Annotated in this window: 85 protein-coding genes; 38 read left to right on the forward strand and 47 right to left on the reverse strand. The window is 71.5% G+C overall.

Annotated features, from left to right (window positions below):
- Window positions 1-1,508, forward strand: a 1,508-nt coding sequence (locus ACFPZ3_RS47280) for a LuxR C-terminal-related transcriptional regulator (protein WP_379520970.1), incomplete at its 5' end; no start/stop codon positions are given.
- Between the two features lie 8 nt (window positions 1,509-1,516).
- On the opposite strand, the gene ACFPZ3_RS47285 is transcribed toward ACFPZ3_RS47280, so the two are convergent.
- A complete protein-coding gene (locus ACFPZ3_RS47285) occupies window positions 1,517-2,041 on the reverse strand; it encodes an alpha/beta fold hydrolase (RefSeq protein WP_379520971.1) in 525 nt (174 codons plus the stop codon).
- Between the two features lie 209 nt (window positions 2,042-2,250).
- Between ACFPZ3_RS47285 and ACFPZ3_RS47290 the strand changes: the two genes are divergently transcribed.
- The 3 genes from ACFPZ3_RS47290 (at window position 2,251) to ACFPZ3_RS47300 (ending at window position 5,794) form a co-directional block, all read left to right on the forward strand.
- Window positions 2,251-3,690, forward strand: coding sequence for an FAD-dependent oxidoreductase (locus tag ACFPZ3_RS47290; RefSeq protein ID WP_379520972.1), 1,440 nt, complete (start codon window positions 2,251-2,253; stop codon window positions 3,688-3,690).
- 108 nt (window positions 3,691-3,798) lie between these two features.
- Complete coding sequence (locus tag ACFPZ3_RS47295) at window positions 3,799-4,344, forward strand: hypothetical protein (RefSeq protein ID WP_379520973.1); 546 nt, start codon at window positions 3,799-3,801, stop codon at window positions 4,342-4,344.
- A gap of 91 nt (window positions 4,345-4,435) precedes the next feature.
- On the forward strand, window positions 4,436-5,794 hold the full coding sequence (locus ACFPZ3_RS47300) for a M14 family zinc carboxypeptidase (protein WP_379520974.1): 1,359 nt from the start codon (window positions 4,436-4,438) through the stop codon (window positions 5,792-5,794).
- 35 nt (window positions 5,795-5,829) lie between these two features.
- Here ACFPZ3_RS47300 and ACFPZ3_RS47305 read toward each other — a convergent pair whose 3' ends face one another.
- Genes ACFPZ3_RS47305 through ACFPZ3_RS47315 form a run of 3 tightly spaced genes read right to left on the reverse strand, consistent with a single transcriptional unit; the run spans window position 5,830 to window position 8,056 of the window.
- Complete coding sequence (locus ACFPZ3_RS47305) at window positions 5,830-6,288, reverse strand: MaoC family dehydratase (protein ID WP_379520975.1); 459 nt, start codon at window positions 6,286-6,288, stop codon at window positions 5,830-5,832.
- Entirely contained in the window at window positions 6,285-7,157 is an 873-nt protein-coding gene (locus ACFPZ3_RS47310) for an amidohydrolase family protein (protein WP_379520976.1), read from the reverse strand. The genes ACFPZ3_RS47305 and ACFPZ3_RS47310 overlap by 4 nt, the downstream gene beginning before the upstream one ends.
- Complete coding sequence (locus ACFPZ3_RS47315; RefSeq protein WP_379520977.1) at window positions 7,154-8,056, reverse strand: SDR family oxidoreductase; 903 nt, start codon at window positions 8,054-8,056, stop codon at window positions 7,154-7,156. Before ACFPZ3_RS47315 ends, ACFPZ3_RS47310 begins: the two co-directional genes overlap by 4 nt.
- A gap of 88 nt (window positions 8,057-8,144) precedes the next feature.
- Here ACFPZ3_RS47315 and ACFPZ3_RS47320 point away from each other — a divergent pair, with 88 nt between their 5' ends.
- Window positions 8,145-8,987: a PaaX family transcriptional regulator gene (locus tag ACFPZ3_RS47320; protein WP_379520978.1), complete on the forward strand. Its 843-nt coding sequence runs from the start codon at window positions 8,145-8,147 to the stop codon at window positions 8,985-8,987.
- 83 nt (window positions 8,988-9,070) lie between these two features.
- Window positions 9,071-9,484: a proteasome activator gene (locus ACFPZ3_RS47325; protein ID WP_379520979.1), complete on the forward strand. Its 414-nt coding sequence runs from the start codon at window positions 9,071-9,073 to the stop codon at window positions 9,482-9,484.
- Between the two features lie 100 nt (window positions 9,485-9,584).
- Here ACFPZ3_RS47325 and ACFPZ3_RS47330 read toward each other — a convergent pair whose 3' ends face one another.
- From ACFPZ3_RS47330 to ACFPZ3_RS47435, 22 genes are all read right to left on the reverse strand, one after another.
- Window positions 9,585-10,751 (reverse strand): serine hydrolase domain-containing protein, encoded by a 1,167-nt coding sequence (locus ACFPZ3_RS47330; protein WP_379520980.1) that lies wholly within the window; start codon window positions 10,749-10,751, stop codon window positions 9,585-9,587.
- A gap of 170 nt (window positions 10,752-10,921) precedes the next feature.
- Window positions 10,922-11,503 carry a GTP-binding protein gene (locus ACFPZ3_RS47335; RefSeq protein WP_379520981.1) on the reverse strand — a complete coding sequence of 194 codons (582 nt, stop codon included), beginning with the start codon at window positions 11,501-11,503 and terminating at the stop codon, window positions 10,922-10,924.
- Entirely contained in the window at window positions 11,484-11,834 is a 351-nt protein-coding gene (locus ACFPZ3_RS47340) for a DUF742 domain-containing protein (RefSeq protein WP_379520982.1), read from the reverse strand. The genes ACFPZ3_RS47335 and ACFPZ3_RS47340 overlap by 20 nt, the downstream gene beginning before the upstream one ends.
- Window positions 11,831-12,256 carry a roadblock/LC7 domain-containing protein gene (locus tag ACFPZ3_RS47345; protein ID WP_379520983.1) on the reverse strand — a complete coding sequence of 142 codons (426 nt, stop codon included), beginning with the start codon at window positions 12,254-12,256 and terminating at the stop codon, window positions 11,831-11,833. The genes ACFPZ3_RS47340 and ACFPZ3_RS47345 overlap by 4 nt, the downstream gene beginning before the upstream one ends.
- Entirely contained in the window at window positions 12,249-14,636 is a 2,388-nt protein-coding gene (locus ACFPZ3_RS47350; RefSeq protein WP_379520984.1) for a sensor histidine kinase, read from the reverse strand. The genes ACFPZ3_RS47345 and ACFPZ3_RS47350 overlap by 8 nt, the downstream gene beginning before the upstream one ends.
- A gap of 281 nt (window positions 14,637-14,917) precedes the next feature.
- A complete protein-coding gene (locus tag ACFPZ3_RS47355; protein ID WP_379520985.1) occupies window positions 14,918-16,447 on the reverse strand; it encodes a hypothetical protein in 1,530 nt (509 codons plus the stop codon).
- Window positions 16,447-17,448, reverse strand: coding sequence for a hypothetical protein (locus ACFPZ3_RS47360; protein WP_379520986.1), 1,002 nt, complete (start codon window positions 17,446-17,448; stop codon window positions 16,447-16,449). Before ACFPZ3_RS47360 ends, ACFPZ3_RS47355 begins: the two co-directional genes overlap by 1 nt.
- Window positions 17,448-18,428 (reverse strand): protein kinase family protein, encoded by a 981-nt coding sequence (locus ACFPZ3_RS47365; RefSeq protein WP_379520987.1) that lies wholly within the window; start codon window positions 18,426-18,428, stop codon window positions 17,448-17,450. Before ACFPZ3_RS47365 ends, ACFPZ3_RS47360 begins: the two co-directional genes overlap by 1 nt.
- Window positions 18,418-20,253 carry a hypothetical protein gene (locus ACFPZ3_RS47370; RefSeq protein WP_379520988.1) on the reverse strand — a complete coding sequence of 612 codons (1,836 nt, stop codon included), beginning with the start codon at window positions 20,251-20,253 and terminating at the stop codon, window positions 18,418-18,420. Before ACFPZ3_RS47370 ends, ACFPZ3_RS47365 begins: the two co-directional genes overlap by 11 nt.
- A 2-nt stretch (window positions 20,254-20,255) precedes the next feature.
- On the reverse strand, window positions 20,256-23,369 hold the full coding sequence (locus ACFPZ3_RS47375) for a tubulin-like doman-containing protein (RefSeq protein ID WP_379520989.1): 3,114 nt from the start codon (window positions 23,367-23,369) through the stop codon (window positions 20,256-20,258).
- A gap of 7 nt (window positions 23,370-23,376) precedes the next feature.
- Entirely contained in the window at window positions 23,377-25,557 is a 2,181-nt protein-coding gene (locus ACFPZ3_RS47380; RefSeq protein ID WP_379520990.1) for a VWA domain-containing protein, read from the reverse strand.
- Window positions 25,558-26,278: 721 nt separating this feature from the next.
- On the reverse strand, window positions 26,279-28,933 hold the full coding sequence (locus tag ACFPZ3_RS47385; RefSeq protein ID WP_379520991.1) for an MGH1-like glycoside hydrolase domain-containing protein: 2,655 nt from the start codon (window positions 28,931-28,933) through the stop codon (window positions 26,279-26,281).
- Window positions 28,934-29,022: 89 nt separating this feature from the next.
- On the reverse strand, window positions 29,023-29,655 hold the full coding sequence (locus ACFPZ3_RS47390; protein WP_379520992.1) for a YoaK family protein: 633 nt from the start codon (window positions 29,653-29,655) through the stop codon (window positions 29,023-29,025).
- A 201-nt stretch (window positions 29,656-29,856) separates the two neighbouring features.
- Complete coding sequence (locus ACFPZ3_RS47395; protein ID WP_379520993.1) at window positions 29,857-31,536, reverse strand: glycosyltransferase; 1,680 nt, start codon at window positions 31,534-31,536, stop codon at window positions 29,857-29,859.
- A 152-nt stretch (window positions 31,537-31,688) separates the two neighbouring features.
- Entirely contained in the window at window positions 31,689-32,459 is a 771-nt protein-coding gene (locus ACFPZ3_RS47400; RefSeq protein ID WP_379520994.1) for an SDR family NAD(P)-dependent oxidoreductase, read from the reverse strand.
- Window positions 32,447-33,136, reverse strand: coding sequence for a TetR/AcrR family transcriptional regulator (locus ACFPZ3_RS47405; RefSeq protein ID WP_379520995.1), 690 nt, complete (start codon window positions 33,134-33,136; stop codon window positions 32,447-32,449). Before ACFPZ3_RS47405 ends, ACFPZ3_RS47400 begins: the two co-directional genes overlap by 13 nt.
- Before the next feature lie 2 nt (window positions 33,137-33,138).
- The gene (locus tag ACFPZ3_RS47410) at window positions 33,139-34,371 is read right to left on the reverse strand and encodes a cytochrome P450 (protein WP_379520996.1); all 1,233 of its coding nucleotides are present in this window, start codon (window positions 34,369-34,371) and stop codon (window positions 33,139-33,141) included.
- Between the two features lie 117 nt (window positions 34,372-34,488).
- The gene (locus tag ACFPZ3_RS47415; protein ID WP_379520997.1) at window positions 34,489-35,433 is read right to left on the reverse strand and encodes a pectate lyase family protein; all 945 of its coding nucleotides are present in this window, start codon (window positions 35,431-35,433) and stop codon (window positions 34,489-34,491) included.
- Window positions 35,434-35,443: 10 nt separating this feature from the next.
- On the reverse strand, window positions 35,444-36,247 hold the full coding sequence (locus tag ACFPZ3_RS47420) for a pectate lyase (protein WP_379520998.1): 804 nt from the start codon (window positions 36,245-36,247) through the stop codon (window positions 35,444-35,446).
- 298 nt (window positions 36,248-36,545) lie between these two features.
- Entirely contained in the window at window positions 36,546-36,746 is a 201-nt protein-coding gene (locus tag ACFPZ3_RS47425; RefSeq protein WP_379520999.1) for a ferredoxin, read from the reverse strand.
- A gap of 28 nt (window positions 36,747-36,774) precedes the next feature.
- Window positions 36,775-37,986 carry a cytochrome P450 gene (locus ACFPZ3_RS47430; RefSeq protein ID WP_379521000.1) on the reverse strand — a complete coding sequence of 404 codons (1,212 nt, stop codon included), beginning with the start codon at window positions 37,984-37,986 and terminating at the stop codon, window positions 36,775-36,777.
- A 15-nt stretch (window positions 37,987-38,001) separates the two neighbouring features.
- Window positions 38,002-39,195 (reverse strand): NAD(P)/FAD-dependent oxidoreductase, encoded by a 1,194-nt coding sequence (locus tag ACFPZ3_RS47435; RefSeq protein WP_379521001.1) that lies wholly within the window; start codon window positions 39,193-39,195, stop codon window positions 38,002-38,004.
- 166 nt (window positions 39,196-39,361) lie between these two features.
- On the opposite strand from ACFPZ3_RS47435, the gene ACFPZ3_RS47440 reads away from it, so the two are divergent.
- Window positions 39,362-40,000, forward strand: a complete 639-nt coding sequence (locus tag ACFPZ3_RS47440; protein WP_379521002.1) for a TetR/AcrR family transcriptional regulator — start codon at window positions 39,362-39,364, stop codon at window positions 39,998-40,000.
- Here the strand turns inward: ACFPZ3_RS47440 and ACFPZ3_RS47445 are convergent.
- On the reverse strand, window positions 39,993-41,702 hold the full coding sequence (locus tag ACFPZ3_RS47445) for an HAL/PAL/TAL family ammonia-lyase (RefSeq protein WP_379521003.1): 1,710 nt from the start codon (window positions 41,700-41,702) through the stop codon (window positions 39,993-39,995). The genes ACFPZ3_RS47440 and ACFPZ3_RS47445 overlap by 8 nt on opposite strands.
- 298 nt (window positions 41,703-42,000) lie before the next feature.
- A complete protein-coding gene (locus ACFPZ3_RS47450; RefSeq protein ID WP_379521004.1) occupies window positions 42,001-42,585 on the reverse strand; it encodes a TetR/AcrR family transcriptional regulator in 585 nt (194 codons plus the stop codon).
- Window positions 42,586-42,733: 148 nt separating this feature from the next.
- Between ACFPZ3_RS47450 and ACFPZ3_RS47455 the strand changes: the two genes are divergently transcribed.
- Window positions 42,734-44,275 (forward strand): MDR family MFS transporter, encoded by a 1,542-nt coding sequence (locus ACFPZ3_RS47455; protein ID WP_379521005.1) that lies wholly within the window; start codon window positions 42,734-42,736, stop codon window positions 44,273-44,275.
- Between the two features lie 177 nt (window positions 44,276-44,452).
- On the opposite strand, the gene ACFPZ3_RS47460 is transcribed toward ACFPZ3_RS47455, so the two are convergent.
- Window positions 44,453-45,487: a cytochrome P450 gene (locus ACFPZ3_RS47460; protein WP_379521006.1), complete on the reverse strand. Its 1,035-nt coding sequence runs from the start codon at window positions 45,485-45,487 to the stop codon at window positions 44,453-44,455.
- Window positions 45,488-45,538: 51 nt separating this feature from the next.
- Here ACFPZ3_RS47460 and ACFPZ3_RS47465 point away from each other — a divergent pair, with 51 nt between their 5' ends.
- The 13 genes from ACFPZ3_RS47465 to ACFPZ3_RS47525 all read left to right on the forward strand — a co-directional run bounded on the left by ACFPZ3_RS47465 (window position 45,539) and on the right by ACFPZ3_RS47525 (window position 57,439).
- Window positions 45,539-46,162, forward strand: coding sequence for a TetR/AcrR family transcriptional regulator (locus ACFPZ3_RS47465; protein WP_379521007.1), 624 nt, complete (start codon window positions 45,539-45,541; stop codon window positions 46,160-46,162).
- A complete protein-coding gene (locus ACFPZ3_RS47470; RefSeq protein WP_379521008.1) occupies window positions 46,162-47,898 on the forward strand; it encodes an ABC transporter ATP-binding protein in 1,737 nt (578 codons plus the stop codon). Before ACFPZ3_RS47465 ends, ACFPZ3_RS47470 begins: the two co-directional genes overlap by 1 nt.
- The gene (locus tag ACFPZ3_RS47475; protein WP_379521009.1) at window positions 47,895-49,847 is read left to right on the forward strand and encodes an ABC transporter ATP-binding protein; all 1,953 of its coding nucleotides are present in this window, start codon (window positions 47,895-47,897) and stop codon (window positions 49,845-49,847) included. Before ACFPZ3_RS47470 ends, ACFPZ3_RS47475 begins: the two co-directional genes overlap by 4 nt.
- Window positions 49,848-49,954: 107 nt before the next feature.
- Entirely contained in the window at window positions 49,955-50,707 is a 753-nt protein-coding gene (locus ACFPZ3_RS47480; RefSeq protein ID WP_379521010.1) for an NPP1 family protein, read from the forward strand.
- A 30-nt stretch (window positions 50,708-50,737) separates the two neighbouring features.
- Window positions 50,738-51,214, forward strand: a complete 477-nt coding sequence (locus ACFPZ3_RS47485; RefSeq protein WP_379521011.1) for an RrF2 family transcriptional regulator — start codon at window positions 50,738-50,740, stop codon at window positions 51,212-51,214.
- Window positions 51,215-51,304: 90 nt separating this feature from the next.
- Complete coding sequence (locus tag ACFPZ3_RS47490) at window positions 51,305-52,501, forward strand: MFS transporter (RefSeq protein WP_379521012.1); 1,197 nt, start codon at window positions 51,305-51,307, stop codon at window positions 52,499-52,501.
- A gap of 60 nt (window positions 52,502-52,561) precedes the next feature.
- Entirely contained in the window at window positions 52,562-53,080 is a 519-nt protein-coding gene (locus tag ACFPZ3_RS47495; protein ID WP_379521053.1) for a cytochrome P450 family protein, read from the forward strand.
- Window positions 53,077-53,304, forward strand: coding sequence for a hypothetical protein (locus ACFPZ3_RS47500; protein ID WP_379521051.1), 228 nt, complete (start codon window positions 53,077-53,079; stop codon window positions 53,302-53,304). The genes ACFPZ3_RS47495 and ACFPZ3_RS47500 overlap by 4 nt, the downstream gene beginning before the upstream one ends.
- Window positions 53,305-53,392: 88 nt before the next feature.
- Complete coding sequence (locus ACFPZ3_RS47505) at window positions 53,393-54,544, forward strand: hypothetical protein (RefSeq protein ID WP_379521013.1); 1,152 nt, start codon at window positions 53,393-53,395, stop codon at window positions 54,542-54,544.
- Between the two features lie 140 nt (window positions 54,545-54,684).
- Window positions 54,685-55,023, forward strand: a complete 339-nt coding sequence (locus tag ACFPZ3_RS47510; protein WP_379521014.1) for an ArsR/SmtB family transcription factor — start codon at window positions 54,685-54,687, stop codon at window positions 55,021-55,023.
- Between the two features lie 95 nt (window positions 55,024-55,118).
- Window positions 55,119-56,009 carry a TIGR03620 family F420-dependent LLM class oxidoreductase gene (locus ACFPZ3_RS47515; RefSeq protein WP_379521015.1) on the forward strand — a complete coding sequence of 297 codons (891 nt, stop codon included), beginning with the start codon at window positions 55,119-55,121 and terminating at the stop codon, window positions 56,007-56,009.
- A gap of 280 nt (window positions 56,010-56,289) precedes the next feature.
- Window positions 56,290-56,496, forward strand: coding sequence for a cold-shock protein (locus tag ACFPZ3_RS47520; RefSeq protein WP_106245888.1), 207 nt, complete (start codon window positions 56,290-56,292; stop codon window positions 56,494-56,496).
- A gap of 193 nt (window positions 56,497-56,689) precedes the next feature.
- On the forward strand, window positions 56,690-57,439 hold the full coding sequence (locus ACFPZ3_RS47525; RefSeq protein ID WP_379521016.1) for a dienelactone hydrolase family protein: 750 nt from the start codon (window positions 56,690-56,692) through the stop codon (window positions 57,437-57,439).
- Between the two features lie 96 nt (window positions 57,440-57,535).
- Here the strand turns inward: ACFPZ3_RS47525 and ACFPZ3_RS47530 are convergent, their stop codons facing one another.
- Window positions 57,536-59,011, reverse strand: coding sequence for an FCD domain-containing protein (locus tag ACFPZ3_RS47530; RefSeq protein ID WP_379521017.1), 1,476 nt, complete (start codon window positions 59,009-59,011; stop codon window positions 57,536-57,538).
- Window positions 59,012-59,092: 81 nt separating this feature from the next.
- Between ACFPZ3_RS47530 and ACFPZ3_RS47535 the strand changes: the two genes are divergently transcribed.
- Window positions 59,093-59,215, forward strand: a complete 123-nt coding sequence (locus ACFPZ3_RS47535) for a hypothetical protein (RefSeq protein ID WP_379521018.1) — start codon at window positions 59,093-59,095, stop codon at window positions 59,213-59,215.
- Window positions 59,216-59,350: 135 nt separating this feature from the next.
- Here ACFPZ3_RS47535 and ACFPZ3_RS47540 read toward each other — a convergent pair whose 3' ends face one another.
- From ACFPZ3_RS47540 to ACFPZ3_RS47605, 14 genes are all read right to left on the reverse strand, one after another.
- Complete coding sequence (locus ACFPZ3_RS47540; RefSeq protein ID WP_379521019.1) at window positions 59,351-61,519, reverse strand: fibronectin type III domain-containing protein; 2,169 nt, start codon at window positions 61,517-61,519, stop codon at window positions 59,351-59,353.
- Window positions 61,520-61,803: 284 nt separating this feature from the next.
- Window positions 61,804-62,667 (reverse strand): hypothetical protein, encoded by an 864-nt coding sequence (locus ACFPZ3_RS47545; RefSeq protein WP_379521020.1) that lies wholly within the window; start codon window positions 62,665-62,667, stop codon window positions 61,804-61,806.
- A gap of 132 nt (window positions 62,668-62,799) precedes the next feature.
- A complete protein-coding gene (locus tag ACFPZ3_RS47550; RefSeq protein WP_379521021.1) occupies window positions 62,800-63,756 on the reverse strand; it encodes an aldehyde dehydrogenase family protein in 957 nt (318 codons plus the stop codon).
- Window positions 63,662-65,086, reverse strand: a complete 1,425-nt coding sequence (locus ACFPZ3_RS47555; RefSeq protein ID WP_379521052.1) for an aldehyde dehydrogenase family protein — start codon at window positions 65,084-65,086, stop codon at window positions 63,662-63,664. Before ACFPZ3_RS47555 ends, ACFPZ3_RS47550 begins: the two co-directional genes overlap by 95 nt.
- 14 nt (window positions 65,087-65,100) lie before the next feature.
- Entirely contained in the window at window positions 65,101-66,021 is a 921-nt protein-coding gene (deoC, locus tag ACFPZ3_RS47560) for a deoxyribose-phosphate aldolase (protein ID WP_379521022.1), read from the reverse strand.
- Entirely contained in the window at window positions 66,014-67,024 is a 1,011-nt protein-coding gene (locus ACFPZ3_RS47565; RefSeq protein WP_379521023.1) for an ABC transporter permease, read from the reverse strand. The genes deoC and ACFPZ3_RS47565 overlap by 8 nt, the downstream gene beginning before the upstream one ends.
- Window positions 67,021-68,529 (reverse strand): sugar ABC transporter ATP-binding protein, encoded by a 1,509-nt coding sequence (locus tag ACFPZ3_RS47570; RefSeq protein ID WP_379521024.1) that lies wholly within the window; start codon window positions 68,527-68,529, stop codon window positions 67,021-67,023. Before ACFPZ3_RS47570 ends, ACFPZ3_RS47565 begins: the two co-directional genes overlap by 4 nt.
- On the reverse strand, window positions 68,526-69,464 hold the full coding sequence (locus tag ACFPZ3_RS47575) for a sugar-binding transcriptional regulator (RefSeq protein WP_379521025.1): 939 nt from the start codon (window positions 69,462-69,464) through the stop codon (window positions 68,526-68,528). Before ACFPZ3_RS47575 ends, ACFPZ3_RS47570 begins: the two co-directional genes overlap by 4 nt.
- A complete protein-coding gene (locus ACFPZ3_RS47580) occupies window positions 69,461-70,966 on the reverse strand; it encodes an FGGY-family carbohydrate kinase (protein ID WP_379521026.1) in 1,506 nt (501 codons plus the stop codon). Before ACFPZ3_RS47580 ends, ACFPZ3_RS47575 begins: the two co-directional genes overlap by 4 nt.
- Before the next feature lie 2 nt (window positions 70,967-70,968).
- Window positions 70,969-72,021, reverse strand: coding sequence for a galactitol-1-phosphate 5-dehydrogenase (locus tag ACFPZ3_RS47585; protein WP_379521027.1), 1,053 nt, complete (start codon window positions 72,019-72,021; stop codon window positions 70,969-70,971).
- Window positions 72,022-72,075: 54 nt separating this feature from the next.
- A complete protein-coding gene (locus tag ACFPZ3_RS47590; RefSeq protein ID WP_379521028.1) occupies window positions 72,076-73,065 on the reverse strand; it encodes a substrate-binding domain-containing protein in 990 nt (329 codons plus the stop codon).
- A gap of 204 nt (window positions 73,066-73,269) precedes the next feature.
- A complete protein-coding gene (locus ACFPZ3_RS47595) occupies window positions 73,270-74,487 on the reverse strand; it encodes a cytochrome P450 family protein (RefSeq protein WP_379521029.1) in 1,218 nt (405 codons plus the stop codon).
- Window positions 74,488-74,508: 21 nt separating this feature from the next.
- Window positions 74,509-75,198, reverse strand: a complete 690-nt coding sequence (locus ACFPZ3_RS47600; protein WP_379521030.1) for a TetR/AcrR family transcriptional regulator — start codon at window positions 75,196-75,198, stop codon at window positions 74,509-74,511.
- Between the two features lie 103 nt (window positions 75,199-75,301).
- On the reverse strand, window positions 75,302-76,717 hold the full coding sequence (locus tag ACFPZ3_RS47605) for an MFS transporter (protein WP_379521031.1): 1,416 nt from the start codon (window positions 76,715-76,717) through the stop codon (window positions 75,302-75,304).
- Window positions 76,718-76,949: 232 nt separating this feature from the next.
- Between ACFPZ3_RS47605 and ACFPZ3_RS47610 the strand changes: the two genes are divergently transcribed.
- The 3 genes from ACFPZ3_RS47610 (at window position 76,950) to ACFPZ3_RS47620 (ending at window position 81,593) form a co-directional block, all read left to right on the forward strand.
- Entirely contained in the window at window positions 76,950-79,397 is a 2,448-nt protein-coding gene (locus tag ACFPZ3_RS47610) for a glycoside hydrolase family 2 protein (protein ID WP_379521032.1), read from the forward strand.
- Window positions 79,394-80,425, forward strand: a complete 1,032-nt coding sequence (locus ACFPZ3_RS47615) for a LacI family DNA-binding transcriptional regulator (RefSeq protein ID WP_379521033.1) — start codon at window positions 79,394-79,396, stop codon at window positions 80,423-80,425. The genes ACFPZ3_RS47610 and ACFPZ3_RS47615 overlap by 4 nt, the downstream gene beginning before the upstream one ends.
- A gap of 94 nt (window positions 80,426-80,519) precedes the next feature.
- On the forward strand, window positions 80,520-81,593 hold the full coding sequence (locus ACFPZ3_RS47620) for an ROK family protein (protein ID WP_379521034.1): 1,074 nt from the start codon (window positions 80,520-80,522) through the stop codon (window positions 81,591-81,593).
- A 121-nt stretch (window positions 81,594-81,714) separates the two neighbouring features.
- Here the strand turns inward: ACFPZ3_RS47620 and ACFPZ3_RS47625 are convergent, their stop codons facing one another.
- Window positions 81,715-82,623, reverse strand: coding sequence for a DUF4429 domain-containing protein (locus ACFPZ3_RS47625; RefSeq protein ID WP_379521035.1), 909 nt, complete (start codon window positions 82,621-82,623; stop codon window positions 81,715-81,717).
- Window positions 82,624-83,029: 406 nt separating this feature from the next.
- Between ACFPZ3_RS47625 and ACFPZ3_RS47630 the strand changes: the two genes are divergently transcribed.
- The 6 genes from ACFPZ3_RS47630 to ACFPZ3_RS47655 are packed head-to-tail and all read left to right on the forward strand — an operon-like array spanning window position 83,030 to window position 90,941.
- Window positions 83,030-83,935 carry a putative sugar O-methyltransferase gene (locus ACFPZ3_RS47630; protein WP_379521036.1) on the forward strand — a complete coding sequence of 302 codons (906 nt, stop codon included), beginning with the start codon at window positions 83,030-83,032 and terminating at the stop codon, window positions 83,933-83,935.
- A gap of 51 nt (window positions 83,936-83,986) precedes the next feature.
- Window positions 83,987-86,665 carry a LuxR C-terminal-related transcriptional regulator gene (locus ACFPZ3_RS47635; protein ID WP_379521037.1) on the forward strand — a complete coding sequence of 893 codons (2,679 nt, stop codon included), beginning with the start codon at window positions 83,987-83,989 and terminating at the stop codon, window positions 86,663-86,665.
- A 13-nt stretch (window positions 86,666-86,678) separates the two neighbouring features.
- Complete coding sequence (locus ACFPZ3_RS47640; RefSeq protein ID WP_379521038.1) at window positions 86,679-87,905, forward strand: methyltransferase domain-containing protein; 1,227 nt, start codon at window positions 86,679-86,681, stop codon at window positions 87,903-87,905.
- Complete coding sequence (locus ACFPZ3_RS47645) at window positions 87,898-88,884, forward strand: NAD-dependent epimerase/dehydratase (protein WP_379521039.1); 987 nt, start codon at window positions 87,898-87,900, stop codon at window positions 88,882-88,884. Before ACFPZ3_RS47640 ends, ACFPZ3_RS47645 begins: the two co-directional genes overlap by 8 nt.
- A 33-nt stretch (window positions 88,885-88,917) precedes the next feature.
- Window positions 88,918-89,505: a dTDP-4-dehydrorhamnose 3,5-epimerase family protein gene (locus tag ACFPZ3_RS47650; protein ID WP_379521040.1), complete on the forward strand. Its 588-nt coding sequence runs from the start codon at window positions 88,918-88,920 to the stop codon at window positions 89,503-89,505.
- Between the two features lie 8 nt (window positions 89,506-89,513).
- Window positions 89,514-90,941, forward strand: coding sequence for an NDP-hexose 2,3-dehydratase family protein (locus ACFPZ3_RS47655; RefSeq protein ID WP_379521041.1), 1,428 nt, complete (start codon window positions 89,514-89,516; stop codon window positions 90,939-90,941).
- Here ACFPZ3_RS47655 and ACFPZ3_RS47660 read toward each other — a convergent pair.
- Window positions 90,916-92,010 carry a DegT/DnrJ/EryC1/StrS family aminotransferase gene (locus ACFPZ3_RS47660; RefSeq protein WP_379521042.1) on the reverse strand — a complete coding sequence of 365 codons (1,095 nt, stop codon included), beginning with the start codon at window positions 92,008-92,010 and terminating at the stop codon, window positions 90,916-90,918. The genes ACFPZ3_RS47655 and ACFPZ3_RS47660 overlap by 26 nt on opposite strands.
- A gap of 153 nt (window positions 92,011-92,163) precedes the next feature.
- Between ACFPZ3_RS47660 and ACFPZ3_RS47665 the strand changes: the two genes are divergently transcribed.
- Complete coding sequence (locus ACFPZ3_RS47665) at window positions 92,164-93,354, forward strand: macrolide family glycosyltransferase (RefSeq protein WP_379521043.1); 1,191 nt, start codon at window positions 92,164-92,166, stop codon at window positions 93,352-93,354.
- The gene (locus ACFPZ3_RS47670; protein ID WP_379521044.1) at window positions 93,351-94,121 is read left to right on the forward strand and encodes an AfsR/SARP family transcriptional regulator; all 771 of its coding nucleotides are present in this window, start codon (window positions 93,351-93,353) and stop codon (window positions 94,119-94,121) included. Before ACFPZ3_RS47665 ends, ACFPZ3_RS47670 begins: the two co-directional genes overlap by 4 nt.
- 106 nt (window positions 94,122-94,227) lie before the next feature.
- On the opposite strand, the gene ACFPZ3_RS47675 is transcribed toward ACFPZ3_RS47670, so the two are convergent.
- Window positions 94,228-95,829: an FAD-dependent monooxygenase gene (locus ACFPZ3_RS47675; RefSeq protein ID WP_379521045.1), complete on the reverse strand. Its 1,602-nt coding sequence runs from the start codon at window positions 95,827-95,829 to the stop codon at window positions 94,228-94,230.
- 122 nt (window positions 95,830-95,951) lie between these two features.
- On the opposite strand from ACFPZ3_RS47675, the gene fabG reads away from it, so the two are divergent.
- The 5 genes from fabG to ACFPZ3_RS47700 all read left to right on the forward strand — a co-directional run.
- Window positions 95,952-96,701 (forward strand): 3-oxoacyl-ACP reductase FabG, encoded by a 750-nt coding sequence (gene fabG / locus ACFPZ3_RS47680; protein ID WP_379521046.1) that lies wholly within the window; start codon window positions 95,952-95,954, stop codon window positions 96,699-96,701.
- Between the two features lie 23 nt (window positions 96,702-96,724).
- A complete protein-coding gene (locus ACFPZ3_RS47685) occupies window positions 96,725-97,015 on the forward strand; it encodes an acyl carrier protein (protein WP_379521047.1) in 291 nt (96 codons plus the stop codon).
- On the forward strand, window positions 97,012-97,488 hold the full coding sequence (gene fabZ, locus ACFPZ3_RS47690; RefSeq protein WP_379521048.1) for a 3-hydroxyacyl-ACP dehydratase FabZ: 477 nt from the start codon (window positions 97,012-97,014) through the stop codon (window positions 97,486-97,488). Before ACFPZ3_RS47685 ends, fabZ begins: the two co-directional genes overlap by 4 nt.
- A gap of 5 nt (window positions 97,489-97,493) precedes the next feature.
- Window positions 97,494-98,567 (forward strand): aminomethyl transferase family protein, encoded by a 1,074-nt coding sequence (locus tag ACFPZ3_RS47695; RefSeq protein ID WP_379521049.1) that lies wholly within the window; start codon window positions 97,494-97,496, stop codon window positions 98,565-98,567.
- Window positions 98,568-98,594: 27 nt separating this feature from the next.
- Window positions 98,595-100,388 (forward strand): beta-ketoacyl synthase N-terminal-like domain-containing protein (locus ACFPZ3_RS47700; protein ID WP_379521050.1); only part of this gene is annotated, 1,794 nt, incomplete at its 3' end.

Here is a 100,388-nt window from a genome sequence, read left to right on the forward strand (position 1 = left end):
CCGCCTGGCTGGCGGGCCAGCCGGGACGCGCGCACGAACTGCTGGACGAGGCCGCCGGGTACGCCGCCGAACCCCTGCTCCTGGCCAGGGGCGTCCATGTGCGAGGGGCGATCGAGGGATTGTGCGGCCGTCCGGACACCGCGTACGCGATGCTCGTCGCCGGGGCCGAGCCGATCGCCGCGCGACACCCCGGCCAGGCCGCCCGCATGCTGGCCGAGGCGGGCCGCCTCGCCTGGACCGCCGCCGACCTGCCGAGACTGGCCGAGGCGGGGCGCCGGCTGGCGGCCCTGCCCTCGACGGAGGGCGCCGCCGCCCCCGGGGCCACGCTGCTGGTCGGGCTGGCCGCGCTCCTGGAGGGGGACGCCGAGCAGGCCGCCCGCTTTCTGCGTGCGGGCCGCGCGCTCGCCCAGGCAGATCCGGACAGCCTGGGCCTGGTGGCCGGGGCGGCGATGTTCGTCGGTGACGACGCGGCGGCGCTCGACCTGTTCACCACCGCCGCCGTCCGCGCCCGCGCCGCCGGCGCGGTCAGCGTGCTCCCCCTGATGCTCGCGCCGCTCGGCGCCCTCCAGATGTGGACCGGCCGCTTCGCCGCCGCCCGTGCCACCGCGACGGAAGGGCTGCGGCTGTCGCTGGACACCGGCCAGGACAACACCGCCGCACACCATCGCGCGGTGCTCGCCTGGATCGCCGCCGCCCAGGGCCGGGCGGAGGAATGCCGTACGGAGGCCGCCGCCGCCCTGTCCCGCGCCATCGGCCAGCGACTCGGACCGCCGGCCGGGATCGCGGCGTGGGCGCTGGCCCTGCTCGATCTGGGCGAGGGCCGGACGGAGGAGGCGTTCGACCGGCTGACCGCCCTGGCCGACGCCGGCCCGGGGGAGGGCCACCCCGTGGTCAAGATCTTCGCCGCCGCCGATCTGGTCGAGGTCGCCGTACGCACGGACCGCCCAGAACGCGCCACGGCCGCCCTGGACCTCCTCCAGTCCTGGGCCGACCCCGCCCGGTCCCCATGGGCGCACGCGCTGGTGGCCCGCTGCCGCGGCCTGGTCGAGTCCGCCGACGCCCACTTCACGCAGGCGCTGTCGCTGCACGCCATGGCCGGCCGCCCCTTCGACACCGCCAGGACCGCCCTGCTCTTCGGCGAGACGCTGCGCCGCCGCCGGCGGCGGGCCGAGGCGCGGCGTCACCTGCGCCTGGCGTGCGAGACCTTCGAACGGCTCGACGCGACACCCTGGGCCGAGCTCGCGCGGGCGGAGCTGCTGGCCACCGGGGAGACCGCCCGCAAGCGCGATCCCAGCACGGTCGCCGATCTGACTCCGCAGGAACTGCAGATCTCGCGGCTGGTGGGGGAGGGCGGGACCAATCGGGAGATCGCGGCGCACCTGTTCCTGAGCCCGCGCACCGTGGACTACCACCTGCACAAGGTGTTCGTGAAGCTGGGGATCTCGTCGCGGGGGGAGCTGGTGCGGCTCTCCCTGGAGGACCCCGGGCTCCTCGACGACGGCCGTTGACCCCTGCCTCAGCCGGGGCGGGTGGCGGCCGAGGACAGGAACGCCACCAGCTCCGCCACGACCCCGCCGCCGGGGGTCAGCCGGTTCGCCTGGCCGGAGAGCAGCAACACCGGGCAGGCGAGGCCGCCAGGTTCGCCGCGGGAGCCGCCACGCGGCACGGTCACGCCGCGGAGAGCCAGCCGGGTGACCCGCTCCGGCATGGCCAGAGCCGTTCGCAGGGCGATTCTGCCGCCTAAGGACAGCCCCGCGAGCGTGACCGGGCCGAGAGCGCAGGCGTCGAGGAACGCGCCCAGCCACGACGCGTACCCGGCCACGGTGGGCACGGTCGTCCCCAGCGGCGTGCCCCCGTACCCGGGCAGGTCGGGCGCCGTCACCCGCGCGTGCCCGGTGAGGGCCGTCCAGACCGGCTCCCACGCCCGCCGCGCGTCGTCCGCCCCACCGCCGTGCAGGAGCACCAGCTCCGGGCCCGTACCCGCGCGATAGGCCCGGACGAGGGAGCCGGCCACCGTGAGCACCGTCTCGTCATGCCGCATCGGACGACTCTGCGCCCGGCCAGGAGCGGCTCGCATCCGTGGTTTCACCGGTCCCGCCACTCCTGATCCGCCGGAGCCGGCCGACGGCGTCGCGGGGCCACCGGTTGTTCCTGGCGGCCCCACCGTGGGTAGCACTGTGTACTTCACCGATTCGAGTGACCTCGTGCCGGGCGCACGGTGGTGGGACCGAACCGGAGGGAAGATCCGTGATGAACCCGACCGACGTGATCGTCGTAGGCGCAGGACCGACCGGCCTCATGCTGGCGTGCGAGCTCGCCCAGGCCGGTGTCCGCTGCCGGTTGCTGGAACGGCGTGCCGAGCAGCCCAACATCACCCGGGCGTTCGCCGTGCACGCCCGTACGCTCGAACTCCTCGACGCCAGAGGCCTGGCGGACGACCTGATGCCGCACGGCGTGCCCATTCGCGGGCTCCAGCCCGTCCCAGGCGCCACGCTGGATCTGCGGAAGCTGGAGACCCGCTACCCGATGCTCCTGATCGTGCCGCAGAGCGGCACCGAGCGGGTGCTGGAGGCGCGTGCCCATGAGCTGGGCGTGGAGATCGTCCGGGGAGCCGAGGTCACCGGGCTGCGGCAGGACGCTCGCGGCGTGGTGGTGGAGCTCGCCGACGGCCGTACGGAGACGGCCGAGTACGTCGTCGGCTGCGACGGGGCGCACAGCAAGATACGGGAGCTGGCCGGCATCGACTTCGCCGGCAAGCAGTACGAGACGCACATCCTGCTGGCCGACGTACGGCTGACAGAACCGCCGGGGGACACGCTGTTCGCGGCGACCGGCCCCGAGGGCGTGGTGCTCATGATCCCGTTCGGGGACGGCTGGTTCCGCGCCATCGCCTGGGATCGGCTGCGGGAGCAGGTGCCGCTGGAGGTGCCGTTGCCGATGGCCGAGATGCGCGACGCCTTCCGCCGGATCGCCGGGACCGACTTCGGGATGCTGGAGCAGCGGTGGAGCTCGCGGTTCCTGAGTGAGCGCAGGCAGGCCAGACGGTACCGGGCCGGCCGGTTGTTCCTGGCCGGTGACGCCGCTCACGTGCACTCGCCGCTGGGCGGGCAGGGGATGAACACCGGGATCCAGGACGCGATGAACCTCGGCTGGAAGCTGGCGGCGGCCGTCCGGGGACAGGCGCCCGCCGGGCTGCTGGACAGCTACGAGAGCGAGCGGCACCGGGTGGGCGCGCAGGTGCTCGCCCTGACCGACGCCTTCAACCGGCTCGTGCTCGGCCGGTCGGCGATCCGCCGCGCGGTGCGGGGCGTGACGATCCGGCTGCTCCTGCGGTTCGGCCCGTCCCGCCGCCTGCTGGCCGGGCGGCTGACCGGCCTCGGCATCCACTACCCCGCCACCAGCCGGCACGCCCACCCGTGGACGGGCCGCCGCATGCCGGATCTGGCGTGCGAGGGAGGGCGAGTGTACGAACTGCTGCGCGACGGACGCCACCTGCTGGTCGACACGACCGGGGCCGCCGGGCGGAGCGTGGGGAACGCGGTCAAGGCCGTGCGGTACACGGGACCGGCTGTGCCCGGCCTGCCGGGGGCGATCCTGGTCCGGCCGGACGGTTATGTGGCCTGGGCCGGCGCCGCCGCCAGGGACCTGCCCGCCCATCATGAACAGGCGCTGACCAGAGCCGAGAGGTGAGGCTATACCGGAAAGAACGCCTCCGCACCTTGTTAGATACCAGGTGTCCGATCAGCGCGGGTTCTTCTATGTTTACGGTGACCATACCTCCCGAAGGAGCTGTGCACCGTGAAGAGACTTGTCGAAGGAACCCCGCTGCGCGCCGGCCTCGTGGCGGCCGTGGCACTGGCGGGCGGGCTCCTGACCTCCGCCCCCGCCGGTGCCACCGCCGCCACGAGCCAGAGCGCCGTCACCACGGTGACCGTGTCGGCCGAGTCGGCCGCGGCGGCCCGGCCGAGTAACGGCAGGATCCTCTACGACCGCATCAGCGGTGGCCGCGGCCACCTGAAGGTCAAGAACGGCACCTCCAGGGACGCGGTCGTCGCCCTGGTCAGGGGGAAGAGCAAGGCGATCAGCGTCTACGTCCGCGCCCGGTCCACCGCGACCGTCAGGGACGTCAGGGACGGCACCTACCGGATCTACTTCACCACCGGCACCCGCTACAGCGTGTCGAAGGGCAGGTTCACCCGGAGCCCCGCCTACGCGCGCTTCAACGACCGCCTGAGGTACGTCACCACGTCCAGGTCCGCGACCATCTGGACCCTGACCCTCAACAAGGTCAGGAACGGCAACGCGAAGACCACGTACGTCAACCCGAAGGACTTCCCGGCCTGATCCGCCGGAACGCCGCGTGCGGGCCGACCTGCCATGACCGGCCCGTACACGGCCATGGGACGATCAGCTGGAAATGTGTGCACACTGGGTTGTGCTCGATCGTCTTACCGAAGAACTCGCCACCGTCCCCGACTACACCCGTTTCGCCACCGTCGACGAGGTCCACGACGGCCTCGCCCGGCTCGCGGACGACCATCCCGGCGTGGCCACGCTGCGTCGTGTCGGCACCTCCCGCCTCGGCGACCCCCTGCTCTGCCTGACCGTGGGCGACGGCCCCCGCCACGCCATCGTCGCCGCGGGCCCGCACCCCAACGAGCCCATCGGCGGCCTGACCGTCATCCACCTCGCCGCCCGCCTGTGCGCCGACGCGGAGCTGCGCCGCTCCGCCGGCTACACCTGGCACATCGTGGGCTGCCTCGACCCGGACGGCACCAGGCTCAACGAGAGCTGGTTCGCCGGGCCGTTCACCAGGGCGCACTACGGCAGGCACTTCTACCGGCCGGCCGGTGACGAGCAGGTCGAGTGGACGTTCCCGTTCGCGTACAAGAGGGCGTACTTCGACCGCGTGCTCCCCGAGACGCTCGCCCTGATGCGGCTGATCGACGAGACCCGCCCGGCGTTCATGACCACCCTGCACAACGGCGAGTCCGGCGGCGTCTTCTACTACCTGACCCGGCCCGAGCCCGAGCTCCAAGAGCTGCTCACCTCCCTGCCCGCCCTGTACGGCGTGCCGCTGCACGCGGGGGAGGCCGAGCACCCGTCCGTCAAGCAGCTCGAACAGGCCGTCTACCTGACCCCCGCCATGGAGGACGCCTACGACTACCTGGAGGCGCTCGGCCAGGACCCCCTGGAGCACATCGGCGGCGCCGCCAGCGACTCCTACATCAAGAAGTACGGCACGCTGGGCCTGACCGCCGAGGTCCCCTACTGGACCGACGCCTCCGCGGGCGACACCGGCCCGGCTGGAAAGGTCTACCGCGACGTGGTGCAAGCGCACGCGGCGGACCTGCGCACCACCTCGGAGCTCCTGGAAGGGGTGCTGGCCGCGGTCTCACCCGACCTGGTCACCAGCTCGCCGTTCCTGCGCGCGAGCAAGTGCTTCATCCCCATGGTGGCCGGGATGGCGGACACGCACGCGCACCGGGCCGGGGCCGCCGAGAACGACCGGCCCGCCACGGTCGCCGAGGTGGCCTCGTGCGCGGACACGGTGCACAGCGTGCGGCTCAGGTTCGGCGGGATGTTGCTGCGGGCGCTGGAGGGCGAGCTCGCCGTGGGCAACGGCACGTCGGCCATCAGGGCGGGGACACGCGAGCTGGCCCGCACGTACGAGGCGTGGTGCGCCGAGGCCGAGGCGACCGCGTCCGGCGAGACGATCCCGATCCGGCACCTGGTGTCCCTCCAGTACGGGGCCATCCTGGCCGGCGCGGGCCGGGCGGCCGTCTCGGCCTGACAGGCGGAAATCGCGGGCCAGGCGCGGGGTCCCGGTCAGGCGTAGTGGCGGTAGATGGCACGGGCGGCGATGGCGGGTTTGGGCGAGCCGTCGATCTCCAGGGTGAAGTCCATGAGCATCTGCACCCCGTCCCCGGGCACGTCCTCCACGGAGGCGACCTGGGCGGCCAGCCGTACCCGCGCGCCGACCTTGACGGGGCTGGGGAAGCGCACCTTGTCCAGGCCGTAGTTGATGCTCATCGACACGCCCTGGATGTCGAGCAGTTCGGTGAAGAGCGGGATGAGCAGCGCCAGGGTGAGGTAGCCGTGCGCGATCGTGCCGCCGAACGGGCCTTTCGCGGCGCGTTCGACGTCGGTGTGGATCCACTGGTGGTCGCCGGTGGCGTCGGCGAAGGTGTTGACCCGGTCCTGGCCGATCTCCAGCCAGCCGCTGTGCCCGAGATCCCGGCCCGCCAGGGCCTTGAGCTCGGTGAGCCCGTTCGCGGTGGTGGTCACTTGGCGCTCTCCTTGAGTCCGAGCAGGCGTACGGCGTTGTCCTTGAGGATCTTGGGGCGGACCTCGGGCTTGATGTCGAGCTTGTCGAAGTCGGCCAGCCAGCGGTCCGGGCTGATCACGGGGTAGTCGGAGCCGAACAGGACCTTGTCCTTGAGCAGGCTGTTGGCGTAGCGGACGAGCTGCGGCGGGAAATACTTCGGGGACCAGCCGGACAGGTCGATGTACACCGACGGCTTGTGCGTGGCGACCGCCAGGGCCTCGTCCTGCCAGGGGAACGACGGGTGCGCCAGGATGATCTTCAGGTGCGGGAAGTCCACGGCCACGTCGTCGACCAGCATCGGGTTGGAGTGCTTCAGCCGGATGCCGGCCCCGCCGGGCACGCCCGCGCCGATGCCGGTCTGCCCGGTGTGGAACAGGGCGACCGAGCCGAGCTCCTCGATCACCTCGTACAGGGGGTAGGCCATCGGGTCGTTCGGGTCGAAGCCCTGGATGCTGGGGTGGAACTTGAAGCCGCGTACACCGTGCTCCTCGACCAGGCGGCGGGCCTCCCGCGCGCCCGCCCGGCCCTTCCACGGGTCCACGCCGGCGAACGGGATCAGCACGTCAGGGTGCGCCGCGCAGCCCTCGGCGACCTCCTCGTTGGAGATGCGGGGGTGGCCGGTGGCGTGCTCGGCGTCCACGGTGAACACCACCGCGGCGATCCTGCGCTCGCGGTAGTACGCGGCCATCTGGTCGATCGTCGGCCGCTCGTGCGAGCCGAAGTAGTCGGCCGACGCGCCGAACAGCTCAGGACTGAGCGAGCTGTGGCCGTCCTTGGAGATCTCGGCGTGGGTGTGGACGTCGATCGCGATCAGTTCGTCGAGGTTCATGCGATGGGGGCCTTCGGGGCGGGGATGCCGTAGGTCTCCGGCTCGAAGGTGCTCCAGGCGGCGGCGATCGCCTCGGCGCTCCAGCCGCCGCCGGCGAACACGGCGCTCTTCTCCGCGGGGTGCGACCACAGGGCGAGCTTGTCGCCGCCGACGCCGATGGCCTGCCCGGTCACCCCGGCGGAGGCGTCCGAGGCGAGGTAGACGATCAGCCCGGCCACGTCCTCGACCGTGCCCATGCCCTCGTCCCTGCGCAACCAGCCGGGCAGCGGCCCGCCGGTGCGCTCGGCCTCCTCCAGGACCGGGGCGAAGGCGGGGATCGTCCTGGTCATGTCGGTGACGGCCACCGGCACGACCGCGTTGACCGTGACGCCGGCCCTGGCCAGCTCCATCGCCCACGTACGGGCCATCGCCACGATGCCGGCCTTGGCGGCGGCGTAGTTCGTCTGGCCGAAGTTGCCGCGCTGCCCGGCCGGTGACGAGATGAGGATCAGCCGCCCGCCCGAGCCCTGCTCGCGCATCCGCACCGCCGCCGCCCTGGCGCAGGTGAACGTGCCGCGCAGGTGCACCCCGACCACCGTGTCGAAGTCGTCGTCCGACATCTTCCACAACACCCGGTCGCGCAGCACGCCCGCGTTGGTCACCATCACATCCAGCCGCCCGAACTCCGCCACGGCCGTGTCCACCAGCCGCTCGGCGACCTCGCTGCCGCCCACCGCCCCGGCCGCCACGACCGCCCGGCCGCCGCGGCCCGTGATGGCGCCGGCCGTGCCGGCCGCCGCCTCGCCGTCCACGTCGTTGACGACGACGGCCGCGCCGGCCGCGGCCAGCGCCTCGGCGTATGCGCGGCCGAGACCGCGGCCGGCCCCGGTGACCACGGTCACCTTCCCTGACAGATCCATGAACGTCACCTCGATGCAGAACGTAGGGCAGTCTTTCGACTTGCGTCACAGTTTTGCCCAGTAACTCGAATCCGTCTACCCTCGGTTCGTGACTTTCCGCGAGGGAGACGACCCGCCGCAGTCCCCGTCCACGAGGCCTCAGTCGTTGATGTTCAGCTTCCTCGGCGTCTACGTGCTGGGCCGTGACGTCGCCGTCTACTCCGGCAGCGTCATCGACGTCTTCGCCCGCCTCGGCGTGACGGAGGAGGCGGTGCGCTCCACGCTCACCCGCATGGCCAAACGGGGGCTGCTGGCCAGGCACCGGCAGGGGCGCAGGACGTACGTCGGGCTCACCTCGCACGCCGAGGACGTCCTGGAGGACGGCCGGCGGCGCGTCTGGGAGACCGGCGCGGTCAACCGCGACTGGGACGGCGCCTGGACGCTGGTCGGCTTCTCCCTGCCCGACAGCCTCCGCAGCACCCGCCACGACCTGCGCTCCCGGCTCATCTGGGCCGGCTTCGGCCACCTGCAGAGCGGCATGTGGATCGCGCCGGGCACCAAGGACGTGAGCGCCGTGGTCGCCGAGCTGGGCCTGCGCGACCACGTCACCGTGCTGGCCGCCCGCGCCGCCGAGCCGACCGAGACGGCCGACCTCGTCAGCAGGGCGTTCGACACCGAGCAGATCGCCGCCCGCTACCACGCCTTCCTCGAACGCTGGGACACCACGGGCCCGCAACTCGGGCTGCCCGACGACCTGGCCCGCCAGCTCCTGCTGCACACCGACTGGCTGCAGCTCGTCCGGCAGGACCCGCACCTGCCCGCCGAGCACCTGCCACCGGACTGGCCCGCGATCCGGGCAGAACAGGTCTTCCGCACGCTGGCCCGCGCATACGAGCGGCCCGCGCGCGAGCTGGCCGCCACGATCCTGGACGAACTGCCCCTCCAGCCGTGATCAGTGGCGTGATCAGTGGCGTGAGCTGGGCGAACGTGGGCAGGAGGCTCGTGACCACGCTTTCGAGCCCACAGGACGCCGACATGACATCAACGCCCGATCCCGACCCGCTGGAAGCCGTCGAAGCAGAGATCGGACGCGTGAAGGAGCCCGCGAGGCTGCTGCGCGTGAGCACCATGGCACGCTCGCTGCTGGACGAGGCCCGCGGGCTCCCGCTCGACGAGCACGCCCGCGACCAGTTGCGGCACATTCACACGCGGGTGGTCGAGGAGATCGGCAACGCGGTGGCGCCCGAGCTGCGTGACGAGCTGAACCGCCTGCTGCCCCAGCAGTCCGAGACCACGCTCAGCCAGGCGGAGATCAGGATCGCGCAGAGTCAGCTCGTGGGCTGGCTGGAAGGCGTCTTCCAGGGCATCAGGATCGGGATCAGCCTCCAGCGGGCGGGTCACCAGGACCAGCCGCCGGCGGGGCCCGGCGCGGACGGCGCCTACCTCTGACGGGCCTACTTCTGGTGGGCCCACCGTCAGAGGTAGGCCCACCTCTGACGGGCCCGCTGCTGACCGTGCCTACTTCTGGCGGGCCCAGTGCTGATCGCGCCTACCCCTGGCGGGCCGCGCAGCGGTGGGTGGCCTCGATGAGGCGCCTGACCCGGTCGTCGCCGCCCTCGATGAGCTCGGTCATGCGGTTGGGCACGTAGGCGAAGCCCAGGTCGTGGTCGGGGTCGGCGTAGGCGAAGACGCCGGTGACGCCGGCGTGGCCGAAGGCGGTGGGGGAGCAGTCGCCGGGCCACATGGGGCCGCCGGGAAGCATGAAGCCGCGGCCGTAGGCGGTGTGGCAGCGCAGGACGAGGTCCATCCCGGCGGCCTCGACGGTCCTGGCCCGGTCCGCCGTCTCCGGGCGCAGCAGCCGTACGCCGTCCACCTCGCCGATGAGCGCGGCGTAGAGCCGGGCGAGCCCGGCGGCGTTGCCCGCGCCGCCGCAGGAGGGGATCTCGGCCTGGGGCATGCCCGCGAGGGGGTTGCCGGTCAGGGCGAGGCTGCCGAACGTCGAGCGGTGGAAGAGCGACGCGGGATCGCAGATCGCCCTGTTCAGCCCGGCCAGCTCGGGATTGGCCCGGCCCTGGAGGAGCTGCGCCTCGGTCGGCGGCACGAGGTCGGCCAGGTCCTTGCCGCCGGGCGGCCCGATGTACAGGTCGAGGCCCAGCGGAGCGGCGATCTCCTTGGCGAAGTACCGCCCGACCGAGAGCCCGGTGACGCGCTGGACGACCTCGCCGACCAGCCACCCCATGGTCAGGCAGTGGTACCCGTGCGCCCGCCCAGGCCGCCACGCGGGCCTCGCCGCCGCCAGCGCCTCGCTCACCGCGCCGCCCTGCTCGAGATCGGCCAGGGTCAGCGGCGGATTCACGGTCACCACTCCCGACCGGTGCCCCAGCACCCACCGCAGCGGAATCCGCTCCTTGCCCCCGGCCGCGAACTCGGGCCAGTACTCCGCCACCGGGGCGTCGAGGTCGAGCACCCCGCGATCGACCAGCAACATCGCGGCGGCGGCGACCAGTCCTTTGGTGGCGGAGGCCAGCAGCGCGATCGTGTCCTGCCGCCACTCGTCCGCCTGGCTCGCCCGCCCGCCCCACAGGTCCACGACCGCCCGCCCGCGCTGGTAGACGGCCACCGAGGCGCCCAGCTCACGGCCTTCACCGAAGTTGCGCTCGAACGCCTCGCGCACGGCGCCGAAGCGGGGCTCGCACACTCCGTGGATCTCGCTCACGCCCCCTCCTCACGCGAAGGGGGATTGCCGTGATGACCTGGGTGAACCTCCTACCCGGGGCACTCCAGGCGAAACGGCGCACCGGCGCCGCGCAGGTGGTCGGGAAGGCGGCGCCGGTGGCCATGAGACTCTTAGGTGCCCGGCGAGGGCCGCCCAAACATGCCGTATCGCTAGACGCCCTTGACCGCGTACGTGACCAGCGCGGTCAGCACCTCCTTCACCGACCCGCGACTGCGTACGTCGCACATGACGATCGGGATGCCCTCGGTCAGCCCGAGCGCCCGCCGCACCTTGGCCGGGTCGTACCTGCGGGCGCCGTCGAAGCAGTTGACCGCCACCACGAACGGGATCCCGCGCTGCTCGAAGTAGTCCACCGCGGGGAAGGAGTCCTGCAGGCGGCGCGTGTCGGCGAGCACGACGGCCCCGAGCGCGCCCAGGGCCAGCTCGTCCCACATGAACCAGAAGCGGTCCTGCCCGGGTGTGCCGAACAGGTACAGCCACAACCCCTCGCGGATGGTGATGCGGCCGAAGTCCAGCGCCACCGTGGTCGTGACCTTGGACTCCACGCCCGAGATGTCGTCCACCCCGATGCCGCGATCGCTCAGCAACTCCTCGGTGTGCAGCGGCCGGATCTCGCTGATCGTGCCGACCATGGTCGTCTTGCCGACGCCGAAGCCCCCGGCGATGAGGATCTTGATGGCCAGGGCCGAGGTGACCGTGGTCGTGCCCGGCTCAGAGACTGCGTAGCCCATGCAGCACTTCCCTGTAGATGCGTTCGTCGACCGTCTGCGCGACAGGGCGCGGGCGGTCGATGGTGACGAGGCCCTCTCGCCGCAGGTCGCCCAGGATCACCCGGGTGATGTTGAGCGGCAGCCTGAGGTGCGCGGCGACGTCCGCCACCGGCGTGGGCTTGCGGCACAGCGACAACACGGTGCGGTGCTCCGGGATCAGGTCCCCGGGGTCGCCGGCGTCGCCGGCCGTCGTGACGATGGCCACCAGGTCGAACGCCTCGCCCTGGATGTGCGCCCGGCCGCCGGTCAGACCGTACAGCCGGATGAGTGGCCCTGGATCCTCTCCGGTCACGGCCTCACGCCGTTCCAGGCCGGTGCCGGTGCCGCTCCCCTCGGATGCGAGGAGAGGTGCTCGCCGACGCGCTTGACCATCAGCGCCATCTCGTACGTGACCATCCCCAGCTCGGCGTCGGCCGTCGCGAGCACGGCCAGCCTGGCCCCCTGGCCGGCGGCGGTGACGAACAGGAAGCCCTCGTCCATCTCGATGATCGTCTGCCGTACGCCGCCCAGGGCGAAGTGCCGCCCCGCCCCCATGGCGAGGCTGTGGCTGCCGGCGGAGATGGCGGACAGGTGCTCGGCGTCCTCCCTGGTCAGCTCCCGCGAACTGCCCATGGAGAGTCCGTCCGAGGACAGCACGATGGCGTGCCGGATGCCCGGCACACGCTGGATGAGGTCGTCGAGCAGCCAGCTCAGTTCACTTCTGGGGTCAGGCATCGGCTTGGTCGTCCTTTCGATTCCACATGTCTCGCTCCTGCTTCGACTGCTGACGACCCTGCTGCCAGCCGCGTTGCATGGACGACATGAGCTGTGCGAGCTCCTCAGGAGAACGTTCCGGGGTCGCGCGCCGTTCCGAGCGCCCGTCGGTACGCAGCTGGGGAGCCAGGCTGGCCTGCGGTATCCGCATGGGCAGCCCGTCCAGGTCCTCGTCGGCCTCCTGGGCGGGAACGGTGACGCTCCAGCCGGCGGGTGGCCCCGAGGGAATGGCGGGCCCGGGAACCTGTGCCGGCACCGGGTTCGGCATCGGGTTCGGCATCGGGTTCGGCATCGGGTTCGGCATCGGGCCGCTCGGTTGCGGGGGGAAGGGGTCGGTCACGGGACTCGGCTCCGGCATCGATGTCAGTGCGGGGTCGGCGTCGAACCAGGTTCCGCGTACCGGCCGGGTCGAGCTGAGGCTCAGGCGCTGCGCCGGCGCCCCCACGGCCGCGGGCTCGGGGCCGGCGAGCAGGGTGGAGGGCAGGAGCACGATCGCGGTGGTCCCGTCGTACGGGGAGCGCCGCAGCAGGATCTTGATCCCGTGGCGGATGGCGAGCCGGGCCACCACGAACAGCCCGAGCCGGTCGGTGTCGGCCAGGTCGAACTCCGGCAGGTCCGCCAGCCGGGTGTTGAGCTCGGCGAGCGTGGCGTCGTTCAGCCCCAGGCCCCGGTCCTCCACTTCGAGGGCCAGCCCGTTGGCCGCGACCACGCCGCGCACGTGCACGGTCGTGTTCGGCGGGGAGAAGACGGCCGCGTTCTCCACCAGCTCGGCCACCAGGTGGATCACGTCGGTCACGGCGGCGCCGATCAGCAGCGGGGCGTCCGGCATCGGCGCGACGGTGACGCGGGTGTAGTCCTCGACCTCCAGCACGGCCGCGCGAACCACGTCGAACAGCGGCACCGGGTCGCGCCAGCGGCGCGCGGGGGAGGAGTCGGACAGGATGATCAGGTTCTCCGCGTGCCGCCGCATGCGGGTGGTCAGGTGGTCGAGCTTGAACAGGTCCTCCAGGACCTCCGGCTCCTCCACCCGGCGCTCCATGGTGTCGAGCAGGGTGAGCTGGCGGTGCAGCAGCGTCTGGTTGCGCCGGGCCAGGTTGAGGAAGACCTGGCCGACGCCCTTGCGCAGGGCCGCCTGGCCGACGGCCGCCTCGACCGCCGTACGTTGCACGGCCGCGAAGGCGTTCACCACGCGATCGACCTCGGCGGTGTCGGCCGGGTCGAGCGCGGGGGCCTCGGTGGCGGGGTCCACGTCCTCGCCGCGGCGCAGCCGCTCGACCAGGCGGGGCAGCCGCTGCTCTGCCAGCTCCACCGCCGTGCCCTGCAGCCGCCTGAGCTCGGCGACCAGGGACCGGCCGAACCGGTACGACAGCGCCAGCGACCCGATCACCACGACCAGGCCGAGGACCAGGACCAGCCCGATCCGCCAGTACGCCCCGGTCTTCTGCCCCTCGGCCGCCGCCGAGACCCGGGCCAGCTCCGTCTGCGTGTCCCGGTTGATCCCGCCGATGATCGCCTCGGCGTCGCGGTGCCACTCGGTCGCGCTCACCGGCGGCTCACCGTCGGTGTCCCAGCTGAACAGCTCGTCCTCCACCGCGACCAGCCGCTTGTACGGGTCGCTGGCCACCAGCCGGTCGTAGTCGGGGCGCAACTCCGGCCCGACGTCGCGCTCGGCGTTGGCGAAGACGAGCCGGCGGCTGGCCATCGCGGCCACGAACGCGGCGCGGTCGGTGGCGGTCATGTTGCGGTGCACGATCGTGGTGGTGAGCACGGCGTGCTCCCGGCCGAGGTACTCCGCCGTGGCGCTGAAGGACGCCATGCCGCGCACCCCGCGGAAGGACGAGACGTCGCTCAGCACGTCGCGGTCGCCGAACTGCCGGTTGGCCACGGCGATCAGGTTGTCGTACGCCTGGATGATGGTCAGCGGCGGCGCCAGCACGCCGCCGTCGGCGGAGGCGCGCAGCGCCTGCAACCCGTCGAGCGCCGCCACCATGGCCTTGACCTGGTCCGGGGTCTCGCCGCCCGCGGCCTCGACGTCGATGGTGCCGATGATCTGGCGCAGGCGCGCGGTCTGGGCGTCGGTGACCCGCCGCTGCTCAGCGAGCGGAGCGTAGTTCGCGGTGTTGCCCGGCGCCTCGGCCGAGAGCTGCCGTTCCTGCTGCAGCTCGACGATCAGTTGCAGCACCGGCGCCCCGATGGCCTCCCACCGGTCCTGCGTCTGGGAGACCGTGACGATCTCATCCACGCTGGAATAGGCGATGAACCCCCATAACGCCACCATGGAGACCAGCGGAAGCAGGAGGATCCTGAGCAGCTTGGTGCGAATCGGTGGGGGCGAGCTCATCCATCAAGTCCAATTCCGCGCGTGGTGATGCGCCGCTTGGCCGTCGTGAAGCCGCTCCCGCCCCCGAGGTTGCCCCCCGCTACGACCGAGTGCGCCTATCGGTCTGTTCACTATGCCGATGGGGCAGATGTACTTCAAGGTACGGATGCGAAGAATCATCGCGAATGGCGGGTTGACTCTTTGTCAACACACGGTTCGTGACCGTAATCGTGATCGTGTCACGCAAGGTGACCAAATCACAAACAAACGTTCGACCGGCCGGCCCGCCGGAGCCGGCGGGGTCAGGGGAGGATCAACGTCACGATCTGGACAACGAGCACGAGGGACAGCAGCGCGGCGAGGATCAGCCATCGGCGGTCGAGCCAGCCGCCCCCGTCCTTGCCGCCCGACGGGGCGTCCGGGTCCAGCAGGTCGCGCAGGATCGGGTTGATCTGGTTGTCGGGCAGCAGCCGCTCCAGGTCGGGGATCAGGGCCGGCAGCCGGGAACGGGTGTCGGACGGCTGGCGCGTGGCCACCCAGGCGCGGACGTCCTTGAGGATGTCCCTGGCCTCCTTGGCGGTGCCCGCCTCGGCCAGGTCGGCACGGAAGTCCTCGAAGACGTCCCGCGCCGCGAACGCCGGCGCGGGGGCCGCCTGACCCGTGGCGGACTGCGGCTGGGCCGCCGCCGGCCGCTGGGCCTGCGGTTCGGGCGCCGGTGATCGCGGCGGTTGGGATCGGGAGGCCGCCGGTCGCGATGGCTGGGGCTGCGGTTCCGGCGCCTCGGGCTGGGCCTGGAAGGAAGGCGCGCCACCAGGCGCGTGCCCGCCCGAGGCGGGGGCGCGGCCCGCGTTGGATGTGGATGTGCGGTCCGAGCTGGCGGCGCGGTCCGAGGCAGGGGTGCGGTCCGAGGTGGCGGCGCGGCCTGCCGGGGAACGCGCCGGCGGACGGGGCGCCCAAGGGTCCTCGGTCCGCGTGGCGGGGCGGGGCGCCGGAGGGTCGTACGTGGCGCTCTCCAGCCGCCGGACCCGCTCCTCCACCGGCTCGTCCCCGAGCCGCAGCCGCTTGACCAGCCCAGGCAACTGCCCCCGTACGTACGCCTCCACGACCATGGCCGCGATGTCGTCGTAGGCGTCGCCCACCTCGGGCGCCCGCAGATCGACCCGCGCCCGATGCGAGCCCTGCGACGACGGCCCCGGCCACCCCTGCAGGAAGATGACGTCGGCCCCCTGCTTGAGGTCGTCGCTCTCGTAGGTGGAGAACGTCTCCGGATAGACCCCCAGTACCAGGTCCAGGACGTCCACCAGCCCCCAGAGCTGCACGACCGCATCCCCGGGGGAGGCCACCGACAAAGGCTTGGGATATTCGCGCAGGGCCCCCGAGACGATCGGCACGAGGCCCGCCGCCCCCGCCCGCGCCTGCCGGTCGAGCGCCGGGCCTGCCTGGGCGAAGGGGTCGATCAGGCGGGCCAGGTCGAGCGGCTCCTCGTCGGCGGGCAACTGGGAGGCCCAGCCGGGGGCCAGCGCGAGCGCCTGGCGCACGTTCGGCATCGCCGAGGGGTGGGCGGCGGCGCCGCCCAGGTACGCCTGCACGTGAATGGTCCGCCTGCTGTCCGCCCCGCCCGTACGCGTGCGCGCGAGCACCACCACGCGCCCCTCCAGCAGGAGCCGGCACACGCTGACCCCCGCCGCGGGACCGGGATCGAGCCAGGGGCCGAGCTGGTGGTACCAGCCACGGGTGTCGGTGTCCTCCAGGGAGGAACGCACGGGGCCGAGCCGGGTGCGCCGCTCGTCCCACTCGAACTGGATCCAGTCAACGCGGGAGTAAAGTCCCATCAGATCCCCACCTCAGGAAAGCCGCGCAGGACGCCGGTCATGGCGAAGAGCGAGATCAGCGGCGCCAGGACGCGCCGCTGCCGGACGCCACGGGGGAAGCGCCCCTCCGCCGGGGCGGCGCCGGTCGCCGAGACGAAGTGCAGGGTGCACTTGCGGCACTTGTCGTAGGGGCTCAGCCACGCCTGGGCGCCCCGCCGGTAGAGGTAGGCGTAGGCGTCGCGGCTCTCGTCCAGGACGGCCGCCGGGTCGAGGCCGTCGGGGTCGGCGTACAACCAGGTGTCGACCGGGGCCTGGAAGCGGACGGAGTCGCTCTTGGTGATGGCGATCGCGGCGGGGATGTCCAGCCGGCCGCCGGTCTTGGGCAGCCGGTCGAGCACGGCGCGGAAGGAGTCGTCGCCCATCCTGGCCGACTTGGCAGCGGCGTCGATCACGAAGAGCAGCCCGCCGACGGCCGGCACGAACCTGGTCGCCTCGTGCGTGCTGCTGCGCAGCAGCTCGCCGGCGATGTCGAAGAAGGCCACCGCGGTGGTGTGGGTGCCGTCGTTGACCAGGAACGCGTCGGCCGGCTCGGCGGTGGCCCGATGGGCGGTGCGCGACAGGGTCTCCCGCTCGACGATCAGCCGGTTGACGTAGGTGTCCACGTACTCGGCGTGCCGCTCGATGTCCACCGCGTCGGTGGTCAGCCCGTACGGCCGCAGCCCGCCCTGCTCGATGGCGCCGACCATGGAGGCCAGCAGGTGCGTCTTGCCCGTCTCAGGCCCCCCGACCAGGCCGATCACCAGGGGACGGCCATGCCGTACGTAGGTGTAGGGCAGGTGGTGCTCCAGGCTCGGGTTGGCCACGGGGGCGGGGCAGCGCACATGGGCGGCGCGCAGCAGGTCCTCGCGGCGGGCCCCGGTCACGTGCTCCAGGGACAACCGCTGGTACTGGCCGGCAGGGGTGCGTTCGTAGAGCTCGTCCTCGCTCCAGTCGAACTCGTGCAGGCAGATCGGGCAGAGCATCACCGGGTCACCAACCAGAGGACGACGAGCAGGACGACCAGCACGGCCAGCGGAAGCCAGCGCGCCCACCAGGGCCGCCGGGGCTCCGTCGGCGGCACGGGCTGCACGACGGTCTCCCCTTCAGCGGTGGCGGCGACGCCCTCGCGCCTGGCCTCGCGCGCCCGGTCGAAGGCGGCGCGGCCCTCTTCCAGCCCGAGGTCCTGTTCGAGCGGGATGGACTGCATCGGGTCCGGCACCCGCAGCCGGGTCAGCACCTCCGGCGCCGACGGCGGCGCGCCGGAGAAGACGTCATGGATGGGCTGCAGCGCCGGGGCGGCGGCGAGGTCGGGCAGGTCGGCGATCTCGCGGCCGGTGATCGTGCGGTAGAGCACCATGCCCGCGCTCCAGAGGTCGTCGGAGGTGGAGGCCACGCCGGTGCCGGAACGCTGCGCGGGGGAGGCGTACGGCGGCTCGCCCAGCCGCAGCCGGCGATCGCCGGCCAGGGTGGCGTGGCTGAGGTCGGTGAGCTGCACGACGGCGCCGTCCCAGCGAACGGTGGCCGGCTCGATGCGCCGGTGCACGATGCCGCAGGCCGACAGGATGCGCACGGCGCGGAAGAGGCTCGCCTGCAGGGCCCGCTGCTCGGCGATCAGCAGCGACCCGAAGTGGCGGGTGACCGGCTCGCCCCGGTGATCGGACAGCAGCACGAACGGCTCGTCCGCGTCCAGGCTGTAGCCCAGCAGCCGGGGCAGCTCGGCGGGGTAGGCGCGGCGCAACCGGGTGAGCAGCCTGGCGCCCATGCGGGCCTCGTTCTCCAGCAGGTCGTAGAGGTATTCGCGCTCACGCCCCTCCGCGCGGGGCACCCGCCGCTGGATGAGCTTGGTGCCCTGGACGACGAGGGTCAGCCGGCGCTCGAAGGGGTCGTGCCACGGCTCCGCCTCCACTTCCCAGGTGACCGGGTCGCCGTCGGGAGTGTTGAAGCTCAGCGGCTCAGGTTCCATCCCCACTCCAGTTCTCCTCCACCGTGCCCGGCCGCAGCGGCACCAGGCGCAGGGTGCCGGCGTACTGGCCCGACCGGGTCCACACGACGCCGGGCGGGTTGCCCTGGCCGCGTACCGCCCTGGGGGCGAAGCGCACCGCGTACGCCTGGTGCAGCAACGCCGCCAGGTCGCGGTCGCCGCAGAGCTGCAACATCTGCCCGCCCGGCTGAGCGCTGAGCGCGCGCACGACCTGCTGGGACTGCCGCCACACCGCGTCCACGAGCTGCTGGCGGCCCGCGTCGCCGGTGCCGAAGTCGGGCCGCTCCTGCACGCCCCGGTGGACCAGGTGGTAGCGGTACTGCCGGAGCGTCTCGTCCACCCGGAGTTCCAGCCCGGACTGCGCGTCCCGGTAGTCGCCGTGCTCCAGGGAGGTCCAGCCGGGCTCCAGCCAGCCGCTCACCGCGTCCAGCAGGTCGCCGGTGATCACCTCGCGGAGCTGGCCGCCGCGGTCGCGCAGCCGCACGGTGACCTCCTCGTCCAGCGCCGGGCCGGCGGCTGCCTGGCCCGCCTCGGCCCTGCTCCAGTCCATCAGCGTGCCGGACACCTGCCCGCAGACCTCGTTCAGCACCGCGGCCAGCATGCGGGCCGCGTCGGAGGTGTGCGTACGCGCCCGCCCGAGCGTCCACTCGCTGGCCGCGACCCGTTCGAGCCGCGAGCGCAGCTCGTCGAGGGCGGTCCTGGCCGCGCCGAGGGAGAGCTGCTCACGCCACCACGCCCGCGAGCGCCGCCAGAACACGAACCGGTCGACCAGCCTGGCGGGGAAGTCGGCGGGTGCGTGCAGCGCGTTGAGCAGCTCGTCCGGGCAGATCCGCCGCAGGTCGCCGACGAAGGCCGCGCTGCCGATGGGCGCGCTGTGGTCGGCCAGCTGCCGCAGCCGCGAGACCAGCCGCGTCAGGCTCTTGCGCTCGGCCAGGGCCGCGTCCACGTCGGCGCGCAGCTCGCCGACGATCTCGGCCGAGCCCATGCCGGCCGGGGTGGCGAACCTGATGCCGTGGAAGGCCAGCGTCTCGGCGGCGGCCTCGTCGGCGTGGTCGATGTCGGAGAAGAGCCGCGCGACGGTGTCGCGGAACTCGGCCAGCGCCCGGCCCGCCGCGATCACCTCGTCGGTGATCGCGGCCCGCGCGGGGGCGGGGCTGAAGTAGCTCAGGTCGTCGAGGGCGCGGGCGGCCCGGTCCACCTGCGCGGCGGCCTGGCGGTAGAGCCGGTCCATCGGGCCCTCGGGGATGAGCGCGTCGAGGAGGTCGGCGGGCAGGTCCACGGTGCCGCTGAGCACCGGCAGCGCGGTGGCCAGCGGCGAGTTGAACGAGGCCGTGTCCTGCGGGACGGGCCCGTGGAACCGCTCGGCCACCTCGCGGAAGGCCTGGGCGAGCACCTCGGGGTCGATCCGGCCGGCCACGATGCGCCAGCCGGGCGAGGCGGTGCCGTACGGGATGTCGCCCAGGCTGTTGACCACCTCGTCGAACACCTCGGGCTGGGTGAGCAGGTCGATCAGGATGGCCTCCGAGCTCACCCCCGGCCCGTGCGCGGCCTCGCCGGTGTCGGCGTCCCAGAGGATGCCGCACGGGTCGCCCACCCACAACACCCTGCGGCTCTCCCCGTCCAGCGCCGGAGGCAGGCGCACGTCGGGCCCCACCGCCACGACGAGCACCGCCCTGACCAGCCGCGAGCTGAACACCTCCTGGAGCACCCGCTGCCCGGCGGCCAGGCGCTCGGTGTCGGCCACCACCAGGACCCGCGAGCCGAGCCGCTCCAGCTCGCCCTTGCGCAGGTCGAGCACGACGACCATGCTCACTCCCCGACGAGCGCGTCCAGGTCGCGCAGGTTGTAGGTGATCGCCTCGGAGACCCGCTCGAAGGGCAGGTCGAGGGCGGCGGGCAGGGTGTGCGCCCAGAAGGCGACGAGCTGGTCGGCCCGGTTGCGGGCGCCGGAGGGCAACTTGGGCACCATGATCTCCAGCAGCCCGAGCTGGTCCGCGGCCATGCCGGTGACCTGGTGGTAGAGCGGGTCCGGCACGCTCAGGCCGCCTGCCAGGCCGTTCGGGGTGGCGTTCATGAGCTGCTCGCTGACCAGGCTGCGGAACTCCTCGTCGCCGGCGATCACCCACTGCTCGTACGCCCGCAACATGCTCGGCCACGAGGACGCCTTGCCGTACCCGGTCAGGGGGAGCGTCATCGAGCCGCCCGCCACGTCGATCCTGATCCGCGACGGCGAGGCCGGATCGCCCTCCACCACACTGACCCTGCCGTTCCAGAGCAGGCAGAGCAGCCGGTGCAGGATGCGTACGCGGTGCTCCTCCGTCGTGGCCAGGTAGCCGAAGTCGTAGCCGAGCCGCTGCCGCCATTTCAGGTGGTCCTGCGGTCGTTCGTCGTGCAGCGCGTCGGCCCAGCTGTGCAGCACCTCGCGCAGCTCCCTGACCTGCGTGACGCTCATCGAGGTGCGGAGCTGCACGACCGTCACCGAGTCTGCGTCGATGTTGCGGAAGTCGGGCGCCCCGGGCAGGTCGATCCGGTCCTTCAGGAAGCGCTCCAGGTCCGGGTCCTTGGCCGGCGCAGGATAGGAGACCAGCACCTTCAGGTCGCCCGTGCCGTCGGGGGTGAAGCCGCCCGGCACCAGGTCGGCCAGCTTGAGCTGGAACTGCCGCACCTGCGGGTCGTCGGCGCCGCCCGACGCGGCCTGGGCGAGGATGTCGGCCAGTGCCGGCAGCAGCGGCTGCTCGCCCAGCGCGGCGGCCTCGTCCTGGTCCTTGAAGAGCTTCTTGACCTCCAGCTTGAGCCGCTCGCGCACCCAGTTGAGCGCCTCGGCGGGCTTGCCGGTCCGCCAGGCCAGGTCGTAGGCGTGCCGCCAGCCTTCAGGCCCGATCAGCACGTTGACCACGCCGGCCTCCCCGTCGGTCGGGCGCAGGAGCTGCCGGGAGACGTGGACGTCCACGAAGCGGCGCACGACCTCGTCGTAGAAGGCGTCCGCGCCCGTGGGCGGCAGCAGGTGGTAGACGCCCACGCGGGTCTCGTACAGTTCGCCCGCCCGGCGCGCGAACCGCTCGGGGTCGGAATCGGCGTGCTCGACGAACGCCTGCGTGAACTCGCGCACCTCGCGCAGGAGCTGCTTGCGGCGCGGCTCCCAGCGGGGCATCTGGTCGGCCCACGCCCTGTGCCAGAGCCCCTGGCTGCGCCACAGGTACCAGGCATCCTGGTCGGCCAGCGAACCCTGCACCGCGGGATCGGACCACTGCACCTTGCGGAACACCCGGTCGCGCATCGGCCGTGGTTGCGGGGGAGCCTCGGTCATGTTCTCGTACGGCTTGCGCGGCTGCGCCCTGCGGTTGTCCAGCAGCCCCGCGAACCCCAGCCGGTCGACCTCGTGCACGTCGCCCGGCAGGCCGACGACCACCCGCCGCAGCCGGAACGGATCGACGTGGCCGAGCTCTTCGAGCGCCCCGCGACGCACGTCCATCTCCTGGGCCATGACCGGCACGCTGCGGGTGAGCCGCCGCTCCAGCGAGGCCAGGTTGTCCTCCATCTCCCGCAACCGGTTGGCCAGCGACTTCTGGATCTCGGCCGCGCCGGTGGCGGTGCGGGCCTCCGGCAGCGGCAGCGGCTCGCGGGTGTTCAGCGGTTCGAGGTTGGTGGTGGTGAACATGCGCCGGATCTCTTCCACGTTGCTCTCGGCGGCGCCCGGCGGGGCGGCGTCGAGGCGCGTCACCGCGCGGGCCAGCAGCCGTGAGCTGATCAGGTCGGCCAGCTCCTCCACGGGCACGGTCATGGAGGACACGAACGCCGTCGAGACGCCCCGGTTGCCGATGCCGGAGGAGGCCGGCACCTCCCGCTCCACGGCCCGGTTGATGAAGTCGTCGGCGAAGGAGGACTCGCCGCGGTCCTCCATGCCGCCGACGGCCTCGCCCGCCGTGCTCGGCTGGGTCCCGGCCAGGGAGACGATCAGGGAGGCGATCGAGCGGTGCAGGTCGTCGCGCTCGACGCCGGGCGGCATGGTGAACAGGAACGCGGTCTGCACGGTGCCGGTGGCCAGCCGTACCTCGCCCTTGGCCGGGTAACGCACGCCCAGCTCGCCGACGATGCCCAGCTCGTCCACCTGCGTGCCCGCGTGCGGCGCGTTCTGGTCGTCCACCAGCCGGAACAGGTCGAGCAGGCTGGAGCCGGCGTTCAGCCGGGCCCGCCGGCCGCCGCCCCTGCCCTCGGAGAAGGCGGAGGGCATGACGACCAGCGGATAGATGCGCGCCCTGATGCCGTTGCGGGCGAAGGCCTCGCCGATCAGGTGCAGGTAGTCGTAGAAGATGCCGCTGCCGGTGCCGCCCGCCACCGAGAAGGCCACGAACACGTCGCAGCTGCGCCGCAACCGGCCGCCCAGCGCGGCCAGCTCGCTGCCCGAGTTGCTGATCGCCCCGATGGCGTCGTCGATGCCCTGCACGACCGGCCCGGTGCCGTGCCGCATCCGCTCGAACAACGCCGCCCTGGCCACCGTGGGCAACTGGCCCGCGCCCCGCATCAGCGGCGCGACCAGCGGCTCCTGCTCGCGCGGCGGCAGCCAGTGCTTGACGTGGTCGTCCAGCGTGGCCCGCAGGCTGCGGGCCACCTCCGGGTAGGAGTCGAACTTCGGCACCACGTCGTGGATCAGGTGAGCCGTCCTGCTCGCCGCCGGGAACTCCCGCTCCGTCGGCACCACCCGGCGGCGCGTGCGGGTCAGCTCGGCCTCGTTGAGGTCCACGTAGACGAACTGCAGGCAGGAGGGCAGCTCATAGGGCTGGTAGTTCTGCCAGCTGAAGTTCCTGATCAGGTCCATGCCGTCCGGACCGCAGAGCTCGTCACGCAGCCAGCGTTCCAGCTCCACCCCCACCCGGCAGCCGGTGCCGCCGAGCCCAACGAACATCATCGGGTCGAAGATCCTCATGCGCCCCTCACAACAGGTCGTCGCCTGGCATCGGTCTGTGGGAAGTCGTCCTGCTCTGGTACGGATCCGCCGGGCCGTACACGGGTTGCGCCGAGCCCCTGGCCCTGCCGTCGTCCACGCCGAGGAACATGCCGCCCGGCAGGGCGATCGGCTGGCCGGGGAAGAGCGGGTCGAGCTGCCGCCCGGACGGATCACGGATGAGGACGCCCCCGCCCTGGCCACCCCGTCGCACCGCGTAGCCGGTGCCGGACGTGCGCACCAGACGGCCGCCGGAGATCTCGAAGGTGAACTCGGGCCCCTCGCCGAGCGGCGCCTGCAGCCGGCTGATGTACGGCTCGCCCGGCTGCTCGAACAGGTGCAGCGTCAGCTCGCTCGGGTCGGCCGCCCGCCGCCGCGCGCGCCTCTTGAGCAGCAGGAACGGAAGCGCCACCGCGATGATGAGCAGGAGGATCAGCAGAGCCTGGAGCCCGCGCTGCCACAGCGGCGTCGGCAGCGCCACCTCCACGTCCACGAACTGCTCGGCCACCACCTGCCCCGCCGGATCGACCACCTGCACGGTGCCGCCGACCCGGCCCTCGGCCGTGTCGGCGCCCACGCGGAGCTTGAAGGGGTGCTCGGAGGCCCCCGCGGGCGCCTGGAGCTGCTGGGCCGACAGGCTCACGGTGCCGGGCACGTCGACCAGCCGCAGGCCGAGCTGCGCGGGCTCGCCGTCGTTGGTCACCCTGACGGTGCCGGAGATCTCCTCGCCCGGCCCGCTGGTGGCCGCTTCGAGCTGCACCTGGGCGCGGAGCCGGTCGGCCGGCCCGGCGATGCGGGTCTCGTACGGGCGCTCGTCGCCGGCCACACCCGGCCCGGTCACCCTGCCCAGGAAGGACAGGCCGCCGGTGGCTGTGGGCGGGATGGCGATCTGGCCGGAGTATTCGCCGTCGCCTTCCGCGCGGTCCGGGCCGTCGCCCGTGTCGCGCAGGTCGATCGGGATCTCCTGGAAGCCGTCGCCGGACATCCGGGCGGTGAAGCTCAGCCCCTCCAGCGCCGCCGGGTCGGAGATCACGCCCGTCCTGGTCTGCAGCCGCAGTCGCACGTTCACCTGCTCGCCGGGACGCGGCCGGGGGTTGCTCAGGGAGATCGAGGCCCGCAGGGCGCCCTGCCAGACGACGGTCGCGCTGACGTCCTGGCGGTCCACGCCGGGCGGCGACTTGAGCTGGATGCGCCATTCGCCGGGCACCGGGTTGCGGATGCGCAGCGACTCCACGGGCCCGGCCTCGCCCGCGACCTGGAACGTCGAGTCGTTCTGCTCGCCCTGCTTGGGCACCTGGGCGCCCGAGGGGTCGAAGTAGGTGGCCTGGATGCGCTTGTCGCGCTTGACCACCACGATCGAGCCGTCGGTCGCGATGATCGGGATGGTGACGTTCAGATCGACGGTCGCGCCCCCTTCGAGGGAGTCGGTCACCGACGGCTGGATGCCAGCGCACCTGGCGTAGGCGAACGCTTCGAGCAGCGAGCGCTCCACGTCGGCGGAGGTGGCGACCACCCTGGCGCGCGGCGTGGCCGACTTCTGGCCGCCGCAGGGCTCCCGCCAGCCGCCCGCGGCGAAGGCGTCGAGGCTGGTCTTGTCGGCCGAGCCGAACCCCAGCGGCCAGATCTGCACCCGCGCCTGCTCGGCGTCCTTGAGACCGCTGCCGATCTGGGCCTGCGCGTTGCGGTTGCGCGACTGGGCGTCCGCGCCGTACTGCGGGCTGTTCGCGACGTCGAGCACGCCGTCGGTCAGCAGGAACACGATCTTCGTGCGCTGCTGGTCGTCGGGCGCGTTCATGATGTCCAGCGCCTGCTCAAGCGCGGCGGCGTGGTCGGTGTCGTTGCCGTCGCCGGCCTCGCGCCGGCGCAACCGGTCGACGCAGCGGCTCAGCGACTCGCGGTCCTGCGCCGTCTCCACCCCGGTCAGCGGGCACACGATGTCCACGGCGGACTGGCCGCGCGCGTTGGAGCTGCCGAAGCCCACCACGGCCACCTGCGACTGCGGCGACAACTCGCTGAGCGCGATGAGCTGGGCGGCGGCCCGCTCACGCGCGACGTCCTGCCCTGACAGGCTGCCTGACTCGTCGACCAGGATGACCACGCGGACCGGCTTGACGTCGGAGTCCGGCGCGGCCTGCGCGGCCGTCGGGATAAGCGCCGTGGCAGCGGTCACGGTCAGGACGAGTAGCGGAGACCGGAGGGATGAAAAGACGCGCACATTGCCTCACAGATGCCGTTTTTTCTTATCCGCTGAACGGAGAGAGGCCCGGAGAAGTTTCTGTCGGCGTTATGGACGTGACGGCCGTCAAAATTAGCTTGTCCGAAATTCAAGTTCGATGCAAGACATATTGCGATCCTAAGGGGATCAGGCGCCGAAGTGACGGAGAGCCACCGTCCGCGAGTGCGGGGGCGGAAGGCCCGGGGGCCCCGTCGTCGGCTCGGCCGGGGTGCCGTTCGGCGCGCGCGCCCGCGGCACCGATGTCGTGGCAGGCGCTGGCACGTTCCAGTCGGGCGCGGAAATTCCGGCTCGGCTCGAAGGCGGCCGGCCTGAGAATGATCGGCGTGTGAACCGGCCGCGTGTGTTCCCGGCGGCGTTCACGAAACGCCCAAGCCTGACAGATGGGACGTATCACCATTTTCTGCCAGGGTATTGTCCACCCACGCGCATATGCCCCTCCATGCCCCCGCTCACCTGGTAATAAGGGTATTTCCTGGGGTCCGGTGATGCGCGGGTCTCCGGGCAATTTGCTGAGGATGTATCACGAACTGTAATGAAACTCAGAAACAGTCGTCCGTAAGTCCTGTCTCCGGTCGCTCAAAAACTCCACGCGCCTTTCTCGTCGATTCCCGGGGGACGCCCGCCCCCTTTGACGGGGCGGGCGTGAGCAACCCGGTCAGCCGAGGCGGTCCGGCTGGAAGTCGGCCGCCGACAGCCGGCCGTTCATGATCATGAGGACGGCCACGAGCGCGGTCCATCCCGTCTGGTGCGCGGCGCCCAGACCGGCGCCGTTGTCGCCGTGGAAGTACTCGTGGAACTGGATCAGGTCCCGCCAGTGCGGATCCTGCTGGAAGCGGCCCTGCCCTCCGTACACCGGCCGCCGGCCGTCGGGGCCGCGCAGGAAGAGGCGGACGAGGCGGTCGGAGATCTCCTTGCTGACCTCGTACAGGGTCAGCTGGTTGCCCGAGCCGGTCGGGCACTCGACGGTGAAGTCGTCGCCGTAGAAGGCGTACAGGTGCAGCAGCGCCCGGACGATCAGCGCGTTGATCGGGAACCACACCGGCCCCCGCCAGTTCGAGTTGCCGCCGAACATGCCGCTGTCGGACTCGGCGGGCAGGTACGACACGCGATACTCGCGCCCTCCCACCCAGAACGCGTACGGATGCGCCGCGTGGTAGCGCGACAACGACCGGATCCCGTACGGGCTGAGGAACTCCTCCTCGTCCAGCATGCGGGCCAGCAGCCGCCGCAGTTTCCGCTCATCCAGCAGGGACAACATCCGCTGCCCGCCCACCCCGGGCCGGTCGGCGGCGGACATGCCCTGGGCCAGGTCCGGATGCCGGCGCGCGAACTCCCTGACCCGGTTGTACAGGTGGGCGTCGCCCTCGTCAGGGCGCGGTGTGAAGACGGTGGTGGCGCAGAGCGGCAGCAGCCCGACCATGGAGCGCACCTTGAGCCGGACGGCCTCGCCGTCGGGCAGCCGCAGCACGTCGTAGAAGAACCCGTCCGCCTCGTCCCACATCTCCTCCTTCAGTTCGCCGATCCGGTCGGTCGAGGCGGAGATGCGCAGGAACTGCTGGGCGAAGCGCACCGCGAGATCCTCGTACGCGGGCGCCCGGTCCGACAGCTCGGCCGCCATCTGGAGCATCGTCTGCGTGTAGAACGCCATCCACGCGGTGCCGTCGGCCTGGTCCAGCGTCCCGCCGGTCGGGAGCGTGGCGCTGCGGTCGAACACGCCGATGTTGTCCAGGCCGAGGAAGCCGCCCTGGAAGACGTTGCGGCCGTCGGGGTCCTTGCGGTTGACCCACCAGGTGAAGTTCACCAGCAGCTTCTGGAAGACCCGCTCGATGAAGTCCAGGTCGCTCTGCCCGTCGAGGCGGCGGTCCATGCTGTTGATGAAGCGGGCCGCCCACGCCTGCACGGGCGGGTTGACGTCGCCGAAGGCCCACTCGTACGCCGGCACCTGGCCGTTGGCGTGCAGGAACCGGTCGCCGAGCAGCACCTCCACCTGGTGCTTGGCCAGGTCGAGGTCCACCATGGCGAGCGCGACCGCGTGGAAGGCCAGGTCCCAGGCGGCGAACCACGGATACTCCCATTTATCCGGCATGACCAATATGTCGTCGGCGGTCAGGTCGTACCAGGAGTGGTTGCGCTGCCCCGAGCGCACCCACGGGTCGGCGCCGTGCTCGGCCAGCCACGACTCGACGTCGAAGGAGTAGTACTGCTTGCTCCACAGCAGCCCGGACAGCGCCTGCCGGAGCACGAGCGCCTCGTCCCGCCCCGCCCCCTGCGGGGTGAGCCCGGCGTAGAAGGTGTCCGCCTCGGCCCGCCGCGCGCCGAACACCTCGTCGAAGCCGGGCCCCAGCGGGTCCCGCACGTCGGAGGCGGTGAGCCGGACCCGTACGGTCGCCTGCCCGCCCGCGGGAACGGTCAGCGTGTGGTGGGCGGCGGCCTTGGTCCCGGTACGGTCCGGGTTCACCGCGCCGCCCTCGCCGTGCACGACGTGGCGGTCGATGCCGTCCTTCACGAAGGGGGAGGCGTTCCTGCCGCCGAACACGCGCTCGTTGTCGGTCTCGTTCTCGGTGAACAGCAGCGGGACGTCCGCCGCGCAGTACATCCGGTACGTGCCCAGCCCGGCGTGGTCGGCCTGGATCACCCCGGGTTCCGTGGCCCGCATCGCGGGTTTGGCCGCGCCCTGGCCCCACGACCAGGTGTTGCGGAACCACAACGTCGGCAGGACGTGGATCGTGGCCGCCTCCGGGCCCCGGTTGGCGACGGTGACGAGCATGAGCAGGTCGTCGGGGGCGGCCTTGGCGTACTCGGCGAACACGTCGAAGTAGCGGTCGTCCTCGAAGACGCCGGTGTCGAGCAGCTCGTACTCGAAGGAGCGCTCGTCCCTGGCCGCGTTCGTGGCGATCAGGTCGTCGTAGGGGAAGGGGGCTTGAGGGTACTTGTAGAGATATTTCAGGTAGGAGTGGGTGGGGGTGCTGTCGAGGTAGAAGTAGTACTCCTTCACGTCCTCGCCGTGGTTGCCCTCGCCGTTCGTGAGCCCGAACGGCCGCTCCTTCAGAATGGGGTCGCGGCCGTTCCACAGTGCCATCGACAGACAGAGCCGCTGCTTGTCGTCGCTGACGCCGCCGAGGCCGTCCTCACCCCAGTGGTAGGCGCGGGAGCGGGCGTGATCGTGCGGGAAGTAGTTCCAGGCATCGCCGTTGCCGCTGTAGTCCTCGCGGACCGTGCCCCACTGCCGTTCGCTGAGGTACGGACCCCACCGGCGCCATGGCGCGTCCGGAGCGGCCGACCGCGCTAGTCGTTCTCGTTCGGCATCCATGTGCGCAGCATCCTCTCCATCGTGGTTCCTGCCTCCTCACTGGAGGGTGACGTCCGGATGCGGACGCCGGCGGCTCAGGGCTCGTCGGCTCAGGGCTCGTCGGTGAAGGCGCTGGAGAGCAGGGCGAGTGCCACGGCGAGCAGCGCGACCATGGGGGCCACCGCGGGGAGCAGGCGCACGCACAACGCCGAGGCGGCCGCGCCGAACGCCAGGGCCAGCAGCACGGCGGCCAGGCCGGAGATGTGCGCCTGCCCGGTGCCGGGGGTGAGCACACGGAAGATGGAGCTGGTCAGCGCGCCGGTGATGAACGTCGTCGAACCGACGAACGTGCGCAACCGGTGGGTCACCGCGCTCTGGAGGCCCATGGCGAGCGCGGCGGTCGCGATCAGCACGTGCCGCGGCCCCGACAGACCCCACCCGACGGCCAGGCCCGCCAGCAGGACCAGCTCCACACCCACGGTCAGCCGCGTACGGGCGCTCCAGCCCGTCACGGAGCCGATGAACTGGAAGGCGGCGGTCAGGCCGCAGGTGAAGGCGATCAGCGCCACCAGCGAGTCCAGCGCGTCGGCCAGGCGTCCGTGCCCCGCCGACACCCCGAGCAGCACCAGGTTGCCGGTCATGTTGGAGGTGAAGACCTGGCCCAGGGCGAGGAAGGTGAAGGCGTCCACGGCGCCCGAGGCCAGCGCCAGGCTCAGGACGGGCAGGCGGTTCCCGGACAACATCCTTCCATGGTCGGCCGCCCGCAGGACCTTGGGCGGAAGGCGCGCTGATCCGCCATGGGACCCTTTTCCCGCGGCCCCTGAGGTCCTCAGGTTCAGCACTACCTGAGGACCTCAGGCCCAGCACCCTCTGAGGACCTCGGTCCCGCACCGCCGTAGCGGGCTGAGGTCCTCAGAGGGAGAAGTAGGACGGCCCCGAGTCCGTCAGGTGGGGGGTTTGCGGCCCAGGGCGCGTTTCATGCGGCCGGCCAGGATGGCGCGCATGCCGCGTTGCGCGTGCTGGGCGCGCTGGGCGCTGTGGAGTTCGCGGCGGAGCGTGCCGACGTCGCGGCGCAGCTCCACGGTGCTCTTGCGCCACTTCGCCGCCTCATCCCGCCACTTGGCGACCTGCTCGCGCAGCCGCTCGGCCTCCTTGGCGAGCCGGGCCGCCTCCTCCTGGGCCTCCAGCCTGGCCTTGTACGCGCTCCGCCGCCCCACCAGCTCACCCGGCTCCGCGCCGAAGTCGTAAGTCTCCCCGACGACCCACCGCACCCCCGACACGTCCTCCACGGCGTCGTCGAGCGGCTCGCCGGGCCGGGCGACGATCCGGGCGCGGGCGAAGGACGACACGCGTTCGAGCCGGGCCGAGACGACCTCGCCCGGCGACTCGTCGAGCAGCACCCCGATCAGCCCGAGCCCTTCGGAACGTGCCAGATTCAGCAGTTTGGCCAGACTGTCCTCGCCGGGCACCCACCCGGCGGGCAGCCGCAGCACGAAGGGGACGGACGGGTGCACCTCCTCCGCGGTCGCCAGGCGTACCCGGCCCTCGTGCTCGTAGTGCCCGTGCACCAGCACCAGATCGAGGTTCGGGTCCTTGAGCGGCGCGCGGCGGTCGCGCTCCAGGGTGTCCCACGGGCCGACCAGGACGACGGACAGGTCCACGACGGTCGAGGCGAGCAGCGCGTCCACGCTGGCCCGGACGGCCTCGTACCCGGCGGTGCCGTCCACGACGGCGGTCACGTTGGGCACCTTCCACTGCCGGTCAGGATGCGTGCGCAACCACTGGTAGGCGGGGATGCGGTCGGCGACGAAGGCGTGGCTGACCCGGTCGATGCGCTTCTGGTGGCGCATGCGCATGGTCGGCCCGAGATGGTAGGCGCGCGCCTTAGGCTCCGGTACGAACACCGCCCCCGCCTGCGCCAGCCGGTAGCCCATCTCGGTGTCCTGCCCGACGATCAGCTCCTCGTCCATGGGCCCCGCGGCCTCGACGAGACGGGCGCTGACCGAGGTGGCCCCGCCGACGTGCAGGCTGAACGGGCGTACCGGATTGTTGGTGAGACCGTCGGTCCGCTCGACCAGCCCGACCAGCCAGGCGTGCGGGTCGGCCGGCTCGAACGCCGCCTCCAGGTCCTCCGGCAGGACCTCGGGCAGCTCGGCCGAGGTGAAGCGGATGTAGCCGGTCACGGACAGGTAGGGCGCGGCGTGGTGCCAGCGCATGTGCGCCTCGACCGAGCCAGGCGTGAGCACCACGTCCGAGTCGAGCCAGTGGATGACGTCGCCGCTCGCCTCGGCCAGCCCGGCGTTGCGGGCGCTGGCCCGGCCCGGCTGTTCGCACAGGACCAGCCGGGCGGCCGTGCCCTCGGGCAGCCGCAGCGGGGGCGAGCTGCCGTTGTCGACGACGATGATCTCCGTCAGCTCCGCCGGGTACGTCTGCCGCGCCAGCCCCTGCAACACCAGGTCCAGCTTGTCCTGCGCGCCATAGGCCGGAACGATCACGCTCACCCGCAACTCGGGCGTGAACGTCTCCGGCGGCTCGAGTACTCGGTAGTCGTTGCCGCGAACCCGCCGCGCACCGGCGTCACCGGCGGTCTTACCGGCAGCAGCTTCGACAGGAGTGACGGACATGCGCGCAGAATCTCCTCGCTGGTCGGCCGGGATCAGATGGCGTCCTACTTTAGGACAGTTATCTGGGAAACAAGGTGACCCGTAAGCCTTTCAGCAGGCATTTCCGCACGTCAGTCCTGTCAGCATTTACACAGGAAACGGCCTGGAGTTGATCAGTCCCGCAAAGCCCCGCCGCCGTCGATCGACCACGTCTGGCCGTTGATCCACTCGGCGTCGTCGGACAGCAGGAACGCCGCCGCGGAGGCCAGGTCGGACGGTCTGCCCAGGCGGGCGCTGCGGATCCCGGCCAGCACCGTGGCCTTGAACTCCTCGCTCATCGTGGCCAGCCCGGTCTCGCTGAGCACCATGCCGGGGGACAGGCCGTTGCAGCGAATGCCCTCCTTGCCCCAGCGGGAGGCGACATGCCTGGTCAGCGTGTTGATTCCGGCCTTGGACGCGGCGTAGGCCGGGCGCAGCGGCTCGCCCACGAACGCGGCGAGCGAGGAGGTGTTGACGATCGCGCCACCGCCGCCCTCCAGCAGCAAGGGGATCGCGGCGCGGCAGGTGTGGGCGTACCCGATGAGGTTGACCTCGAACGTGCGCCGCCAGATCGCCGCGTCCATCTCCAGCAGGTCGCCGTCGCGGCCGATCGTGCCAGGCGACAGGTCGGCGCCCACGTTGAACAGCCCGTCCACGCCGCCGAACTCGCCCACCGCCCGCTCGAACAGGGCCCGCACCGACCCCTCGTCGGCCAGGTCGAACGCGGTCGGCACGGCGGTGCCGCCGGCGGCGGCGATCCGCGCGGTGGTGGCCTCGGCGCCGCCCAGGTTCAGGTCGCCGACCAGGACGCGGGCACCCTCCTCTGCCAGCCGTTCCGCGGTGGCGGCGCCGATTCCGGTGGCGCCGCCGGCCACGACGATGGTCTTGTCCTTCAGTCCACGCATGCTGGGGGGTCCGTTCTCGTGGTGACCGTGCTCGTGGTGACAGGGGCCAGCCAGAGGCCGGCGAGGGCGTCGATGAGGCCGAGTGCGGTGGCCTCCCAGGTCGTACGGGGCGTGGGGCCGCCTTCGTGCAGGGCGCGCTCACGTTCGGCCAGGGTGTGCACCACCAGCAGGCGGCTCATGTCGCCGCGCCCGGCGTGCACCTCCGGCGGCAGGCCGGGCAGCAGCCGGAACATGCCGTCCAGCGTGCGCCGCATCGAGGGCGTCGCCACGGACTCGTCGACGATGATCTGGCGCAGGGCGGGCACGGTGTTGAACTGCGCCAGGCAGCGGGCCCGCCAGCTCGGCACGCCCAGCGCGTCGAGGTGGCCGGTGGCCGGGCGTACCAGGCAGGAGACCCAGGCTCGCAGGTCGCCGGAGTCGGTCATCTCGTCCAGCATCCGCAGGCGGCGGCCCTCCGTCTCCGTCGTGTAGCGGCGGACGATCGCGCGGACGAGATCGGCCTTGGCGCCGAAGTGGTAGCCGACGGCGAAGTTGTTCGCCTGCCCGGCCGCCTGGCCGATCTGCCGGTTGGAGACGTCACCGACCCCGTGCTCGGCGAACAGGCGCTCGGCGGCGTCGACGATCGCCTCCCGCGTCTCATGCGCCCGGGAGGAGCCCCGTGGGGACCTGCCCGCCACGTTCACCACCGGACCGGAACCTGCTCCAGCCCGCCGACCAGCAGTCCCTCGCGGCGCTTCAGCTCGGCGGCGGGGACGGCCAGCTCCAGCGTGGGCAGCAGGTCGAGCAGCACCTTGAGCACGGTCTGCAACTCGGTACGGGCCAGCGCCTGGCCGATGCAGGAGTGCGGCCCGACACCGAAGGCCACGTGCGGGTTCGGCGAGCGGTCCAGCCGCATCTCCCCGGCACCCTCGAACTGCCGCTCGTCCCGATTGGCCGAGGCCATGCTGCAGATCACCGTGGTGCCCTTGGGCAGCTTCTCGCCGGCCACCTCGACCTCCTCGGTGAGGTAACGCGGCATGCCGAAGCCGGGGTTGGCGTCGAAGCGCAGCACCTCCTCCACCGCCGGGCGGATCAGTGCGCGGTCGGCCAGCAGGGACTCCCAGCGGGCCCGGTCGGCCAGCACCATCGACATCATCTTGCCGATCATGTTGGCGGTGGTCTCGTGCCCGGCCACCAGCAGCCCCTTGGCCGTGCCCAGCATGAGCTGCTCGGTCAGCCGCCCGTCCAGCCCCTCGACGATCGACAGCAGCTCGCTGACCAGGTCGTCGCCCGGCTCCGCGCGCTTGGCCCCGACGAGCGCGACCAGGTAGGCGTCGAACTCGGCCTGCGCGGCGTCGATCTCCTCCTGGCCGAACTTCGTCATGCTGAGCATGGTGTCCGACCAGTACGCGAACCGGCCCCGGTCCGAGTCGGGCACCCCGAGCAGATCGCAGATCGCCCACACCGGCAACGGGAACCCGACCGACCCGACCAGGTCGGCCGGCGCCCCCCGCGAGACCATCTCCCGCACGAGGTGCTCGGCCATGGCCTGGATCCTGGGCTGCATCGCCGTGACCCGCCTGGCGGTGAACGCCTTGCCCAAGAGCTGCCGCCAGGCCCGGTGCTCATCGCCGCTCATGCTGGTGCCGCTGCCGAACACGCCGCCCGATTCGTTGGCCGTGACCCGGGCGGCGTCCTCGGCGTCGAGCTGGCGGGTGAAACGCGGGTCGGACAGGACCTGCTTGACGTCGTCGTAGCGGGTCAGCAGCAGCGCCTGATCGCCGCTCGCCAGCCGGATCGGCGCCACCGGGCAGCCCTGCCGGAACTCGGCCCACTCCTGGGGCGGCTCCAGCGCGCTGGGGTTGCGGAAAGGATATTCGGGCGCCTCGGTCACGATCGTTCTCCCTGGGGACGGCGGCTTGCTCGATGCCATCTAAGTCACGTCACTTATTTAAGTCAAGCGACTCAGATTCGGCCCGGCCGTAACCAGGAGATCTCATGTGGGGCCGTGAACGCGGGAGGCCGGCCGCGCTCACGGCCGCGGGCCGCCTCAGATGGAGATGCGGCCCGCTCCGGCGCCCGCCGTCACGACGGACTTGACGCTGGAGGCGCCGTCGAGCGAGTACGAGTACGGGATCGACTTCACGCTGCCGCCGCTCTGGCCGCTGCCGGAGCCGACGAAGTGGTTGTTGCGGGCCACCAGGGTGCCCGCCGGGGAACTGGCCTCGCCGAGGTGGAACGGGTCGTCGGTGTTCTCGAAGTAGTTGCCCTCGACGAGCACCCCGGCCTCCTGGGTGGAGGCCACGCCGTAGCTGCCGACGTTGCCGTAGAAGTTGTTGTAGACGTGCACGGGGTTGCCGAAGCGGACGCGCGGGTGGCGCTGGTTGGTGCCGTCGAACCAGTTGTGGTGGTACGTCACGCGCAGGTGGCCCCGGTCCTCCGCGCCGTTGTCGTCGCTGTGGCCCAGGAGCATGGTCTTGTCGTGGCCGAAGAACTTGTTCCAGGAGACGGTGACGTAGTCGCTGGCCCGCTTGATGTCGAGAGCCCCGTCGTAGCCGTTGGTGAAGGAGTTGTGGTCGATCCAGACCCGGGTGGAGTACTGGACGTTGATCCCGTCGTCGTTCCAGTTGCGGAAGGTCAGGTTGCGGATGATGACGTTCGACGCCTTGGTGACGTTGAAGCCGCAGCCGGAGATGGTGGCGCCCGAGTTGCCGATGACGGTCTTGTTCGAGGCGACCTTCAGCATGCCCGAGCAGGAGATCGTACCGGAGACCCTGATCACGGCGGTGGAGCCGGAGGACAGGGCGCTCGTGAGGGCCGAGGCCGAGGACACGGTCGTCGGCGGCGTGCCGCCGCCACCGGTGGTGCCGCCGCCCTGGGTGGCCCAGCCGACGAGCGGGGTGTCGGCCGAGGCGGGCGGGACGGTCGCGGTCAGTCCGGCGAGCGCCGCGGCCAGGCCGGTGGCCAGCGCGAGGACGCGTCGTAAGGTGCGCATGATGTGCTCCCTATCGGTAGGTGATGTCCGAGCTGGAGTAGACGCAGTTGACGCCGTCGGCGCCCGAGCCGATCTTGGTGGGTTCGCCGCTGGTCACGCCCCGGTACTTCTCGCAGATGACGATCTTCTTGCTGGAGTCGCCGACGATCGTGATGCCGGAGAACCGCGCGGTGTCGCCGTAGTTGGTGTTGATCCCGGCGAGCGTCTTGCCCGGAGAGGTGGCCGTCACGTTGGAGATGACGACGTTCCGCTTGTACTGCGTGGAGCAGTTGCCACAGGAGCGGTAGAGCTTGCCGAAGTTGTCCACCTGGAAGTTCCTGATGTTCATCGTGCCGGGGCCGTTGTGCTGGAAGACCTTGTCGCTGGCCGACCTGGCGCCGCCGCCGTCGATCGTCATCGTCTGCGACGACGACGTGCCCTTGAACGTGGCCGCGTCCTCGCCGACGTCCTCCCACCAGACGTTCTGCAGCGTGCAGGTGCCGGTGCAGTGGATGCCGTCGGCGGCCGGTGAGCCGAGGATGACGTTCTTCAGCACGGCGCCGTTGGCGAGCTTGAAGATCGGGTCCTGGCCCTCGTCCTGGCCGCCGCTGCCCAGGTCGCCGGTGCCGTAGTGGCGGACCATCTTGCCGTCGAGCGTGCCCGACACGTTGATCGTCGCGCCGACCGCCTTCTGGCCGCTCGGCGACGGCCAGGCGGCAGCGGCGGAGGCAGTGGCGGAGGCGGCGGAGGCAACGGGGCCGCTGCCCACGCCGCCCGCGATGGTCAGTGCGGCGACGATCGCCGCCGTCACCCTGGCCAGGGTCGTCCTTCTCACAATCGACTCCTTGGATCTTGCCAGCCGTCCACATATGTGAACAGCTGGCACGGTGGTGAACGACTGTGAATGTAGGAAAGCGCTTTCCTGTCGTCAATGGGAGGCCTGTGGCCGATTCCGGGCAGGCCGGTGTCGTCGCCGGTCAGGGGCTAACACGTCGGATTCCTGAAAGTGAAACTTTCATGTCGGACGAGTGGCGACCACGCCGAGGGCGTGCGGGCGTTCCTGGACAAGAGGCCGCCCTCGTTCTCGTGACACCGGCGGAGCGCGGGACGCGGGAACGAGGGCGGCGGTGACCTCAGGCCTGCTCGCTCACCTCGATGGCGGCGCCCGGGCAGACGGCGGCGGCCTCGCGGACCAGGGCGTGCTGGTCCGCCGCGGGCTCGGCGTCGAGCAGGATCACGATGCCGTCGTCCTCACGCTGGTCGAAGACCTCGGGCGCGAGCAGCACGCACGAGCCGGCGCCGCAGCACTTCTCCTCGTCGACGATGACTTTCATCTCGGGTTCCCTCCTTGTCGTTCAGTGGTCACCAGCGGACCGGGACCGTGCTCAGGCCGCCGACGGCCAGCCCTTCCACGCGCCGCAGCTCCTCCGCCGGCACGGCCAGCTCCAGTGTCGGGAGCCTGCGCAGCAGCACCTCCAGGACGACCTGCAGCTCGGTACGGGCCAGCGACTGCCCCAGGCAGGAGTGCGCGCCGGAGCCGAAGGACAGGTGCGCGTTCGGGCTGCGGGTCAGGTCCATCTCGTCGGCGGCCTCGAAGGCGCTCTCGTCGCGGTTGGCGGCGGCCATGCTGCAGATCACGGTGGTGCCCTTGGGCAGGACCGTGCCGTCGACCTCGGTCTCGACGGGCAGGTAGCGCGGCAGGCCGAAGCCGGAGTTGGCGTCGAAGCGCAGCGACTCCTCCACGGTCGTGCGGATCAGCGACGGGTCGGCCAGCAACCGCTCCCAGCGGGTGCGGTCGGCCAGCAACATGCCCATCATCTTGCCGATCATGTTCGCGGTGGTCTCGTGCCCCGCGACCAGCAGCGCCATACCGGTGACCAGGATCTGGAGGTCGCTCAGCCCGCCCTCGTCAGGACCGCCGACCGCGAGCAGTTCGCTGAGCAGGTCATCGCCGAGCTGCTCCCGCCTGGCGTTGACGTGGTCGGACATGTACTGGAAGAACTCGGCCTGGGCGGCGTCGATCTCTTCCTTGGTGTAGCGGGTGAGGTTGAGGAACGTGTCGGACCAGTACGAGAACCGGTCCCGGTCCTCGGCCGGCACGCCGAGCATGTCGCAGATGACGTACACCGGCAGCGGGAAGCCCAGGCCGGCCTTGAGGTCGCCGGGCGCGCCGCCCGCCACCATCTCGTCGATGAGGTCATCGGCGATCTTGGCCATCGCCGGACGCAGGGCGGCCATGCGCTTGGCGGTGAACCACTTGCCGACCAGGCGCCGCCAGTGCAGGTGCTCGTCGCCGCTGTCGGGGATGATGTTCGCGACGTCGCTGTTGAACACGCCGCCGCCCTCCGCCGTCAGCCGGGCCGCGTCGGGGGCGGAGAGCTGGCGGGTGAAGCGTGGGTCGGCGAGGACCTGCTTGACGTCGTCGTACTTGGTCAGCAGCGTCGCCTGGTCGCCGCTGGGCAGCTTCACGTGGGCCACCGGGCACTTGCCGCGCAGCTCGGCCCACTCGGGCGGCGGCTCCAGCGCCGTGTCGTTCGGGATCGGGTAGTTCAGTACCTGCTCGTCGAGGCTCATGGTGGGTCTCCTTGGTCACGCGGTGGAGAGGGGCTGGGTGCGCTGCCAGCCGCCGAGGGACTGCTGTCTGAGGATGCGAGCCTGCTTGGCCATGTTCCAGCCCAGCACGCCGGTGATCTCGCCGCCCTCGCGGTAGACGGCGGCGAAGCGATGTTGTTCCGGGTCGCCCTCGGTGATGCTCACCTCGGCCGTGGGCGACGGGAGGCCGTGGGCCTGGATCTTGACGTCGTACTGGTCGGTCCAGAAGTACGGGATCGGCAGGTACGGGCGATCGGCGCCGAGCACGTTGGCCGCCACCGCCTGGGCCTGCTCCGTGGCATTGGTCCGGTTCTCCAGCCGGAGCCGGCGGTCGTACCCCTCGTGGTGCCAGGAGGCCACGTCACCCACGGCGTAGATCCCGTCGGCGGCGCGGCAGCGCGAGTCGCACTCCACCCCGTCCTGGACGGTCAGGCCGCTGCCCGCCAGCCAGGCGGTCGCCGGGCGGGAGCCGATGGCCACCACCACGGCGTCGGCGTCCAGGAGTTCGCCCGTTTCCAGGCGTACGCCCGTGACCCTTCCCTCCGCGCTCGTCAGCCCTTCGACCGTGGCGCCGAGGCGCAGGCGCACCCCGCGATCGGCGTGCGTGCGGCCGAGCAGCCCGCCGATGACGGCGCCGAGCTGGTCGCCCAGCAGGACGTCACCCATGCCGGCGAGGGTGACGTCCAGGTCCATGGCGCGGGCCGTGGCGGCGATCTCCGCGCCGAGCACGCCCTCGCCGACGACCACGAGCCGCCTGGCGCCGGACAGGTGGGCGCGCAGGGTGAGCGCGTCGTCCAGGCCGCGCAGCGTGTGCACGCCCGCCAGCCCGTCCTGTCCCGGCAATCGGCAGGAGCTCAGTCCCGTGGCGATGACCAGCGCGTCGGCCCTGAACACGCGGCCCGAGGCGGTGGTGACCGCCCGCTCCGCCGGGTCCAGCGCGACGGCCGCCTCGCCCCGTACGAACTCGGCGCCCAGGGCTTCGAGGTGCTCCTGGCTACGGAGCTGGGCGCGGCCCGGCTCCCAGGTCCCGGCGAGGACCTGCTTCGACAGCGGCGGCCGGTCGTAAGGCAGGTGAGGCTCGGCGTCGAGCAGCGTCAACCGGCCCTGGTGCCCCTGCCGGCGCAGCGCCTCTGCCGTGCTCAGGCCGGCGGCCGACGCGCCGACGATCAGAATGCTCCCGGGCGGGGTCACGCCGCGTCGCTCCAGCGGCGGACCACTCGGCAAGGCCCGCGCCCTACCGCATCCCGACCTGCACTTATACGCATATGTCGTGATCCTTTCCGTCGTCCCGTGTCATCACATTACCCTACATGTGTCGGAAAACCTGCACGTGTAGTAAGGAGGTACTGTGAAGGGTGTGGGCTCCACCAAAGACGGCAATTCCCCCTCGGGTGACCGGCGCGTACGCCGCACCCAGGCGGCCCTGGCACGCGCGCTGATCCAACTCGTCGAGGAGCAGGACCTGCCCCGCATCAGCGTCGCCGACGTCGCCGAACGCGCCGGCGTGAGCCGCTCGACCTTCTACGACCACTACCGCGACGTCCACGAGCTGGCCGAGGCCGCCTGCACCGCGATGATCGACCGGCTGATGGCGTCCCTGCCGAGCCCCGGCCCCCGCTCGCAGGCCCTGGCGCCCGAGGTGACCCAGTCGCTGACCGCGTTCTTCGCCAGCCTCGCCGAGCACGCCGGGCTCTACCGTGCGCTGCTGGGGCCGCAGGGCAGCGCACGCGTCGTCGACCACATCAGGCGCCGTGCCGCGGCCGAGGTCCACGACCGGCTACGGGCGGCCGTCACCAGCGGCGAGCTGCCGGAGCACGCCGGGACGCCGCTGGACATGCCGCACGACGTGCCGGCCGCGTTCACGGCCGGGGCGCTGATCGGGGTGGCCTCCGACTGGCTCCAGCGCGGCTGCCCCCGCCCTCCGGCCGAGATGGCCGCCCTGACGTGGCCGCTCCTGAGCGCCCTCTACCGTCTCGACGCCGGCACCCTCATCTGAGGTCCGAGGTCGCCGTGCCCGTGACACGCGGGAGCAGGCGGCGGTTGCGGACCAGCCAGATGGCCCGCTCCAGGTCAGGCGTCATATAGCGGTCGTCGGCCAGGACCGGGACATACCTTCTGAGCTCCTCGCGCAGGGCCGTGGCGGCGGGGCCGAGCGCGAGGCCCGACATCCTCCCGGAGATGAGGTCGATGCCCTGGGCCGCCATCAGGAACTGGACCGCGAGGACGATCTCCAGCCGGTCGAGGTTCTCGTGCAGGTGCCGTACCGAGGCCATCGCCATCGTGTTGTGGTCCTCCTGGCCGTCCTTGACCGGCCGGGACAGAGTGCCCGCCGGGGTGGCCCTGACCTGCATCTCCGGGACCAGCGCGGCGGCCACCGTCTGCACCTGCACCATCCCCGAGTTCAGCCCGACCGACCCGCCGGCCAGGTTGGCGGGCAGGCCGTAGCTCCAGCGGGGGGACAGCAGCCGGCCCGACAACTCCTGCGACAGCACGCCGACGTCGGTGAGCTCCGCGTTCAGGCTGTCGGCGAGGTGGCCCATGACGGAGCCGTCCCAGTTGCCGCCCATCACGAACTCGTACCCGGGGCCTGCGTCGCGCCTGAAGATCAGCGGGTTGGAGGTGGAGGAGTTGGCCTCCCGCACCAGGGCCGTACGGGCGTCGGCCAGCACCTGCCGCAGGCCGGCCAGGATGTGGGGCGCCGCCCGTACCGACACCGCGTCCTGGATCCGCGGCTCGTAGTTCGCCGGGTCGAGGCGCCTGCGGCCCGCCTCCGTCATCCAGCCCGAGCCCGCCACCATCGCGCGCAGCCGCGCGGCGACCGCCTCCTCCTCGGGGATGCGGCGCTCCCTGTGGGTACGCGCGTCCAGCGACCCCCGCTCGGCCCTGGTCGCCTCCAGGAACAGCGCGAAGGCGCCCTCCGCCTGGTGGGCGAGCGCGGTCGCCCGGTGCACGGCGCTCATGAGCGAGGCGGCCACCACGGTGCTGCCGCTGACGATCGGCAGCGCCTCCCCGGCCTGGAACACGAACTCCCTGGGCAGCCCCGCCCTCGGCAACATCTCGGAGGCCGGCCCCTCCACGCCCCGGTACCGCACCGGGGCCTCCCCGCCGAGCGCCGCCAGGCCCGCCGCGGCCTGCGGTTGCAGGTCCCCGGTGCCCAGCGAGCCGATCTGCGGCATCCGGGGCAGCACCCCGGCGTTCACCATGGACAGCAACCGCAGCGGCACCTCGGGCCGTACGCCGACCTTGCCCCTGGCGAGCTGGTTCGCCTTGAGGACCAGGGCGAGCCTGACCACGTCGTCAGGGAACGGCTCCCCGACGCCCGCCGCGTGCGAGCGCAGGACGTTCTGCTGGAACTGCGCGGCCTGCTCCAGCGAGAGCGGACGGTCCTTCAGCGGCCCGAGCGCCTGGTTCCACCCGTACACCCGCTGATCGTTCAGGGCCGCCAGCGCGCCCGCCCGCGTCCTGTTCAGGTTCGCGGGGACGCCGGGCGCGAGCCGCGCGGAGAGGGGACGGCCCTCCAGGATCGCGAAGGCGTCGCGGAGCGAGAACGAATCGCCGTCCAGCACCAGGTTCAGCGGCGCCGCCGCGGGCACCGGGTTCAGCGGCGCCGCCGCGGGCGGCAGGTCGGGCTCGGCGACCGCCTGCCCCGGCACGCACAGGGCGACGAGCAGGCACACGCAGGTGGCCGTTCTGATCATTTCCTTTGTCCCTCTCCGCGAAGATCGCTCCCGTTATAACCGGGGCGCGATGAATCGCCTGGAGCGGCTCGACCGTCCTGACCTGGTCTCGACCGGTTCAGGGGCGGGTGCTTACCGCTACGGGACGTCCAGAGGCTCCACCGTGTCCGCCGCGCCGAGCCGGGTGAGTCAGCCGCGTACGCGCACCGCGACCCCCACCAGCAGGGTGGCGGCGGCCACGCCCACGCCCAGGTGGAGGTCGCCCAGAGCGCTGAGCACGGGGACGCCGACCGGGGCTGGGGCAGGTCGTGCGGGGAGCTCAGGTGAAGGGCTGGGCGACCTGGTCGAGCGCTTGGTCGGTGAGCTGGCGCAGCGTCCGGGTCTCGTGCTCGCCGCACCACCACTGCGTGGCGACGCGCATCGCGACCAGGAAGGCGGCGGCGATCATCTCGGGGGCGGCGTCGTCCTGCCCCTCCCGCTCGGCCACCGCCCGGCTCAGCTCCTGCTCCAGCCGCACCCTGTTGGCGAGCTGCCTGGCCAGCAGCGACGGATGGCGCATGGCCAGCCGGGCGCGAAGGTGCCACTCCCGGTCGGGGCCGCCGCTCTCGTCGTAGAGGCTGTCCAGCGCGCCGCGCAGCGCCTGCCAGGGGGACTGGTCCCGTGGTTGTTCGCGTACGCGCCGTACGAGGGTGCCCAGTCGCTGCTCGTCACCGAACAGCAGCGCGTCCTCTTTCCCGTCGAAGTAGTTGGAGAACGTCCGGCGCGAGATGTTGGCGGCGTCGGCGATGGCCTCGACGGTGACGTTGTCCAGGCCGTGCTCGACGGCCAGCCGCAGCGCGGCCTCGTGCACGGCCTGCCTGGTCTCGGCCTTCTTACGTTCGCGCAACCCTGCTGTACTGCCCATGATGTGAGCAACCTTACCCGATGGGAATAAATGCTCAGTGCGCAAAGTTGCCCCTTGAGCATGTAAGGTGTCCAAGTTGCATCCATTTCTCCTAGATCGGAGGTTGCGTGTGAGTGCCCAGCCGGCAGCGCCGTCCGCGGCGGAGCCGATGACCCACCGCCAAATCCTCGAAGCCCTCAGCGGCCTGTTGCTCGTCCTGTTCGTCGCCATGATCAGCGCCACCATCGTCTCGGTGGCGCTGCCGCAGATCATCGGCGCGCTCAAGGGCAGTCAGTCGCAGTACACCTGGGTCGTCACCGCATCCCTGCTGGCCTCGACCGCCTCGACGCCCATCTGGGGCAAGCTCGCGGACCTGTTCGACAAGAAGCTGCTGCTCCAGATCGCCATCGTGATCTTCATGGTCGCCTCGCTGGCCTGCGGGTTCGCGCAGAACACCGGCCAGCTCATCGCCTTCCGCGCCATCCAGGGCCTGGGCATGGGCGCACTGCAGATCCTCACCCAGGTCGTCATCGCCGCAATGATCTCGCCCAAGGAGCGCGGCCGCTACAACGGTTACCTCGGTGCCGTCATGGCCGTGGCCACGGTCGCCGGCCCGCTCATCGGCGGCCTCATCGCCGAGACCTCCTGGCTCGGCTGGCGCTGGTGCTTCTTCATCGCCGTGCCGTTCACCATCACCGCCTTCGTGCTGCTGGCCAAGACCCTGAACATCCGGACCGCGCGCCGCTCGGACGTGAGCATCGACTACTGGGGCGCCACCCTCATCGCGGCCGGCGTGAGCATCCTGCTCATCTGGGTCACTTTCGTCGGCAACTCCTTCGAATGGTCGTCCTGGCAGACCCTGGCCATGGCCGGCGGCGGCGTGGTGCTGCTCGCCCTGGCCACCTGGGTCGAGTCCCGGGTCAGGGAGCCGATCGTGCCGCTGCACGTCATCAAGCGGCGTACGCCCGCGCTGGCCATCCTGGCCAGCCTCGCGGTCGGCATGGCCATGTTCGGCGGCTCGGTCTTCCTCGGCCAGTACTTCCAGATCGGCCGCGGGTACGGTCCCACCGCCGCGGGCCTGCTGACCATCCCGATGATGATCGGTGTGCTGTTCTCCTCCACCATCAGCGGCAGGATGGTCTCCAAGAGCGGCCAGACCAAGCCGTACATCCTCGCCGGCCTGATCGTCCTGCTGGCGGGCTTCGCCGGCCTGGCCACCATCGACCACGAGACCCCGATCGTGCTGATCTCGGTCTACATGCTGGCCGTCGGCATCGGCGTCGGCATGTCCATGCAGAACCTCGTCCTGGTCATCCAGAACACCGTCCCGCTGCGTGAGATCGGCGCGGCCAGCGGCGCGGTCACGTTCTTCCGCTCGCTCGGCGGCACCGTCGGTGTGTCGGTGCTCGGCGCCGTCCTGGCCAACCGGGTCGCGACCAGCATCGCCGAGGGTCTGACCAAGGCCGGCATCCCCCTCACCGGGGACGCGGCGAAGGCCGGCGGCAGCCTGAACATCGCCGCGCTGCCGGAGCCCATCAAGGAGATCGTCCGGGCCGCGTACGGCGACGCCACCGGCCACATCTTCCTCATCTCGGCCGCGATCGCCGTCGTCGGCCTCATCGCCGCGGTCTTCCTCAAGCCGGCGAAGCTGCGCGACAGCCTCGACCTGCCCGAGCAGCCCGCCAAGCAGGAGGCCCCCACCCCGGCGTGACCCATGACCAGGAAGGCCGCGTCCCCGCATCGCCCGCGGGGCCGCGGCCTTCCTCCTGTCCGGTACGACGGTGACGGCGACCTCAGCCGGCCTCAACCAGCGGTGACAGCGGTCTCAGGCCCCCTGACCAGCGGTGACGGCGACCTCAGCCGCCCTTGACCAGCGGTGACGGCGGTCTCAGCCGGCCTTGACCAGCAGCCGGTGCGGCCGGTACACGAACCCGTCGTCGCTCCACCGCACGTCCGCCAGCTCCTCCCGCGGGCACAGGCCGGGCAGGCGGGACACCAGGGCGCGGAAGGCCTCCTGCAACTCCATCCTGGCCAGGTTCGCGCCCAGGCAGTAGTGGGGGCCGTGGCCGAAGCCCAGGTGCGGAGTGGCCGTGCCGGCGGCGAACCGGTGGATGTCGAAACGCATCGGGTCCTCGTACACCGCCGGGTCGTGGTTGGCGGCGGCGAGGTTGGGCAGCACGACGGCCCCGGCCGCGACGGTCCCGCCGGACACCGTGACGTCGTCGGTCATCCGCCGGAGCATGCCGTTCCCGCCGGGGCCCTCGTGCCGCAGGATCTCCTCCACCGCCGGGCCCAACAGCTCCGGGCGGGCCGTGAGCTCGGCGTACTGCCCCGGATGGCACAACAGCCGGAACGTGCCCCTGGTGATCATCGAGGCGGTGGTCTCATGCCCCGCCAGGATGAGCGTGAACACGATGGTGGTCAGCTCGTCCTCGCTCAGCCCGTCGCCCTCGTCGCGCGCCTCGATGAGCACGTCGATCAGGTCCTCGCCCGGTTCGGCCCGGTGCCGTGCGATCAGGTCGCGGGCGTAGGCCATGAACGCCGTCAGCCCCTCCGCTCTGGCCGCCTCCGTCGCCCGCGAGGTGGACAGGAACATCTCCGTCCAGCCGCGGAACTGCTCGAAGCGGTCCATCGGCACGCCGAGCAGCTCGCAGATCACCCGTGCGGGCAGCGGCAGCGCGAAGTCCGCGACCACGTCGAACTCCTCGCCCGCCGCGTCGAGCAACCCGCCGGCGATGGCCGCCGCGCGGGGCCGCCAGTGTTCGATCCGCCTGGGGGTGAACGTGCCGTGCAGGATGCGGCGGAAACGGGTGTGCTCCGGCGGGTCCTGGTTGACATCGACGCCCCTCTCGGCCGGCTCAACGAGGAGGAGCAGGTCGTTCTGCGCGATCTGTTGCTGCGCGCGGTCACATAACGCCGTCATGGGACAAATAATGATTTGAACGAGTGAGTACTCGCTCATTACACTTGTCCCATGACCAGAAGGCGACGGGTGCCGGCCATGGCGCCAGAAGACCGCCGGGCCGCGCTCATCGCCGCCACGCTTCCTCTGCTGCGCGAGCACGGCACCGCCGTGAGCACCCGCCAGATCGCCGAGGCGGCGGGCGTGGCCGAGGGCACGATCTTCGGCGCGTTCCCCGACAAGGCCTCGCTGCTGCGGGCGGCGCTGATGAGCGCGTTCGACCCGAGGCCGGCGGTGGAGGCGCTGGCGGCCATCGGCCCGCAGGTCGAGCTGCGCGAGCGGCTGCGCCAGGCGGTGGCGATGATACGCGGCGGGATGAAGGCCAACGCCAACCTCATCGCCGGGCCCAAAGGGCTGATGGCCGACGACCCCGAGTTCCACGAGCGGATGATGGACAACCGGCGCCAGGTCCAGGGCGGAGTCGCCGCCCTGATCGAGCCTGACCGCGACCGGTTGCGCCGCTCGCCGGAGGCCGCGGCACAACTGCTGCTCATGCTGATCGCGGCCAGCGTTTACCGCGGCTTCGGCCTGGGCGGCGAGTTCGGAGACATGGACGACGAGGAGATCGTCTCCGTTCTGCTCGACGGGCTGCTCATCCGGCCCACCCCCACCCCTACGACAGAAAGCGCCTCGTGATGCTGCTCCGTCTCCTGCGGGACCAGCTCAGGCCGTACGGGAAAGAGATCACGCTCGTCGTCCTCTTCCAGTTCGTGCAGACACTGGCCACGCTCTATCTCCCCACACTCAACGCCGACATCATCGACGACGGTGTCGTCAAAGGCGACACCGGTTACATCATGCGCATCGGGCTGGTGATGCTCGGTGTGACGCTCGTCCAGATCGTCTGCTCCACCGTGGCCGTCTACTACGGCGCACTGATCTCGATGGCCATGGGCAGGGACCTGCGGGCCGCGATCTTCCACCGGGTGCAGGACTTCTCGGCCCAGGAGGTCAACAAGTTCGGCCCGCCGTCGCTGATCACCCGGACCACCAACGACGTGCAGCAGATCCAGATCCTGGTGCTGATGACGTTCACGATGATGGTGGCGGCGCCGATCATGTGCGTCGGCGGCATCGTGCTGGCGCTGCGCCAGGACGTGGCGCTGTCGTCGCTGCTGCTCGTCGTGTTGCCCGTGATGATCCTCATCGTGGGCGTGATCGTGCGGATGATGCACCCGCTCTTCCGCACGATGCAGGAGCGCATCGACCGCATCAACCAGGTGCTGCGCGAGCAGATCACCGGCATGCGGGTCATCAGGGCCTTCGTCCGCGACCAGCACGAGAGCGAGCGCTTCGGCGTGGCCAACGACCAGCTGACCGATGTGTCGCTGAAGGTCGGGCGGCTGATGGCGCTGATGTTCCCCTCGGTCATGCTGGTGGTGAACCTGTCCAGCGTCGGCGTGGTCTGGTTCGGCGCCGATCGCATCGCCGACGGCAGCATGCAGGTGGGCGCGCTGACCGCGGTCATCTCCTACCTGATGCAGATCCTCATGTCGGTGATGATGGCGATGTTCATGTTCATGATGATCCCCAGGGCCTCGGTCTGCGCCGAGCGCATCGACGAGGTGCTCTCCACCGAGCCGACCGTCCACCTGCCCGCCAATCCCGTCATTCCGGAACGCCGCATCGGCGAGCTGGAGCTGAGCTCCGTGGGCTTCCGCTACCCGGGCGCCGAGGAGCCGGTGTTGTCCGACGTGAGCTTCGTGGCGCGGCCCGGCCGTACCACCGCGATCATCGGCAGCACGGGCAGCGGCAAGACGACGCTGCTCAACCTCATCCCGCGCCTGTTCGACGCGAGCGCGGGCGACGTGCTGGTGGACGGCGTCAACGTACGCGACCTCGACCAGACCGTGCTCGCCCATACGGTCGGCCTGGTCCCGCAGGCGCCCTACCTCTTCACCGGCACCATCGCCTCCAACTTGAGGTACGGCCGCCCCGACGCCACCGACGAGGAGTTGTGGCGGGCCCTGGAGATCGCCCAGGCCCGCGAGTTCGTCGAGGCGATGCCCGGCGGCCTGGAGGAGCCGATCGCCCAGGGCGGCACGAACGTCTCCGGCGGCCAGCGTCAGCGCCTGGCCATCGCCAGGACCCTGGTGCACCGGCCCGAGATCTACCTGTTCGACGACTCCTTCTCCGCCCTCGACTACGCCACCGACGGCCGGCTGCGCGCCGCGCTGGCCGAGGAGATCGCCGAGGCCACGATCGTCATCGTGGCCCAGCGCGTGAACACGATCCGCGACGCCGACCGCATCCTCGTGCTCGACGAGGGCCGCGTGGTCGGCAGCGGTGACCACGCCGACCTCATGACCACCTGCCCCACGTACCGGGAGATCGTCCTGTCCCAGCTCACCGAACAGGAGGCGGCGGCATGACCACACAGGCGCCCGCGCGCCGTCCGCAACCCGCTTTCGGCCCAGGCAGAATGATGAGCGGGCCCGCCGAGAAGGCGCTCGACTTCGGCGGCACCCTGCGTCACCTGATGCGCCTGCTCAGCCCCGAGCGCCCGCTGCTGATCGTCATCCTGGCCCTGGGCGCGGCCAGCGTCGCGCTGACCGTCACGGGCCCCAAGATCCTCGGCCACGCCACCGACCTGATCTTCTCCGGCATCATCGGCGCCCAGCTCCCCGCCGGCGCGACCAAGGAACAGGCCGTGGCGGGGCTGCGCGCCCAGGGCCAGGACACCTTCGCCGACATGGTGTCGGCGATGAGCGTGGTGCCCGGTCAGAGCATCGACTTCACCGCTCTGTCCCAGGTGCTGGGGTGGGTGCTGGTGATCTACCTGCTGGCCGCCGCGCTCGGGATCGTCCAGTTCCGGATGACCACGACCGTCGTGCAACGGGCGGCCTACCGGCTGCGCCGGCAGATCGAGGCCAAGCTGGCACGGCTGCCGCTGAGCTACTTCGACGGCCAGCCGCGCGGCGAGATCCTCAGCCGCGCCACCAACGACACCGACAACATCGCGCAGTCGCTGCAGCAGACGATGAGCCAGCTCATCTCGTCGTTGCTGACGGTCATCGGGGTGCTGGCGATGATGTTCGTGATCTCGCCGATCCTGGCGCTCATCGCGCTGGTCACGGTGCCGGTGTCGGTGTGGGTCACCACGGTCATCGGCAAGCGCTCCCAGCCGCAGTTCATCAAGCAGTGGGCCACGACGGGCAAGCTCAACGGCCACATCGAGGAGATGTACGGCGGCCACACGCTGGTCAAGGTGTTCGGCCGGCAGAAGGAGGCCGCGGAGACCTTCGCCGAGCACAACCAGGCGTTGTTCGCCTCCAGTTTCCGCGCCCAGTTCATCTCCGGGGTCATCCAGCCGGCGATGATGTTCATCGGCAACCTCAACTATGTGCTCGTCGCCGTGGTGGGCGGGCTCAAGGTGGCCTCGGGCTCGATCTCGCTGGGCGACGTGCAGGCGTTCATCCAGTATTCGCGGCAGTTCAGCCAGCCGCTGACCCAGGTGGCCGGCATGGCGAACCTCGTGCAGTCGGGCGTCGCCTCGGCCGAGCGGGTCTTCGAGCTGCTGGAGGCCCCGGAGCAGTCGGCCGAGCCCGCCAAGCCCGCGCGGCCTGACCAGGTCAGGGGCCGGGTGGCGTTCGAGAACGTGTCCTTCCGCTACGCCGAGGACCGGCCGCTGATCGAGAACCTGTCGCTGACCGTCGAACCGGGCCAGACCGTGGCCATCGTCGGCCCCACGGGAGCGGGCAAGACGACCCTGGTCAACCTCATCATGCGCTTCTACGAGGTGACCGGCGGCCGCATCACGCTCGACGGGGTCGACGTCGCCGAGATGTCCAGGGAGGAGCTGCGCGCCAACATCGGCATGGTGCTCCAGGACACCTGGCTGTTCGGCGGCACGATCGCGGAGAACATCGGCTACGGCGCGGAAGGCGCGACGCGCGAACGCATCGAGGCCGCCGCCGAGGCCGCGCACGTGGACCGCATCGCCCACACGCTGCCCGACGGCTACGACACGGTGATCGACGAGGAGGGCGCGACGGTCAGCGCGGGCGAGAAGCAGCTCATCACGATCGCCCGCGCCTTCCTGTCGGAGCCGGCGATCCTGATCCTGGACGAGGCGACGAGCTCGGTCGACACCCGTACCGAGGTGCTCATCCAGCGGGCGATGAACTCGCTGCGCGAGGGGCGTACGAGCTTCGTGATCGCCCACCGGCTGTCCACGATCCGCGACGCCAGCCTGATCCTGGTCATGGAGAACGGGCGGATCGTCGAGCAGGGCACGCACGAGTCGCTGCTGGAGGCGGACGGCGCCTACGCCCGGCTGTACTCGGCCCAGTTCAGCCAGGCCGTCGTGGAGATGGACTGATCGAAGTGGCGGCGGTGTCCATCGCCGCCGCCACTTTCCCGATGTTCTTTCCTGATGTTCGCCCGAGGGCCATGGACGGCGGCGGTTCGCCGTCGTCTCATGGAGGCGTGATCACACGTCCCCGCACCGCCGTGTGCGTACTGGTGAGCGCCGCCGCGATCGTCTTAGCCACCCCCGGCGCCGCCCTCGCCGCCCCGCCGACCGCCCTCGACGGGGCCGCGCCGTCGAGTGACCGCACCTACCAGCCCGCCTTCGACTACGACGGGGACGGCTGCTATCCGACGCCCGCCATCGGGCGCGACGGCGTCATCGCACCGGGACTGGCGCTGGGGGGCGCGGTCAACGGGCAGTGCCATGACCTGTCCGACCTGGACAACACCAACTCCTATTCGCGCTCCAAGTGCAACAACGGGTGGTGCGCGTACGTGTACGGGCTCTACTTCGAGAAGGACCAGACGCTGCCCGGATGTTGCGGGCACCGGCACGACTGGGAGCACGTCGTGGTCTGGGTCCAGAACGGCACGGCGCAGTACGTGGCCGCCTCCGCGCACGGCCAGTACAGCGTGCGCCCGCGTGCGCAGCTGTACTGGGAGGGGACCCACGCGAAGATCATTTACCACAAGGACGGGCTCTCCACCCACGCCTTCCGCTTCGCCAGTGCCACCGAGCCGCCGGAGAACCACAAGGGCACCTGGCAGTTCCCGCCGCTGGTCGGCTGGGAGAACTACCCGGCCGGCCTGCGCGACCGCCTGGTGGCGCACGACTTCGGCTCGGCCGTGTTCGGGCTGAAGGACGCCTCCTTCAACGGGGAGCTGACGAAGGCCAAGCCGGCGGGCATCCCGTTCGACCCCCAGGGCTGACCCCAAACCGGGATGTGTATAGTCCCGGTTATGCGTATGGGGGAGAGCGTCGAGTGGGGGCTGCACTGCTGCGTCACGCTGGGCTGGTTGCGCGACCAGGGCCCAGTGTCGATCCGGCGGCTGGCGGCCTGGTTCGACCTGCCGCAGGAATACCTGAAGAAGCGGCTCCAGGCGCTCGTCAGGGCCGGGATCCTGACGTCGAGCCCGGGCGTGCGGGGCGGGTGGTCGCTGGCCAGGCCGCCCGAGCAGATCACGGTGATGGACGTGGTCACCGCTCTGGAGGGTGCCGAGGAGGCGTTCCGCTGCGCCGAGATCCGGCTGCGCGGGGAGAGCGGGCGCGGCGGCGGGGCGGAGTTCGCGCGGCCCTGCGGCATCGCGGGCCTGATGCGCCGCGCGGAGCTGGCCTGGCGGCGGGAGCTCGCCGCGCACACCATCGCCGACCTGATGGAGGGCAGCCCCGCAGGCGCCGAGCGCACCCGGCGCAACTATCAGGACATGACCGGCTGATCACTGTCAGGACATGACCGGCTGATCACTGTCAGGACATGACCGGCTGATCGCGCTGCCGGACTCGGCGGTCGCGGGAAAGGAATGGGGATGCCGAACATCCCGATAGATCGACGAACGGAGAACGAGAGCGCCACGGCGCACGGGCTCGGCTCCACCACCATCCTCGCGCTCGGCACGTTCGCCGTCGGGACCGACGCCTACGTGGTCGCCGGGTTCCTGCCCGCGATGGCGCAGTCGTTGCAGGTCACGGTCGCCGCCGCCGGGCAGTCGGCGACGGTGTTCGCGATCGCCTACGCCGTACTGTCGCCGATCCTGGCCACCGTGCTGGCCTGGATGCCGCGCCGCAGGCTGCTCGTGGGCGCGCTCGTCGTCCTCACGCTGGCCAACCTCGGCTCGGCGCTGGCGCCGAACTTCCCCGTCCTCATGGTCACGCGCGTCCTGGCCGCGTTCGGCGCGGCGGCGTTCACGCCGAACGCGGGCGCCGCCGCCTCCTCGCTGGTCGCGCCCGCGCAGCGGGCCAAGGCGCTGGCCGTGGTGGTCGGCGGGCTGACGGCCGCCACCGCGCTCGGTGTGCCGCTGGGCAACCTCGCGGGGAAGGCGCTGGACTGGCGGGCGGCGCTCGGCCTGGTCGCCGCGCTGTGCGCGATCGCCGCCGTGGGCGTGCTCGCGATCATGCCCGCCCTGCCCGGCGCACCCCGCATCCCCCTGCGCACGCGGCTCGCCACCCTGCGCCACCCCGGCGTGCTCGCGGTGCTGCCGCTGACGGTGGCCGGCATGGCAGCGGGCTACGGGCTGTACGCCTTCGCCGTCCCCGTCCTGCGCGCGCTCGGCGCGGGGGCGGGGGAGGAGACCTGGCTGCTGTTCCTGTACGGCGTCGGCGCGGTCCTGGGCAACCTGCTGTCGGGCACGCGGGTGGACCGGTACGGCCCCATCCGCGTCCAGACCGCCGGCTACGCCGGCCTCACCCTCACCCTGGCCGCCTTCGCCTGGGCGACGGGGGCGGGCGTGCACTGGCTGCCCCTGACGGCGCTGCTCATGGTCGCCTGGGGCGCCACCACCTGGTTCCAGACCCCGGCGCAGCAGGTCCGGCTGATCAACGCGGCGCCCCATGAGACCGCCGTGGTCATCGGACTGAACGCCTCCGCGCTGTACGCCGGGATCGCCCTCGGCACCGCGCTCGGCGGCCTCCTCCTGCCCGCCGGCGCCTCCGCCGCACTCGCCGCCTGCGCGGGCCTGGCCCTGCTCAGCCTGCTCTACCTGCGGCTCACCCGCCGCCACGGATGAGCCGCTTGTCTCCTGCACCGGGGCCGGGCACGCTGAGAGAGGCGACGAAGAGGTGGGATCATGGACATCGATCCGTTCGGAGCGGATTTTCAGCGTGATCCCGAGCCCTTCTACGAACGGCTCCGCGAGGCCGGCCCGGTGTTCTTCCTCGAGCGGCACCAGGTGTGGGCCACCGCCAGGCACGCCGAGTCCCAGCAGGTCATCCGCGACTACGAGACCTTCTGCTCCTCGGCGGGCATCGGGCTGGCGAACTTCATGAAGGAGAAGCCGTGGCGGCCCCTGAGCCTGCTGCTGGAGGCCGACCCGCCGGCGCACGGCCGCGTCCGCAGGGTCGTCTCCCGGGTGATGTCGCGACGGGCGATCGAGGACCTCCGGCCCGAGTTCGAGCGCCGCGCCGACGAACTCGCCGCCGAGGTCGTACGCAAGGGCACGTTCGACGCGGTGACCGACCTGGCCCAGGTCTACCCGCTGCGGGTCTTCCCCGACGCCGTCGGCGTCACCGGGCGAGAAGGTCCTGTGCTTCCTCGGAGCCGCCAACCGACCCCCGAGCCTGGCAGGACCCCGACGACTTCCGCCTGACCCGTCCCGGCACGGGACATCTCGCCTTCGGCTCGGGCGTCCACGTCTGCGCCGGCGCGGCCATCGCCCGGCTCGAAGCCGAGACGCTCCTCAAGGCTCTGGCCAGCCGGATCCGTACGCTCACACCAGCGGGTCCTCCCGTCCACCGGCCCCACAACGTCCTCAGAGCGATGGCGCACCTTCCCCTCCGCGCGACCCCATCGGGGACAGGGCCTTCGCTCTAGTACGTGCCGGCGGTGAGGTCCGGTTCAGTCCCATGCCGTTTGGCGGTGTACGCAGGGTAAGGCCGCCGAACGATCCCACAATGGGGCCATGAGTTACCCCCAACAGCCTCACCCGCAGGATCCGTGGGGCCGACAGACGCAGGGAGCGCCGCAGGGACAGGGCCGGCCCGGGTACGGGCAGCCACCGTCCGGCCCGGCGGCCCCGTGGCCCGGCCATGGGCCGCAGGACACCGTCCAGAGGCCGGGCCGCCCGGCGCACGGACCACAACCTCGGCAGGGCGGCCCGCCATCCGGGTTACCCAACCCGCCGCAGAGCCCGTACGGCTCGCGACCTCCGTACGGGCAGGATCCGTACGCCAGAGGCGGCCCCTACGGCGAAGGCGGTCCCTACGGACCATCCCAGCTTCAGTACGACTACGACTACGAGCTCGGCTCGCCGCCTCCCAAGCGCAACAGCACCCTGATCATCGGGTTGTCCGTCGGCCTGGGGTTGCTGGTGCTGGGTGGTGGCGCGGTCGGCGCGGTCTCCTACCTCAACTCCTCCGGTTCCGGGACCACCACCGCGCTGCCGGACACCTCGTCGTCGCCCACGGCGGCGCCCTGGGAGTCCAGCCCACCGTCGGGGGGCCTCGGAGGTGAGCCGTCGGGCATGCCGTCCTGGGACCCGTTCGACGATCCGACCACCGAGCCGACGGGCCCGGCCGCCGATCCGACCACGGATCCGACTACTGGGCCCACCGGCAGCCCTTCGGGGCAGGCCGCGCCGGGTTCGCCGATCGCCGAGACGGAGTTCGACGACTGGAGGCTCGAACTGCCCTCCGCCACCTACTCGGCCAACAAGGTCGCGGGGTGGACGTACGAGACGTGCGACCCGGTGGACGGGGAGGGCGTGCTGGCCAAGAACAAGTGCGAGCGCGCCATCCAGGTCGCCTACACCTCCTACCGGGGGCATCTGAAGGCGGTGCAGGTCACGATGGCGTTCCCGACGGAGAAGGCCGCCGAGGCCGCCGTCGCGAAGCTGGCGAAGCGTACCTCGAACGCGGTGAGCACCCGCAGGGACATGACGTTCACGACGTACGCCTACGGGAAGATCCGGGCGAACGCCATCAAGAAGTACGTGATCGCCACCATCGTCACCGCTGACACCACGGCCAAGTCCAAGGCCAACAAGTTCCACCTCTTCTTGCAGGCCGACGCGGTCAGATATTTCATGCTGCGCGACGTGACCGTCACCAGCTGAGGATCACGGGGCTCGTACGCGGCGCGGAACCTAGCCGTCCGCTGCGCCGCGTCGGGCAGACAGTCAGCTCCGGGGGAGCCGGTGTATCATATCGAGGTTCCGCGAATTGTAGTGATTCGACCCGTACCTTCCCGGCGGCCATGACCACACACGCACAATCCTCACCTGATGCCACAGAGCTGGTCGAGGTGTTCAAGGCGCTCGCCAATCCCGTACGCCTCCAGCTGCTGCAGTGGTTGCGCGACCCCGAGCGTAACTTTCCGGCGGCGGAGAGGATCGCCGACCCGTACGAGGTCGGCGTGTGCGTCACCCATATCCACGCCAAGACTGGGCTCGCGCAGTCGACCGTCTCCGCCTACATGTCGGCTCTGGAGCGTGCCGGGCTGGTCCGCTCCACGCGTGTGGGGAAGTGGACGCACTACCGGCGCGACGAGGAACGCATCGCCCAGCTCGTCGACGTGCTCGGACGTTCTCTCTAGCGACACCCGCCCCGTGGAACGCCGGTTTTGCTTCATATCGACTTTCTGCGATACTTCGATTCGTTGGAACGCGATGAGAGGCGGTCTGGAGAGACATGGGCGCGATCGAGGGGATGGAGCTGGGGCGCTTCGGGGTCTGGACGTTCGACTTCGAGGGGCAGCCGGCGAGTGTGATGCGGGAGTCGGTCCAGGAGCTCGAGGAGCTCGGCTGGCCGGCGATCTGGGTGCCGGAGCTGGAGGGGCGCGAGGCGCTGACGCAGGCCGGGTTCCTGCTGTCCTGCACCCGGCGGATCGCCGTGGTCAACGGCATCGCGCAGATCTGGTCCCGTGGGCCGCGGTGGGCGCGGGGCGCGGCCTTGTTGCTGGCCGACGCCTACCCCGACCGGCACCTGCTCGGCCTGGGTTTTGGAGGGGAGCCGCGACCGGGGACCAAGCCGCTGCGGGCGATGGCCGACTACCTGGACGCCATGGACGCGACGACGGGCCCCAACCCGGAGCCGCGGGCGCCGATGCGGCGGGTGCTGGCGGCGTACGGGCCCAAGATGCTCGAACTGGCCCGCGACCGGGCCGAGGGCGCGCACACCTACCACGTCACCGTCCGGCACACCGCGCAGGCGCGGGAGGTGCTGGGCGAGCGGCCGTTCCTGGGCGTCGAGCAGGCGGTGCTCTTCGAGAGCGACCCCGAACGGGCACGTGAGGTCGCTCGCGAGCACCTGCACGTCTACTTCACGACCCCGTACAACGTCGCCAAATTCCTTCGCCTCGGTTATACGGAAGCGGACATCGATGGTGGCCGGGGCAGCGACCGGCTCGTGGATGACTTGGTGTTCTGGGGTGATATAGAGGCCATTGTCGGTAAACTGCAGGACCACCTCGACGCAGGTGCTGACCACGTCGGCATCCAGGTGATCGGCACAGATCTGGGCAAAACGGCCATGCCGCGCTGGCGCGAGCTGGCCGGGGCGCTGCTGCCCGCGCGGCCTTGAACTCTCGCCGCCGGCTCGGCATGGTCATCCGCGGGCAAACCTCGTCGTGGGCAGGGGTAAATGGTGGGCACGCGCATCCATGGCCTGCCGGTCGCGTGTGCTAACCTGTGGGGCGTTGCAGTTGTCGTACCCATAAAGACTTTTTGTGCGCCTGACAAGAATGTAGCCTTTTCGGGCGCGTTTTGTTTGCCGGTCATTTCCGGATGGGCTCATGCGCGGCGACACGAGATTCGCGCGGTGTGGATCTCGTAATTTATGCACATATCTGTAGGAGATCGACATGGCTACCGGCACCGTTAAGTGGTTCAACTCTGAAAAGGGCTTCGGCTTCATCGCGCAGGACGGCGGCGGCGCCGACGTCTTCGCGCACTACTCCAACATCGTCTCCAACGGCGGCTACCGTGAGCTGACCGAAGGCCAGAAGGTGTCCTTCGACGTCGTTCAGGGCCAGAAGGGCCCGCAGGCGGAGAACATCGTCGCCGCCTGACCTCCGGGTCTGAAATCCGGGTCCGCACCTCACTGGAGGTGCGGGCCCGGATTTGCGTTGTCACAGCGGTGCCGCCGTCGCACCCGCCCCCAGCGCGGTGAGGCGCGGCGACCAGGACGGCGCCCGGCCGGCGTCGCCACCGACATCGGCATCCCGCCAGTGATTAGCTGACTCTGGAAACATTCTCACATCGGTGAACGGGAAGACGATGATCCAGATTTCTGCCCCCGACGGCACCGCCGAGGCCTACGTGGCCCGGCCCGATTCCGGCGAGCACCCTGGCGTGCTGCTGTTCATCGACGCGATCGGGCTGCGGCCGCGAATCAACGAGATGGCCGACCGGATCGCGAGCTGGGGCTACGTCGTGCTCGCGCCCAACCTCTTCTATCGCGACGGCCGCGCCGAGGACCTCGCCCCGAAGGGCGACCTGCGTCAGCCGGGGGAACGCGAGAAGTTCTTCGCCGTGGCCGGGCCGCGGATCGGCGGGCTGACCACGGAGCGCGTGCTGGCCGACATCGACACCTACCTGCCCGCCCTGCGCGACCTGGACGGGGTGTCCGGCGGGCCGGTGGGCGCGGTCGGCTACTGCATGGGCGCGCGGCTCGCCATTCGCGCGGCCGGGGCGCATCCCGAGGCGGTCGGCGCGGTCGGCGGTTTCCACGGCGGCGGCCTGGCCACCGACGAGCCGGACAGCCCGCACCTGAGCCTGCCCACGGCGCGTGCGGAGTTCGTCTTCGGGCACGCCGACAACGACCGGGGTATGGGGCCCGAGGCCGTCGAGACGCTCGGCAGGGCGCTGAAGGACGCCGGGCTGACGGCTGTCAACGAGGTGTACGCGGGCGCGCCGCACGGCTACTCGATGTCGGACACCTCGGCGTACGACGAGGCCGCGTGCGAGCGGCACTTCGCCGCGCTACGGGCGCTCTTCACCCGCGCGCTCTGAGATGAGTCTCGCCGGTCAGCCTCGCTGCCCGGCGAGCCGTCCTCGCGACCGTCCTGCGCACTCCTCCGCGTACGTCTCCCGGCCCGATGCGACGGTTCAGGCGCTGCCGGAGGCCGAGACGAGCAGCAGCGCCTGGCGGGCGGAGGCGACGTGGTGGCGCATCGCGGCCACGGCCGCGTCGGGGTTGCGGGTGACGATGGCCAGGAGAATGGCCTGGTGCTCCTCCAGCGACCCGGCGCGCGGGTGGTGCGCGGACAGGTTGCGGTACTGCCGCATCACCAGGGGATAGAGCAGCGTGTCGTACGCCCGCGCCAGGGTCCGCTGGTGGGCGGCCTCCTTGATCTGCTGGTGGAACCTGCGGTTCCCCTGCGAGTAACCGGACTGGTCGCCGAGCCGCTCGCACTCCCGCATCGCCTCCAGCGTGCCGCGCAGGCCGTGGATCTCCTCCTCGGTGGCCCGCTCCGCGGCCTTGCCGGCCAGGGCCGACTCCAGCACTTCGCGCGCCTCCAGGATGTCCAGAGCCTCCTCGACCGAGAAGCTGCGGGTGCGCACCCCGCGGTTGACCTCGCTGGTGACGTAGCCCTCCTGGGCGAGCTGGACCAGCACGGCCCGCATGGTGCTGCGGGAGACGGTGAACATCTTGGTCAGCTCGGCCTCGGTGAGCCGGGCGCCCGGCTCGATGCCGCCCGACAGCAGCAGCGAGCGCAGCCCCTCGTACGCCTGGTCGTGCCGGGTCCGCGCGGTCCTGCTCGGCTCCGGCGCCCGCGTCAGGCCCGGATACAGCCGCCGCGCGGTGCCCGCGAAGATCTCCTCCTGGGCGCTCGCCGGCAGGTCCGCGAGGACGTCCTGGGCCAGCCGGAGCAGCTCCGGCAACCGCTGCCCGTCGGCCGGGCCGCTCGATCCCCAGGCGATCCGCTCCGCGCCGAACGCCTCCACCACGGGCTCCAGGAAGGCGGCCGCCTCCTTGCCGGCGTCACGCGGCGGCTCCAGGTCGCGGTGGGTGAGCTTGAGATGCAGGCCCGGGTACCGGGCGAGGCCGGCCACCTCGCGGCCGGCCTCCGCCGGTGAGCCGTCGATGCCGAGGAGCACCCGGACACCGGGGAAGCGCTCCAGGATCGCGCGCAACCGCTCCGTCGCGGGCCCGAGGCGCAGCTCCAGGCAGACGGTAAGGTCCAGCTCCTCCGCCTCGCGCCAGAACGGGAACGTCTCCGGGGCGGCGAACCACTCGCTGGGCGCGGTGCCGTCGCTGGTGAACAGCAGCACCCCGGCCAGGCCGCCGTCACCCGCCAGGGCCGCCAGGCGTCCGGGGGCGTCCGGTGGCAGCGGGTCGAAGGCGCCGACCGCCACGAATCGGCCGGGGTGACGGCGGGCGGCGTCCACGACGTAGGAGTTGTCGCCGCCGTACACCGTGGTGGCCTGGACCAGGACGGCCTGCTCGATGCCCGCCCCGTCCATGCGCGCCGCCATCTCCTCCGCGGTCACCGGCCGGGGCTGCTCGCCGCCGATCGGGGACCTGGGGTATCTCGTCAGGTCCTCCGAGATGACCTGGCAGTGCGCGTCGATCACGTACACGTTTCTCCATTCCTTCCTACGCCTCAGGGGAGGAGTTTGTCCCTTCGCGGCGAGTTCAAGGAGCACCGCCGCGCGCAATGTATGCGATATGACGACAAAATCCTCGAAGAACTGCTCCTGCGGACACGGCTCGTCCTGCTCATGCGCCAGCACCTGCGCCTGCGGCTGCAACTCCTGACCCGCGCCGTCACCGCGGCAAGGTAGCGTCCGGTGGTCCGTGCGCGGGAACGCTCCACGTAGGCACGTGACTGTCCGCGGGCAACCCGCCGCGTCGACAGACGGAAGATCACCCTATGGATCGGATCCATAGGGTGATCTTCCCCGATGCGGTGCCGGGTGTCAGGCGCAGGTGTAGCCGGACGGGACCGCCGTGTTGCCGTTCGGGCGGGTCGCCTGGAAGCCGACGCTGGTGGTGGCGGCGCCAGGGGCGAGGGCGCCGTTGTGGCCGACGTTCCTGATGGTGACGGTCTGCCCGCTGACCGTGGTGGTGCCGTTCCAGGAGCCGGTCAGGGTGTGGCCGGCCGGCAGGGTGAACGTGACCGTCCATCCGGTGATCGCCGAGGTGCCGGTGTTGGTGATGGTCAGGGGCTGGATGACGTACCCGGTGCTCCACTGCGTCTGTACGGTCGCGACGGCCGTGCAGCCTCCGGTGGACGTGCCGGGCTGGGTGGTGACCTCGGCGGTGTTCGAGACCGGCGAGGTGTTGCCCGCGGCGTCCCGCGCCCTGACCTGGTAGCGGTAGGTGGTGCTCGGGGTCAGGCCCGTGTCGCCGTACGAGGTCGTGGCCGTGGTGCCGACCTGGGTGAACGTGCTGCCGGTCGCGCGCAGGACGTCGTAGCCGGCGACGCCGGTGTCGTCCGTGGCGGCCGTCCAGCTCAGGGTGGTGCCGGTGGACGTCGTTCCCGAGGCCGCCAGGCCGGCCGGGGCCGTCGGCGGTGAGGTGTCGCCGCCGCCGGTGGTGGTCGTGGTGAACGTGACGAGCTGGGAGTTGCCGGACAGGTTGCCCGCGACGTCCCGCGCCCGTACGTACACCTGGTATTGGGTGCCGGCGGTCAGCCCGGTGAGGGTGATCGAGTTGGTGGTGGACTGGCCGAGTTGCGGGTCGGTGGCGCCCTGCTCGCGGTAGACGTTGTAGCCGGCCAGGCCGGAGCCGCCCTGGTCGGTGGAGGCGGTCCAGGTCAGCGTGGCGCCGGTGGCGGTCACGCCGGTCGCGGCGGGCGTGCCGGGTGTGCTCGGTGCGGTGGTGTCGCCGGAGTCGCCGAGGGCCGGCGTCTGCCAGTCCCGCCATTCGGCCAGGTTGCCCTGCGCCCTGGAGGAGATCCTGATCGTGCCGGGGGAGTTGCCGGTCTTCAGGAGGAACTTCTGGATGCTCTGCTGGAGCGGGGTCCGCCATTCCGCCCGGTTGGCGCAGTGGTTGCCGTCCTGGATGTCGGACCAGTACGTGATGTTGTCGCCCGCGCCGAGTGCCTTGTAGACCTCCGCCCCGCCGAGGGCCGCCACGCTCGCGGACCTGGGACCCAGGTTGGCGATGTGGGGGTTGTCCATGATGAACAGCCCGCGCGGCGCGAACATGGCGACCATCTCGTGCGTGTCCACGGGAAGCCTGGCCGGGCTGCCGGTGAAGGTGCCGAAGGCGTCGCCCAGCCACGGCTGCTCGCCGTACGCGCTGCTCAGGCTCTGGGCGCCCTCCCCGGGGATCCCGCGGAAGATGGGCACGCCCGCGCTGCCGGACTCGATCGGCATGGTCAGCGCGATGCGCTGGTCGAACGCGCCGGTCACGAAGGCGCCCTTGCCGAACCGGGAGCAGCCCGTGACGCCGGTCGCGTCCGCCTTGAGGATGCTGCCGTCCGACTGCTCGATGACGTCGATGATCCGGCTCACGCCCCAGCCCCAGGCGAGGAGCAGTCCCGTGCTGCTGGTGGCGCCGTAGACGGTGTAGAAGGCGCCCTGTTTGTTGTTGCGGGGTGTGCCCTCACGGCCGACCGCGTACGGGTCGTAGTTGATGACGGCGGCGCCGGCCGCGGTGATGGCGGCCGTGTCGGCGCCGAAGCCGCCCAGGACGACGACGGCGGGGAAGGGGCCAGAGCCGCTCGGCAGGGAGACGCTCGCCGAGAAGCCGGCGCTTCTGCCGTTGTGGTTCACGTTCACGGTGATGCCGGTGCGCGAGACCGTGCCGGTGACGCTCGACGGCTTCGGGGGCTTCTCGCCGTAGACGAACTTCTCCGCCAGCCTCTTGATCTCCTCCCGCCGGCATCGCCACTCGGATCTGGCGGAGATGCGGGTGCCGTCCAGTTTCCTGAACGGGTCGGGGAGTCTGGCGTTGGTGGGCAGGGATCCCGCGTCGGGCAGGCCGGGCACGGCGCAGTCGGCGCCCTCGTTCTCGACTCCGGGGGCCGCGACGGCCGCAGGGGAGGCTACCGTCACCGCTCCGGCGAACGCGAGCGTCGTCGCCACCGCCAGCGCGACGGCCCTCGTGCGGATCTTGGAGCGGGCCAGGCTGCTGCTCACAGGCTCTCCCTTCCGAGTGGGGCGTTGGCGATCAGTCTGGGAATCCCACCGAAACATGTCAACGCATGTTCCGAAATGTTTCGGTGTGCGATCTGATGCCGAGCTCCTGAACAGGAGGTATGCCGGAAGGGTTTCCGAAAGTATCGGAAACTAACTGAAAACGGGGGTTCGCGCTCCAGGATCCGAGAGTTGTCGCCGGATCGGCGCGGATGCCGCTGACCTGCACTATCGTAAGGCTGAGTCCGGCACACTGATCCTGTGCCGGACTCAGCCCACGAGAGGTCCTAGCCCTTGCGGAAGACGGCCGCGATGACGCCGCCCTCGGAGCTGAGGATCTGCGGCTCGTAGCCCAGAGCCTTCAGCTGCGCCGCCTTGAGCGTGTAGGTCACCTGCGACAGGTTGAGATACTCCTTCACGCCGGTGGTGCCGACCTTGCCCCACACCGTGGAGTAGAGGCCGCCGGGCTCGATCGCCATGAGGACCGGGCTCAGGCCCTGCCGGGTCTTCGTCAGGAGCTCCTTGCCGCGCTGCTCGACAGTCTGGCCGAGGGTCACCTGGAGGGTGCCCCCGACGGCGCCCGCGACCCAGACGGCCGCGTACAGGGGCCGCTCCACGGTCCCGTACACGTCCAGCGAGGCGAGGCTGAGGCCGGCGGCGGACATCTCCGCGTTGACCTTGACCAGGGTCTCCTTGGTCAAGGTCAGCTCGGACTTGACCAGGCTCGTGGTCTTCTCGAAGACCGCGCCGAAGACCGCGCCGGGGCCCGCGCCGGTGCCGCTGATCAGCTTGGGCAGGTAGCCGAGCTTCGCCTGCTCCGCGATGCGCTTGGGCAGGTCGGTGGCCGAAAGGCCCTGCAGCACGTTCACCTTGCTGACGGTGTCCTTGACCCACAGGGTCGTGTACTGCGGGTTGGCCGCGTTGGTCACATTCAGCGCCGAGGGGACGTAGCCCTTGCCCACCAGGTCCTTGACGCGCTGCAGCAGCTTCGACCCGCTGAGCGCGTCGAGGGAGAGCCAGTCCTGCAGCGGCTGGTTCTGGACGGCCTGGGCGGTCGCGGCAGGTGCGGCCATCGCCGGGGTCGAGAGACCCAGTGCGGCGGCGGTCGCCACGGCCACGGTCAGGGCGGCCGCCCTCTTCGTGCTCCTCATGATCCTCCTAGGAAGGTAAAGGTTTGCCCCAATTAGGGACAAGACGGGACCATAACAGAGCATGAGGGAAAGGCAACCAATTGTTACCGCGATCGTGACAAGGCTGTGTCAAAACCCCGCACTTGGATCGTGTCAAAGGCCGATCGGGTGCCAGACCGTCTTCGTCTCCAGGAAGGGCCTGACCCGGGACAGGCCGGGGTCGGGGTCGCTCCAGTCGTCCGGGCCGGGCCGCAGGACCCGCTTGAGCGTCGTCGCCGCCAGCTCCTCCAGCTCGGTCGCGAGATCGCCCGCGCCGGCCAGGTCGAGAGCGTTCACGTCGGCGTGCCCGGCCAGCGGCGGGGCCAGCTCTGCCACGCGGCCGGTCAGGAGGTTGGCCACGCCCGCGGGCAGGTCGGAGGTGGCCAGCGCCTCGGCCAGCGTGACCGCCGGCAGCGGGGCGCGCTCCGGGGCCACCAGCACCGCCGTGTTGCCCGACGTGATCACCGGCGCGAGCACCGAGACCAGCCCGAGCAGCGAGGAGCCGGTGGGCGCGAGGACGCCCACGACGCCGGTCGGCTCGGGCTGGGAGAGGTTGAAGAAGGGGCCCGACACCGGGTTGGCGCCGCCGAGCACCTGGCCGAGCTTGTCGGCCCACCCGGCGTAGTAGACCCAGCGGTCGATCGCGGCCGAGACCAGCGCCTGCGCCTTCGCCTTGCCCACGCCCTCGGCCGCGCCGACCTCCGCGGCGAACTGCTCGCGCCGCCCCTCCATCATCTCGGCGACCCGGTAGAGGATCTGCCCCCGGTTGTACGCCGTCCGTCCCGACCAGCCGGGGAACGCCTTCCGCGCCGCCACCACGGCGTCGCGCACGTCCTTGCGGGAGGCCAGGGCGGCGTTGGCGAGGTGGACTCCGGCCGCGGACGTCACGGGATAGGACCTGCCTGATTCCGAGCGCGGGAACGCGCCACCGACATAGAGCTTGTACGTCCTGCGCACCGCGATGCGCGGAGGGATGTCAGCCAAGGTACGCCTCCAGCCCGTGACGCCCGCCTTCGCGGCCGTACCCGGACTCTTTGTAGCCGCCGAAAGGACTGGCGGGATCGAACACATTGAAGGTGTTGGACCACACCACGCCGGCACGCAGCCGGCTGGCGGTCCAGAGCATCAGGGAGCCCTTCTCCGTCCACACCCCGGCCGAGAGCCCGTACGGCGTGTTGTTAGCCTTGGCCACGGCCTCCTCAGGCGTGCGGAAGGTGAGCACCGACAACACCGGCCCGAAGATCTCCTCGCGGGCGATCCGATGCGCCTGCGTGACCCCCGTGAACACGGTCGGCGGGAACCAGTACCCGCGATCGGGCAGCGGGCAGGCCGGCGACCAGCCCGTGGCCCCCTCCGACTCCCCGGCGGCGGCCAGCTCGCGGATCCTGGCGAGCTGCGCGGCCGAGTTGATCGCCCCGATGTCGGTGTTCTTGTCCAGCGGGTCGCCGAGCCGCAGCAGCGAGATCCGGGCGCGCAGCCGTGCCAGCAGCTCCTCCGCGATCGACTCCTGCGCCAGCAGGCGCGAGCCCGCGCAGCACACGTGCCCCTGGTTGAAGAAGATCCCGGTCACGATCCCCTCGACGGCCTGGTCGATCGCCGCGTCGTCGTAGACGATGTTGGCGCCCTTGCCGCCCAGCTCCAGCGTGACCCGCTTGCCCGTGCCCGCCACGGAGCGGGCGATCTGCCTGCCCACCTCGGTCGAGCCGGTGAAGGCGATCTTGTCGGCGTCCGGGTGCGCGACCACGGCTCGGCCGGTGTCACCGGCGCCGGTCACGATGTTCACCACGCCGGGCGGCAGCTCCGCCTCCTGGCAGATCTCGGCGAAGGCCAGCGCCGTCAGCGGCGTGGTCTCTGCGGGCTTGAGCACGACCGTGTTCCCGGCGGCCAGCGCGGGCGCGACCTTCCACGCCAGCATCAGCAGCGGGAAGTTCCACGGGATGACCTGCGCCGCCACGCCCAGCGGCCGGGTGCTGCCGAACCCGGCGTGCGCCAGCTTGTCGGCCCACCCGGCGTAGTAGAAGAAGTGGGCCGCGACCAGGGGCAGGTCGACGTCCCTGGTCTCCTTGATCGGTTTGCCGTTGTCCAGTGACTCCAGCACCGCGAGTTCCCTGGCGCGCTCCTGGATGATGCGCGCGATCCTGAACAGGTATTTGCCGCGCTCGGCGCCCGGCAGGGTGGACCACACGCGCTCGTACGCCCGCCGCGCCGCCGCGAAGGCCCGCTCCACGTCGGCGGCTCCGGGGGCGGCCACCTCGGAGAGCGGTTCCTCGTCGGCCGGGTTGACGGTGACGATGCGCTCGTCGCTCTTGGCCTCGACGAACTCCCCGTCGATGAACAGGTCGTACGACGGCCGGATGGACACGATGGAACGTGACTCCGGCGCGGGCGCGTACTCGAAGATCTCCACGCCTCTCCCTAGTCGATGGTGTAGTAGTCGGGTCCGGAGTAGTGCCCGGTGGTGAGCTTGGCCCGCTGCATGAGCAGGTCGTTCAGCAGCGTGGAGGCGCCGAGCCGGAACCACGCGGGGTCCAGCCAGTCGTCCCCGGCGATCTCCTTGACCAGCACGAGGTAGCGGATGGCGTCCTTGGTGGTGCGGATGCCGCCGGCCGGCTTCACCCCCGCCTGCCGCCCGGTCGCCGCCCGGTAGTCCCTGACGGCCTCCAGCATCACCAGAGTGACCGGCAGGGTGGCCGCGGGCGCGACCTTGCCCGTCGAGGTCTTGATGAAGTCGGCCCCCGCGTGCAGCGCGAGCCAGGACGCCCGGCGCACGTTGTCGTAGGTGACCAGCTCGCCGGTCTCCAGGATGACCTTCAGATGCGCCTGGCCGCAGCTCTCCTTGACGGCGACGATCTCGTCGAAGACCTTGCGGTGGTCGCCCGAAAGGAAGGCCCCTCGGTCGATGACCATGTCGATCTCCGTGGCGCCCGCGGCCACCGCCACACGGGTGTCGGTCAGCTTGACCTCCAGCGAGGTCCGCCCGGAGGGGAAGCCGGTGGCGACCGAGGCGAGCCCGACCCCGCTGCCCGCCAGCGCCTGCGCGGCCGTGGCGACCATGTCGGGGTACACGCAGAGCGCGGCCACGGAGGGAACCGCCGGGTCGGCCGGGTCGGGTCGTACGGCCTTGGCCGCCAGCGCCCGCACCTTGCCGGGCGTGTCCGCCCCTTCCAGGGTGGTCAGGTCGACCATCCGGATGGCCAGGTCGATCGCCTGCCGCTTGGCCGTGGTCTTGACGGACCTGGTGGCCAGGTCGGCGGCCCTGCGGCGGACGCCGACCTCGTCCACGCCGGGCAGTCCGTGCAGGTAGGCCCGCAGCGAGCCAGGGACGGTGTCAGGCACGAGCACCACGCCTCTCGATGAGCAGGTTGAGTACGAGGGCGACCAGCAGGATGAGACCGGTCACCACCATCTGGAAGAAGGAGCCGAGCCCGAGCAGGTTGCACAGGTTGCGCAGCACCGACAGCAGCAGCACCGCCACGAACGTGCCGAACACGCCGCCCCGGCCGCCGAACAGGTTGGTGCCGCCGAGCACCACGGCCGCGATCGCGTCCAGCTCCATCCCGTCGAACGCCGTGGGCTGGCCCACGGTCAGGCGGGAGGTGAGCAGCACCCCGGCCAGCGCGGCCAGCGCGCCGGACACGGCGAACACGGTCGTGATCACGCCGCGCACGGGCAGGCCCGACAGCCGCGCGGCCTCCTTGTTGCTGCCGACCGCGTAGACGTACTCGCCGAACGTGGTGCCGCGCAGCACCACGGCGGCCAGGATCGTGATCACCACGAAGATGATCCCGACGATCGGCACGTAGCCGACGAACCCGCCGCCGAGCAGCTGGAACGCCTCCGACCCGCCGCTCTCGGCCGGCTTGCCGTCGGTCAGCAGGTACGTGAGCCCGCGCACGGCGGTCAGCCCCGCCAGCGTGGTCATGAACGAGGGCAGCGACAGGTACGCCGACAGCCCGCCCAGGAACGCGCCGAACACGGCCCCGGCCGCGATGCTGAGCACGATCGCCCAGACGAGCGGCACGCCGGCGGCCATGAGCAGGGCGACCGACATCCCGCCGAAGGCCGCCACGCTGCCCACGGACAGGTCGATGCCCGCCGTCAGCACCACCATGGTCATGCCGATGGCCACGATTCCGGTCAGGGAGGACTGCTGGAGCAGGTTGGCGATGTTGCGGCCGGTGAGGAACTGCGGGGCCAGCAGCGAGGCGACCACGCACAACGCGAGGAAGACCAGCAGCAGGTTGGACTTGACGATCAGGTCGGCGCCGCGGCGCGAGCGGGCGGCGCCTTCCTGGGCGGTGGCGGCGGTGCCGACGGATGAGCCGGCGGATGCGGTCATGGTGTCGCTCCTGTGATGACGGTGTGCGCGATCACGCTCTCCGGGCTGACCCGGGGGTCGAAGCGCGCGACGTTGCGGCCCTCGTACAGGACCTGGATCCGGTCGGCGTTGGCCGTCAGCTCGTTGAGCTCGCTGCTGGCGAGCAGCACGGCCACGCCCTGGTCGGCCAGGTGGCGCACCTGGCGGTAGAGGTCGGCCTTGGCGCCGACGTCCAGGCCGCGCGTGGGCTCGTCCAGCAGCAGGACCCTGATCCCGCCGCGGGTGATCCACTTGGCCAGCACGACCTTCTGCTGGTTGCCGCCGGAGAGCTGGCCCACGAGCTGGCCTGGCCCGGAGGACCTGACGCCCAGGCTGTCCAGCGCGGGCCTGGTCAGGCGTCGCCCGAGCTTGCCCGGCAACAACCACGGGGGTCTGCCGAGCGCGCCGATGGCGGCGTTGCGGCTCACGGACAGACCCAGCATCAGCCCCTGCTCCTTGCGGCTCTCCGGGACGAGGGCCAGCCCCGCCCGCACGGCGGCGCCCGGGTTGCTCACCTTGAGCGGGCGGCCGTCGAGCCGGGCGGAGACGTCCGCCTTGAGGTCGCCGAACAACGCGCGCAGCAGCGTCGTGCGCCCCGCGCCGCCGAGCCCGGCGAGCCCCACGACCTCTCCTGGCCGCACGTCGAGGTCGCGCACGTCGAGCAGCCCCGGCACGTGCACCCGTTCGAGGCTCAGCAGCGGCTCGCCCTCGGGCTCGGGCCGGTCCGTGGCGCCCACGAGCTCCCCGGCCTCGCCGATCATCGCCGCGACGATCTCGTCGGGGCCGGTCGAGGCCAGGTCGTAGACGCCGACCGTACGGCCGTCGCGCAGGACGGTCGCGCGGTCGCCGATCTCCATGACCTCGTCCATCCGGTGCGAGATGAAGATCACCGAACGGCCCTCGGCGGTCAGGGACCGGATGACGGCGAAGACGGCGAGCAGTTCGCTCTCGCCGAGCGTGGCGGACGGCTCGTCCATGACGATCACCCGCGCGTCGGCGGTCAGCGCCTTGGCGATGGCGGTGAGCTGCTGGGAGGCGATCGGCAGGTCCCTGACCCGCGTGGTCACCGGGAAGCTCGCGCCGACCCGGTCCAGCGCCTCGCGGGCCAGCCGCGCCCGCCGTGACCGGCGGACGAACGGGCCCAGCCGCGGCGTCCTGCCCAGCAGCAGGTTCTGCGCCACGGTGAGGTCAGGCAGCAGGTCCAGCTCCTGGTAGATGACGGCGATGCCGGCGGCCAGCCCGGCGTGCGGCGTCGTGGGGCTGAAGGGCTGCCCGTCGAGCAGGATCGTGCCCTCCTCCGGCCGGTACGAGCCCGCCAGGATCTTCATCAGCGTGCTCTTGCCCGCCCCGTTCTCGCCCAGCAGGCAGTGCACCTCGCCGGGCCGCACGCTCAGCTCGACCCCGTCCAGGGCGACGGCGCCGGGGAAACGTTTGACGATCCCGGCCATGCGCAGTCGTTCCGCGGTCACGGTGCCTCCAGCGGTCATGGTGCCTCCAGGAGGTGGTGGGCGTTCTGGTCGTCGGTGATCAGCACGTCGCACAGGCCGCTCGACACGACGGCCCGGCACACGGCGTGCTTGGCCGCGCCGCTGACCAGCGCGATCGAGGTGGTGGCCGAGCGCAGGACATCCAGGGAGAGGCCGAGGGTGCGCCCGTCCAGCCCGGCGTCGACGATCCGCCCCTCGGCGTCGATGAAGCGGCCGAGCACGTCGCCCACCGCACCGGCGTTCGAGAGCCTTTCGAGATCGTCGGCGTCGATCTGACCGGAGTCCACCAGCACCGAGTCGTTGCCCATGCCGCCCGGGCTGAACAGGAACAGGTCGGCCCTGGAGGCGAGCGCGAGCACCTCGGAGACGGCCCGGTCGCTCTCCAGCACCGCCCGGGTGCTCTCCTGCTCCAGGATCGCCGGGGCGGTCAGCAGCGTCGCGGTGCCGCCGCCGTGGTGGGCGATCAGGCTGGCCATGCTGTGCGCGCTGGTCGGCTGCCGCGACCGGCTGAGGCCGCCGTTGATCTGCACCACGTTGACGCCCGTGGCCCACCCGGGGGCGAGCCCGCCGGCCAGCCGGTCGAGCGTGCGCCCCCAGGAGACGCCGATCAGGCGGGGCGAGGGCCGCAGCTCCATCACGTGCTCGGCGCCCGCCTCGGCCACCCGGTCGCGCACCTGCTCGGGGTCGCCGCCGCCGTCGGCCACCACGATGGCCTCACGCAGGCCGAAGCGCTCCTTGAGGGAACGCTCCAGCGTGCGTACGCGGGAGCGCGGGTGCAGCACCTCGATGCGCACGATGCCGACCTCGCGCGCCTCGGCCAGCATCCTGCCCACCTTCCAGCGGGTGAGGTGCATCGCGTGGGCGATCTGCTCCTGGGTCTCGCCGCTCTCGTAGTAGCGCACGGCCACCTGGTAGAGCTGTTCGTCGGTGCTCATGAGCCGGACCTCCCGCTCAGCCGGTGGGAGAGCTCCGTCGTGGCGGCGGTGGCGGCGCGGTAGTCGGCGTAGCCGGCCCCGTACGCCTCCACGTGCCCGGCGACCGGCTCCACCGTGCGGACCGGGGGCGCGTACTGCGCCGCCGCCTCCGCCAGCGAGGCGTGCCACCCGGACCCGGCCGCGGCCAGCACCGAGCAGGCCCGCAGGGTGAGATTGTCGCCCGCGACCAGGCGTACCGGCCGGCCGAGCACGTCGGCGGTCGTCTGGAGCCACAGCTCGTTGCGCTGGATGCCGCCCGAGACGAAGATCTCGTCCACGGCGATCCCGCCGTCGACGAAGGAGTCGATCACCTGGCGGGTGCCGTACGCGACGCCTTCCACGGCCGCCCGGTAGACCTGCTCGGGGGAGCTGGCCAGGGTCAGCCCGAGCACCGCGCCGCGCAGGCGCGGGTCGCGCAGCGGGGTGCGGTTGCCCATGAAGTAGTCCAGGACGATCAGGCCGTGATCGACCGGCGGCAGCTCCGCCGCGGCCTTGATGAGCCCGCCGATCTCCGCCCGCGGCCGGCCGATCAGCTTCTCGCCCGTCCAGGCCAGCACGGAGCCCGCGCTCACCTGGCCGCCCTCCACGAGCCAGCGGCCCGTACGCAGCGCGTCCGGGTACGGCCCCCACACGGTGGCGGGGAAGACCGGCTCTGCGATCTCGGTGACGAAGGCGTTGGAGGTGCCGCAGACGATCGACACCTGGCCCTCACGGGCGCCGCCGATGGCCAGCAGCGACAGGTGCGCGTCGATGCCGCCGGACACGACGGTGGCGGGCCCGGTTACGCCGAGCTCCTCGCGGGCGCCCGCGCTGAGCGCTCCCACGGGGTCGCCGACGGGCACGATGTCGTCGGGCAGCTTCTCGCCCAGGTCGGTGATGCCGAGCAGGTCGTACAGGTCGTGCGGGAAGCCGGCCCCGCGCGGGTCGTAGTTGCTCTTGCAGACCGCGTTCATGCGCGATCCGGCCCACCGCCCGGTGAGCCGCCAGACCATGTAGTCGACCGCCTCGGTGATGCGCGCGGCGGCGCGGTAGGTCTCCGGCTCGTGGCGGGACAACCACATGGCCTTGGGCACCAGCCACTCGACCGCGTCGGAGCCGCCGGAGTACCGCAGCACCGGGTGGCCGGTGCGCGCGGTCAGCTCGGACTCCTCGCCGGCCCGGCAGTCCATCCAGAGCAGGGCCGGCCGCAGCGGGCGCCCGTCCCGGTCGAGAACGGCCACCGTCGAGGCCGTGGTCGCCACCGCGATCCCGTTGATCTGCGGGCCGCCCGCCTCGGCGAGCGCCTGCCTGGCGGCGTGCACGCTCGCCCGCCACCAGTCGTCCGGGTCCTGCTCGGCCCAGCCGGGCCGGGGGAAACGGGTCGGGTAGGTGTGGTCGCCGGCCCCGATGAGCGCCCCTTCGCCGCTGTAGACCGCCGCGCGGGCGCCTTCGGTTCCCAGGTCGAGGGCGAGGAAGGCAGCCATCGTCAGCCCTCGTTCGGCAGGAAGAGCACCTTGGAGCTGAAGATCGACCGCTCGCCCAGGGCGACCATGGTCTCGGGCAGCGCGTCCAGCCCCAGCTCGTGCGTGATCATGAACTTCCAGGCGAGGTCGCCGGAGGCCAGCGCCCGCGCCGCCACCCGCCACTCCTCGCCGGGGAACGGCGCGGAGAAGGAGTTCCAGGCGCCGTGCAGGGTGACCTCACGCCGCAGGAACGAGCTGAACGTGGACTTCGGCAGCACCACCGGATCGTGCGGGATGCCGATGAACACCGCCTCACCGTGCCGGGCGGCCAGCGTCACGGCCTGGTCGATGGTGGCGGGCACGCCCGCCGACTCGATGATCACGTCGTAGCCGTCACCGGCCACCTCGGCGGCGGCCTCGGCGCTGGTCGCGGTGTGCGTGGCGCCCGCCTCGGCCGCCATCGCCGCCTTCTGCTCGTTCAGCTCGATCACCAGCACCTCGGCGGCCCCGGCGATCTTGGCCCACTGCACCGCGAACAGCCCGATCGGGCCCGCGCCGACCACCGCGACGCGGTGGCCGCCGCGCATCTTGGTACGCCACAGGGCGTGCAGCGCGATCGCCGCCGGGTCGAGCATGGCCGCGGCCCGGGGGTCGAGCCCCTCCGGCAGCACCATGAGGTTCTCGTCCGGCACGGTGACGTACTGGGCGTACGCGCCGTCGCGGCGGCTGCCGAAGTAGCCGTAGTCCTTGCACAGGCTGAAGTGGCCCTGGCTGCAGGGGGCGCAGATGCGACAGGGGATGAGCGGGGGCACGGTGACCAGGTCGCCCTCGCGTACCCGGCCGGTGGCGGCCAGGCGGTCGCCGAGCCGTACGACGTGCCCGGAGAACTCGTGGCCGCAGATGATCGGGAAGTGGTAGGCCCCCGCGCGCAACATGCGCGGCACGTCCGATCCGCAGACCCCGCAGGCGGCGACGCGGACGAGCGCCTCACCGGGGCCGGGTTCGGGGATGGGGACCTGTTCGACCCTGATGTCGCCGGGGGCGTGGAGCACCGCGGCCTGCATGGTTTCCGACATGCTTGAGCCTTCCTGCTTCGTGACTGCCTGGGCCTGCTTCGTGACTGCCTGGGCCTACTTCGTGACTGCCTGGGCGAACTCGCCGTCGCCCGCGAACTGGGCCGCGTTGTCCGTGTCGACCAGCTCGGTGCCCGCGTCGATGGAGGGCTCGACCTTCTCGCCCTTCTGGACCTTGATCACGGTCTCCACGGCCTTCGCGCCGAGGGAGAGGGGGTCGTTGAGCGCGGTGGCCACGTACTGGCCGGAGGGGATCTGCTTGACCGCCTCCATGAGCCCGTCCACGCCGGAGACCAGGACCTTGTCCTTGCCGTTCTCCTTGAGGACCTGGAGGGCGCCGAGCGCCATGTCGTCGTTGTGCGCGTACACGGCGGCGACGTCGGGGTGGACCTGGAGCAGGTCCTGCATCGCGGTGACCGCCTTGGAACGCACGTAGTCCGAGTACGGCCCCTCGATGATCTTGATCTTGGGGTTGGCGGCCACGGCCTCGTGGAAGCCGGCGCTGCGGTCGCGGGCCACCGCGCCCCCGGCGTCGCCGCGGATCTCGATGACCTTGCCGCCCTTGGCGCCGAGCTGCTCGCTCAGCCGCTTGCCGACGAGCGCGCCCATGGCCTTGTTGTCGCGCCCGACGTGGGCGACCGCGCCTTCTGGCACCGGCCGGTCCACGGTCACGACCGGTACGCCGGCCGCCTTGGCCGCGGCGATGCCCGGCTGCACCCCTTGCGGGTCCACCGGGTTGACGAGCAGGACATCGACCTGCCGGGTGATCAGGTCTTGGATGTCGTTGTTCTGCTTGGTGACGTCGCCTCCCGCGTCGGCGAAGTAGAGCGAGCCGCCGGCCTTCTTGGCGGCCGCCTCGGCGCCCTCGCGGAGCTGGACGTAGAAGGGGGACTGCTGGGTCGCCTGGCTGAAGCCGATGGCGACCGGGCCGTCCGTCTTCTGGTCGGCGTTCCCTGTTGATCCGCCGGGGGTGGTGGACACCGAACAGGCGGTCAGAGCGGCGACCAGGAGGAGAGCAGGGATAGTGAGTGACCGGAATCCACTCATAGGGGCCTCCGTATGTGACGTAGGTAACGCACCGTAAGTCCGTTGTTAACCTCGTTGCAACACTTGAGCCGAAATTTGCTCATATGAGCAGAACGGGGGATTGTCCCTCACCGTACCCGGAGTTTTCGCAGGTCAGAGGCTTGCGCAGCGAAAAGCCCCGGTTTCTGGGGGAAACCGGGGCGATGGGGTGGAGTCTGTCGCGGGTCAGGACAGGCGCAGAGGCAGCTTCGCCAGACGCCAGGACATCGGCAGGTACTCCCGCTCCGGCTCACCGTTCAGGGCGAGGCCGGGGAAGCGGCGGAACAACGCGCTGAAGGCGATCTCCGCCTCGGTGCGCGCCAGCGCCGCGCCCAGGCAGTAGTGCAGGCCGTGCCCGAAGCCCAGGTGCACCTCGCGCCGGGAGTCCTGCTCGCGGGTCACGTCGAGTCGTTCCGGGTCGTCGAAGCGGCGCGGGTCGTAGTTGGCGCCGACCAGGATCGCGATGATGCCGTCGCCCTTGGTGATCTTCTGCTCGCCCAGCTCGACGTCCTCGGCCGCGTACCGCATCTGCGCGCCGTGCACCGGCCCGCACCAGCGCATCAGCTCGTGCACGGCGCGCGGCCACAACTCCGGGTCCTTCCGCACCAGGTCGAGCTGGTCGGGGTGGGTCAGCAGGGCGAGCGTGCCGTTGCCGATCAGGTGCGTGGTCGTCTCGTGCCCGGCCAGGACCAGGGTGACGATCATGGTGATCAGTTCGACGTCGCTCAGCCGGTCGCCGTCCTCGTCATGCGTGCGGATCAGCGCCGACAGCAGGTCGTCCGCGGGGTTCGCGCGCCGCCGCGCGATCAGGTTCTCGGACAGCTCGACCATCGCCCGCAGCGGCGCGTTCAGCCCGCCGGGCTCGAAGGTCATCAGCGCCTGGCTCTGCTCCCACCACGCGGCACGGTCCTCCTCCGGCACCCCGACCAGCTCGCAGATGACCGTGATCGGCAGCGGGTAGGCGAAGTCCTTGATCAGGTCGGTCTCGTCGCCCAGCCCGTCGAGCAGCGACTCGGTGATCTCGCTCAGGCGGGGGCGCATCTCGATCACCCGCCGGGCGGTGAACTCGCGGGAGACCAGGCGCCGCAGCCGCATGTGGTCGGGGCCGTCCACGTCGAGAATGCTGTCCAGAATGTACGGGGCCAGATCGGCGTCGAGCTTCCTGGCCGCGATGACCTGCTCACGGATGTTGTCCACCCGGATCCCCGGCACGTTCGCCGGATTGTTGACGAACCGGGTGTCGCTGAGCACGTTCTTGACGTCCTCGTAACGGGTGGCCAGCCACATCGGCGTGGCGCTCCCGGCGTAGGTGCCCTTGATCATCGGCCCTTCCTCCCGGATCCGGGCGTACTGGCCGAAGGGGTCCCGCAAGAGGGCGGGGTCCATCAGGTTGACGACGTTCACGACGCCTCCACTCGGGTGGGTTCAGGTGAGTTTCTGCCTGCTGATCTCCTCGACCAGCAGTTCGCGCAGGTTCCGGTAGAGATCGAGCACCTGGGGCACGGCCCGGCTCGCCCGCGCCGGCGCGTCGGGGGTTTCGAGTGCCGACCTGACCATGTACGCCAGCAGGTCGGCCTTGGCCTCACGCGACATCTCCTCCGCGCTCATCCGGTACGGATCCACGTTCAGGAACCCGGTGAGCGCCGCGGTGAACGCGTGCAGTTGTTCGTCGGGCCGCAGGTCGTCACGGATGACACCCCGCTCCCGCAGGATCTCGAAGTAGTCGGCGATCGCCTGCCCGCGCGCCTTCATGAGCGGGCCGATGCCCTCGGCGCTGCGGACGAGCGCGCCGAGCGTCTCCTGGTCCCCGGTGACGATCACGTGGACGATCACGTCTTCGTGCACCCACAGGTATGTCAGCCTGGCCAGCTCGCTCGGCAGCACGTTGGCCGGATCGGCCGCGAACGCGGTCAGGAGCCGGTCGACCAGCCGTGCCTGCTCCCGCATCACCACGGTGAGGAACAACCTCTCCTTGGTCTTGAAGTGCAGGTAGACCGTGCCCTTGCCGATCTCGGCCCGGCGCGCGACATCCTCGATCGTCACCCGCCGGTACCCCCAGGCGACCAGCAGTTCCGCGGCGGCGTCCAGGATGCGGTCAGCCCGCTCCTCGCTCATCTCATCTCCTCCGTGACCTGTTGACCAGATTTCACATCCGGTCACGGAGTCAAACATACGCCCGCGGGTGCGCTGTCGTGAAGGCGGACCCCTGGCGAGTGCCCTAGTGAGTTACGGCCTCGCCGCTTCCGCGCGGCCGGTGGCCGGTCACCTCCTGGCCGGCGTCCCTGCGCAGCCGCAGCATGAGGACGGCGCCGAGCAGCGCTACCGCGCCGGTCACCACGAAGGCCAGGGCGAAGTCGGACTGGGTGAGCGGCGCCGCGCTCGTGCCGTGGGCGGCCTGCAGGACGATCGCGGCGGCGGCCACGCCGAGCGCCGTGGAGATCTGCTGCATCATGCTGAAGAACGTCGAGGCCGAGGCCCGGTCCTCGGGCTCGATGTCGGCGAAGGTGAGGGTGTTGGTCCCGGTGAACTCGATCGACCGGGTGGCCCCGGCGACGAAGGCGACCGCGCCGACGACGACGATGCCGGTACGCACGTCCAGCAGCGCCCACGCGCCGATCGACAGCGCCACCGCGACGCCGTTGACGGCCAGCACCGTACGGAACCCGAACCGGCGCAGCAGCGGCGTGGTGATCACCTTGATGACCAGGTTGCCCAGGAAGTACACCAGGACGATCTGGCCGGCCTCAAGGGGGTTCAGCCGCCACGCCTCCTGCAACATGAGCGGGATCAGGAACGGGGTCGCGCTGATCGCCAGCCGCTGGAGGTTCCCGCCGTAGAGGGTCGTCGCCGCGAACGTCGGGACCCGCAGTGGCCGGAGCCCGACCAGCGGGTGGGCGGAGCGGCGGAACCACCAGACGGCCACCGCCCCCACCGCGCACCCGACGGCGAGCAGGGCGAGGTCCAGGCCGAGCGCCGACGGCTGGGCGAGCTCGGACAGACCGTAGATCGTCAGGCTCAGCGCCGTGACGACCAGGACGGTGCCGGTGCGGTCCAGCGGCTTGGGGTGGGGTTCGCGCTGGTTGGGGACGTACGCCAGCACCAGCACGGTGCCGATGAGGGTGAGCGGCGCGTTGAGCAGGAAGATCCACTGCCAGCCGAACCAGGTGGTCAGCGCCCCGCCGACGACCGGGGCGATGACCGGCGCGATCAGCCCGGGCCAGGTGATCAGTGCCGTCGCGCGCAGCAGGTCCTCCTTGCCGGCGTTCCTGAGCACGATGATGCGGCCGACCGGCATCATCAGCGCGCCGCCGACGCCCTGGACGACGCGGGCCAGGACTAACTGCCACAACTCCGTACAGGCCGCGCAGCCGATCGAGGCGAGGCCGAACACCACGATGGCGGTCGCGAACACCGGCTTCGCGCCGTAGCGGTCCGACAGCCAGCCGCCGAGCGGGATGAAGGCCGCGCCCGCGACGATGTAGGCCGTGATGCCGATGTTGACGCTGACGACGTCCACGCCGAACGTGTGCGCCATCTGGGGGAGCGAGGTGTTGATGATCGTGGTGTCGAGGTTCTGCATGAACCACGCCACGGCGACGATCAGGGCCACGCGCCGGGAACTGCCGCCCATCATTCCGGACATTCTACGAAACGCGCGGACGCCGTCAGGGGCTCCCCCGTGGATCAAGCCCGTGCACTGATTAACCGAATCAGTAAATCCGCGCACGGATCCGCTGTGACAACGATGTCAATGGCTCGGGATTCGTGGCTTGTTCAGTGAATGTCTGAAACGGTCTAGACGGGTTCAGGCGCAATGCGGAAGTATCAGGCCGTATGTCCCATTGATGTGATCAAGGAGTCGGCCGTTGACGAAGCAGAGCAAGCCGTTGGACTCGGGATGGACGCTCCGCCTGGCGGGCGGGGAGGCTCCTGACCGGGTCAGGGACGAGACCGTGCCCGCCCAGGTGCCCGGCTGCGTGCACGCCGACCTGCTGGCGGCCGGGCTGATCCCCGACCCGTACCGTGACCTGAACGAGCTGGAGGTGGCGTGGGCGGGCCGGGCCGACTGGCGCTACGACACCGTGCTGGAAGGGGCGCCGGGCGGCTTCGAGCGTACGGACCTGGTCTTCGACGGGCTCGACACCGTCACCCAGGTGCTGCTGGACGGGGAGGAGCTGGGCCGCACCAGGAACATGCACCGGTCGTACCGGTTCGACGTGACCGGGCGGGCGGGTTCGGCGCTGACGGTCCGCTTCGCCTCCGCCTACACCGAGGCCGAGGCGCAGCGCGAGCGGCTGGGCCGGCGGCCGAACGCCTACCCCGAGCCGTTCAACTTCATCAGGAAGATGGCCTCCAGCTTCGGCTGGGACTGGGGGCCCACCCTCGTCACCGCCGGCATCTGGCGTCCCGCGCGGCTGGAGAGCTGGAGCACCGCCCGGCTGGCGCAGGTCAGGCCGCTGGTCACCGTGGCCGGCGGCGACGGGAGGGTCGAGGCGCACGTCGCGCTGGAGCGTACCGAGACGGGCGCGGGCCGCGAGCTGACGCTGAGCGTCGAGACGGCGGGGCGCACGGTCGTGGAGGCCGTCCCGGCGGGGGCGGACAGCGCGGTGGCCGTGCTGGAGGTGCCGGCCCCCGACCTGTGGTGGCCGCGCGGACACGGCGACCAGCCCCTGTACGACTGCGTGGTCACCCTGTCCGATGCCGAGAGCGGCCAGGTCCTGGACCGCTGGCAGCGGCGCGTCGGCTTCCGCACCGTCCACCTCGACACCACCCCCGACGAGCACGGCAGCGCCTTCACCTTCCGTGTCAACGGCCGGCCGATCTTCGCCCGCGGCGTCAACTGGATCCCCGACGACGCCCTGCCCGCCCGCGTCACCCCGGAACGCTACCGGCACCGCCTGGGCCAGGCCGCCGACGCGGGCGTCAACCTGGTGCGCGTCTGGGGCGGCGGCATCTACGAGGACCACGCCTTCTACGACGCCTGCGACGAGCTGGGCCTGATGGTCTGGCAGGACTTCCTGTTCGCCTGCGCCGCCTACCCGGAGGAGCAGCCGCTGCGCGGCGAGGTCGAGGCCGAGGCCCGCGAGAACGTGGCCAGGCTCAGCCCGCACGCCAGCCTCGTGGTGTGGAACGGCAACAACGAGAACCTGTGGGGGTTCCGCGACTGGAACTGGGAGCGCGAGCTGGCCGGTGACAGCTGGGGCGAGGGCTACTACCTCGGGCTGCTGCCGCGCGTGGTGGCCGAGCTGGACCCGACGCGGCCGTACAACGCGGGCAGCCCCTGGTCCGGCTCATGGGACCATCACCCCAACGACCCCGCCCACGGGCCGTCGCACTTCTGGGAGGCGTGGAACCGGCGCGACTACACCGCCTACCTCGACGTCGTGCCGCGCTTCGCCGCCGAGTTCGGCTGGCAGGCTCCGCCCGCCCACGCCACGCTGCGCGAATGGCTCGGCGACGACCCGCTGACCTCCACCTCGCCCGGCATGTCGCACCACCAGAAGGCCGAGGACGGCAACGGCAAGCTCGACCGCGGCCTGGCCCACCACTTCTCCGTCCCCGGGAGCTTTGACCTCTGGCACTACCTCACCCAGGTCAACCAGGCGCGGGCGATCGCGACCGGGGTCGCGCACTGGCGTTCCCACTGGCCGGTGTGCGCGGGAACCGTCGTCTGGCAGCTCAACGACTGCTGGCCGGTCACCTCGTGGGCGGCCGTCGACGGCATGTCCCGGCCCAAACCGCTCTACCACGAGCTGCGCCGCGTGTACGCCGACCGGCTGCTGACCTTCCAGCACCGCGACGGCGCGCGCGTGCTCGCCGTGGACAACCAGTCGCCTGAGCCGTGGCAGGGCGGCGCGCTGGTGCGCAGGCTCCGCGCGGACGGCACCGGCCTGGCGGAGGAACGGCTGCCGTTCTCCGTCCCGCCGTTCTCGGTCGCCCTGGTGCCGCTGAGCGTCGATGTCAAGGACACGAGCGAGGAGCTGCTGGTGGCCGACGCCGACGGCCTGCGCGACGTCGTGCTCGGCTGTGAGGACAAGGACTTCGCCTACCCGGACCCCGAGCTCGACCTGCGCCTGCGCGCCTCGGACGATACGCTCGGGGTTGTGATCACCGCCCGCTCCTTCGTCCGCGACCTGCTGCTGCAGGCCGACCGGCTCGGCCCGTCGGCCGCGGCCGACCGCGGGCTGGTCACGCTGCTGCCCGGCGAGAGCGTCACGATCACCGTGACCGGCCTCGGCACACCTGCCGACGAGACCTCCGTACGGTCGGCGCTGTTCTGCGTCAACGCGGCGGAAGGGATTCCCCGGCCATGAGCTCCGCCGGCGGCAAGGTGACCATCGCCGAGGTCGCCCAGCGAGCCGGGGTGTCCAAGGGCTCGGTCTCGCTGGCGATGAACGACAAGCCCGGCGTGTCCGCCGCCACGCGGCAGAAGGTGTTCGAGGCCGCCCGCGAGCTGGGCTGGCTGCCCAACCAGGCCGCCCGCTCGTTGTCGTCCACCTCGGCGCGGGTCGACAACGTGGGCCTGGTCATCGCCAGGCCCGCGCGCTTCCTCGGGCTCGAACCGTTCTACATGGAGTTCATCTCCGGCATCGAGAGCGTGCTGGCCGGGCGGTCGTACTCCCTGCTGCTCCGGCTCGTGCGCGACGTCGGCGAGGAGATCGACGTCCTGGACGGCTGGGGCCGCAGCAAGCAGATCAGCGGCTCCATTATGGTGGACTTCACCCTCGACGACCCCCGCATCCCCGCCGCCGGGGCGCTGCGCCCGCCGACGATCGCCGTCGGCCACCCCGACCTGACCGGCGGGCTGCCGTCGGTGTGGACCGACGACGGCACGGCGGTCACCGAGGCGGTGCGCTACCTGGCGGCGCTCGGCCACCGGCGGCTGGCGCGCGTGGGCGGCCCGGCCACGCTCGGGCACAGCGCGATCAGGAGCGAGGCGTTCGCCAGGGCCGTGGCCGACCTGAACCTCGAACCCGGCCGCGTCCTGCCCACGGACTTCTCCGGCGAGCAGGGCGCGCGTGCCACGCGGGCGCTGCTCTCCTCCGCCCAGCGGCCCACGGCGATCCTGTACGACAACGACATCATGGCCGTCGCGGGCCTGTCGGTGGCCACCGAGATGGGCGTGTCCGTGCCCGCCGAGCTGTCCCTGCTGGCCTGGGACGACTCGCAGTTGTGCCGGCTCACCCATCCGCCGCTGTCGGCGATGAGCCACGACGTCTTCGCCTTCGGCGCCGAGGTCGCGCGCCGGCTGATGGACCTCATCGACCACGGCGAGGCGGAGGTCGGCCCCGCGCCGACGCCCGTGCTCGTCCCGCGCGGCACCACCGCCAGACTGCGCTGACGTCCGCCCTTACTGAACCGGTTCATGAACCCGGCAATCCACTGTTAACCGCGCGTCGATGCCGGCGCGACGACGTAGGGAGGATCCTCTAGTCATGACGGTTCTCGCGCTCGACATCGGCGGGACGAAGTTCGCCGCCGCCCACGTCTCCGCCGACGGCGCGCTGCTGCGCCGCGCCGAGCGGCCGATCGGGCCGTCTCCGACCGCCACGCTCCGCGACCTCGTCACCGACTTCCGCTTGCCCGGGCTGAGCGCGGTCGGGATCGGGTCGGCCGGGCCGCTCGACGTCCTGGCGGGCACGGTCTCGCCGATCAACATCCCGGCGTGGCGCGGCTTCCCGCTGGCCGAGACCGTACGCGACCTGGTCCCCGGCGCCGAGGTGGTGATGGCAGGGGACGGGCAGTGCATGGCGCTGGGCGAGTGGTGGCGCGGCGGGCACGGGGCCGACTCGCTGCTGGGCATCGTGGTCTCGACCGGCGTGGGTGGCGGTCTGATCCTGGACGGCCGCCCGGTGCTCGGCGGCACGGGCAACGCCGGGCACGTCGGCCACGTGATCGTGGACCGCGACGGCGAGCCCTGCTCGTGCGGCACCCAGGGCTGCCTGGAGACCTTCGCCAGCGGGCCCAGCATGGTGCGCTGGGCCCGCGCCAACGGCTGGATTCCGGGCACCTTCCCCACCGCCCGCCAGGCCCCCGCTTCCACCGCCGGTCAGGGTCCCGTTTCCACCGCGGGTCAGGGCCCCGCGTCCGGGGCGGGTCAGGGCCCCGTTTCCACCGCGGGTCAGGGCCCCGCGTCCGGGGCGGGCCGGAGTTCCGTGTCCGAGGTGGATCGTGCCGCCATGACGGCCAAGGAACTGGCCGACGACGCGCGGGCGGGGGCCGCGATCCCGCGAGCGGCGTTCGAGCGGGCGGCCGACGCGCTGGCCACCGTCATCCTCAACACCGCCGCCGTCGTCGACCTGCACGACGTCGTCATCGGCGGCGGCGTCGCCGCGGCCGGGCACCTGCTCACCGACCCGCTCAGGGACCGGCTGGGCAAGCGCGCGGGCATGGACTTCGTCCGCCATGTCAAGATCAGGCTGACCACCCTGGAACGGGACGCCGGCCTGTACGGAGCCGCCGCCCTCGCCCTCCTGGCCGGCGGAACCGCCCTCCGCCCCACCGGCTGACTCCCCGCTGCCGCCGCTCTCGGGTTGCTCCCGGGCCGGTGCCGCCGAGTCGGTGCCGTCGGGTTGGTGCCGTCGGGTTGGTGACCGTTTTCGGTCGGTGTGCGGTGCCGGGGGCCGGAGGTCAGAGGCGGTCGAGGAGTTCCGCCTTCTTGGACGCGAACTCCTCGTCCGTGAGCAGGCCCTCCGCGTGCAGGCGCCCGAGCTCGCGGATGCGGTCGTACACGCTGCGGGGCTCGGCGTCGGGACCGGCGGTGAGCTGCGCGCGACCGGGGCCGGCGGTGAGCTGCGCACGCTCGGAGCCGGGACCGGGCGTCGCCGCCCACAGGTGCGCCGTGACCGTCGCGGCCATCACCAGCGTCCAGGCGTCCTGCTTGGCGCTGTCCTCGGTGAGCAGGCAGGCGAAGTCCTTGCTCGGCTTGGCCGACTTGACGTCGCCGTCCTCCTCCCACGTCACGATGCGCAGGTAGCCCTCGTCCATCGACTTCTGCGGGAACCACTCGACGCGCCGGACGTCCTTCAGCGCGTACTCCATCCGGCGTTTCTTGTTCTTGCGTGAGCCCGCGTCATCGGACCACTCCAACCGGATCGTCTCCCCGTCGAACATCGCCGTGCCCTCCGAGGTCCGGATGTGCAGCGGCACGGGCGGGACGAGGCCGAGGGCGTACTCCTCCGCCGGGCGCGGCCCGGTGACGAGCCGGACGGCGTCGGCCGCTAGCCGGAGCTGGTCGGCGTGGTATTCGGCGACGAGCTCCGTGTCGGGCCCACCGGTCAGCAGGAACGGCTGCCCCTTCTCGGGCAGCAGCGACCCGACGGCGGCGTAGGGGTCGGCGCGTTCGCGCAGCCGTAGTTGCAACTGCCAGCCCTTCTTGCCGGCGGCGCTGAAATCCACCGCCGCGACGGCCGCCAGGGGGACCTCACAACGGGCGAGGATTTTCAGCAGGGCGTGGGTGCGCCACCTGGAAACATATTGAATGACGACCTTCTCCTCGTCGAACTGCCATGTCGCCGCTTTTCCCCGCAACTCGTCCATGCGTGGAAGTTTAGAAGCGGTGACCGCCAGCGCGTGAGGGGGTAGGGGAGGAGATCGCACAGCCCCGAGCTCTTCATCCCGTTTGAGGTGGATGTGCCTCGGTGCCCTCATTTGCGTACATCACAAATTCACCCGCAAATGCGGTCGAAAATACTAGTAACATCCGCTGGCGTGGCTCTAAGCTGATCACCAACCTCACAAGCCGGGGGCAAGGCGGCCTTGGGGGATTTCTCGAAGTTGTACGGCAGCTCTAATAGTCGGCGATTAGTTCATCGGGTGCCGAATTCGCTCGGAAGCCAGGAGCTCCAGGTGAGAGGCCCGTGGTGGCGGAGAGAAAACATGAGTCCAACTCAGGTCGCCCGCGCAGGGATTCAGCCGGGGACGGCCCTGTCCGCGAGGATCGAAATTGAGCATCAGAAATGGTCAGAGCCCGTTATGGGAGCACATCAATAAGACCCGCATGACTGAGGAGGCCATCGCCGATCTGGGCTCTTTCCGGTCCGGCGGGGTGAATTTCAAGCTGGCTCTGTGGGACACGGAGACCAACGGCGTCCGCTACCTGAAGACCGTGGCCTACAACCTCGTGGCGGGGCTGGGCGAGGCCAACCGGCGCAGGTTGCGCAGGATCGGCAACCGGGACGTCGGCGATCCCATCACGGTGACGTGGGACGGCGAGCGCGTCTGCGTGGACTACCTGCGGGCCGTGCACGAGCTGGAGTTCATCGCCGAGCGGGTGCCGCTCGACGGGGCGCGCGTGCTGGAGATCGGGGCGGGTTACGGCCGCACATGCCACGCGATGCTCGCCAACCACGCCCTGGCCGCGTACGTCATCGTCGATCTGCCCACGTCGCTGGAGCTGGCCAGGCGTTACCTGGGCGCGGTGCTCACAGGGGAGCAGTTCGCCAGGGTGGAGTTCGTCGCGGTGGAGGAGGTCGAGGAGCGGATCTCCGGGACCTTCGACGTGTGCCTCAACATCGACTCCTTCGCGGAGATGACCGAGGACACCGTTCGGTACTACCTGTCACTCGTGGACGAGCGGTGCGAGCACTTCTACGTCAACAACCCTGTCGGGAAATATCTGGACAAGAGCCTTGATGGGCACACGCAGGGGCAGCAGGTGGTCTCGCTGGCGCTGAGCACCGGCCTGCTGCGCGACGTCATCGACATCCACGACAACCAGCACGTACGCGCACAGTCGCGCAAGTTCGTCGCGGTCTACCGTCCGGGGGAACGCTGGACGACCGTCGCCGATGGATGGGCGCCGCCATGGAGTTACTACTGGCAGGCCCTCTACAGCAGACAGCCCGTGTGATCCCTGGAGACGGATCACCAGTTCAATGATCAAACCCCGTGAGGACGGTTCATGTTAGGGGCGCAACATCGCCGGAACCTGGAGGTACTCAAACAACTGATGCGGGTGAGTGGCGCCGGCGAGGGGCGTCTGGTGCTGGTCAGCGGGGGACTGGCCAGCGGCAAGACGGGCTTGCTGCACTCGTTCGCCAGAATCGCCGAGGACGGCGGCGCGCTCGTGTTGCGCGCCACCGCCGCCCGAGGCGAGCGCTCGTTCCCGGCCGGCGTCGTCGGGCAGCTCCTGCACGCCGCGGGCTGCCTCTCGCCGGCCCAGCTCGTCGGGCAGCGGCGCCTGCATCTCGGTGGCCGCCGGCGCGACATCGGGACGATCACACCGGCGGAGGCCGAGGTCGTCGCCCTGCTGAGCGAGGCGCTGCTGGAGGCCGCACCCGAGCGCGCGGTCGTGCTGGCGGTGGACGACGTGCACTTCGCCGACCGGCTCTCTCTGGAAGTGCTCCTGTACGTGGCCCGCAGGCTGCGCATGACCAGGATCCTCATGGTCCTGAGCGAGTGGGAGCGGCCGGGCTCGACCGTCCCGTTCTTCGACGCCGAGATCACGCGCCTGCCGCACAAGCTGCTCCGGCTGGCGCCCCTGACCGCCGAGGACGTCGCGGAGTTCGTGGCCGGCTGGATGCCCCCCGACGGCGACACCCGGCTCGCCTCCGTCTACCACTGGCTGAGCGGCGGGAACGCGCTGCTGCTCCAGGCGCTGGCGGAGGACTCCCACGGGCCGGGCGACCGGCACGCCGCGCGCTCGCCCGCCGGCCCGGCCTTCGCGCAGGCGGTGCTGGGCTGCGTGCACCGGTGGGAGCCTGACCTGCTGGAGGTGGTCAGGGCGCTGGCCGTGCTGGGCGAGTCGGGCAGCCCCCACCTGGTCGGCAGCCTGTCCGGCGTCGAGCCGGCCGCGGCCGAGCACCTGCTGACGATCCTGACCAGGGCGGGACTGCTGGCCGATGGCCGGTTCCGCTACTCCGTGACCAGGGAGGCCGTGCTCAGCGGGATCCTCGCGGGCGAACGGTCCAGGCTGCACCTGCGGGCGGCGGAGCTGCTGCACCAGCAGGGCGCCGCCGCGGCCGAGGTCGCGCCCCTCCTGCTCGACGCCGGCCGTACGCCGGAGGGCTGGTCCGCGCCCGTGTTGCGCGAGGCCGCCGAGCAGGCGCTGTCCGCCGACGACACGGCCATGGCCGTGCGCTGCCTGGAGCTGGCGCACTCGTGCGCGGCCGACGACTCCGAGCGGTTCTCGACGGTGAAACTGCTGGCCCGCGCGCAGTGGCGGATGAACCCCTCGGCCGTGGCGTCGTACCTGCCGCCGCTGCGCCAGGCCATGGCGGAGGGCGCGCTGCTGCCGGCGGAGGCCGCGCTGGTCATCCAGCACGACCTGTGGAACGGCGAGCGGGACGCGGTGGCCGCGGCGCTGCGAACGCTCAGCACCAGCGCCGACCCGATCGCGGCGCAACTGCGGATCGCCTGCCAGTGGTTCTACGGCCCGCGCTGGTACGAGCCCGAGCCCTCGGCCCCCTCCCCGTGGGACGACGCGGCCAGGACCATGTGCGCCTTCTGGACCCAGGGCAGGGGAGAGGCGGCGGCCGAGAGCGCCGAGCACGTGCTGCGGAGCTGCCGCCTGGACGAGACGCTCCTGGAGGTGGTCGCCACCGCGCTGCTCACGCTGGCCGGCGTCGGCAGGACCGACAAGGCGATCTGGTGGTGCGAGCGGCTGGTCAAGGAGGCGGCCGGGAGCGGGGCGGTGACCTGGCAGGCCCTGCTCGGCGCCGTGCGGGCCGACATCGCCTGCCGCCAGGGCGAGGTGGCCCTGGGAGCCCACCTGGCCAGGGCCGCGCTCGACCTGCTCTCGCCCAGGAGCTGGGGCGTGCTGGCGGGCTACCCGCGCTCGACCCTGGTGATCGCCTACACGGCGACGGGCCGTCACGACGAGGCGGCCGCCATCCTGCGGGAGCCGGTGCCCGACGCCATGTTCGACACCCTGATCGGGATCGGCTACCTGAACGCGCGCGGCCACCATTTCCTGGCCACCGACGGGGTGCTCGCCGCGATCAGCGACTTCCAGACCTGCGGGCAGCGCATGCAGGAAGGCGGCTTCGACGTCGCCATGGTCGTGCCCTGGCGGCTCGGGCTGGCCGAGGCGAACGTCCGGCTCGGGCGCAACGGCGTGGCCAGGGAGCTGGCCAAGCAGCAACTCGACCACCAGGGTTACGTCAACGAGCGCACGCGCGGCGGCGCGCTGCTCGTGCTGGCCGCCGCCAGCAAGCCCGCGCAGCGGCTCGGCCTGCTGCGCCAGGCCGTCGCCTGCCTGCGTCCCGCCGGCGACCGGCTGCTGCTGGCACGTGCCATGAACGAGCTGAGCAAGGCGCTCCAGGACAGCGGCGACCGGCACGAGGCCAGGCTGTACGCCTCCTACGCGGTCAGGGAGAGCCGCGAGTGCTTCGAGAACGCCCAGCCGCGGGAGCCGGGTCGCGGCGCGGGCGGCTGGGACCTGACGGTGCTCAGCGACTCGGAGGCCAGGGTCGCCGAGCTGGCGGCACTCGGTCACACCAACCGCGAGATCAGCCGCAAGTTGTACATCACGGTCAGCACCGTTGAGCAACATCTGACGCGGATCTACCGGAAGCTGGGCGTCAAGAGCCGGGCCGACCTGGCCCGCTCGGGCAAGCAGCGCCTCAGGTCCGTTCCCTAACGTGAGGAGCCCGATGCCAGTCACGTCCGTCTGCCGCGTCTGCGGGGGCAGGGTCAGCCAGTTCGCCGACTTCGGCCGGCAGCCCCTGTCCGACGCCTTCGTCCTGCCAGGGGGGAGCGAGCAGGAGTTCTTCTACGACCTGGCCGCCGGGTCGTGCGAGTCGTGCACGATGGCCCAGCTCATGGCCGAGGTGCCCAGGGAGCGCATGTTCCACCAGGACTACCCGTACCTGTCGGCCGGCTCCGCCGTGATGCGCGCGCACTTCGGGGAGCTGGCCAAGCGCCTGCTGGCCACGGAGCTGACCGGGCCCGACCCGTTCGTGGTGGAGATCGGCTGCAACGACGGCACGATGTTGCGGGGCATCGCCGACGCCGGGGTGCGCCACCTCGGCGTCGAGCCGTCGGGCGGCGTCGCGGAGCGGGCCAGGGAGAAGGGCGTGCGGGTGCGTACGGACTTCTTCGAGGCGGCGACGGCGGCCGGCATCCTGGCCGAGGACGGCCCGGCCGACGTCATCTACGCGGCCAACACCCTGTGCCACATCCCCTACATCGACTCGATCCTGACCGGGGTGCGCACGCTGCTCGCGCCGGAGGGCGTCTTCGTGTTCGAGGACCCCTACCTGGCCGACATCCTGGAGCGGACCTCCTTCGACCAGATCTACGACGAACATTTCTTCCTCTTCACCGCCACCTCCGTGCGGGCGATGGCGCGCGGGGCGGGGCTGGAGCTGGTGGACGTGGAGCGGCTGCCCGTGCACGGCGGGGAGGTGCGCTACACCCTGGCCCGCCCGGGCGCCAGGACGCCGGCGCCCGCGGTGGCCGAGCTGGTCGCCGCCGAGGAGGCCGCGCGGGTCGCCGACCTCGCCGTCCTGCGCGCGTTCGGCGCGCGGGTCGCCGCCATCGGGCGGGACCTGACCTCGCTGCTCACCAGGTTGCGGGCGGAGGGCCGGCAGGTGGCCGGGTACGGCGCCACCGCCAAGAGCGCGACCGTGCTCAACTACTGCGGCATCGGCCCCGACCTGGTCCCCTTCGTCTGCGACAGCACCCCCGCCAAGCAGGGCAGGCTCACCCCCGGCGCGCACCTGCCGGTCGTGCCCCCCGCCGCGTTCGCCGATCCGTACCCGGACTACGCGCTGCTGTTCGCCTGGAACCACGCCGAGGAGATCATGGACAAGGAGCGGGCGTTCCGCGAGGCGGGCGGCAGGTGGATCCTGTACGTCCCCGAGGTGCGCATTGTCTGACCGGCCGCTGGTCGTCGTGCTCGGGGCCTCCGGCCTCGTGGGCTCGGCCCTGGTGCGACGGCTGGCGGACCGTCCGGTACGCCTGCGCCTGGTCGCCCGGCGCCCGCCCGCGCTGCCCGGGTCGTACGCCGCGGACCTCACCGAGCCCGGCGCGGTGGCGCGAGCCGTCGACGGGGCCGACGTCGTGATCAACCTGCTGCTCTACACCGGCGGGGAGGGCACCTGGCGGGCGGCGGCGGAGCCGATGGGGGAGCGGGTCAACGTCGGCGTGGTGCGCGACCTCGTCGAGGCGCTGCGGGCCAGGCGGGGGGACCCGCCCGTGGTGCTGTTCGCCGGCTCGACCTCCCAGGCGGGGCCGCGCGGCGGCGGGCGGCTGGACGGGTCGGAGCCGGACGTGCCCGTCACCGCGTACGACCGGCAGAAACTGGCCGCCGAGCGGCTGCTGGAGTCGGCCACGGCCGAGGGCGTCGCGCGCGCCGTCACGCTGCGGCTTCCGACGGTCTTCGGTGGCAAGATCTCACCCACCGCGATCGACCGGGGCGTGGTCGCCGCGATGGCCTGCCGGGCACTCGACGGCAGGCCGCTCACCGTGTGGGGCGACGGCTCGGCCGAACGCGACCTGCTGCACGCCGGCGACGCCGCCGAGGCGTTCCTGGCCGCGCTCGACCACGCCGGCGCGCTCGCCGGAGGCCACTGGCTCGTCGGCACCGGCCGGGGCACGTCGCTGATCGAGCTGTTCACCACGATCGCGCGCCTGGCCGCCGAGCACACGGGGCGGCCGCCGGTCCCCGTCCTGGCGGTGCCGCCGCCCGGCGGCCTGACCGCGATGGACCTGACCAGCGTGGTCGCCGACCCGGCCGCCTTCGGCGCGCGGACGGGATGGCGGGCCAGGACACCGCTGCGCGAGGCGCTCCTGGCTACCATCGCCACGCTCACGGCCACCCCCTACCGCCCCCCTAGCGAACCCCTACGTCGTTGACCCCGTGAGCGCGGCTCGCGGAGGCTTTGCGCGATGAAGTCACGCGAGCTCGCCGTCATCGGCGCATTCGAATTCGTCCCCGACACCTTCCCCGACGACCGCGGCATGTTCGTCTCCCCCTACCAGGAGGCGGCGTTCGCCGAGGCGGTCGGCCATCCCCTGTTCCCCGTCGCCCAGGCCAGCCACAGCCTCTCCAGGCGCGGCGTGCTGCGCGGCATCCACTACACGCTCGCCCCGCCAGGCACGGCCAAGTACGTCTACTGCTCGCGGGGCAGGGCGCGCGACTTCGTGGTGGACCTCAGGACGGGCTCGCCCACGTTCGGCACGTGGGAGCAGGTCGAGCTGACCGCCCACGCGCCCCGCGCGCTCTACCTGCCGCCGGGGCTCGGCCATGCCTTCCTGGCGCTGGAGGAGGACACCGTCATGAACTACCTGCTGTCGCAGCGGTACCGGGCGGACAACGAGCTGGCCCTGGCGGTGGACGACCCGGCGGTGGGGCTGCCCGTGCCCGGCGACGCCGTGTTGTCGGAGCGGGACAGGGCCGCGCCGTCCCTGGAGGCGGCGCCGCTGCCCGAGTACGAGGCGTGCCTGCGTGCCGCGGCCGCCTTCGGCGCCCCATGACCTCGCCCATGCCCGTGCGGACGCGTACACCGTTGCACGAGCGGCTGCTGGCCTCCGCGTTCGGCGCGGGCGGCCGGTTCGCGACGGCGGCGGAGTTCCAGGACTGGCTGGCGCGCGCGGCCTCCCGTACGAGCATGGAGACGCGCCGCGTCCCCCTGGCCGGGCTGACCGGCTGGCGGGCCGACGAGCGGACCGGCGACCTGCGCCACCACAGCGGCCGGTTCTTCCGCGTCCACGGGCTCGACGTGCGCCTTCCCCAGCAGGTGGTCCCGAGCTGGAGCCAGCCGATCATCGACCAGCCGGAGATCGGCGTCCTGGGCATCCTGGTGAAGGAGATCGACGGGACGCTGCACTGCCTCATGCAGGCCAAGCGCGAGCCGGGCAACCACAACGGCGTGCAGCTCTCGCCCACGGTCCAGGCCACCAGGAGCAACTACACGCGGGTGCACCAGGGGCGGGCGGTTCCCTACCTGGAGCACTTCCGCGACGCCGCGGGGCCCGGCGTGATCGCCGACATCCGGCAGAGCGAGCAGGGCGCCTGGTTCTACCGCAAGCGGAACAGGAACATGGTGGTCGAGGCGGCCGGCGACGTGGAGGCCGCCGAGGGGTTCTGCTGGCTGACGCTCGGGCAGGTGCACCGGCTGATGGCGGTGCCGGACCTGGTGAACATGGACGCGCGCACGGTGCTGGCCTGCCTGCCGCTGGCCGGTCCCGGGCTGGCGCGATCGAGGCCGCCCGGCGGGTTCCTGGACACGCTGGCCCGCTCGTACGACCCCGCCGCCGGCAGCCACCACCCGACGGGGGAGATCCTGCGCTGGATCACCGAGATGCGCACCAGCACCGACCTGCACACCCGGCCGCGCCCGCTCGGCGACCTGCCCGGCTGGCGGCACGCCGACGGCGCGATCACCCACGACAGCGGCAGGTTCTTCGGCGTGATCGGGGTGAGCGTCCGCGCGCAGGGCCGCGAGGTCGCCGCGTGGGACCAGCCGATGATCGAGCCGGTCGGCACGGGCGTCGTCGCCTTCCTGGTCCGCAGGATCGACGGCGTCCTGCACGTGCTGATGCACGCCAGGGCCGAGCCGGGGTACGCCGACGTGATCGAGCTGGCGCCCACCGTGCAGTGCGTGCCCGGCAACTACGACCTGCTGCCCGACGCGGCCAGGCCCCCCTTCCTCGGCCTCGTCCTGGCGGCCCGCCCGCCGGAGGTCAGGTACGACACGATCCTGTCCGAGGAGGGCGGGCGCTTCCACCGCGCCCGCAACCGTTACCTCGTCGTCGAGACCACCGAGGACCTGAGCCACCCCGAGTACCGGTGGGTGGCCCAGCACCAGATCGCGGAGCTGCTGCGGCACAGCTTCTACGTCAACGTGCAGGCCCGCAGCCTGTACGTCTGCCTGACCAGCCTCGTCACAGCACCTCACGCAGAGCCGTGATCACCCGCTCCTGCGCGTGAAGGGGCAGCGAGGGGTACATGGGCAGCGAGAAGATCTGCCCGGCCAGCTCCTCGGTGACGGGCAGCGGCCCCGCGCCGAGGTGGGCGAAGCCGGACATGGTGTGCACCGGCCACCGGTAGCTGACGTTGAGCTGGATGTCGCGGGCGGCGAGCGCCTCGATGATCTCCTCGCGGCGCGGGTGCCGCACCACGTACAGGTAGTAGACGTGCTCGTTGCCCTCCGCCGTGACCGGCAGGATGAGGCCGGTGCCGGCCAGGGCCTCGGCATAGCGGGCCGCCACCGCGCGGCGGCCGTCGATGTAGCCGTCGAGCCGCTGGAGCTTGCGGCGCAGGATCTCCGCCTGCACCTCGTCCAGCCTGCTGTTGTGGCCGGGCGTCTCGACGACGTAGTAGGCCTCCTCCATGCCGTAGTAACGCAGCCTGCGCAGGCTGCGGGCCACCTCGTCGTCCGAGGTGAGCACGGCGCCGCCGTCGCCGTAGGCGCCCAGCACCTTCGTCGGGTAGAAGGAGAAGGCCGCCGCCCGGCCGATCGACCCGGCCACCCGGCCGTGCCGCCGCGCGCCGTGCGCCTGCGCGCAGTCCTCCAGGATCGCCAGGCCGTGCCGCTCCGCCAGGAGTTCGAGCGGCTCCATCGGCACGCACTGCCCGTAGAGGTGGACGGGCAGCAGGCAGCGGGTGCGATCGGTGATCGCGGGCTCCACCTGGGCGGTGTCCATGAGGTACGTGGCGGGATCGACGTCCACGAAGACCGGGACCGCGCCCACGGCGTCGATGGCCACCACCGTCGGCGCGGCCGTGTTCGACACGGTGATCACCTCGTCGCCCGGCCCGACGCCGAGCGCCTGGAGGGCCAGCTTGATGGCGTTGGTGCCGTTGTCCACGCCGACGGCGTGCCGCGCTCCGTGGAAGGCGGCGAACTCGGCCTCGAAGGAGCGCACGCTCGCGCCGAGGACGAGCTGCCCCGACCGGAACACGGTCTCCACCGCGTCCAGCAGGTCCTTGCGCTCGTTGTCGTACTCCGGCAGGTAGTCCCAGACCCTGATGGGCATCGGCCCGTCCTTCCCTCGGATCCGGACAAGGCTATGCAGCCGGGTGGAGGGGGAGACCCCTAATCTGCCCGGGCGGAACCCCAGTTTCCCGGGTTCCGGCCCCCTAATAATGTGGGGTCCCGTTGACGCGGGTCGTTCACTACCGTCCGGGACATGGCGCGACACTTTCTCTTCATGGCCCACCCCGACCACGGTCACGTGATGCCCACCCTGGCCGTGGTGAGGGAACTCCTCGCCAGAGGCCACCGGGTGACCTACCTGACGGGCGACAGCATGTCCGCCCTCGTGGCGGCCACGGGGGCCACCGTGCTGACCTACGACTCCAAATACCGCGAGGCGAACCGCGTCCACGTCGCCAACGATCCCCTCTACCTGTTCAGCCTCCTGGTGGACGAGAGCCAGGCCATGCTGGAGGAGGTCGACCGGCTCGAGGACGATCTGCCCGACGCGATCGTCTACGACATCTCCATCCTGTTCGGCGGGCGGGTGCTGGCCAGGAAGTGGGGGGTGCCGGCCGTACAGACCGTCCCGATGTTCGCCTCGAACGCCCATTTCTCCTACCTCAACTCCATCTACAACGAGGAGGGCAGGTCCGCGGGCCTGCCGACCTGGGTGGACGACATCTTCCTCAAGATCGAGAACCTGGCCGTCAGGCACGAGGTACGGGTGCCGCCGGCCGAGCTGTGGTGGGAGATCCAGGACTTCAGCCTGGTCAACATCCCGCGCTGCTTCCAGTTCGCCGGCCAGAGCTTCGACGAGCGGTTCGCCTTCGTCGGCCCGTGCCTGCCCGAGCCCGCCCAGGACAGCGGGTGGCGGCCGCCCGCCGGCGCCGGCCCGGTCGCGCTGGTCTCGCTCGGCGGCGTGTTCAACCAGTACCCGGAGTTCTTCCGCATGTCCGTGCAGGCCTTCACCGGCACGCGCTGGCACGTCGTCATGACCGTGGGGGACGGCATGGACCCGGACGACCTCGGCGAACTGCCGCCCAACATGGAGGTCCACCGCTGGCTGCCGCACGAGGCGGTGCTGCCGCACGCCACGGTCGCGGTCACTCACGGCGGCCTGGGCACGGTGATGATGGCCATGCACGCCGGCTGCCCCATGGTGATCATGCCCACCTCGATCATCGACTGGCCCACGGCCAGGCAGGTCAGGGACATGAACCTGGGCCGCGCCGTGCACCGGGACGAGGTGAGCGCGGAATGGCTGATCGGCGCGGTCGAGGAGGTCGTGGCGGACCAGGACGTCCAGGAGAGCCTGCGGAAGATGCGGCGCGAGGTGCACGCGGCCGGCGGGACCCGGCGAGCAGCCGACGAACTGGAACGCTACACGGCGAGGTTCGCGTGAGCGCGCCGGAGTTCCTCGTGATGGGGCCCCTGGAGGTACGCGGGCAGGGGCTCGAGATCAGGATCGGCGGCGCCAGGGAACGCGCGATCCTGACCGCTCTGGTGCTGCACGCCAACCGGGTCGTCAGCGTGGAGCGGCTCATCGAGGCGGTGTGGGTGGAGGGCGCGCCGCGCAGCGCCCGCGGGCAGATCGCCATCTGCGTGTACCGGCTGCGCAAGGCGCTCGGCGAGGCGGGCGCGGCCGTCGTCACGTGCAGCCCGGGATACCTGCTCAGGGCGGACCGGGAGGCCATCGACTGGCTGCGCTTCGAGGGCATGGTGGCGAACGCGCGCACGGCCGTGGCGGCGGGCGACGGGGAGGGGGCGGTGGCGCTGCTGCGGGGCGCGCTGGCCCTGTGGCGGGGCAGCCCCTTCGAGGACGTGCCCGGCCTGCGGTACGAGGTGGACCGGCTGGAGGAGGCGCGGCTCGAGGCCATCGAGCTCTGCCTGGACCTGGAGCTGGACCTCGGCCGCTACCACCGGGTGATCGCCGAGCTGGGCCCCATCGTGGCCAGGTATCCGCTGCACGAGCGGGCGCGGGCGCAGCTCATGCTGGCCCAGTACCGCTCCGGCCGCCGGGCCGAGTCGTTGCGCACGTACCTGGACGCGCGGCGTGACCTGGTCGAGCAGATGGGCATGGAACCGGGGCCCGAGCTGCGGCGGCTGCACGACCGGATCCTGCGGGATGAGGCCGGGCTGATGCCCTCCGCGCGGGCCTGGCCCGCCTGACTTGGCCCGTTCCGGCGACGCGCCTGACTGGGTCGTTCCGGCGACGCGCCTGACTGGCTCGTTCCGGCGACGCGCCTGACTGGGCCCGTTCCGGCGACGCGCCTGGCTAGGCTCGGGCCAGGATCGTCTCGACGGCGCGGGTGAGGGCGGCGGCGGAGGGTTCGCCGGCCGCCCGCCGCCAGCCCACGTGGCCGTCGGGGCGGACCAGCACGGCGCCGGTCGCGGTGAGTCCGTACTCGTGGGCCCAGGTCGGCGAGGCGAGCCGCCCGCCGGTGGAGATCTCCACCGCCTCCAGGGTCAGGCCGCAGTCCTGCGCGCTCTGCTTGGCGGCCTGCGCCCAGCCGCTGCCCTCGGGCGTCAGCAGGGTGAAATGGGGGCCGAACAGGTCGAGCGTGGACACCCCGTCGGCCAGCCACACGTGCGGGGCGCGGTGGCCGGGCCTGGCGGCGGGCACGTAGGTCAGGTACGGGTCCTCGGGCGCGGGGGCGGGCGTGCCGTCGGGCACCACGGCGGGGGAGTCGTAGTGGAAGCCCAGCACCAGCCCCTCGGCCAGCCGCCGCCCCGCCTGCCGCGCGATCGCCTCCTGGAACGACAGCCGCCCCTCCATCATGGTGAAGGTGATGAGCGCGTTGTTCAGGCTCTCCTCCGCGGTCCTGTCGGAGATCGGCCGCCGCTCGGTCTGGTAGGTGTCCAGGAGCGCCGGGCCGGCCGTGCCGCGCAGCACCGCCGCCAGTTTCCAGGCCAGGTTGTGCACGCCCTGGATGCCGAGGTTCATCCCGAAACCGCCCTGCGGGGTGCACACGTGCGCCGCGTCCCCGGCCAGGAAGACCGGGCCCCTGCGGAACTCCTCGGCGACGACGGCCTGTTGCAGCCACGGCATGGTGCCGACGACCTCCACGGGCAGGTCGGGCACGCCCACGGCGTTGCGTACGGTCCGCAGGCAGTAGTCGGGGGTGAAGTCGTCCAGGCTGCCGCCCTCGGCCGGGTCGTAGCCCGTCTGGATCATCCAGCGGCGGCGGTTGTCGACCGCCTCCACCGCGCCGGGCGGGTCGCTGAGCAGGAAGTAGAGAGCGGCCTGCCGGCCGCGCAGCAGGGGGCGGAGATCGGCGTCGAACATGATGCTGACCATGTGGCCGATCGGTGGCGGGCCCTCCACCGCGATGCCGAGCTCCCGCCTGACCCCGCCGCGCGCGCCGTCCGCGGCCACCATGAACCGGGCGCGGACGCGGCGGGCGCTCCCGCCCGACTCGATCAGCGCCTCGACGCCGCCGTCGCCGGTCGTCCGCATCCCCGTCATCGTGGCCGAGAAGCGCACGTCCGCCCCCGGCTGCGCCTCGGCCAGCTCACGCAGGACCACCTCGAACCGGTCCTGCGAGCACAGGTAGGTGAAGGTCGGGCTCTGCGGGGCGTACGCCTCGATGGGGGCCATGGCGTGCAGGAGGTCCCCGGCGGTCAGCGAGCTGCCGACCCCGACGGCGAGGGTCTCCTCGCGGGGCATTCCGGCCCGCTCGACCTCGGCCTGAATTCCCCACGCCCGGGTCAGCTCCATCGTCCTCGTGGAAAGCAGGCGCGCCTTCGGAAAAATGGACGTGCTTTCGTGCCGTTCCACCAGGAGCGAGGAAATTCCGTGCCGGGACAACTCGACCGACATGGCCAATCCGACCGGCCCGCCGCCGACGATCAGCACCTCGACGTCGCTCTCTTCCATGGGCGCAAGAGTCGCGTGACGTCATTTAGCGAGTCAATAGGCGAAAACGCAGATGATAACGCCGTGAAATAGCACTTCGGTAGTTTCCGGGGGGAACGCGAAATCGGACTAGGGAGACGTGGATGTTGTTCACGGCTGACTCCGTCGCTCTCGTCACCGGCGGATCGCGCGGCATCGGCCGCGCGGTGGCGCTCGACCTGGCCCGCGAGGGCGCGCACGTGCTGGTCAACTACGCGCGCTCCGAAGCGGACGCGAAGGAGGTCGTGGCCCTCATCGAGGAGGAGGGTGGCAGCGCGGCGGCGGTCCAGGCCGACGTCACCGACGAGGAGGCGGTCCAGCGGATGTTCGCGGGCGTCCGCGCCGACCATGGCCGGCTCGACGTGCTGGTCACCAGCGCGGGCATCACCCGTGACCGGCACGTCGTGGCGATGAGCCTGGAACAGTTCCTGGAGCCGATGGACGTCAACATGACGGGAACGTTCCTCTGCTGCCGGGCGGCGCTGCGGATCATGCAGCACCAGCGCAGGGGCGCCATCGTGCTGGTGTCCTCGGCCAGCGGCCTCGACGGCGGCTTCCCCGGCCAGACGAACTACGCCGCGTCCAAGGGCGCGATCATCGCCTTCGGCCTGGCGCTGGCCAAGGAGGCCGCGCCGCACGGTGTGCGGGTCAACGTCATGGCGCCCGGGTTCGTCGCGACCGACATGACCCGCAACGTGCCCGCCGCCATCAGGAAGCAGTACGAGACCCGCATCCGGCTGGGCCGGATGGGACGCCCGGAGGAGATCGCCGGCGCGGTGACCTTCCTCGCCTCCGACAAGGCGTCCTACATCACCGGTGAGGTGCTCGTCGCCCACGGCGGCGGCCTGGAGTGAGCTCGATCGAGTTTGGAGGATGCATGACCATTGACGAGTTGCGCGCGCGGGCGGCACAGCGCAAGCACACCTGCGCCCAGATCAAGAAGATGATGGTGTCCCGGCTCGACCTGCCGGTCGAGCCCGACTGGATCACCGACGACCAGCCGCTGTTCGGGCGGGGCCTGGAGCTGGACAGCCTCGACGTGCTCGAACTGTACGTGGCGATCGAGGCCGAGTTCGGCGTCGCGCTCTACGACAGCGAGATGGAGGTGTTCGGCTCGGTCTCGCGGCTGGCCGACGAGATCGACCCCGGGTTGCGGGCCTCCAGGTGACGGTCACCGCCACAGTCACCGGCACTGTCACCGATCTCAGCCACGACCAGGTCAGGGAGCTGATCCCGCACCGCTGGCCGATGTTGCTGCTGGACCGCGTCGAACGGGTGGAACCGGGCGTCAAGGGCGTCGCGATCAAGAACGTGACCGGGACCGAGCTGTGGTTCCAGGGTCACTTCGCCGAGCGGGCGATCCTGCCGGGAGTCGTGGTGATCGAGGCGCTGGCCCAGCTCGCCGGCGTGGTCTTCGTCCTGAAGGGCGCCAGCAGGATCAGCTATCTGGCCGGGGTCAAGTCGATGCGCTTCCGCCGCCCGATCGTACCGGGGGACCAGCTCCTGCTGTCCGCGGAGCGGAACGCAGGAGCGCCGGGATTCGCCGAGTTCCGGGTGGCGGCCCGGGTCGGCGGCCAGGTCGCGGCGGAAGGACTCATCACGATCGCCGATCCGTCGGCCACCACTCCAGGAAAGGTGTGATCACCATGTACGCCCCTCCCGAGGGCACCGTGTTCGGCCAGGTGCTGGACGCCCGCGTGCCGTTGCGCTTCGGCACGCTCGACGAGGACTACCGGGCTCTGCGGGAGCGCGCCGCCGTGTTCGACCTGAGCGCCATGGGGCTCATCGAGATCACCGGCGACGCGGCCGTCGACTTCGCCCAGCGGGTCCTGGCCCGCGACGTGGAATACCTGGTCTCCGAGCGCTGCATGATGAGCCTCGTCCTGGACGAGGCGGGCCAGATCGTCGACCAGGTGGTGGTCATCGGCCGCGAGGACGGGATGATCCTGGAGAGCTCCTGCGGCGCCGGCCCGCGGCTGCTGGCCCACCTGATGGCGCAGGACCACCCCGGCGTGCGGATCACCGACAGGTCGGCCGAGCTGACCGTGATCGGCCTGGAGGGCCCGTACGCCTGGGGCGTCGTCGGCCGCCTCATCGACCCGGAACTGCCCGCGCTGCCCTTCGAGTCGGTCGTGGACACCGAGTGGGAGGGCGTGGAGCTGCTGTTCGCCAGGACCGGCTTCACCGGCGAGTACGGCTACCAGCTCATCGTCCCCGTGGCCGACGCGCCCAGGTTGTGGGCCGCCGCGCTGGAGCACGCCCAGCCCGCCGGGCTCGACGCGCTCGAACTGGCCATGCTGGAGGTCCGCCAGCCGGTGGTCCGCCACGAGGCAAGCGACGGGGCCGGCGTCGTCGAGATCGGCGCCAACTGGCTCCTGGACATCACCAAGGACACCTTCGTCGGCAAGGAGGCCGTGCTGGCCTCGTTCGCCGGGCAGGGGCGGCGCACGATCGGCTTCAAGGGCGGCTTCAAGGGCGGCTCCAGCAGCGGCGCCACGGCTGTCCCCGAGCCCGGGGCCACGGTCACGGCCGCCGGTCAGCCCGTCGGCACGGTGGTCCACGCCGTGCACAGCTTCGGGCTCGGCAGCACGCTCGGGCTGATCAGGATCGACGGGGACCTGGCGGCGGCCGGCCTGGACCTGGCGGTGGACGGCGCCGAGATCGTCACGCTGACCAGCCCGTACGTCACGCCGAAAAGTTGGAGCGTACCGATCATCTGACGAGCGATCGTCGGAGGAGGAGCAGGCATGGCGTTGCGCCCTGTCGTCATCACCGGTCTGGGCGTCATCTGCGCGGCCGGTCGCGACCCCGAGGAGTTCTGGCACCGGCTCGCCACCGGGCAGAGCGGGCTCACCCCGGTCGAGGACGAGACGTTCGCCGTCTTCGAGGCCCGGTACGCGGGCCAGGTGCCCGACGAGTGGATCACCGGGCCGCCGTCCGAGGCCGGGCTGGACCGTACGGCCAGGCTCGCCCTCGTCGCCGCCCGCCAGGCGCTCGAACAGGCCGCGCTCCCGCCGGGCGGGACCGACCCCGGCCGGTTCGGGATCGTCCTGGGCAAGTGCCAGGCCACACCCGACGCCGCCGGCCGCTACCAGCCGATGCACCGCACCGCCGACGTCGTCGCCGCGCGGGTCGGCTCGCGCGGCCCGCGCATCCTGATCTCGACCGCGTGCGCGGCCGGCGGGAACGTCGTCGGCCTGGCCAAGGACAAGATCCAGCGGGGCGAGGCCGACGTGGTGCTCGCGGGCGGGGTGGACCCGCTGTTGTTCGGCACGTACGCCGGGTTCGCCGGCCTGCAAGCCCTCAGCACGGGCCCGTGCCGCCCCTACAGCCACTCCGACGGGCTCAACCTGGGCGAGGGCGCGGCGTTCCTGCTCCTGGAGCCGCTCGACGCGGCGCTGGCCAGAGGCGCGACGCCGCTGGCCGAGGTGGCCGGCTACGGGCTGTCCGCCGACGCCTACCACGCCACCGCCCCCGACCCCACGGGCCGCGGCGGCATCAGGGCCGTCCGCCGGGCGCTGGCCGAGGCCGGGCTGAGCACCGAGCAGGTGGGCTACGTCAGCGGGCACGGCACCGGCACGCCCGCCAACGACGCCATGGAGGCCAAGGTCATGCGGGCGGTCTTCGGCGAGCGGGCCGCCCAGGTGCCGACCAGCAGCATCAAGTCGTTCGTCGGCCACACCCTCGGCGCGGCGGGCGCGGTGGAGGCGGTGGCGAGCGTGCTGGCGCTGCGGCACGGGATGGTGCCGCCCACGCTCGGCTTCGACGACGACGCGCCCGCCAAGGACCTCGACTACGTGCCCAACACGGCCAGGGCGGTGCCGCTGCGGGCGGTGGTGTCCAACAACTACGCCTTCGGCGGCAACAACGTCTCCCTCGTGCTGACCACGCCTTCCGCACCCCGCGAGTACGACCCGTGGCCGGAGCGGGACGTCGTGATCAGCGGCCTGGGCCCGGTCACCGGCCTGGGCGTCGGCGTGGCCGGCCTGACCGAGGCCATCGCCGCCGGGCGGCACGCGATCGGAGTGCCCCCGGCGCTGGACACGCGCACCTTCGCGCCGCGCTCGTTGTGGCGGCACATGAACCACCTGTCCAGGATGGCGATCGCGGCCTCCCGGCTGGCCTGGGAGGACTCCGGGCTGAAACTGCCCAGGGCGGAACTCGACCACGTCGGGCTGATCTTCGCCACCGCCTCCGGCTCGGTGGAGAGCACCGGCGGCTACGACGAGAGCGTCGCGGTCAACCCCACCAAACCGGCCGTCCTGAGCTTCTCCAACGTGGTGCTCAACGCCACCGGCGGCGCGGTCTGCCAGACGCTCGGGCTGCGCGGCCCGACGACCACGATCTGCGGCGGCGGGGCCTCGGCCTCCGTCGCGCTCGACTGCGCGGTGGAGCTGATCCGGGTGGGCAAGGCCGAGGTGGTGCTGGTGCTGGCCGCGGACGAGACCTCGGCGCTGGTGCCGGAGGGGATGGTGGTGTCGCCGTACGACGCCGGCCCGCCCGGCTCAGGCGCCGGCTCCTACGGCGGCGTCTTCCACGGC

Source organism: Nonomuraea insulae (genome assembly GCF_042656245.1).

What these genes read in the sequence shown, in the direction of transcription:
- ACFPZ3_RS47285 (WP_379520971.1), bottom strand. Translation starts at nt 2,041, where the DNA reads ATGCGGCATGACGAGACGGTGCTCACGGTGGCCGGCTCCCTCGTCCGG.
- ACFPZ3_RS47290 (WP_379520972.1), top strand. Translation starts at nt 2,251, where the DNA reads ATGAACCCGACCGACGTGATCGTCGTAGGCGCAGGACCGACCGGCCTC.
- ACFPZ3_RS47310 (WP_379520976.1), bottom strand. Translation starts at nt 7,157, where the DNA reads ATGAACCTCGACGAACTGATCGCGATCGACGTCCACACCCACGCCGAG.
- ACFPZ3_RS47315 (WP_379520977.1), bottom strand. Translation starts at nt 8,056, where the DNA reads ATGGATCTGTCAGGGAAGGTGACCGTGGTCACCGGGGCCGGCCGCGGT.
- ACFPZ3_RS47325 (WP_379520979.1), top strand. Translation starts at nt 9,071, where the DNA reads ATGACATCAACGCCCGATCCCGACCCGCTGGAAGCCGTCGAAGCAGAG.
- ACFPZ3_RS47335 (WP_379520981.1), bottom strand. Translation starts at nt 11,503, where the DNA reads ATGGGCTACGCAGTCTCTGAGCCGGGCACGACCACGGTCACCTCGGCC.
- ACFPZ3_RS47345 (WP_379520983.1), bottom strand. Translation starts at nt 12,256, where the DNA reads ATGCCTGACCCCAGAAGTGAACTGAGCTGGCTGCTCGACGACCTCATC.
- ACFPZ3_RS47350 (WP_379520984.1), bottom strand. Translation starts at nt 14,636, where the DNA reads ATGAGCTCGCCCCCACCGATTCGCACCAAGCTGCTCAGGATCCTCCTG.
- ACFPZ3_RS47355 (WP_379520985.1), bottom strand. Translation starts at nt 16,447, where the DNA reads ATGGGACTTTACTCCCGCGTTGACTGGATCCAGTTCGAGTGGGACGAG.
- ACFPZ3_RS47360 (WP_379520986.1), bottom strand. Translation starts at nt 17,448, where the DNA reads ATGCTCTGCCCGATCTGCCTGCACGAGTTCGACTGGAGCGAGGACGAG.
- ACFPZ3_RS47365 (WP_379520987.1), bottom strand. Translation starts at nt 18,428, where the DNA reads ATGGAACCTGAGCCGCTGAGCTTCAACACTCCCGACGGCGACCCGGTC.
- ACFPZ3_RS47370 (WP_379520988.1), bottom strand. Translation starts at nt 20,253, where the DNA reads ATGGTCGTCGTGCTCGACCTGCGCAAGGGCGAGCTGGAGCGGCTCGGC.
- ACFPZ3_RS47375 (WP_379520989.1), bottom strand. Translation starts at nt 23,369, where the DNA reads ATGAGGATCTTCGACCCGATGATGTTCGTTGGGCTCGGCGGCACCGGC.
- ACFPZ3_RS47385 (WP_379520991.1), bottom strand. Translation starts at nt 28,933, where the DNA reads ATGGATGCCGAACGAGAACGACTAGCGCGGTCGGCCGCTCCGGACGCG.
- ACFPZ3_RS47390 (WP_379520992.1), bottom strand. Translation starts at nt 29,655, where the DNA reads ATGTTGTCCGGGAACCGCCTGCCCGTCCTGAGCCTGGCGCTGGCCTCG.
- ACFPZ3_RS47395 (WP_379520993.1), bottom strand. Translation starts at nt 31,536, where the DNA reads ATGTCCGTCACTCCTGTCGAAGCTGCTGCCGGTAAGACCGCCGGTGAC.
- ACFPZ3_RS47400 (WP_379520994.1), bottom strand. Translation starts at nt 32,459, where the DNA reads ATGCGTGGACTGAAGGACAAGACCATCGTCGTGGCCGGCGGCGCCACC.
- ACFPZ3_RS47410 (WP_379520996.1), bottom strand. Translation starts at nt 34,371, where the DNA reads ATGGCATCGAGCAAGCCGCCGTCCCCAGGGAGAACGATCGTGACCGAG.
- ACFPZ3_RS47415 (WP_379520997.1), bottom strand. Translation starts at nt 35,433, where the DNA reads ATGCGCACCTTACGACGCGTCCTCGCGCTGGCCACCGGCCTGGCCGCG.
- ACFPZ3_RS47425 (WP_379520999.1), bottom strand. Translation starts at nt 36,746, where the DNA reads ATGAAAGTCATCGTCGACGAGGAGAAGTGCTGCGGCGCCGGCTCGTGC.
- ACFPZ3_RS47430 (WP_379521000.1), bottom strand. Translation starts at nt 37,986, where the DNA reads ATGAGCCTCGACGAGCAGGTACTGAACTACCCGATCCCGAACGACACG.
- ACFPZ3_RS47445 (WP_379521003.1), bottom strand. Translation starts at nt 41,702, where the DNA reads ATGATCAGAACGGCCACCTGCGTGTGCCTGCTCGTCGCCCTGTGCGTG.
- ACFPZ3_RS47450 (WP_379521004.1), bottom strand. Translation starts at nt 42,585, where the DNA reads ATGGGCAGTACAGCAGGGTTGCGCGAACGTAAGAAGGCCGAGACCAGG.
- ACFPZ3_RS47455 (WP_379521005.1), top strand. Translation starts at nt 42,734, where the DNA reads ATGACCCACCGCCAAATCCTCGAAGCCCTCAGCGGCCTGTTGCTCGTC.
- ACFPZ3_RS47460 (WP_379521006.1), bottom strand. Translation starts at nt 45,487, where the DNA reads ATGACGGCGTTATGTGACCGCGCGCAGCAACAGATCGCGCAGAACGAC.
- ACFPZ3_RS47465 (WP_379521007.1), top strand. Translation starts at nt 45,539, where the DNA reads ATGACCAGAAGGCGACGGGTGCCGGCCATGGCGCCAGAAGACCGCCGG.
- ACFPZ3_RS47470 (WP_379521008.1), top strand. Translation starts at nt 46,162, where the DNA reads ATGCTGCTCCGTCTCCTGCGGGACCAGCTCAGGCCGTACGGGAAAGAG.
- ACFPZ3_RS47475 (WP_379521009.1), top strand. Translation starts at nt 47,895, where the DNA reads ATGACCACACAGGCGCCCGCGCGCCGTCCGCAACCCGCTTTCGGCCCA.
- ACFPZ3_RS47485 (WP_379521011.1), top strand. Translation starts at nt 50,738, where the DNA reads ATGCGTATGGGGGAGAGCGTCGAGTGGGGGCTGCACTGCTGCGTCACG.
- ACFPZ3_RS47490 (WP_379521012.1), top strand. Translation starts at nt 51,305, where the DNA reads ATGCCGAACATCCCGATAGATCGACGAACGGAGAACGAGAGCGCCACG.
- ACFPZ3_RS47495 (WP_379521053.1), top strand. Translation starts at nt 52,562, where the DNA reads ATGGACATCGATCCGTTCGGAGCGGATTTTCAGCGTGATCCCGAGCCC.
- ACFPZ3_RS47505 (WP_379521013.1), top strand. Translation starts at nt 53,393, where the DNA reads ATGAGTTACCCCCAACAGCCTCACCCGCAGGATCCGTGGGGCCGACAG.
- ACFPZ3_RS47510 (WP_379521014.1), top strand. Translation starts at nt 54,685, where the DNA reads ATGACCACACACGCACAATCCTCACCTGATGCCACAGAGCTGGTCGAG.
- ACFPZ3_RS47515 (WP_379521015.1), top strand. Translation starts at nt 55,119, where the DNA reads ATGGGCGCGATCGAGGGGATGGAGCTGGGGCGCTTCGGGGTCTGGACG.
- ACFPZ3_RS47520 (WP_106245888.1), top strand. Translation starts at nt 56,290, where the DNA reads ATGGCTACCGGCACCGTTAAGTGGTTCAACTCTGAAAAGGGCTTCGGC.
- ACFPZ3_RS47535 (WP_379521018.1), top strand. Translation starts at nt 59,093, where the DNA reads ATGCGATATGACGACAAAATCCTCGAAGAACTGCTCCTGCGGACACGG.
- ACFPZ3_RS47545 (WP_379521020.1), bottom strand. Translation starts at nt 62,667, where the DNA reads ATGAGGAGCACGAAGAGGGCGGCCGCCCTGACCGTGGCCGTGGCGACC.
- ACFPZ3_RS47550 (WP_379521021.1), bottom strand. Translation starts at nt 63,756, where the DNA reads ATGTGTTCGATCCCGCCAGTCCTTTCGGCGGCTACAAAGAGTCCGGGT.
- ACFPZ3_RS47565 (WP_379521023.1), bottom strand. Translation starts at nt 67,024, where the DNA reads ATGACCGCATCCGCCGGCTCATCCGTCGGCACCGCCGCCACCGCCCAG.
- ACFPZ3_RS47570 (WP_379521024.1), bottom strand. Translation starts at nt 68,529, where the DNA reads ATGACCGCTGGAGGCACCGTGACCGCGGAACGACTGCGCATGGCCGGG.
- ACFPZ3_RS47575 (WP_379521025.1), bottom strand. Translation starts at nt 69,464, where the DNA reads ATGAGCACCGACGAACAGCTCTACCAGGTGGCCGTGCGCTACTACGAG.
- ACFPZ3_RS47580 (WP_379521026.1), bottom strand. Translation starts at nt 70,966, where the DNA reads ATGGCTGCCTTCCTCGCCCTCGACCTGGGAACCGAAGGCGCCCGCGCG.
- ACFPZ3_RS47585 (WP_379521027.1), bottom strand. Translation starts at nt 72,021, where the DNA reads ATGTCGGAAACCATGCAGGCCGCGGTGCTCCACGCCCCCGGCGACATC.
- ACFPZ3_RS47590 (WP_379521028.1), bottom strand. Translation starts at nt 73,065, where the DNA reads ATGAGTGGATTCCGGTCACTCACTATCCCTGCTCTCCTCCTGGTCGCC.
- ACFPZ3_RS47600 (WP_379521030.1), bottom strand. Translation starts at nt 75,198, where the DNA reads ATGAGCGAGGAGCGGGCTGACCGCATCCTGGACGCCGCCGCGGAACTG.
- ACFPZ3_RS47605 (WP_379521031.1), bottom strand. Translation starts at nt 76,717, where the DNA reads ATGATGGGCGGCAGTTCCCGGCGCGTGGCCCTGATCGTCGCCGTGGCG.
- ACFPZ3_RS47615 (WP_379521033.1), top strand. Translation starts at nt 79,394, where the DNA reads ATGAGCTCCGCCGGCGGCAAGGTGACCATCGCCGAGGTCGCCCAGCGA.
- ACFPZ3_RS47620 (WP_379521034.1), top strand. Translation starts at nt 80,520, where the DNA reads ATGACGGTTCTCGCGCTCGACATCGGCGGGACGAAGTTCGCCGCCGCC.
- ACFPZ3_RS47625 (WP_379521035.1), bottom strand. Translation starts at nt 82,623, where the DNA reads ATGGACGAGTTGCGGGGAAAAGCGGCGACATGGCAGTTCGACGAGGAG.
- ACFPZ3_RS47635 (WP_379521037.1), top strand. Translation starts at nt 83,987, where the DNA reads ATGTTAGGGGCGCAACATCGCCGGAACCTGGAGGTACTCAAACAACTG.
- ACFPZ3_RS47640 (WP_379521038.1), top strand. Translation starts at nt 86,679, where the DNA reads ATGCCAGTCACGTCCGTCTGCCGCGTCTGCGGGGGCAGGGTCAGCCAG.
- ACFPZ3_RS47650 (WP_379521040.1), top strand. Translation starts at nt 88,918, where the DNA reads ATGAAGTCACGCGAGCTCGCCGTCATCGGCGCATTCGAATTCGTCCCC.
- ACFPZ3_RS47655 (WP_379521041.1), top strand. Translation starts at nt 89,514, where the DNA reads ATGCCCGTGCGGACGCGTACACCGTTGCACGAGCGGCTGCTGGCCTCC.
- ACFPZ3_RS47660 (WP_379521042.1), bottom strand. Translation starts at nt 92,010, where the DNA reads ATGCCCATCAGGGTCTGGGACTACCTGCCGGAGTACGACAACGAGCGC.
- ACFPZ3_RS47665 (WP_379521043.1), top strand. Translation starts at nt 92,164, where the DNA reads ATGGCGCGACACTTTCTCTTCATGGCCCACCCCGACCACGGTCACGTG.
- ACFPZ3_RS47675 (WP_379521045.1), bottom strand. Translation starts at nt 95,829, where the DNA reads ATGGAAGAGAGCGACGTCGAGGTGCTGATCGTCGGCGGCGGGCCGGTC.
- fabG (WP_379521046.1), top strand. Translation starts at nt 95,952, where the DNA reads ATGTTGTTCACGGCTGACTCCGTCGCTCTCGTCACCGGCGGATCGCGC.
- ACFPZ3_RS47685 (WP_379521047.1), top strand. Translation starts at nt 96,725, where the DNA reads ATGACCATTGACGAGTTGCGCGCGCGGGCGGCACAGCGCAAGCACACC.
- ACFPZ3_RS47695 (WP_379521049.1), top strand. Translation starts at nt 97,494, where the DNA reads ATGTACGCCCCTCCCGAGGGCACCGTGTTCGGCCAGGTGCTGGACGCC.